Origin of the sequence: Citrobacter sp. Cpo147 (assembly GCF_030332405.1) — a bacterium.
GTDB lineage: Bacteria > Pseudomonadota > Gammaproteobacteria > Enterobacterales > Enterobacteriaceae > Citrobacter > Citrobacter portucalensis.
This window is the reverse complement of sequence record NZ_JAOWHX010000039.1, coordinates 1-111,542: the sequence shown is the minus strand read 5'-3', so window position 1 is coordinate 111,542 and position 111,542 is coordinate 1. Positions and strand designations below refer to the sequence as shown.

99 protein-coding genes, 1 tRNA gene and 3 pseudogenes are annotated in these 111,542 nt (G+C 50.7%); 45 read left to right on the top strand and 58 right to left on the bottom strand.

Translation table 11 applies throughout. The features are described from left to right. The 6 genes from OGY06_RS18775 (at nt 1) to OGY06_RS18750 (ending at nt 5,336) form a co-directional block, all read left to right on the top strand. Nucleotides 1-77, top strand: a tRNA-Arg gene (locus OGY06_RS18775). 252 nt (nt 78-329) lie between these two features. Further along, a complete protein-coding gene (gene yqaB, locus OGY06_RS18770; protein ID WP_003825960.1) occupies nt 330-896 on the top strand; it encodes a fructose-1-phosphate/6-phosphogluconate phosphatase in 567 nt (188 codons plus the stop codon). Next, nucleotides 893-1,321 carry a YqaA family protein gene (locus OGY06_RS18765; RefSeq protein ID WP_218667218.1) on the top strand — a complete coding sequence of 143 codons (429 nt, stop codon included), beginning with the start codon at nt 893-895 and terminating at the stop codon, nt 1,319-1,321. Before yqaB ends, OGY06_RS18765 begins: the two co-directional genes overlap by 4 nt. A gap of 77 nt (nt 1,322-1,398) precedes the next feature. Then, on the top strand, nt 1,399-2,955 hold the full coding sequence (gene gshA / locus OGY06_RS18760) for a glutamate--cysteine ligase (protein ID WP_008785615.1): 1,557 nt from the start codon (nt 1,399-1,401) through the stop codon (nt 2,953-2,955). Nucleotides 2,956-3,104: 149 nt separating this feature from the next. Then, entirely contained in the window at nt 3,105-3,620 is a 516-nt protein-coding gene (gene luxS, locus OGY06_RS18755; protein WP_003037312.1) for an S-ribosylhomocysteine lyase, read from the top strand. 345 nt (nt 3,621-3,965) lie between these two features. Continuing rightward, nucleotides 3,966-5,336: a carbohydrate porin gene (locus tag OGY06_RS18750; protein WP_267385945.1), complete on the top strand. Its 1,371-nt coding sequence runs from the start codon at nt 3,966-3,968 to the stop codon at nt 5,334-5,336. A gap of 48 nt (nt 5,337-5,384) precedes the next feature. Here the strand turns inward: OGY06_RS18750 and emrB are convergent, their stop codons facing one another. From emrB to OGY06_RS18680, 14 genes are all read right to left on the bottom strand, one after another. Further along, entirely contained in the window at nt 5,385-6,923 is a 1,539-nt protein-coding gene (emrB, locus tag OGY06_RS18745; RefSeq protein WP_003825966.1) for a multidrug efflux MFS transporter permease subunit EmrB, read from the bottom strand. A 16-nt stretch (nt 6,924-6,939) separates the two neighbouring features. Next, the gene (emrA, locus tag OGY06_RS18740) at nt 6,940-8,112 is read right to left on the bottom strand and encodes a multidrug efflux MFS transporter periplasmic adaptor subunit EmrA (RefSeq protein WP_003825968.1); all 1,173 of its coding nucleotides are present in this window, start codon (nt 8,110-8,112) and stop codon (nt 6,940-6,942) included. A 129-nt stretch (nt 8,113-8,241) separates the two neighbouring features. Next, complete coding sequence (gene emrR / locus OGY06_RS18735) at nt 8,242-8,772, bottom strand: multidrug efflux transporter EmrAB transcriptional repressor EmrR (RefSeq protein WP_003037300.1); 531 nt, start codon at nt 8,770-8,772, stop codon at nt 8,242-8,244. 90 nt (nt 8,773-8,862) lie between these two features. Next, nucleotides 8,863-9,198 carry an L-valine transporter subunit YgaH gene (gene ygaH / locus OGY06_RS18730; protein WP_003825969.1) on the bottom strand — a complete coding sequence of 112 codons (336 nt, stop codon included), beginning with the start codon at nt 9,196-9,198 and terminating at the stop codon, nt 8,863-8,865. Continuing rightward, a complete protein-coding gene (locus OGY06_RS18725) occupies nt 9,188-9,925 on the bottom strand; it encodes an AzlC family ABC transporter permease (RefSeq protein ID WP_200921251.1) in 738 nt (245 codons plus the stop codon). Before OGY06_RS18725 ends, ygaH begins: the two co-directional genes overlap by 11 nt. A gap of 122 nt (nt 9,926-10,047) precedes the next feature. Next, the gene (locus tag OGY06_RS18720) at nt 10,048-11,232 is read right to left on the bottom strand and encodes an MFS transporter (protein WP_284962353.1); all 1,185 of its coding nucleotides are present in this window, start codon (nt 11,230-11,232) and stop codon (nt 10,048-10,050) included. Between the two features lie 190 nt (nt 11,233-11,422). Next, nucleotides 11,423-12,418 (bottom strand): glycine betaine/L-proline ABC transporter substrate-binding protein ProX, encoded by a 996-nt coding sequence (gene proX / locus OGY06_RS18715; RefSeq protein ID WP_003825976.1) that lies wholly within the window; start codon nt 12,416-12,418, stop codon nt 11,423-11,425. A 92-nt stretch (nt 12,419-12,510) separates the two neighbouring features. Next, the gene (gene proW / locus OGY06_RS18710) at nt 12,511-13,575 is read right to left on the bottom strand and encodes a glycine betaine/L-proline ABC transporter permease ProW (protein ID WP_008785611.1); all 1,065 of its coding nucleotides are present in this window, start codon (nt 13,573-13,575) and stop codon (nt 12,511-12,513) included. Next, the gene (gene proV, locus OGY06_RS18705) at nt 13,568-14,770 is read right to left on the bottom strand and encodes a glycine betaine/L-proline ABC transporter ATP-binding protein ProV (protein ID WP_003825980.1); all 1,203 of its coding nucleotides are present in this window, start codon (nt 14,768-14,770) and stop codon (nt 13,568-13,570) included. Before proV ends, proW begins: the two co-directional genes overlap by 8 nt. Nucleotides 14,771-15,124: 354 nt before the next feature. Continuing rightward, complete coding sequence (nrdF, locus tag OGY06_RS18700; RefSeq protein WP_048215699.1) at nt 15,125-16,084, bottom strand: class 1b ribonucleoside-diphosphate reductase subunit beta; 960 nt, start codon at nt 16,082-16,084, stop codon at nt 15,125-15,127. Nucleotides 16,085-16,094: 10 nt separating this feature from the next. Beyond that, the gene (gene nrdE, locus OGY06_RS18695; RefSeq protein WP_286605870.1) at nt 16,095-18,239 is read right to left on the bottom strand and encodes a class 1b ribonucleoside-diphosphate reductase subunit alpha; all 2,145 of its coding nucleotides are present in this window, start codon (nt 18,237-18,239) and stop codon (nt 16,095-16,097) included. Further along, nucleotides 18,212-18,622 carry a class Ib ribonucleoside-diphosphate reductase assembly flavoprotein NrdI gene (nrdI, locus tag OGY06_RS18690; RefSeq protein WP_286605869.1) on the bottom strand — a complete coding sequence of 137 codons (411 nt, stop codon included), beginning with the start codon at nt 18,620-18,622 and terminating at the stop codon, nt 18,212-18,214. The genes nrdE and nrdI overlap by 28 nt, the downstream gene beginning before the upstream one ends. Next, entirely contained in the window at nt 18,619-18,864 is a 246-nt protein-coding gene (gene nrdH / locus OGY06_RS18685) for a glutaredoxin-like protein NrdH (protein ID WP_048236625.1), read from the bottom strand. The genes nrdI and nrdH overlap by 4 nt, the downstream gene beginning before the upstream one ends. Before the next feature lie 280 nt (nt 18,865-19,144). Beyond that, complete coding sequence (locus OGY06_RS18680) at nt 19,145-19,576, bottom strand: carboxymuconolactone decarboxylase family protein (RefSeq protein ID WP_003825991.1); 432 nt, start codon at nt 19,574-19,576, stop codon at nt 19,145-19,147. Between the two features lie 90 nt (nt 19,577-19,666). On the opposite strand from OGY06_RS18680, the gene pdxR reads away from it, so the two are divergent. Continuing rightward, nucleotides 19,667-21,001, top strand: coding sequence for a MocR-like pyridoxine biosynthesis transcription factor PdxR (pdxR, locus tag OGY06_RS18675; RefSeq protein ID WP_003825993.1), 1,335 nt, complete (start codon nt 19,667-19,669; stop codon nt 20,999-21,001). A gap of 123 nt (nt 21,002-21,124) precedes the next feature. Further along, nucleotides 21,125-21,475: a DUF2002 family protein gene (locus OGY06_RS18670; protein WP_003037262.1), complete on the top strand. Its 351-nt coding sequence runs from the start codon at nt 21,125-21,127 to the stop codon at nt 21,473-21,475. 36 nt (nt 21,476-21,511) lie between these two features. On the opposite strand, the gene alaE is transcribed toward OGY06_RS18670, so the two are convergent. Further along, nucleotides 21,512-21,961: an L-alanine exporter AlaE gene (gene alaE / locus OGY06_RS18665; protein ID WP_003037259.1), complete on the bottom strand. Its 450-nt coding sequence runs from the start codon at nt 21,959-21,961 to the stop codon at nt 21,512-21,514. Between the two features lie 557 nt (nt 21,962-22,518). Here alaE and stpA point away from each other — a divergent pair. After that, the gene (gene stpA / locus OGY06_RS18660) at nt 22,519-22,920 is read left to right on the top strand and encodes a DNA-binding protein StpA (RefSeq protein ID WP_008785604.1); all 402 of its coding nucleotides are present in this window, start codon (nt 22,519-22,521) and stop codon (nt 22,918-22,920) included. A gap of 36 nt (nt 22,921-22,956) precedes the next feature. Here stpA and OGY06_RS18655 read toward each other — a convergent pair whose 3' ends face one another. From OGY06_RS18655 to OGY06_RS18645, 3 genes are all read right to left on the bottom strand, one after another. Beyond that, nucleotides 22,957-23,136: a GDFGVC terminal motif YodC-like protein gene (locus tag OGY06_RS18655; RefSeq protein WP_003825999.1), complete on the bottom strand. Its 180-nt coding sequence runs from the start codon at nt 23,134-23,136 to the stop codon at nt 22,957-22,959. A gap of 90 nt (nt 23,137-23,226) precedes the next feature. Continuing rightward, on the bottom strand, nt 23,227-23,754 hold the full coding sequence (locus OGY06_RS18650) for a rhodanese family protein (protein ID WP_003826001.1): 528 nt from the start codon (nt 23,752-23,754) through the stop codon (nt 23,227-23,229). A 9-nt stretch (nt 23,755-23,763) separates the two neighbouring features. Further along, nucleotides 23,764-24,063 carry an ArsR/SmtB family transcription factor gene (locus OGY06_RS18645; RefSeq protein ID WP_003037247.1) on the bottom strand — a complete coding sequence of 100 codons (300 nt, stop codon included), beginning with the start codon at nt 24,061-24,063 and terminating at the stop codon, nt 23,764-23,766. A gap of 183 nt (nt 24,064-24,246) precedes the next feature. On the opposite strand from OGY06_RS18645, the gene OGY06_RS18640 reads away from it, so the two are divergent. Further along, entirely contained in the window at nt 24,247-24,405 is a 159-nt protein-coding gene (locus tag OGY06_RS18640; RefSeq protein WP_003037242.1) for a YqaE/Pmp3 family membrane protein, read from the top strand. 95 nt (nt 24,406-24,500) lie between these two features. Continuing rightward, the gene (lysM, locus tag OGY06_RS18635; protein WP_063940987.1) at nt 24,501-24,950 is read left to right on the top strand and encodes a peptidoglycan-binding protein LysM; all 450 of its coding nucleotides are present in this window, start codon (nt 24,501-24,503) and stop codon (nt 24,948-24,950) included. Nucleotides 24,951-24,962: 12 nt separating this feature from the next. On the opposite strand, the gene csiR is transcribed toward lysM, so the two are convergent. The 7 genes from csiR to OGY06_RS18600 all read right to left on the bottom strand — a co-directional run bounded on the left by csiR (nt 24,963) and on the right by OGY06_RS18600 (nt 33,138). Next, complete coding sequence (gene csiR / locus OGY06_RS18630; protein WP_020996289.1) at nt 24,963-25,649, bottom strand: DNA-binding transcriptional regulator CsiR; 687 nt, start codon at nt 25,647-25,649, stop codon at nt 24,963-24,965. 45 nt (nt 25,650-25,694) lie between these two features. After that, nucleotides 25,695-27,095, bottom strand: a complete 1,401-nt coding sequence (gene gabP, locus OGY06_RS18625) for a GABA permease (protein ID WP_032944690.1) — start codon at nt 27,093-27,095, stop codon at nt 25,695-25,697. A gap of 147 nt (nt 27,096-27,242) precedes the next feature. Continuing rightward, nucleotides 27,243-28,526, bottom strand: a complete 1,284-nt coding sequence (gene gabT, locus OGY06_RS18620; RefSeq protein ID WP_063940988.1) for a 4-aminobutyrate--2-oxoglutarate transaminase — start codon at nt 28,524-28,526, stop codon at nt 27,243-27,245. 25 nt (nt 28,527-28,551) lie between these two features. After that, nucleotides 28,552-30,000 (bottom strand): NADP-dependent succinate-semialdehyde dehydrogenase, encoded by a 1,449-nt coding sequence (gene gabD, locus OGY06_RS18615; protein WP_197385567.1) that lies wholly within the window; start codon nt 29,998-30,000, stop codon nt 28,552-28,554. Nucleotides 30,001-30,023: 23 nt separating this feature from the next. Next, a complete protein-coding gene (lhgD, locus tag OGY06_RS18610) occupies nt 30,024-31,292 on the bottom strand; it encodes an L-2-hydroxyglutarate dehydrogenase (RefSeq protein ID WP_003826017.1) in 1,269 nt (422 codons plus the stop codon). 17 nt (nt 31,293-31,309) lie between these two features. Continuing rightward, entirely contained in the window at nt 31,310-32,287 is a 978-nt protein-coding gene (gene glaH, locus OGY06_RS18605) for a glutarate dioxygenase GlaH (RefSeq protein WP_286605868.1), read from the bottom strand. A 248-nt stretch (nt 32,288-32,535) separates the two neighbouring features. After that, nucleotides 32,536-33,138 carry a short chain dehydrogenase gene (locus tag OGY06_RS18600; RefSeq protein WP_003826021.1) on the bottom strand — a complete coding sequence of 201 codons (603 nt, stop codon included), beginning with the start codon at nt 33,136-33,138 and terminating at the stop codon, nt 32,536-32,538. A 98-nt stretch (nt 33,139-33,236) separates the two neighbouring features. On the opposite strand from OGY06_RS18600, the gene OGY06_RS18595 reads away from it, so the two are divergent. Next, a complete protein-coding gene (locus tag OGY06_RS18595; protein WP_003826023.1) occupies nt 33,237-34,127 on the top strand; it encodes a LysR substrate-binding domain-containing protein in 891 nt (296 codons plus the stop codon). 97 nt (nt 34,128-34,224) lie between these two features. On the opposite strand, the gene OGY06_RS18590 is transcribed toward OGY06_RS18595, so the two are convergent. The 3 genes from OGY06_RS18590 to OGY06_RS18580 are packed head-to-tail and all read right to left on the bottom strand — an operon-like array spanning nt 34,225 to nt 37,176. Continuing rightward, nucleotides 34,225-35,739, bottom strand: coding sequence for a tripartite tricarboxylate transporter permease (locus OGY06_RS18590; RefSeq protein WP_003826025.1), 1,515 nt, complete (start codon nt 35,737-35,739; stop codon nt 34,225-34,227). Nucleotides 35,740-35,749: 10 nt separating this feature from the next. Further along, complete coding sequence (locus OGY06_RS18585; protein WP_100247225.1) at nt 35,750-36,184, bottom strand: tripartite tricarboxylate transporter TctB family protein; 435 nt, start codon at nt 36,182-36,184, stop codon at nt 35,750-35,752. A 14-nt stretch (nt 36,185-36,198) separates the two neighbouring features. After that, nucleotides 36,199-37,176 carry a Bug family tripartite tricarboxylate transporter substrate binding protein gene (locus OGY06_RS18580; protein ID WP_003826029.1) on the bottom strand — a complete coding sequence of 326 codons (978 nt, stop codon included), beginning with the start codon at nt 37,174-37,176 and terminating at the stop codon, nt 36,199-36,201. A 153-nt stretch (nt 37,177-37,329) separates the two neighbouring features. Between OGY06_RS18580 and tctD the strand changes: the two genes are divergently transcribed. The 13 genes from tctD (at nt 37,330) to OGY06_RS18515 (ending at nt 52,982) form a co-directional block, all read left to right on the top strand. Continuing rightward, nucleotides 37,330-38,004, top strand: coding sequence for a transcriptional regulator TctD (tctD, locus tag OGY06_RS18575; protein WP_003826032.1), 675 nt, complete (start codon nt 37,330-37,332; stop codon nt 38,002-38,004). Next, on the top strand, nt 37,991-39,403 hold the full coding sequence (locus OGY06_RS18570) for a sensor histidine kinase (protein ID WP_286586748.1): 1,413 nt from the start codon (nt 37,991-37,993) through the stop codon (nt 39,401-39,403). Before tctD ends, OGY06_RS18570 begins: the two co-directional genes overlap by 14 nt. A 454-nt stretch (nt 39,404-39,857) precedes the next feature. After that, complete coding sequence (locus OGY06_RS18565; RefSeq protein ID WP_286605867.1) at nt 39,858-41,273, top strand: undecaprenyl-phosphate glucose phosphotransferase; 1,416 nt, start codon at nt 39,858-39,860, stop codon at nt 41,271-41,273. Next, nucleotides 41,263-42,549 carry an outer membrane beta-barrel protein gene (locus OGY06_RS18560; RefSeq protein WP_125112809.1) on the top strand — a complete coding sequence of 429 codons (1,287 nt, stop codon included), beginning with the start codon at nt 41,263-41,265 and terminating at the stop codon, nt 42,547-42,549. The genes OGY06_RS18565 and OGY06_RS18560 overlap by 11 nt, the downstream gene beginning before the upstream one ends. Before the next feature lies 1 nt (nt 42,550). Continuing rightward, nucleotides 42,551-43,108 (top strand): polysaccharide biosynthesis/export family protein, encoded by a 558-nt coding sequence (locus OGY06_RS18555; RefSeq protein WP_003826038.1) that lies wholly within the window; start codon nt 42,551-42,553, stop codon nt 43,106-43,108. Nucleotides 43,109-43,110: 2 nt separating this feature from the next. Next, a complete protein-coding gene (locus tag OGY06_RS18550) occupies nt 43,111-45,240 on the top strand; it encodes a GumC family protein (RefSeq protein WP_286605866.1) in 2,130 nt (709 codons plus the stop codon). Further along, nucleotides 45,237-46,448, top strand: coding sequence for a lipopolysaccharide biosynthesis protein (locus tag OGY06_RS18545; protein WP_003826042.1), 1,212 nt, complete (start codon nt 45,237-45,239; stop codon nt 46,446-46,448). The genes OGY06_RS18550 and OGY06_RS18545 overlap by 4 nt, the downstream gene beginning before the upstream one ends. After that, nucleotides 46,445-47,815, top strand: coding sequence for a hypothetical protein (locus OGY06_RS18540; protein WP_003826045.1), 1,371 nt, complete (start codon nt 46,445-46,447; stop codon nt 47,813-47,815). The genes OGY06_RS18545 and OGY06_RS18540 overlap by 4 nt, the downstream gene beginning before the upstream one ends. Nucleotides 47,816-47,819: 4 nt before the next feature. Next, complete coding sequence (locus OGY06_RS18535; protein ID WP_103285669.1) at nt 47,820-48,809, top strand: glycosyltransferase family 2 protein; 990 nt, start codon at nt 47,820-47,822, stop codon at nt 48,807-48,809. Nucleotides 48,810-48,823: 14 nt separating this feature from the next. Further along, entirely contained in the window at nt 48,824-50,035 is a 1,212-nt protein-coding gene (locus tag OGY06_RS18530) for a glycosyltransferase family 4 protein (protein WP_200924028.1), read from the top strand. 1 nt (nt 50,036) lies between these two features. Next, nucleotides 50,037-51,149 carry a glycosyltransferase family 4 protein gene (locus OGY06_RS18525; protein WP_003826051.1) on the top strand — a complete coding sequence of 371 codons (1,113 nt, stop codon included), beginning with the start codon at nt 50,037-50,039 and terminating at the stop codon, nt 51,147-51,149. A 2-nt stretch (nt 51,150-51,151) separates the two neighbouring features. Next, the gene (locus OGY06_RS18520; protein WP_003826052.1) at nt 51,152-51,559 is read left to right on the top strand and encodes a hypothetical protein; all 408 of its coding nucleotides are present in this window, start codon (nt 51,152-51,154) and stop codon (nt 51,557-51,559) included. Nucleotides 51,560-51,590: 31 nt separating this feature from the next. Beyond that, nucleotides 51,591-52,982, top strand: a complete 1,392-nt coding sequence (locus OGY06_RS18515; protein WP_003826054.1) for a DUF4832 domain-containing protein — start codon at nt 51,591-51,593, stop codon at nt 52,980-52,982. Nucleotides 52,983-53,028: 46 nt separating this feature from the next. On the opposite strand, the gene galE is transcribed toward OGY06_RS18515, so the two are convergent. The 7 genes from galE to OGY06_RS18480 form a co-directional block, all read right to left on the bottom strand. Beyond that, nucleotides 53,029-54,045 (bottom strand): UDP-glucose 4-epimerase GalE, encoded by a 1,017-nt coding sequence (galE, locus tag OGY06_RS18510; protein WP_003826055.1) that lies wholly within the window; start codon nt 54,043-54,045, stop codon nt 53,029-53,031. Nucleotides 54,046-54,112: 67 nt separating this feature from the next. Continuing rightward, nucleotides 54,113-55,051, bottom strand: a complete 939-nt coding sequence (locus OGY06_RS18505) for a glucosamine inositolphosphorylceramide transferase family protein (RefSeq protein ID WP_003826057.1) — start codon at nt 55,049-55,051, stop codon at nt 54,113-54,115. A 207-nt stretch (nt 55,052-55,258) separates the two neighbouring features. Further along, entirely contained in the window at nt 55,259-55,894 is a 636-nt protein-coding gene (locus OGY06_RS18500; protein WP_003826059.1) for a carbonic anhydrase, read from the bottom strand. A 154-nt stretch (nt 55,895-56,048) separates the two neighbouring features. Further along, nucleotides 56,049-57,221: a MalY/PatB family protein gene (locus OGY06_RS18495; protein ID WP_286605865.1), complete on the bottom strand. Its 1,173-nt coding sequence runs from the start codon at nt 57,219-57,221 to the stop codon at nt 56,049-56,051. A gap of 123 nt (nt 57,222-57,344) precedes the next feature. Then, nucleotides 57,345-58,805: a Na+/H+ antiporter NhaC gene (gene nhaC / locus OGY06_RS18490; RefSeq protein ID WP_032944663.1), complete on the bottom strand. Its 1,461-nt coding sequence runs from the start codon at nt 58,803-58,805 to the stop codon at nt 57,345-57,347. Nucleotides 58,806-58,998: 193 nt separating this feature from the next. After that, nucleotides 58,999-59,937 (bottom strand): transcriptional regulator MelR, encoded by a 939-nt coding sequence (gene melR / locus OGY06_RS18485; protein ID WP_003826064.1) that lies wholly within the window; start codon nt 59,935-59,937, stop codon nt 58,999-59,001. Between the two features lie 345 nt (nt 59,938-60,282). Further along, nucleotides 60,283-62,031 carry a sigma-54 interaction domain-containing protein gene (locus OGY06_RS18480; RefSeq protein WP_063941002.1) on the bottom strand — a complete coding sequence of 583 codons (1,749 nt, stop codon included), beginning with the start codon at nt 62,029-62,031 and terminating at the stop codon, nt 60,283-60,285. A gap of 381 nt (nt 62,032-62,412) precedes the next feature. Here OGY06_RS18480 and dpaL point away from each other — a divergent pair, with 381 nt between their 5' ends. The 4 genes from dpaL to OGY06_RS18460 all read left to right on the top strand — a co-directional run bounded on the left by dpaL (nt 62,413) and on the right by OGY06_RS18460 (nt 67,869). Continuing rightward, nucleotides 62,413-63,627: a diaminopropionate ammonia-lyase gene (dpaL, locus tag OGY06_RS18475; RefSeq protein ID WP_286605905.1), complete on the top strand. Its 1,215-nt coding sequence runs from the start codon at nt 62,413-62,415 to the stop codon at nt 63,625-63,627. A gap of 32 nt (nt 63,628-63,659) precedes the next feature. Next, nucleotides 63,660-64,844, top strand: a complete 1,185-nt coding sequence (locus OGY06_RS18470) for a YgeY family selenium metabolism-linked hydrolase (protein ID WP_008785574.1) — start codon at nt 63,660-63,662, stop codon at nt 64,842-64,844. 67 nt (nt 64,845-64,911) lie between these two features. After that, nucleotides 64,912-66,504: an N-acyl-D-amino-acid deacylase family protein gene (locus tag OGY06_RS18465; protein ID WP_200921263.1), complete on the top strand. Its 1,593-nt coding sequence runs from the start codon at nt 64,912-64,914 to the stop codon at nt 66,502-66,504. Nucleotides 66,505-66,582: 78 nt separating this feature from the next. Further along, a complete protein-coding gene (locus tag OGY06_RS18460; RefSeq protein WP_149334855.1) occupies nt 66,583-67,869 on the top strand; it encodes an MFS transporter in 1,287 nt (428 codons plus the stop codon). Nucleotides 67,870-67,959: 90 nt separating this feature from the next. Here the strand turns inward: OGY06_RS18460 and OGY06_RS18455 are convergent, their stop codons facing one another. After that, nucleotides 67,960-69,132 (bottom strand): hypothetical protein, encoded by a 1,173-nt coding sequence (locus OGY06_RS18455; RefSeq protein WP_286605864.1) that lies wholly within the window; start codon nt 69,130-69,132, stop codon nt 67,960-67,962. A gap of 841 nt (nt 69,133-69,973) precedes the next feature. Here OGY06_RS18455 and evgA point away from each other — a divergent pair. After that, nucleotides 69,974-70,588, top strand: coding sequence for an acid-sensing system DNA-binding response regulator EvgA (gene evgA, locus OGY06_RS18450; RefSeq protein ID WP_003826078.1), 615 nt, complete (start codon nt 69,974-69,976; stop codon nt 70,586-70,588). Between the two features lie 4 nt (nt 70,589-70,592). Then, entirely contained in the window at nt 70,593-73,835 is a 3,243-nt protein-coding gene (locus OGY06_RS18445) for an ATP-binding protein (RefSeq protein ID WP_286605862.1), read from the top strand. Nucleotides 73,836-73,909: 74 nt separating this feature from the next. Here OGY06_RS18445 and OGY06_RS18440 read toward each other — a convergent pair whose 3' ends face one another. Then, the gene (locus OGY06_RS18440) at nt 73,910-74,542 is read right to left on the bottom strand and encodes a YfdX family protein (RefSeq protein ID WP_003826081.1); all 633 of its coding nucleotides are present in this window, start codon (nt 74,540-74,542) and stop codon (nt 73,910-73,912) included. 281 nt (nt 74,543-74,823) lie between these two features. Here OGY06_RS18440 and OGY06_RS18435 point away from each other — a divergent pair, with 281 nt between their 5' ends. Both OGY06_RS18435 and OGY06_RS18430 read left to right on the top strand, forming a co-directional pair. Beyond that, nucleotides 74,824-75,420 carry a DUF308 domain-containing protein gene (locus tag OGY06_RS18435; protein WP_003826082.1) on the top strand — a complete coding sequence of 199 codons (597 nt, stop codon included), beginning with the start codon at nt 74,824-74,826 and terminating at the stop codon, nt 75,418-75,420. Next, nucleotides 75,420-75,767 (top strand): HdeA/HdeB family chaperone, encoded by a 348-nt coding sequence (locus OGY06_RS18430; protein ID WP_353622742.1) that lies wholly within the window; start codon nt 75,420-75,422, stop codon nt 75,765-75,767. Before OGY06_RS18435 ends, OGY06_RS18430 begins: the two co-directional genes overlap by 1 nt. 206 nt (nt 75,768-75,973) lie before the next feature. On the opposite strand, the gene OGY06_RS18425 is transcribed toward OGY06_RS18430, so the two are convergent. The 4 genes from OGY06_RS18425 to OGY06_RS18410 form a co-directional block, all read right to left on the bottom strand. After that, on the bottom strand, nt 75,974-79,090 hold the full coding sequence (locus OGY06_RS18425) for an efflux RND transporter permease subunit (RefSeq protein WP_191236074.1): 3,117 nt from the start codon (nt 79,088-79,090) through the stop codon (nt 75,974-75,976). A gap of 28 nt (nt 79,091-79,118) precedes the next feature. Next, nucleotides 79,119-80,273 carry an efflux RND transporter periplasmic adaptor subunit gene (locus tag OGY06_RS18420; RefSeq protein ID WP_003826087.1) on the bottom strand — a complete coding sequence of 385 codons (1,155 nt, stop codon included), beginning with the start codon at nt 80,271-80,273 and terminating at the stop codon, nt 79,119-79,121. A 280-nt stretch (nt 80,274-80,553) separates the two neighbouring features. After that, nucleotides 80,554-81,120 (bottom strand): Slp family lipoprotein, encoded by a 567-nt coding sequence (locus OGY06_RS18415; RefSeq protein WP_003826090.1) that lies wholly within the window; start codon nt 81,118-81,120, stop codon nt 80,554-80,556. 244 nt (nt 81,121-81,364) lie between these two features. Next, entirely contained in the window at nt 81,365-82,219 is an 855-nt protein-coding gene (locus tag OGY06_RS18410) for a MurR/RpiR family transcriptional regulator (protein WP_003826091.1), read from the bottom strand. 293 nt (nt 82,220-82,512) lie between these two features. Between OGY06_RS18410 and OGY06_RS18405 the strand changes: the two genes are divergently transcribed. The 10 genes from OGY06_RS18405 (at nt 82,513) to iolB (ending at nt 95,810) form a co-directional block, all read left to right on the top strand. Next, a complete protein-coding gene (locus OGY06_RS18405; RefSeq protein WP_003839780.1) occupies nt 82,513-84,018 on the top strand; it encodes a CoA-acylating methylmalonate-semialdehyde dehydrogenase in 1,506 nt (501 codons plus the stop codon). Between the two features lie 11 nt (nt 84,019-84,029). After that, the gene (gene iolD, locus OGY06_RS18400) at nt 84,030-85,955 is read left to right on the top strand and encodes a 3D-(3,5/4)-trihydroxycyclohexane-1,2-dione acylhydrolase (decyclizing) (protein WP_003826094.1); all 1,926 of its coding nucleotides are present in this window, start codon (nt 84,030-84,032) and stop codon (nt 85,953-85,955) included. 344 nt (nt 85,956-86,299) lie between these two features. Next, a complete protein-coding gene (gene iolG, locus OGY06_RS18395) occupies nt 86,300-87,286 on the top strand; it encodes an inositol 2-dehydrogenase (protein WP_003826096.1) in 987 nt (328 codons plus the stop codon). A gap of 38 nt (nt 87,287-87,324) precedes the next feature. Continuing rightward, nucleotides 87,325-88,254 (top strand): sugar ABC transporter substrate-binding protein, encoded by a 930-nt coding sequence (locus OGY06_RS18390; protein ID WP_003826099.1) that lies wholly within the window; start codon nt 87,325-87,327, stop codon nt 88,252-88,254. A 176-nt stretch (nt 88,255-88,430) separates the two neighbouring features. After that, nucleotides 88,431-89,978 carry a sugar ABC transporter ATP-binding protein gene (locus tag OGY06_RS18385; RefSeq protein ID WP_003826101.1) on the top strand — a complete coding sequence of 516 codons (1,548 nt, stop codon included), beginning with the start codon at nt 88,431-88,433 and terminating at the stop codon, nt 89,976-89,978. Nucleotides 89,979-89,989: 11 nt separating this feature from the next. Next, on the top strand, nt 89,990-91,018 hold the full coding sequence (locus OGY06_RS18380; RefSeq protein WP_003826102.1) for an ABC transporter permease: 1,029 nt from the start codon (nt 89,990-89,992) through the stop codon (nt 91,016-91,018). An 8-nt stretch (nt 91,019-91,026) separates the two neighbouring features. Then, nucleotides 91,027-92,160 (top strand): Gfo/Idh/MocA family protein, encoded by a 1,134-nt coding sequence (locus OGY06_RS18375; RefSeq protein WP_286605904.1) that lies wholly within the window; start codon nt 91,027-91,029, stop codon nt 92,158-92,160. Between the two features lie 12 nt (nt 92,161-92,172). Further along, complete coding sequence (locus OGY06_RS18370) at nt 92,173-94,077, top strand: bifunctional 5-dehydro-2-deoxygluconokinase/5-dehydro-2-deoxyphosphogluconate aldolase (RefSeq protein ID WP_286605856.1); 1,905 nt, start codon at nt 92,173-92,175, stop codon at nt 94,075-94,077. Nucleotides 94,078-94,091: 14 nt separating this feature from the next. Next, nucleotides 94,092-94,982: a myo-inosose-2 dehydratase gene (gene iolE / locus OGY06_RS18365; protein ID WP_275370111.1), complete on the top strand. Its 891-nt coding sequence runs from the start codon at nt 94,092-94,094 to the stop codon at nt 94,980-94,982. A 9-nt stretch (nt 94,983-94,991) separates the two neighbouring features. Continuing rightward, on the top strand, nt 94,992-95,810 hold the full coding sequence (iolB, locus tag OGY06_RS18360; protein WP_218667233.1) for a 5-deoxy-glucuronate isomerase: 819 nt from the start codon (nt 94,992-94,994) through the stop codon (nt 95,808-95,810). Between the two features lie 194 nt (nt 95,811-96,004). On the opposite strand, the gene OGY06_RS18355 is transcribed toward iolB, so the two are convergent. The 9 genes and pseudogenes from OGY06_RS18355 to OGY06_RS18315 form a co-directional block, all read right to left on the bottom strand. Next, a complete protein-coding gene (locus OGY06_RS18355) occupies nt 96,005-96,361 on the bottom strand; it encodes a KPN_00521 family repetitive protein (RefSeq protein ID WP_003826111.1) in 357 nt (118 codons plus the stop codon). Between the two features lie 549 nt (nt 96,362-96,910). After that, the gene (locus OGY06_RS18350) at nt 96,911-97,792 is read right to left on the bottom strand and encodes an AbaSI family restriction endonuclease (RefSeq protein ID WP_193134533.1); all 882 of its coding nucleotides are present in this window, start codon (nt 97,790-97,792) and stop codon (nt 96,911-96,913) included. A gap of 252 nt (nt 97,793-98,044) precedes the next feature. Continuing rightward, nucleotides 98,045-98,203 (bottom strand): annotated as a pseudogene (locus OGY06_RS18345) (integrase); the annotation flags it as partial. A 356-nt stretch (nt 98,204-98,559) separates the two neighbouring features. Beyond that, nucleotides 98,560-98,880 carry a TA system toxin CbtA family protein gene (locus tag OGY06_RS18340; RefSeq protein WP_286605853.1) on the bottom strand — a complete coding sequence of 107 codons (321 nt, stop codon included), beginning with the start codon at nt 98,878-98,880 and terminating at the stop codon, nt 98,560-98,562. Nucleotides 98,881-98,936: 56 nt separating this feature from the next. Next, on the bottom strand, nt 98,937-99,302 hold the full coding sequence (locus OGY06_RS18335; RefSeq protein ID WP_286605851.1) for a type IV toxin-antitoxin system YeeU family antitoxin: 366 nt from the start codon (nt 99,300-99,302) through the stop codon (nt 98,937-98,939). Nucleotides 99,303-99,324: 22 nt separating this feature from the next. Beyond that, nucleotides 99,325-99,546, bottom strand: a complete 222-nt coding sequence (locus tag OGY06_RS18330; protein WP_286605849.1) for a DUF987 domain-containing protein — start codon at nt 99,544-99,546, stop codon at nt 99,325-99,327. Nucleotides 99,547-99,556: 10 nt separating this feature from the next. After that, entirely contained in the window at nt 99,557-100,036 is a 480-nt protein-coding gene (radC, locus tag OGY06_RS18325; protein WP_148361601.1) for a RadC family protein, read from the bottom strand. 10 nt (nt 100,037-100,046) lie between these two features. After that, on the bottom strand, nt 100,047-100,511 hold the full coding sequence (locus tag OGY06_RS18320) for an antirestriction protein (protein WP_286605847.1): 465 nt from the start codon (nt 100,509-100,511) through the stop codon (nt 100,047-100,049). Between the two features lie 138 nt (nt 100,512-100,649). Then, nucleotides 100,650-101,468, bottom strand: a complete 819-nt coding sequence (locus OGY06_RS18315) for a DUF932 domain-containing protein (RefSeq protein ID WP_286605845.1) — start codon at nt 101,466-101,468, stop codon at nt 100,650-100,652. 360 nt (nt 101,469-101,828) lie between these two features. On the opposite strand from OGY06_RS18315, the pseudogene OGY06_RS18310 reads away from it, so the two are divergent. Further along, nucleotides 101,829-101,968, top strand: a pseudogene (locus OGY06_RS18310) (helix-turn-helix transcriptional regulator). A gap of 589 nt (nt 101,969-102,557) precedes the next feature. Here the strand turns inward: OGY06_RS18310 and OGY06_RS18305 are convergent. The 8 genes and pseudogenes from OGY06_RS18305 to OGY06_RS18270 form a co-directional block, all read right to left on the bottom strand. Further along, nucleotides 102,558-103,340 (bottom strand): transcriptional regulator, encoded by a 783-nt coding sequence (locus tag OGY06_RS18305; protein ID WP_286605843.1) that lies wholly within the window; start codon nt 103,338-103,340, stop codon nt 102,558-102,560. After that, a complete protein-coding gene (locus OGY06_RS18300; RefSeq protein ID WP_286605841.1) occupies nt 103,324-103,830 on the bottom strand; it encodes a CaiF/GrlA family transcriptional regulator in 507 nt (168 codons plus the stop codon). Before OGY06_RS18300 ends, OGY06_RS18305 begins: the two co-directional genes overlap by 17 nt. Before the next feature lie 102 nt (nt 103,831-103,932). Beyond that, a complete protein-coding gene (locus tag OGY06_RS18295) occupies nt 103,933-104,994 on the bottom strand; it encodes an adhesion protein (RefSeq protein WP_286605839.1) in 1,062 nt (353 codons plus the stop codon). Then, nucleotides 104,991-105,734 carry a fimbria/pilus periplasmic chaperone gene (locus OGY06_RS18290; protein WP_286605838.1) on the bottom strand — a complete coding sequence of 248 codons (744 nt, stop codon included), beginning with the start codon at nt 105,732-105,734 and terminating at the stop codon, nt 104,991-104,993. The genes OGY06_RS18295 and OGY06_RS18290 overlap by 4 nt, the downstream gene beginning before the upstream one ends. A gap of 40 nt (nt 105,735-105,774) precedes the next feature. Continuing rightward, nucleotides 105,775-108,264, bottom strand: a complete 2,490-nt coding sequence (gene stdB, locus OGY06_RS18285) for a fimbrial outer membrane usher protein StdB (RefSeq protein ID WP_286605836.1) — start codon at nt 108,262-108,264, stop codon at nt 105,775-105,777. Between the two features lie 117 nt (nt 108,265-108,381). Then, nucleotides 108,382-108,972, bottom strand: a complete 591-nt coding sequence (locus OGY06_RS18280) for a fimbrial protein (RefSeq protein WP_286605834.1) — start codon at nt 108,970-108,972, stop codon at nt 108,382-108,384. 958 nt (nt 108,973-109,930) lie between these two features. Further along, a pseudogene (locus OGY06_RS18275) lies at nt 109,931-110,263 on the bottom strand (DUF932 domain-containing protein); the annotation flags it as partial. Nucleotides 110,264-110,375: 112 nt separating this feature from the next. Then, entirely contained in the window at nt 110,376-110,648 is a 273-nt protein-coding gene (locus tag OGY06_RS18270) for a hypothetical protein (protein WP_286605832.1), read from the bottom strand. 181 nt (nt 110,649-110,829) lie between these two features. Here OGY06_RS18270 and OGY06_RS18265 point away from each other — a divergent pair. Continuing rightward, a protein-coding gene (locus tag OGY06_RS18265; protein ID WP_103215986.1) for an IS1-like element IS1A family transposase occupies nt 110,830-111,527 on the top strand; the annotation gives its coding sequence in 2 pieces (ribosomal slippage) (nt 110,830-111,079 and nt 111,079-111,527; 699 coding nt in all). Nucleotides 111,528-111,542: the final 15 nt, after the last annotated feature.

Below are 111,542 nucleotides of genomic sequence, written 5' to 3'. Positions count from 1 at the left end.
GCATCCGTAGCTCAGCTGGATAGAGTACTCGGCTACGAACCGAGCGGTCGGAGGTTCGAATCCTCCCGGATGCACCATCTTCTCCTAAATAACAGCGAAACTGTTGTTTCATGGTCTGCGAGATAATCGCGAGCACCAGGGAGGATAACGTTGCTTCAGCAACGGCCCGCAGGGCGAACATGAGTGAGTAATCCTCCCGGATGCACTATATTCTCCCTCCCTCTAAATCATTTCTACATACTCTCTGAACACCCCTCAATTCGCTGTCAGCGACAAAATCAATCAATTACGATAAAATAACGTCTGGTCACTCGGCTTGTGAGAAGACGATGTACGAACGTTATGCGGGTTTGATTTTTGATATGGATGGTACCATCCTGGATACCGAGCCTACGCACCGTAAGGCGTGGCATGAGGTATTGGGGCATTATGGACTACGGTTTGATGAACATGCCATGGTCGCCCTCAATGGCTCCCCAACGTGGCGTATTGCGCAGTCGGTAATTGAATTGAACCATGCCGATCTTGATCCTCATGCACTGGCACGTGAAAAAACCGACAAGGTGAGAAGCATGCTGCTGGATAGCGTCCAGCCTTTGCCGTTGGTTGATGTCGTGAAAGCCTGGCATGGTCGTCGTCCTATGTCGGTAGGTACGGGTAGTGAAAGCGCAATTGCAGAAGCGCTGCTCGCTCACCTTGGTCTGCGTCGCTATTTTGATGCTGTAGTCGCAGCCGATCACGTACAGCACCATAAACCGGCTCCTGATACGTTTTTGCTTTGTGCCGAACGTATGGGGGTTGTTCCGGCTCGTTGCGTCGTGTTTGAAGATGCCGATTTTGGAATACAGGCGGCGCATGCCGCGGGAATGGATGCCGTGGATGTCCGGTTATTGTGAGTGATGGACTGTCGCTCCTGTCACTGTTTGCCAGCAGTTTTCTCAGTGCCACGCTATTACCCGGCAATTCTGAAGTTGTTCTGGTTGCTTTGTTGGTCTCCGGGGGCAGTCATCCCTGGGTCTTAGTCTTAACAGCAACAATGGGTAATAGCCTTGGAGGGTTAACTAACGTTATCCTTGGGCGTTTCTTTCCATTGCGTAAAACATCGCGCTGGCAAGAAAAAGCCACTGGCTGGCTGCGGCGCTATGGCGCTGTCACACTATTATTAAGCTGGATGCCGGTTGTGGGGGATTTGCTGTGCCTGTTAGCCGGGTGGATGCGCATCTCGTGGGGCCCAGTTCTCTTTTTCTTATGCCTTGGCAAGGCGCTGCGCTATGTTGTTGTCGCAGCGGTTACGACACAAGGCATTATGTGGTGGCACTAATTGTGTTGTGGGATAGCCTTCAGGGTAACCAATACCATTATGCTAATTAAAACGATTTTGACAGGCGGGAGGTCAATTTGATCCCGGACGTATCACAGGCGCTGGCCTGGCTGGAAAACCATCCTCAGGCATTAAAGGGGATTCAACGTGGTCTGGAGCGCGAAACGCTGCGTGTTAATGCAGATGGGTCATTAGCAACGACAGGCCATCCTGAGGTGTTAGGCTCAGCGCTAACGCATAAGTGGATAACCACTGACTTTGCCGAAGCATTGTTGGAGTTCATTACTCCACCCGGTGACGACATTGAGAAAATGCTCACGTTCATGCGCGACTTACATCGTTATACCGCCAGAAACCTTGGCGACGAGCGTATGTGGCCGTTGAGCATGCCTTGCTATATTGCCGAAGGTCAGGATATCGAACTGGCGCAGTATGGTTCGTCGAATACCGGTCGCCTGAAGACGCTGTACCGTGAAGGCCTCAAAAACCGCTATGGCGCGTTGATGCAGACAATCTCGGGCGTCCACTACAACTTCTCGCTGCCTATGGCTTTCTGGCAGGCGAAATGCGGTGTAACCGAAGGTGAGGATGCTAAAGAGAAGATCTCCGCGGGCTACTTCCGTCTGATCCGCAACTACTACCGTTTTGGTTGGGTGATCCCGTATTTGTTTGGTGCCTCTCCGGCCATTTGTTCCTCATTCCTGCAAGGAAAACCAACAACTCTGCCGTTTGAAAAAACCGACTGTGGGATGTATTACCTGCCGTACGCAACGTCGCTGCGCCTGAGTGACTTGGGCTATACCAATAAGTCGCAAAGCAATCTCGGAATTACGTTTAACGATTTGCATGAGTATGTGGCAGGATTAAAGCGCGCGATTAAGACGCCTTCCGAGGAGTACGCGGCGATCGGTCTGGAAAAAGACGGTAAGCGTCTGCAAATCAACAGCAACGTTCTGCAGATTGAAAATGAGCTGTATGCGCCTATTCGCCCGAAACGCGTCACTCGTCGTGGAGAAACGCCATCAGATGCGCTTCTGCGTGGCGGTATCGAGTACATCGAAGTACGCTCGCTGGATATCAACCCGTTCTCGCCTATCGGCGTGGACGAGCAGCAGGTGCGCTTCCTCGATCTGTTTATGGTCTGGTGTGCGCTGGCTGATGCCCCGGAAATGAGTAGCGATGAATTGCTGTGTACGCGTAAAAACTGGAATCGCGTGATTCTCGAAGGGCGTAAGCCTGGGCTGACGTTAGGTATTGGCTGTGAAACAGCCCAGTTCCCGCTGCCTAAGGTTGGGAAAGATTTGTTCCGCGATCTGAAACGCGTGGCACAAACGCTGGACAGCATCGATGGAGGAGAGGAGTATCAGAAGGTCTGTGATGAACTGGTTGCCTGTTTTGACAATCCTGAACTGACTTTCTCTGCCCGGATCCTACGGTCTATGATTGATGAAGGCATTGGCGGCACGGGCAAAGCGCTGGGTGAGGCTTACCGAAATCTGCTGCGTGAAGAGCCGTTAGAAATAGTGCAGGAAGCTGAATTTATTGCTGAAACCGAGGCTTCAAAGCGTCGTCAGCAGGAGATCGAAGCGGCTGATACTGAGCCGTTTAGCGTGTGGCTGGAAAAGCACGCTTGATACAAAAGAAAAAGGCCACTCGGGAGTGGCCAAAATTTCATCTCTGAAAACAGGGATGATGATAACAAATGCGCGTCTTTCATATACTCAGACTCGCCCCGGAACAAAGAGTTCAGATTATTTTTAAAAAATTTATCGGAGGTGGCTAAATGCCGTTGTTAGATAGTTTTACTGTCGATCACACCCGGATGGAAGCTCCCGCGGTCCGGGTTGCAAAAACGATGAACACCCCGCATGGCGACGCAATCACCGTGTTTGATCTGCGTTTCTGCATTCCGAACAAAGAAGTGATGCCTGAGAAAGGTATCCATACGCTGGAACACCTGTTTGCAGGTTTTATGCGTAACCACCTTAACGGTAACGGCGTTGAGATTATCGATATCTCTCCGATGGGATGCCGTACCGGCTTCTACATGAGCCTGATTGGTACGCCGGACGAACAGCGTGTAGCCGACGCGTGGAAAGCGGCAATGGCGGACGTGCTGAAAGTACAGGATCAGAACCAGATCCCGGAGCTGAACGTTTACCAGTGCGGTACGTATCAGATGCACTCTCTTAGCGAAGCACAGGATATCGCGCGTCATATTCTGGAGCGTGATGTACGCGTGAACAGCAATGAAGAGCTGGCACTACCGAAAGAGAAACTGCAGGAACTGCATATTTAGTCTTATTGATTAGCTGTTCCAGTATTTATATTAACCCCGGTTTATGTCCGGGGTTTTTTATTGCTTAATATAATGTGTGTTTATTATATTTGCGGTGGGAATATATTTTAATTTAAGTGATACCTGACCTGTTAAATAATAAAATGTGATCTGGCAAACAGAATGAGGCGGATAATTAACGATGCCAGAGTGTATTGATCACATAAACTAAAAAACATAAATAATTAATAGAAAAACATAATGGAATGCGCCAGATATCCGGGTAATAACAAGACTCTTTTAATAGCCGGTAGATAGGGCTTTTATCAAATCTTATCTGGTATACATTAAACTTTAGGGATGAAAATGAAGGCTAAATATTTGGCGCTGATGATCGGTGCTTGCTTTTCTCATAACCTTTGGGCAGCAAATAATATCACTATTGAGCAGCGTCTGGCTGAACTGGAGAAACGTGTTGTTAATGCCGAAAAACGGGCATCCGATGCTGAGGCGCAAATTCGCTCGCTGAAGCAGCAGCAGGTCGCTGCTGCGCCGACGGTGAATGTCCAGTCTGCCGAGCCGATTGCAGCAGGTGAAACTCCGCCTAAGCTGACATTATCTGGCTTCAGCGATATTAAGTTCTATGGCGATGTCGAATTTAATATGGATGCGGCAAGCCGTTCCGGTAGCCTGACATCGACGAGAACGTCAGCGAATAAGGATTGGGCACCAGGAACCAATGAACGCTGGGATATTAACGGACGCCTGTTGCTGGGCTTTGACGGCTACCAGCGGAGGGACAACGGTAATTTTGCAGGGTTCTCGGTACAGCCTCTGGCGGACTTGACCGGAAAAATGAACCTCGATGATGCCGTTTTCTTCTTTGGTCGTGAGAATGACTGGAAAATTAAGGTTGGTCGTTTTGAAGCCTACGATATGTTCCCGCTGAATCAGGATACGTTTGTTGAATATTCGGGGAATACAGCGAACGATCTCTACAGTGACGGTTACGGCTATATCTATATGATGAAAGAAGGACGGGGACGTAGCGACAGCGGGGGTAACTTCCTGCTGAGCAAAACCATCGACAACTGGTATTTCGAAGTTAACACATTGCTGGAAAATGGCAGTACGTTATATACCGAGAAGCAGTACCACGGAATGGATTTAACCAACGATAAAAACGTGGCTTACGTCCGTCCGGTTATCGCCTGGCAAAACGGGCGTTTTTCAACGGCGATAGCGATGGAAAGTAACGTCGTTAACAACGCCTACGGCTATTACCAAAATGGGACGTGGATCGATCAGTCAGATCGTACGGGTTATGGTTTTACCATGACCTGGAATGGTCAAAAAACGGACCCGGAAGATGGCGCAGTGATTAACCTGAATACCGCCTATATGGATGCGACCGATGAGACAGATTTTACCGCTGGGGTGAATGCGTTGTGGCATCGATTTGAACTGGGTTATATCTATGCGCATAACAAAATCGAAGCCTTCAATGCTACCAATATCGATGCCGTTTGTGAGGATGATTGCTGGATCACCGATCCCGGCAATTATGACATTCACACTATTCATGCCTCATATTTATTCCCCAATGTGATGGATATGAAAAACTTTAACATCTACCTCGGCGCCTATGCTTCATGGGTAGAGGCCAATCCGAATAATGGTGATAACAGCGAAGATGCGCGTTACGGCGGGCGTCTGAGATTCAAATATTACTTCTGATTGTAGGTCTAATAAAAAAGGGATCCGCAGATCCCTTTTATCAGATAGTTAGTGTGCGCCACCACCACCGCCGCCCGCACCGAAGGGCGGTTTGGCGAACCACACCAGGCCAAGCAGGACCAGGAATATCCCCGCCGACATCCAGAAGATTTCGTTAGCGGAAATAATCAGCCCCTGATTGGTGATCTGCTGAGCTATCCAACCTGAAGCCTGCTGGTGCGTCATCCCTAAATCCTGCAGCTTATCGTACATAGCCTGTGCATTTGGGTTGTAGGGGTTAACAGATTCCGTTAGCTGAGCATGGTGCAGCGACTCGCGGTTCGTCCACATTGTCGTCGTAATCGATGTACCGATGGAACCTGCCAGCGTTCGCGTAAAGTTCGACAAGCTGGATGCCGCCGCCAGACGTTCAGGCGGTAAACCGGACAGCGTAATGGTGGTTAGCGGCATAAAGAAGCAGGCTACCGCGAACCCCTGAATAAACTGCGGCCAGGCCGACGCGCCAAAGTCCATACCCGGCTCGAACGTCCACGCACGCCAGTAGAAACAGACGGCGTACATAATAAAACTGAACGTCACCAGCCGACGCATATCCAGCTTGTGCGCGAAGCGGCCGATAATCGGCGACAGGATCACCGGAATCACCCCAACCGGCGCTGACGCCAGACCAGCCCAGGTTGCCGTATAGCCGTATACCTCCTGCAGCAGCTGCGGCAGCAGGACGATTGCGCCGAAGTAGAGCATATAGGCCAGACTGATACACAGACAGCCGATGGTAAAGTTGCGCGACTTAAACAGCGAGAGATCGACAATGGGGTGCTCGTCGGTAAGCTCCCAGACGATCAGGAAGCTGATAGCGACAACAGCGACCACCGTCAGGATGATAATCTCCTGCGAGGCGAACCAGTCCAGCTCTTTGCCGCGGTCGAGCATAATCTGCAAACTGCCGATACCGATGACCAGCAGTGCCAGACCAATGGCGTCAATGCGCCGCTGCTCGGTTTTGGTTTCCCGACCGCGCAGGGTTTGCAGGGTCATCAATACCACCACAGCCCCGATTGGCACGTTGATAAAAAATATCCAGCCCCAGTGATAGTTGTCGCTGATATAGCCCCCAAGAATAGGACCACATATCGGGGCAACAATCACCGTCATCGACCATAGCGCGAGGGCGATGGAACGCTTGGCGGGTGGATAGTTATTCAGCAACAGGCTCTGTGACAGCGGAATTAATGGACCGGCAACAATACCCTGGATTACGCGGAAGAAAATCAGCATGTTCAGGCTGGTGGACATCCCGCATGCCCATGACGCAATGACGAAGGCGATAGTTGACCACATAAAGAGTCTTACTTCGCCAAAGCGTTTTGCCAGCCAGCCGGTGATCGGAATAGAGATAGCGTTCGCCACCCCGAATGAGGTGATCACCCAGGTTCCCTGGCTCAGTGAAGAGCCGAGGTTCCCGGCGATAGTGGGGATCGCCACGTTAGCAATGGTGGAGTCCAGCACCTGCATGAATGTCGCCAGGGACAGCGCGATCGTCATAATGACGAGCTGCGCGCCTTCCAGCGGTTTTTGCTGTTGCATCACACGCACCTTTGAATTAGCCCGCGTTGGCCCGCACGATCTCTTCGATCATCTTATTGACCGGAGCAAGGTTGATTTCACGTGCATTACTTTCTGATACCGGCGTGGTACGAACCTGGCTTGCCAGAATTTGTCCGTCACGATTTGAGGTATCTACCGTAACCAGCGTAGACAAACCAATACGTAATGGATGCTGTGCCAGTTGCTGCGCATCCAGTTCGATACGTACCGGCAGACGCTGGACGACTTTGATCCAGTTGCCGGTTGCGTTCTGCGCTGGCAGCAGGGAGAAGGCGCTGCCCGTACCCATATCGAGACCGACAACTTTACCGGTATATTTTACGTCATCGCCGTAAATATCGCTGATAACGGTCGCCGGTTGGCCGATACGCATGTGCGCGAGCTGTGTTTCTTTGAAGTTGGCATCTACCCACAGGTTAGTGGCCGGAACAACCGCCATCAGCGGCGTGGTTGGGCTAATTTGCGCACCAGGCTGTACGGCGCGACGGGATACATAACCGGTCATTGGGCTGACAATTCTGGTACGTTCCAGCGCCAGCCAGGCATTGCGCACTTCGGTAGCAGCCTGTTGCACAGCGGGTTGATCTTCCAGCTTGCTACCCAGAATCATCGCCTGGTTAGCATTATATTGTTGGATCGCGACATCAAGCTGGGCCTGAGCGCTGGCGACGGCATCACGAGCGTGTTGCAGCTCTTCGCGGCCAATCAGGTTGGCATTGCCCAGCGGAACTCGGCGATTAAAGTCGCTTTGTGCCTGCGCCAGTGCGGTTTTCTGCACTTCAATGCTTGCCTGTAACTGCTTGCTGTTGATCATCAACTGGTGCGTCTGACGCACGCTGGAAGCCAGCGCAGTTTTGGCTTTTTCAAATGCCTGCTTTGCGTCCGTCTGGTCGAGGGTGACCAGCACATCGCCTTGTTTTACAAAGTCAGTGTTATCAGCCCAGACTTTCGTCACGCTGCCTGATACCTGAGCCATGATTTGAACCTGGTTCCCTGCCACGTACGCATCGTCTGTCTCTTCGACATGACGAAGTACTAAAAACCAATAAATCCCATATGCCACGGCAATGATAATAAAGAGCAAGGTCAGAAGGAGCAGCATACTTTTACGTTTGCCATTCTTCTTGACCGGTTGCTGCGGGGTTTGAGTCTCCGCATTTGCGCTCATGTTGTTCTCCACGATCTTATTTTTTTCACATCGGCTGAGCCGACCTGTTTATCAGACAGGCCAGCAGTATGCGTGCTGGCCTGTCGGTTTTTTCATTTATAAATCTGGATTTCTGAGCGAGTCGGCGCGTTAGCGCAGCGCTTCTAACACCGCGCCATCCTGCTCCATCTGATCAAGACGGGTCAGAAGTTTACGGGTAATTTGCTCAAGCTGATCTTTTTCGGTGGTGCTAAGAGACGACCAGAGCTGATGCAGGCAGTTATGCTGAGGCGGTAACACCTCTTGCAAAAATGCATGGCCTTTCTCGGTCAATTGCAGATGCAGACAGCGGCGATCGTTATCGCTTTCGCGACGTTCGATCCAGCCACGTTTTTCTAACTCATCCGCGATGCGGGTAGCGTTAGTACGTGACGAGCCAAGCGCACAACTCAGTTCAGAAGGCTGAATACTGTGGTTTTCCTGAGACTCCAGCGTAATCAACGCCATAAACAACGTCTCGTTAATCCCTTGAGCTTTCAGCATCTTATTGCGGTTTTCCAGCAGCTTGCCCTGCATGTGCATGCATAGGCGAGTCAGAAGCACTTCCTGATAAGGGAACTCTTCGTAGCGGCTGGCGCGAAATTTTAGCATTTGTTCAATGGGCGTAAACGAACTATCCATTTGGGTATAACCTCATTAATTTCAGCCGATATAGTAACGACAGTGACAAATAAAGTAAATGTATTATTTCTTTAAAATGATTGTTTTTATCTATAAGCCAACAAGCATTTTCCAGGCTAATCCATAGCCCAGAGCACTCAGTAACGTTGGAATGATGATGCTGCGGGTCTTATAGAAGCTTGCGCCCAGTATGACAAACCCCACCAGCGTAGGCACGAACCGACGAGCGTCGTGCATCACTTCTGGCGCGGTAGACACCACCAGCAGGGCGCAAATAGATGCAATGCCAATAGTGTCGAGTAATATGCCCGTCGCGCCGCGCTTCGTCGGGCGAACATTGCCCACCCCAAGACGGAGTGGCAAATAGCGAAAACAGTAATTAACGCAGCCGACCAACAGGCCAAGTAGCAGAACCTCATAGCTCATCAGGACCTCCCTGCCAAAATGACTGGATGAGCGCCGTCAGGCATCCGCAGACAATACCTGCAAGGATAGCGGCAGGTATGGAAAACAGCATGACGCCAGCCAGCGCCCCGGCCAGGGAGGCAGTCACGCAGAGCGCTTGTTTACGTTGGAATGACGCGAGCAGGAAGCTCATAAACAGCGCCGGGAGCATGAATCCCAGTGCCGCTTCAACCGCCGGGTAATCCTTGAGTAAACCACTGCCGGAAAACGCGCCGATCACCGTACCAAACACCCAGGAGGCCCAGGAGCACAGTGCGATGCCGATCATCCAGTTTTCACTCCAGCGCCGATTATCCCGGACCAGTTTTGCCGTTGCGGCGGCAAAGACTTCATCGGTAAGGCCAAAAGCCCACAGTGCACTTTTGGGTTTACTCAGTCGCTGGGCTATTCGGCTGCGCAGGGAAGGGCCGTACAAAACATGACGGACATCCATGGCCATGACGGTCAGCGCGGCAACCCACAGCGAACTGCCTGCGGCGAGCATGGTGGTAATGACAAACTGGCTGGCTCCCGCATAGATAATGCAGGAGAAAAAGACGCTTTCAACCGGCGTAAAGCCAAGGCGAGTGGCATTGAGACCAAATGCAAAAGCGACCGGAATATAGCTGATGACTATTGGCAGGCTGTCTTTGAATCCTTCTGTTAACGTTGCCGAACTGGATTCAGACTGGGGTACAGGGCTTTCCATAGGGTTATAGGTTTCATTACCGAAATTAATATAACTTGGTTCAATGAGTTATAACCTTAGCAGACTGATGGGCTCCTTAACACCCTGTGGAGCCCAATCAGCGGTAAACATGCACTATACGCTTAATTTACGGCTTCCTGACGGTGAAAACCTCGCCACCAGACCACCAGGTTGAGTATGGCAACGGTCGTACCTGCCAGACAAACTCCAGCCCACCCGGCATGCTGCCAGGCGGAGGCTGAAATCAGCGAACCCGCCGCTCCGCCAATAAAATAGCTGGTCATGTATCCGGCGGTCAGGCGATTACGCGCGTCAGGATGAATGCGATAGATAACCGTCTGGTTGGTGATGTGTACTCCCTGAACGGTGAGATCCAGCACCAGAATGCCGATAATCAGCATGGGGACGGAAGTGTGCCCAAGCCAAATAGCAAGCCAGGAGAGCAGCAGTAATAGCAGCCCCATAGTTGTGGTCAGGTGGGATTTACCCTTATCGGCAAAACCGCCTGCCGGACGTGCGCCTAATGCACCTGCGGCACCCGCCAGACCGAACAGACCAATCATGCCTTCTGAATAGTTAAACGGCGGTGCGGCGAGCAAAAACGCCATTGATGTCCATAGGATACTGAAATTGGCAAAGGTCAGACAGCCCAGCATCGCGCGGGTACGCAGCAGTTTATCGTGGATAAACAGGCTGAATACCGAACCCAGAAGTTGCGGGTAGTTAAGATGCGTTTCTGATTTCATCTTCGGCAGACCGCGCCACAGCGCAATCGCCATCAGCGCCATTAATACCGATGCCACCCAAAACACGGTGCGCCAGCCGCCCAAATTGGCCAGTAATCCCGCTACGGTGCGTGCCAGCAGAATGCCCAACAGCAGGCCGCTCATAATCGTGCCGACAACTTTACCGCGCTTGTCTGGCGTGGCAAGTGTCGCCGCCAGCGGAACTAAAATCTGTGCGACTACCGAGAACAGTCCGGTCAGAGCGGTGCCGAGGATCAGCATACCCAGTGACTGACTGCTGGCGGTAATCAGCATGCCACCAGCCGCGAGCAACGTCATGGAGACGATCAGCATCCGACGTTCGAACATATCGCCAAGCGGGACTAAAAACAGCAGACCAGCGGCGTAGCCGAGTTGGGCCGCGGTGACGATAAACCCTGCGGTACTGGCAGATAGCGAAAAGTTGCGCGCAATGGTATCAAGCAGCGGTTGCGCATAATAGTTACTGGCGACGGCAAGGCCGGTGGCGATAGACATTAACAGGATCAGCGAAGGGCTAAGTCCCTGAGTGGTTTTCGTCATTGTTTTCAACTGAGTAATGGGTTGCAGAAAACAATCATAACGGAAGTGATTAAATGTTGCTGATTTGTTGAGTGATGGATTGTGCGATTGGGGGAAGGAGGATAGGCCGGATTAGGTGCATCGCGCCACCATCCGGCATTTATGCGGTTACAGGCCTGATGGCGCTACACTCATCAGGCCTGTGAATGGATTATTTCTGCGCGGCCAGCGCTTCGTTCACCCAGCCGTCAAACTGCTGCTGGTGGGCTTTGATCCAGCCGTCAACGTGACCCTGCACGTCGGCTTCAGACGCTTTCCCGTCGTGCATCATTGCGTTCTGTGCGTTGATATCCGCCAGCGGCAGCTTCATGATGGCAAACAGTTTCGCCGCAGCCGGGTTTTTCTCCGCCCAGGCTTTATTGGCGACAATATGCATAGTGTTCACCGGGAAGCCGTAGTTGGCACCGTTTGGCAGTTTGGTATCAATATCTTTCTGCTCGCCTGGCAGGGAAGAGAACGGTACCTGCAGCCAGACCACATCTTTACCCGGCTTCATTACGTCGCTGACCCAGTACGGTGTCCAGGTGTAGTAAAGAATGGGTTTACCTTCTTTGAAGCGGGTAATGGTGTCGGCCATCATCGCCGCATAGTTACCGTGGCTGACCTCGACGGTTTTTTCCAGATCGAAAGCTTTGTTCTGGTGGTTGATTACTGCTTCACAGCCCCAGCCCGGTGAACAGCCCATCATATCGGCTTTTCCGTCACCGTTGGTGTCAAAGATTTTAGCGATTTTCGGATCTTTTAACTGGGCGATATTGGTGATTTTATACTGCTCAGCGGTTTTCTTGTCGATCAGATAACCCTGTGCGGCACCTGTAACGAATACCCCCTCGCGATAAAACTTTTTGTCTCCGCCCGCAGCGGCGTACATATCATCATGTAGCGGCTGCCAGTTCACGGCGGTAAAAGTTGCATCGCCAGAGGCAATGGAGGTATAGCCGACGTTGTAGTCAACTTCGCTGGTTTTGTTAACGGTGTAACCCAGTTTCTCCAGCGCACGGGCGACTAATTGCGTCTGGAAGGATTCTTCAGAGATAGTGCTCTGGATTGGCTGTACGGTGATGCCTTTGCCCGGCAGGTCGGCAGCGAAAGTGCTGGTGGAGACAAGGGTGGCAAACGCTGTGGCAATAATTACTTTCTGTCGCATCGTTGTTCCTTATTACACTTCATCCTGAATGATTTTGTGCAAGTTAATGAATTGTAGGCCCGGTAAGCATGCGCCACCGGGCAACGGGTGAATTACTTCGTGAATGGGCGAGTGATAAGCCCAATGGGACCGGTGGTGTACCAGCGACGGTTGCCACGACTACGCGAGTCGCGACCAACGGCCTGCGTCAGGCGATCCAGGATGATGGCGAGGATCACAATCCCAACCCCGCCGACGGTGGCAAGCCCCATATCCAGACGACCGATTCCGCGCAGAACCATCTGGCCCAGTCCGCCGACGGCAATCATCGACGCGATGACGACCATTGAGAGCGCCAGCATCAGCGTCTGGTTAACCCCAGCCATAATGGTGGGCATTGCCAGCGGGAGCTGCACTTTAAACAGCATCTGACGCGGGCTGGCGCCAAACGAGCGCGAGGCTTCAATCAGATCGGCTGGCACCTGGTTAATCCCCAGAATAGTCAGACGCACGATTGGCGGCAGGGCGAAGATAATCGTCACCACTACGCCCGGGACGTTACCAATACCGAAAAGCATGACAATCGGCACCAGATAGACAAACGCGGGTGTGGTTTGCATGGCGTCCAGCAGCGGGCGAACAATTTTTGCTGCCCGTGGACTGCGCGCCAACCAGATTCCCATCGGCAGACCGATAACCACGCAGAACAGCAACGCGGTCAACACCAGCGCCAGGGTTATCATGGCCTGCGACCACGCGCCGATGGCACCGATGGCAATTAAGGAAATCAGCGTAGCAACGCCCATCCCCACGCCGGAAATCTGCCAGGCAATCAGCGCGAACAGGATAATCGCTACCGGGGCTGGCATACCTAACAGCAGCTGTTGAAAGCCGTTGAGAATGTAATCCACCGGGACACGAATGCCCTGGAAGACCGGACGGAAATGGGTAACGACCCAGTCGATCCCCTCTGTGACCCAACTGTCCAGCGGGATCAGCGTTTTATGGAACGGATCCATAATATTGAAATGCTCTGGTGCCGGCGCGGGTGCGCTGGTCAGCCAGTCCGCGCCACCACCGTCAGTGGGTGCGCCTGATGGCGTACTCCAGGCATCAGCATTTTGTGCTGCACTGTCGGCCGCTGGTGTGGTGTCCCACGGATTAGTTTGATCAGCCATTGTTTACCCCCTCACGATCTAAAGCCTGTAACAGCATGCGTTTTGAAATGACGCCCACATACTGCTGTTCCTCATCTACAACCGGCACCGCGCACGGGGCCTGACCGACATGAGAAAGCAACTCGCTGAGAGGGGTTTGTGCATCTACGGCTAACGGCTCATCGATCAATGCCGCTTCAATACCTTGCGCCTGACTTAACGCTGTTTTTAATGAGTCGATAGAGACAACGCCAACGAATTTATTGCCGCGTTCGATCACGTAACCATATTCGCGATCTTTGTCCTGCAATAATTGCAGCGCAGAACGTGGACCCACCCCGGGGTTTTTACGAATCAAACCTTCGGGACTACGGCGTGAAATATCTTTCGCGCTAAAGACCTGGCTAATATCAACGCCGCGGAAGAAGGTGCGTACATAATCATTGGCTGGATTATTCAGGATTTCATCCGGCGTGCCGACCTGGACCACTTCACCGTTTTGCATAATGGCAATTCTGTCGCCAATACGCATAGCTTCGTCGAGGTCATGCGATATAAATACCACGGTACGTTGATGCTTCGCCTGTAGCTTTACCAGCTCATCCTGCATCTCGGTACGAATTAACGGATCGAGGGCTGAGAAGGCCTCATCCATTAATAAGATGTCAGGGTTAATGGCTAATGCGCGGGCGAGGCCCACACGCTGGCGCATCCCTCCGGAAAGTTCATCCGGGTAGCCGTGAGCATAATTCTCCAGACCAACCTGACGCAGCGCATCTAACGCTTTTTCACGACGTTCATCCGCACCTACGCCGGCTAATTCCATACCGAATGCCGTATTGTCGAGAACCGTCATGTGCGGCATCAGGGCAAAGGACTGGAACACCATCGCAATCTTTTTTCTGCGCACCTCGCGAAGCTCAGCATCGGATATCCGGGCGATGTCTACGCCGTCAATCAATACCTGTCCGCGGGTGGGTTCAATCAGGCGATTGAGAAGGCGTACCATTGTGGATTTACCCGAACCGGATAATCCCATGATGACAAATATCTCGCCTTCTTCAATGGCCAGACTGGCGTTCTTAACGCCAAGCGATAGCCCCGTTTTATCCAGAATCTGCTCTTTTGAAAGTCCTTTTTCAATATATTTGAAGGCTCTCTGGGGATGCTCTCCAAATATCTTATAGAGATTTTTAACTTCTAATTTAATTGCCATGCAATAGAATGATTCCTGTTATTTGTTTATATCGATATATTACCTGATGGAAATAGTGACCTTTTTCTACCCTAACATACTGAGAATCTGAGACAACCCTGAATTTGGTTGTGGCATGAATATTGCCGAAGGCCAGGCGGCGGGACTTCCCGTGATATAAGGGCTGAGCGCGAATGCGGGCGGGTTAATATTTTTTGTAAATGCCAATGAAAAATCGCCTGAATTGCTGGAATGCAGGCGAATAATGCGGCTGATATTGAGTGTAGATCACACAATTATATTTGCACAACAAAAGTGTGATCCTGTTAAAATATTTCCGCGAAAAATGTACGGTATTTCCCACAGAATTGATTGCTAGAAATTCCAGTCGTCGTCTTCGGTTTCGACCGCTTTTCCCATCACATAGGATGAGCCAGAACCCGAGAAGAAATCGTGGTTTTCGTCAGCGTTGGGCGACAGCGCGGCAAGGATTGCCGGGTTAACCTCCGCCATTTCAGGTGGAAATAGCGCCTCATACCCCAAATTCATCAATGCCTTATTGGCGTTGTAGCAAAGGAAGGCTTTGACGTCATCCACCCAGCCTGTTTCTGCATACAATTCTTCCGTATAGCGCGCTTCGTTATCATACAATTCCATCAGCAGATCGAAGGCAAAGTTCTTTAACTCCTCGCGTGCGGACTCGGAAATATGCTCCAGACCTTTTTGATATTTATAACCAATGTAATACCCATGAACGGCCTCATCACGAATAATCAGGCGAATAAGATCGGCTGTATTGGTCAATTTTCCGCGGCTGGAAAAATACATCGGTAACCAGAAGCCGGAATAGAACAGGAAGGATTCCAGAAACACGCTGGCTATTTTTTTCTTCAACGGTTCGTCGCTGGCGTAATGTGTCAAAACGATCTGCGCTTTGCGCTGGAGTGGGGTATTTTCTTCACTCCAGGCGTAGGCTGCATCCACATCTTTGGTCTGGCAAAGGGTGGAGAAAATTGAGCTGTATGAACGGGCGTGCACCGCCTCCATAAAGCTGATATTCGACAGCACCGCCTCTTCATGCGGTGTTAACGAATCAGCCATTAACGCTGGTGCTCCGGCAACATTCTGAATGGTGTCGAGCAACGTCAGCCCGGTAAAAACGCGGATTGTTAACTGCTGTTCGGCGGCGTTCAACGTTTGCCAGGCCGGAATGTCATTGGAGAGCGGGACCTTTTCCGGGAGCCAGAAGTTACTGGTCAGACGGTTCCATACCTCAAGATCTTTATCATCCTCAATCTTGTTCCAGTTGATGGCGCTCACGCGGGATAATGTCATTTTCTCCTCCTTACAGCGCGCATGACACGCAGCCTTCTATTTCGGTGCCTTCCAGCGCCAACTGGCGTAGTCGGATGTAGTACAGGGATTTGATGCCCTTACGCCAGGCGTAAATCTGCGCTTTATTGATATCACGCGTGGTGGCGGTATCGGGGAAAAAGAGCGTCAGTGAAAGCCCCTGATCGACATGGCGTGTTGCTTCTGCGTAGGTATCAATGATTTTTTGTGGACCGATCTCATAGGCATCCTGATACAAGGCCAGATTCTCATTGGTCATAAACGGGGCAGGGTAGTAAACGCGCCCGGTTTTGCCCTCTTTGCGAATCTCCACTTTCGACACGATCGGGTGAATGCTTGACGTGGCATGATTGATGTAGGAGATAGAACCGGTGGGGGGAACCGCCTGTAAATTCTGGTTATAAATGCCGTAGCGCATCACATCTTCACGCAGCTGTGACCACATCTCGCGCGTCGGCAGCGTAATGCCGCTGGCGGCAAACAGCGTGCGAACCTTGTCGGTTTTTGGCTGCCAGTCGCCCTGCAGATACTGGTTAAAATATTCGCCGCTGGCGTAGCGCGACTGTTTGAATCCGGCAAAGGTTTGACCGCGCTCGTGGGCGATCTTCATTGACGTATTCAGCGCATGCCAGGTGATGGTGTAGAAATAGAGATTGGTGAAATCCAGCCCTTCCGGCGAACCGTAGGCGATCCCCTCCCGCGCCAGATACCCGTGCAGATTCATCTGCCCAAGACCAATTGCGTGCGACGCGCTGTTTCCGGTCTCAATCGAGGGCACGCTGCGGATATGGCTCATGTCCGAAACGGCGGTTAAGCCACGAACCGCCGTTTCCACGGTACGACCAAAGTCGGGTGAATCCATGGTATGGGCAATGTTTAACGAGCCGAGATTGCAGGAAATATCGTGCCCGGTCTGTGCGTAATTGAGATTTTCATCGTAGGTAGAGGCACTGTTAACCTGCAAAATCTCCGAGCACAGGTTGCTCATATTGATCCGACCGGCAATCGGATTGGCGCGATTCACCGTATCTTCAAACATGATGTAAGGATAGCCAGACTCAAACTGGATCTCGGCCAGCCGCTGGAAGAAATCGCGGGCGTTAATGAATTTTTTGCGCACACGTTCGTCGGCAACCAGTTCGTCATACCGCTCACTCACGGCGATATCACCGAACGGTTTGCCGTAAATCCGTTCCACGTCATACGGTGAGAACAGCGCCATTCGGGCATTTTCTTTCGCCAGTTGAAAGGTAACATCCGGGATCACCACGCCAAGCGAGAGCGTTTTGATGCGGATTTTCTCGTCGGCGTTTTCGCGCTTGGTATCGAGAAAACGTAAAATATCCGGATGGTGTGCGTGCAGATACACCGCCCCCGCACCCTGACGTGCCCCGAGTTGATTCGCATAAGAAAACGCATCTTCCAGCATTTTCATTACTGGGATCACCCCAGATGACTGGTTCTCAATGCGCTTTATGGGCGCTCCTGCCTCGCGCAGGTTGGAGAGTAAAAATGCCACGCCGCCGCCGCGTTTGGAGAGCTGAAGTGCGGAGTTGACCGCCCGACCAATAGACTCCATGTTGTCTTCAATACGCAACAGGAAGCAGGAGACCAGCTCACCGCGTTGCTGTTTTCCGCAGTTTAAAAAGGTTGGTGTGGCGGGCTGAAAGCGCCCGGAAAGCATTTCATCGGTCAGCTGCATCGCGAGCGTTTCATCGCCCTGCGCCAGCGTGAGCGCCACCATTGTGACCCGATCCTCAAAGTCTTCGAGATAGCGCTTACCGTCGAACGTTTTCAGCGTATAGCTGGTGTAGAACTTCCATGCGCCGAGGAACGTCTGGAAACGGAATCCGCTGGCGTGGGCATGGTTGAATAGCTTCAGCACGAACGCGCGATCGTAGCGGGCTAACACGCTGGCATCGTAATAGCCTTCATCCACCAACGTTTCCAGACGCTCCTGCTGGCTGGCAAACGCCATCGAGTTTGGGCGGACGTGGGAGGCAAAGAAAGCCTCCACCGCCTGATGGTCTTTGTCGAACTGAATGCGCCCGGCTTTATCGTACAGATTCAGCATGGCGTTCAGGGCGTGATAATCCAGCGTTGGCTGCATTACACGTTCTGCGGTTGCTGTTGCCAAAATTCGCTCACTCCTTTTCGAACGTTGTCGATATCGCTTTGGGTGCCCATCAGCTCAAAGCGATAGAGCCACGGCACGCCGCATTTTTGTGAGATGACATCACCCGCGCGACCGTAGGCGTCACCGAAATTACGATTGCCGGAGGCGATCACTCCACGGATTAACGCCCGGTTGTGCGTATCGTTTAAAAAGCGGATCACCTGTCTTGGGACCGCGCCAGCAGTGCCGCCGCCACCGTAGGACGGCACGATTAATATGTAAGGTTCGTCTACCCGGATCCGCTCGCGTTCGTTAAGCGGAATGCGGATGGCTGGCAGCCCCAGACGCTGCATAAAGCGGTGCGTATTTTCGGAGCTGCTGGAGAAGTAGATGAGCTGACTCATGCGCTGGCCACACGGTGTTCCGGATGCAGACGGTTGATCATGTCCGGGCGAAACCCTGACCAACTGGTTTCACCCGCGACCACGACCGGTAGCTGGCGAAACCCTTGATCGCGCAGGCTATCAGCCAAATCGGGTTGTAAATCGACGTTTACCATCTCAAAGTCAAAACCACGGCTTTCCATTGCCCGTTTGGTGGCGTGGCACTGAACACAGTTATTGCGAGTGTAAATAATAATACGCATGATTCGTATTTCCATTTAAAAATAAAAGATCGGCGCGATAGAGGGCGTCGGGTTGTGTGTGTCCTGATAGGAGAGATACTAGATGTAGTTTTAAAAAGATTCAACCATACAAGATATGGGAATTTTAGATTGATGATGAGCTGGGTGATGAGCGTGGCGGGGGAAGTGATATGTACCATCGCAGGTTGCCGGATGGAGACGCGTCGCGTCTAATCCGGCCTACAGGAAAGTACTTCCCGGGCCGGATAAGGCATTTATGTCGCCATCTGGCAGCGCAGAATCACATGCGCATCCCCACCGCCAGACGGTTAAAGCAGTTCATCAGGCTAATGGCAAATGTCAGGTCGCTAATTTCTTTCGCGCTGAAATGGTCTAGCAGCGGCAGATAAACGTCATCTTCGGCGTGAGTAGTGGCAATCTGGGTGACCGATTCGGCCCACGCCAGCGCCGCACGTTCCTGCTCGCTGAAGTGGTGACTCACCCGCCAGCCTGCCAGTGCGTCCAGTTTGGCCTGCGCAACACCGGATTTGCGCAGTGCTTTACTGTGCATTTCCAGACAAAAGGCGCAGCCGTTGATTTGCGAGACCCGCAGGTAAATCAGTTCCGTCAACGTAGGTTCCAGCGCGCAGTTTTCCAGCGCTTGGCTTGCCTGAACCAGAGCGTTATAGATTTCAGGACTGAGTTCGTAATAGGGCTGGCGTAACATTGTCATGGTATTTCTCCTCGTTTGGATGACCCGCAATGTAGCACTATAATGGACTGCAACAGAGAGCCATATTGTTGCCAAAAAAGCAGACCATAAATGCCACGTTATCAGCAAATCGCCCGTCAGTTAAAAAACGCAATTGAGAAAGGCGAACTCACGCCTGGCACCAGATTGCCCTCCAGCCGGACCTGGGCCCAGGAGCTGGGAGTATCACGCTCGACGGTGGAAAATGCCTATGCAGAGCTGGTGGCGCAGGGCTGGCTCGCGCGGCGTGGGCAGGCAGGAACGTTTGTCAGTGAGCAACTGCGACCAGAAAGGGCGCCTGCATCGCCTGCCATCTTCGCCGGAGAAAATCCCAGACCGCAACCTTTTCAGATGGGATTACCCGCACTCGATCTTTTTCCGCGTGAAGTCTGGGCACGGGTGATGGGACGGCGTTTACGCACCCAAACGCGTTTTGATCTGGCGGTGGGCGATGTATGTGGCGAAAGGGTGTTACGCCAGGCAATTGTTGATTACCTGCGCGTTTCACGCAGTATTGAATGCCAGCCAGAACAGATTTTTATCACTTCAGGCTATGCGGCATCAATGACGTTAATCCTGCGCGCTCTGGCGCATCCCGGTGAGGGAATGTGGGTCGAAGATCCCGGTTTTCCGCTGATCCGGCCCGTGGTGGCTCAGGAACGCATTGAGTTGATGCCGGTAGCGGTGGATGCCGATGGTCTGGATGTCAGCGCCGGGATCCGTGACTACCCGCAGGCGCGTTTTGTACTGCTCACTCCCGCACATCAAAGTCCTCTGGGGGTAGCACTGTCTTTGGACCGTCGCCACCAGTTGCTGGAGTGGGCGACTCGCGCGCAGGCGTGGGTAATCGAAGATGACTATGACAGTGAATTTCGTTACCACGGTAAGCCGTTACCGCCGCTAAAAAGTCTGGATGCGCCTCAGCGGGTGATTTATGCCGGAACGTTCAGTAAATCGATGTTTCCGGCTTTGCGCACGGCGTGGCTGGTGGTGCCTCCGACTCAGGTCGAATATTTTCGTCAGCAGGCGGCGCTAACGGCCTGTAGCGTTCCGGTTTTATGGCAGCAAACGCTGGCAGATTTTATGCAAGATGGCCACTTCTGGCGGCACTTAAAACGTATGCGACAGCATTATGCCGAACGACGACAATGGATGGAAAACGCCCTGACTAAACAAGGGTTTAGCGTCATTCCTCAGGAAGGTGGGATTCAACTGGTGATGAGTGTAGACGGAGATGATATTGCGCTGGTGCGCAAAGCGAATCAGGCCGGGTTAGCGGTTCAGGCGCTAAGCCGCTGGCGAATAACGTCAGAAGGAAAGGGTGGAATATTGCTGTCATTTACCAATATCAGCTCGGCGGAAATGGCGCAACAGGCGGCCTACCAACTGAGGTTGGCGCTGACATAAATCTGTACGGTTCTTAAGATATTCATCTCATCGTGTTCACTCGTTTATGGACTTTTCTGAAAGCGTTGTTAATGCTGAATCAGGTAAGGTAAGCCCGCAGTAAAAGATAACGAGGAAAATAATATGTATTTACGACCTGATGAGGTGGCGCGCGTACTTGAAAAAGTGGGCTTTACCGTTGATGTAGTGACGCAGAAAACGTACGGCTATCGGCGTGGCGAAAATTATGTGTATGTTAATCGTGAAGCTCGCATGGGGCGTACCGCATTAATTATCCATCCCACGTTGAAAGAACGTAGCTCTTCGCTGGCGGAACCGGCAACGGATATTAAAACTTGCGATCATTACCAGCAATTCCCGCTGTATTTAGCCGGAGAGACTCATGAGCATTATGGTATTCCGCACGGCTTTAGCTCGCGTATTGCGCTTGAACGTTATCTGAGCGGGCTGTTTGGCGACGTTAATTCTAACTAATAACGCGACTGGCAGTGCCAGTCGCGAAAAAGCGTGTCAGGCTTTAGCCTGATGATAGCTGCTGACCTTAAACAAGCGGCGGCAATAATCAAGAAAGTAGCCATAGACAGCGCCCATCAGCATTGACACCACGATGTTCGAACTTACTGCAGCTGTAATCTGATGCCAGTCTGCGCCAACCGTCAGCAGAATAATCACATACACCGGCGACTGGAAGGTGACATAAGCCAGCACATCCGCCAGATTTTTTGCCCATCCTGCCTGCGTGGCTTTACGGGCCGCGCGCATGAACAAATCACGATACATGCCGTATGGCCACGCGATCAGTATGTTGACAGGGATAGCGACTAATCTGGAATACAGCGACTGTTCGAAGCTCATTCCAGATAGGAATATTTCGATCAACATGTTCACGACAGAACAATAAACAACCATCGCGAACGTGTCTGCTACTGCATGACGCAAGCGTGACTGCGGAGAGAACATGTTAATGCTCCTTGTAAAAAGGGGAAAAAAGGTTTTGAATACCTTAACTGCTAGTGATTTGTCTTGCTGCTTTCGCGTTTTAATAGGATATCTGCCTGGATAATAACTAGCAACTAGCTGAAAATTTTTATTTATTGTCTTTTTGTCGATAAAATGCTCTGCAATGGTTTGTTTTTTGTTCGTTTTGGTATTTTCGTTGCTGTGTTAATTAAAGTCTTTTTAGATCAAAGAGTTATTGTTGCTTGTTTTTCTGGATTTTTTGCGCTCCTTTTCTGAATGTTGACTGATGTGCAATATGTATACTCGTTGGTTCCACGAGATGCTGTGGCTTGTTTCTTAAGTGACGCGCTGAGATACCTTGCAGGTATATTCAAAGCTGCAATCAGGGTAATAGAATATATTGTCTGGGCGATAGCAGAATGGATGCTATAAATATCAGAGTTGGCTATTTGTTTAATGATAAACGAATAAATTAGACTGGAAATATAATAATCAGTTGCATACAATATTTAGCGTAATACCGTTTTTATGTTTTACGTTAAAGAGGTTTTGTTAATATGAGTTCAATGTTAAAAAACTTAAATAATATCCGCTCGCTGCGTGCAATGGCTCGTGAATTTTCCGTTGATGTACTGGAAGATATGCTTGAAAAATTCAGGGTAGTGACCAAAGAACGGCGTGATGAAGAAGAACAGCTACAGCGCCAACGTGCAGAACAGCAGGCAAAAATTAATGCCTTGCTGGCGCAGATGCAGGCAGACGGGATCAGCCCGGAGGAGCTGCTGAGCATAACACCTGCGACGGCACGTTCAGTTAAAAAACGCCAACCGCGCCCGGCGAAATATCGTTTTATCGATCTCAATGGTGAAACGAAAACATGGACCGGACAAGGTCGCACACCGAAGCCAATTGCCCAGGCGCTGGCTGCCGGTAAATCTCTTGATGACTTTTTGATCTAATTGCGAAGGCGGTGAGGAGATCCTCACCGCTTATTTTCAGCAAACGCCGAAATCACCCTCTTCGGTATATCGCGTGACATCAGCTGCTTTCAGCGTAAATTTATCACCGCTTTCATTACTGGCTTGTACCGCCACAATTTGATCGTCATTGACTTCAACAACCTTCAGTTTTGGACCGCCCATACGCGGTTGAACCAGATCGCCAGGTTTAAACATATTGTTGCGCTCCTTTATTTATCATTTATCGCAGAACTCACCATAGATCACGTCAACCGGCGGGTACAGTGCTGTTTCAATGATTACCGCTTAATGAGTACGTCGGTTCCAGGGCATGATGTCCAGTAATCGCGCCATACCGCAAAAGCCGGTCATGCCAGCGAGAATCAGCCCGGCGCCTACAAAACCGCTCAGCAGGAAGAAGGCGCTGCTAACGCTATAGCCCAGAATAACGCCGAGTAGTGCAAGGCTGCCTGCGGCTATCTGCACCTGACGCATCAGCGGTAACGGTTGTGAACTGTCTTTCGCCACCGGCAACCCTGCGGCTTTCCAGCCGTCAATTCCACCTTCCAGCAACCAGACCTGCGCGGGTGCGGCGATGGCGCTCAGTTTTGTTGCCGCATTTTGTGTACGTTTGCCTGACTGGCAGTGAAAAATCACCTGCTCGGCGCGTAAATTCGCTGGCAGCGATCCCTGCTCAAGCGCGGGTAATGGCGCCAGATGTGCCTCAGGAATATGCTCGTGCAGATACTCGTCAGCATCGCGGATATCAATCAGTTTTGCACCCTGCGCGACCAGTGTCTGCGCCTCGCGTGGGGAAATCATCCCAATAGTCATGATGGCTCCTTATGGGCAATACAGTGTTTTTAATGTGGCGATCAACGAATTCACAGCCGCATTTTTAATGGAGTAGAGGATGCGCTGAGCATCGCGCTGGCTTTCTATCAGACCTTCTTCACGCATACGCGCCAGATGCTGGGATGTGGCGGAAGGGCTAAGGCCGGTAACACGGGCTAACTCACCCGCGCTGGTACCGGGTGAACCACAGAGCATGCACAAAATCAGCAACCGTTTCGGGTTACTCATCGCTTTTAGCAGGGCGGCAGCCTGTTCAGCGCTGGCCTGGAGTTGTTCAAGTTCAGTCATATGTATTTAAGCATGATCTAAATTAAGCGTATTCTAAAATAAGTAACCAACGTACGCCAGCGTAAAGAGCGTAAAGGAGGGTAAAACAGCCGCGGAATGCTGGCAGAGTTGGGTAGAATGGCTACTCTTAGAGATAAAATCTCTTTTTAAACAATGATTAACTTTTGCTTGTAGGGAGTGTGTATGGGTTTCTGGAGAATCGTTTTTACTATTATTCTGCCCCCGCTTGGCGTGCTGCTGGGGAAGGGATTCGGCTGGGCATTTATCCTCAATATCGTTCTGACGCTGCTGGGCTACATTCCTGGTTTGATCCATGCCTTCTGGATACAGACGCGTAACTAATTCCTTTCTACTACGGCGCTTTGGCGCCGTTTTCTTTGTGCCCCTTTCTCCTCTGCTACACTTTTGGGTGTTGATTGTTAATTACCGAGGTGGATATGGGACTCTTCAATTTTGTAAAAGATGCAGGTGAAAAACTGTGGGATGCGGTCACTGGAAACCATGACACAGCCGATCTGGCAAAAAAAGTGCAGGAACACCTGAACAAAACCGGCATCCCTGATGCGGATAAAGTGGACGTGCAAATTAACGAAGGCAAAGCCACTGTTTCTGGTGAGGGATTAAGTCAGGAAGCAAAAGAAAAAATTCTGATCGCGATTGGTAATATCTCCGGTATCGCCAGCGTAGACGATCAGGTTAAAACCTCTGCACCCGCGAGCGAAAGCCAGTTTTATACCGTGAAATCTGGGGATACCCTGAGCGCTATTGCCAAACAGGTTTACGGTAATGCCAACCTGTATAACCAGATATTTGAAGCGAATAAACCAATGCTGAAAAGCCCGGATAAAATCTATCCTGGGCAGGTTTTACGTATTCCGGAACAGTAATATTATTCAGGCTTATTGCGTCAGCAATTTACCGGACATAGCCTGTTGAATTATCGGAATCGGCGTCAGCAGGTGCTGGCGCATTAATTCGCTGGCGCGCGCGGCATCACGTGCCAGAATCGCTTCGGTCAGCGTTTTGTGCTGATCGTGTTTGTCTTCCAGCATTTCAACCGACAGTACCGTTTTACGCAGCCAGATAAACCGGTAGCGTGCCGCCAGAGAGAATAGCCGTTCGCGCATTTGCAGCAGATATTGTGAACCACAGCCGGCGACAATCGCCGAGTGAAACGCCTGATGTCGCTGATCCCACTCGTCGAGCATCTGTTCGCTGGCGTCAATGGCCTCAAGCTTACTGAGCATATGTGCGCGCGCCAGAATTTCAGCTTCCCAGGCGTCGTCGCCGCGTTCAATGGCCAGCGCGACCAGCATGGCTTCCATATTGGCGCGGGCATCGAAAATATCGAGCAACTCCTGCTCTGACATCGGGGCGACACGATACCCTTTCTGATTAACCACCGTCACTAACCGCTCGGCAACTAACTGCGAAAGCGCTTCGCGCAGCGGTCCCACACCTAGCTCATAGCGTGAGGTTAGCAGGCTCATACGCAGTTTTTCATCAGGCTGATACACACCGCGGATGATGTCGTTCTTCAGCCAGCGGTATCCATCAATGGCCGTCGGTTGGGGAATGGCGGTCATGGTCATACTCCTGAAAGGATTTCCCGGCCTGCGCCGGGAACAGGTTTAATGCGTATTTTGCAATGGTGCTTTTTGCCACGATAGCAGTTTTTTCCAGCGTGACATAATGGGCACGGTGCAAATAATTCCTATGGCTAACAACCCGGTAGAGATAACTTCCAGCTGTTGTGCCGGGCGAAACAGCATGACCACCAGCACAAAGATAATAAACGCGATGACCAGCCAGGTTAGCCACGGATAGAGCCACATTTTCAGTTTAATTTCACCGCCTCGCGCCAGCAGGATTTTGCGCATCCGCAGTTGAGAAACGGCAATGACCAGATACACCAGCAGCGCGATGGCACCGGAGCTGTCGATCAGGAATTTAAATACCTTGGCCGGGGCGTAATAATTGACGATGACGGTGAGGAACGCGGCACCTGTCGACAGTAACACCGCCACATAAGGCGTTTTGCTGCGGTTCGTTTTACCCATAAAGGCGGGGGCATCGCCACGGCGGCTCAGGGAGTAGAGCATACGCGATGACGTATACAGCGCGGAGTTAAGACAGCTGGTCACCGACAGTAAAATGACGCAGTCCATGATCAATTTCGCGTGCGGGATATGCAGTAGCTCCAGCACCGAGCGGTAAGAACCGACTTCTTTCAGGCCCGGCATATTCCACGGGATCAGCGCCACCACCACAAAAATAGAGCACAGATAGAAGATAGAGATACGCCAGATAACCGAGTTGGTGGCGCGAACGATATGTTTATCCGGGGTATCGGATTCGGCGGCGGCGATGGTAACTATCTCCGCGCCCATAAAGGAGAACATGGTGATTAACATCGCGCTGATCACGGCGCCAAAACCGTTGGGCATAAAGCCGCCCTGATCCCACAGGCGTGAAACTCCGCTAACTTCGGCATAAGGGTAGAAACCGCTAATCGCCGCCGCACCGAGGGTAATAAACGCCAGAATGGCAACCACTTTGCACAGCGCCAGCCAGAACTCGAATTCACCGTAATTTTTAACGCTCAGCAAGTTACTGCCGGTTAACGCCAGCGTGATAACCAGAGAAAACAGCCAGATAGGAATGCCCGGTACCCAGGAGTGCAGAATGATGGCGGCAATATTCGCTTCCAGAGGGATAACTAACACCCAGAACCACCAGTACAACCAGCCGATGGTATAACCTGCCCACGGCCCGATGGCCTTATCGGCGTAAGTGGAAAAAGAACCGGTATCCGGGGTGGCAACGGCCATTTCGGCCAGCATGCGCATAATCATCACCACCAGCAATCCGGCGAACAGATAGGCTAATAATACTGCGGGACCGGCTTCTGCAATCGCCACACTTGAACCGACGAACAGACTTGCGCCGATTACCCCGGCAATAGACAGCATGGTGACGTGGCGTGATTTCAGCCCGCCCCCTAAATCATGTGATTGTGACACTTGCCCCATCTTTAAACCTCGTTATTGTTATTGACGTCGCTTCCTGCACCTTACCCGTAGGCCCGGTAAGCGTAGCGCCACCGGGCATCACAACATTGCCGGATGGCAGCGCTTGCGCTTTATCCGGCCTACAATTTCCCGTTTTTATTCGGGGGTTTAACCCTGCTTTGCCTCGGCAAAACACTGGGCGATAATGTCCAGCCCCTGGCGGATTTGCGCATCTTCAATGGTCAGCGGGACAAGAATGCGCAGCACGTTGTAGTAAGGTCCGCAGGAGAGCAGGATCAGTCCTTTCTCGCGTGCACGCGCCACCACTTCCGCAGTCAGTTTGGCGTCTGGTTTCGTGCGATCGCCGTTTTCGAACAGTTCGATAGCAATCATCGCGCCCAGTCCGCGTACGTCGCCAATCTCGCGATGGGTTTCCGCGATAGCCAGCAGGCCTTCGCGCAGGGTTTGCCCCAGCTCGTTGGCTTTTTGCAGCAGATTTTCCTGTTCAAAAATGTTCAGTACCGCCAGCGCGGCGGCACAGGCAATTGGGTTACCGGCATAGGTGCCGCCCAGACCGCCCGGTGGGATTGCGTCCATGACTTCGGCGCGTCCGGTCACGCCCGCCAGCGGGAAGCCTCCGGCGATGGATTTGGCGAAGGTGGTGAGATCGGGTGCAACGCCCATCTGCTCCATGGCAAACAGCGTACCGGTGCGACCCGCACCGCTCTGTACTTCATCGGCAATCAGCATGATCCCGTGTTCGTCACAAATGGCGCGCAGCCGTTGCATAAAGGAAGGAGAGGCCGCGTAAAAACCGCCTTCGCCCTGAACGGGTTCAATCACGATGGCGGCGACGTCTTCTGGCGCGGCATCGTTTTTGAAAATGCGGTGAATGCTGGCGATAGCATCATCTTCACTGATGCCGTGCAGCGGGCAAGGATAAAGCGCACGATACACGTGGCCCGGCATCAGCCCCATTCCGGCGGAGTACGGATTGACTTTCCCGGTCAGTGACAGGGTGTAGTGGGTACGACCGTGGTAAGCGCCGCTAAAGGCGATAGTCCCCGTACGCTTGGTGGCGGCGCGGGCGATTTTCACCGCGTTTTCCACCGCTTCAGAGCCGGTGGTCACCAGCAGGGTTTTCTTGGCGAAATCACCCGGCACTTTCTTATTCATGATTTCACACAGCTCCAGGTACGGCTCATAGGCCAGCACCTGGAAACAGGTATGAGACAGCTTTTTCAACTGCGCTTCTACCGCAGAGACGATCTGCGGATGCAGGTGACCGGTGTTCAGCACCGCAATACCGCCAGCAAAGTCGAGGAATTCACGGCCTTCAACGTCCCAAACCCGACAGTTTTCTGCCCGCTCGGCAAAAATAGGGTGGATCTGGCCTACGCCACGGGGAACGGCGTTGCTGCGACGTTGCATTAGTTCTTTGTTGGTGCTCATCAGGTATTCTCCAGTATTTGTTTTATTAAAGGCCGATGCACATATATTTGATTTCTAAGTAGTCTTCGATGCCGTATTTCGATCCTTCACGGCCAAGACCGGAGGCTTTTATCCCCCCAAACGGGGCGACTTCGTTGGAGATAATGCCGGTGTTAATCCCGACGATGCCGTACTCCAGCGCTTCGCCAACGCGGAAGACGCGGCTTAAATCACGGGCGTAGAAATAGGCGGCCAGACCAAACTCAGTGTCGTTGGCCTGAGCGATGACGTCAGCTTCGTCTTTAAAACGAAACAGCGGAGCCAGCGGTCCGAACGTTTCTTCTTTGGCGACCTTCGCGTTATCTGGCACATCCACCAGGATGGTGGGCTGGAAGAAGTTACCGCCCAGCGCGTGAGGCTTGCCGCCCGCGATAATGCGTGCGCCTTTATCCAGAGCATCGGCGATGTGTTCCTGCACTTTGGCAACCGCTTTCTCGTCGATCAGCGGTCCGGTGGTGACGTCAGGTTGCAGACCATCGCCGAGATGCAGCTTGCTCACCGCCTGCTGGAGTTTTTCAGCAAAGCGCTCATACACGCCGTCCTGCACGTACAGGCGGTTGGCGCAGACGCAGGTTTGACCAGCGTTACGGAACTTCGATGCCAGCGCGCCCTCCACGGCTTTATCAAGATCGGCATCGTCAAAGACGATAAACGGCGCATTGCCGCCCAGCTCCAGCGATACTTTTTTGATGTCTTTGGCGCACTGCTGCATTAACTGACGGCCGATTTCGGTCGAGCCGGTAAATGACAGCTTGCGCACCAGCGGGTTGCCGGTCAGCTCGTTACCAACCTCGCTTGCAGAACCGGTCACTACGCTGAAAACGCCTGCCGGGATCCCGGCGCGATTAGCCAGTTCTGCCAGCGCCAGTGCGGAGTAAGGGGTCTGGCTGGCGGGTTTAAGCACCATCGTACAGCCAGCTGCCAGCGCCGGACCGGCTTTACGGGTGATCATCGCTGAGGGGAAGTTCCACGGCGTAATCGCGGCGGTAACGCCGATCGGCTGCTTGATGACGAGCAGACGCTTATCGGCCTGATGACCAGGGATCGTATCGCCATAGATGCGTTTGCCCTCTTCGGCAAACCACTCAATAAATGAGGCGGCATAGGTGATTTCGCCTTTGGCCTCCGCCAGCGGTTTACCCTGTTCCAGGGTCATCAGGTGGGCGAGATCGTCCTGATGCTCAATCATCAGGTTGAACCAGCGGCGCAGGATATTGGCTCGCTCTTTGGCGGTCAGCGCACGCCAGGCCGGCAGAGCGCGGTTAGCGGCGTTAATCGCTTCGCGGGTTTCATCTGCCCCCATTTTAGGTACGCTACCCAATTGCTGACCGTTGGCGGGATTGGTTACCGCGATGGTCTCGCCGCTGTTGGCGTCACGCCAGTTGCCGTCGATCAGTGCCTGCTGGCGAAATAAGGTTGGATCGTTAAGTTGCATGATTGCTTCCTGTCTTAATCGGTTTAACGGGTAAATGCGGCGTGTAATGTCTCCACGCTACGTGCCGCACGCAGCGTGCGTCCGGGATTACTCTGGTTCTCCAGCAGCGCATGAACTTTGCTGACAATATGTGCGCCGATAGGGATCGCCGACGTTGCCGCCGGAGAAGGGGCGTTACAGGTGTGAATTGAGCGCGGCGTGGTGACAAACAGAAAATCGTCGATAAGCTTGCCATCAGGTGATACCGCCTGTGCCCGTACGCCCGCAGGCCACGGTTGCAGATCCTTGAGCGTCAGGCTCGGGCAGTACTTTTGTACCAGCCGCAGATAACCGCTTTTGCACAGCGAATTCTTCATTTCACCAAGCCCTGAGCGCAGGTTGTTTTGCAGCACGCGGCGAATACCAGAAGAGCCGAGGATCTCCAGCGTATCGCTGAGCGAGAAGTCACGTTTACGGTAGCCTTCACGTTTAAATGCCAGTACCGCGTTGGGGCCGACGGTGACGCTGCCGTCAATCATCCGGGTCAGATGAACGCCGAGAAACGGCATCGCCGGGTCGGGGATGGGGTAGATCAAATGGTTAACTATCTGATTATGTTCTGGCGCCAGGCGGAAATATTCGCCCCGGAACGGACAGATGATAAAGCCAGGTTCAACGCCGAGCATTTTTACCAGTCGGTCCGCCATCAGGCCAGAACAGCTAATCAGCGTCGCGCCTTCATATTCCTGGCCCTGACGGGTACGGACAATCACGCCCGCAGCATGCTCTTTCAGCGCGCTGACCTCGGCGTTGTAAATAATCTCCCCGCCTTTGGCCTGGAAAATCTTCGCCATCGCGGCGGTGACTTCGCGGTAGCTGACAATCCCGCTCGACGGGACAAAAATGCCGCCCAGTCCGGTGATATTGGGTTCACGCTCGCGAAGTTCCTGCGCATTCAGCCATTCGCGCTCCAGACCGTTAGCAGCGGTGCGATCCCAAAGCGCGCGCATGCGCTCCATTTCCAGAGCGGAGGTGGCAACCAGCATTTTTCCGCAGACGTCGTAGCGGATACCGTTTTGGTCGCAAAAGGCTTTTGTGGCGCGATTTCCGGCCAGGCAAAACTGAGCCTTCAGGCTGCCGGGGGTGTAATAGACCCCGGCGTGAATGACGCCGCTGTTATGGCCCGTCTGGTGGCAGGCCGGGCCGGGCTCTTTTTCCAGTAGCGCGATTTTGGCGTCCGGATAGACATCAATCAATTGCATGGCGGTCGACATGCCGATAATGCCGCCGCCAATAATCACAAAATCATACATCCGCTTTTCCTTCGCGCTTACTGATGGGTCTGGTAGTGGTTTGTCGCGTACGCAAAATAACCACGCTGGCGCATCAGTTCGCGGCGCAAGTCCGGATGCGAAGTGAAACGATCGCGCCCGTGCAGCCAGAACAGGTTGTTGATCAGCAGGAATTTACCTACTGAAACCGGAACGGAAATAATGCTCTTGCTGGTTTCCAGCGCATCGGACAGGTCACTCAGCCAGACGCCTTCTTCATAGTCTTTTGGCTGGACGAACTGGTCGATGTAGCGCATTACCGGGCGGCCCTGCTGGTCAACGTCAAATACCGGATGGAACACTTCCTGACTGACGTTTTTGCTTGGCGGTGCGGCAAAGCGCATGGCGCGACGCGCCAGAGGATGGGTAAAGTACTGCTCCAGATGCTCCCAGTCGTCGAGGTGCAGTAGCAGCGAGTTACCGCCGGTCATGTTCTGCTCGTCGATCTTCATCATCAGCACGTAATCGGTGATTTCTTCGAGGTAGGTTCCGTCGTTGTGCAATTCCATCACTCGGTGAGGCTGGCGCAGATAGCTGTCTGAGTTATCGACGTTTTTCACCACAAAACGAGCGTAATATTGACCGCTCATCGCATCAAAATTAGAGCGTCCGATGAGGTGCGCTACCGCCGTTGCCAGCTTGACCATCTCTTCCGCCTGCGCCACGTCGTCTACGCTAACGGCATTGATTAGCAGTGCGCCTTCGGCACGATCGAGCAGGGTTTTCAGCAGCAGGGGCTGTAACTGATTGCCGCACAGGTCGTCGAGGATTTTGCCCACTTTGAAGCGCAAGAAGGATTTGTATTCCAGCGCCTGAACCGGCCACTGCGCGACGGCCTGCAGAAATTGCTCAGTGGTCTCAGCAGAAAAAGTCAGCTCCAGCAGGCGTGGGGATTGGGCTGACGGTTTCAGCGTGAAACCGCTGTAGTGCTGGGCTGGATCTTCAGCGTTCGGTTTTACGGCAGTCAGTGCGTTCATCAAATCGTTCCTCTCAGTAGATTGTCAGGGAGATATGGCGCAGCTCGTTTCATAGCCATAAATTAAAAATATCTACATTTTTGAAAAACGCGCACAGAATGAACTTGTTTGTTTATTATTTGTGATCAAAAGCAACAATTATTTAACATTATGAAGGGTGTGGGTTAATGCGAGGGAAAAGATAAAGTATTTTAAAACAGTGGGTTAATCACGCTGCCGTTGGTGATGAGTCAACGGCAGCGGCAAAGTCAGTAACCGACTTTATAAATACGCCCGGTTTGGATGCCTTCCACACTGCGGCGGTAGGCGTTGGCGACGGTGGTGGCGGGCACGCTTTCAAAGCCCGGGAAGAAACTGTCGTAAGCTTCGGCGGATTCACTCAGCACGGTCGGACTTATCAGGTTAATGCGTTGACCATGGCCTAGTTCACAGGCCGCGGCGCGAACAAATCCTTCCAGCCCGGCATTAATCGTTGCGGCGTTTGTCCCCTGTGCGATGGGCTCGTGGGCGATAATGCCGCTAATTAACGTTATCGATCCGCCAGCATTCAGAAAATGCTGCCCGGTTAATGCCAGGCGTATCTGGCCTAATAGCTTATCCTGAAGCCCCTGATTAAAGTCCTGGTCGGTCATTGTCGACAGCGGCCCAAAGAACAGATTACCGGTGGCGGAAACGATCGCATCTACCCGACCGACTTTTTCAAACAAGGCCTCGACACTCTCCTGCGAGGTGATATCGACCTGGTAATCCCCCTGAGTGCGACCCACGCGGACCACCTCATGTTTACGGCTCAATGCTTCTGTAACTGCGCGACCCACTGTACCACTGGCACCAATAATGACGATTTTCATAACCACCTCCGCAATAGTGTGAGCCGCTATTCTTTAATGAAAATGAAATCAGATAAACTGGCTAAAAGTTAGATGATTACTAACCAGGGGTTTGTAATATGGATAAACTGCGCGGCATGGAAACGTTTGTCGCCGTGGTGGAGAGTGGGAGCTTTACTTCTGCGGCGACGAGGCTCGAGATGTCTGCGGTGATGGTGGGAAAATATATCACCCAACTGGAAGCGCAGCTCGGCACGCGTTTGCTGGAGCGCAATACGCGCCGCCAGAGTCTGACCGATGCCGGACGTGTCTATTTTGAAGAAGCCCGTCGTGTGCTGGAGCAGGTATCGATAGCCGAACGTTCAGTAGAACGTCTGCGGCTGGCACCTGCGGGGACGCTGCGCATTAGCGCGCCCACTTCTTTTGGCGCTTGCGTGATCTCGCCGCTGGCCGCTGCGTTTTTACAGACCTGGCCAGAGGTGCGTATTGAACTGGATCTCACCAACCGGATGGTTGATCTGGTGAATGAAGGTGTCGATCTGGCGATCCGCATTGGCGATATCCATCAGACAGACGTGGTGGCGAAATACCTGTGTCCCTACCGTATGGCAATTTGTGCTTCGCCAGATTATCTTGCCCGCCATGGCACCCCCCGGACGCCCGCGGATCTGGTGGATCATCTGTGCCTGTCCCATACCGTGTGGACGGCTCGCAACGAGTGGATACTGCCTGGCGTGACGGGGGAGGTCAGATGGAAGCGCGATGCGATCCTGCGCTGTAACGATGGTCATGGCCTGCGTATGGCGGCAGTAGCGGGGGCTGGGCTGTTATTGCAACCTGAGGTGCTGCTGGCGCAAGAACTGGCTACGGGGAAATTGATTCGGATCCTGGAAGGGTTTACGCCGCAGCCGCGGCCAATTCATTTGCTGTGGCGACAGGATTTGCGTCCGTTGCCTAAGCTGACACGGTTTGTTGAGCACCTGCTGGAAGGAACGCGAAGTTTGCGCTGAAGATGAAAATGCCGGATGACGTTGCGCTTATCCGGCCTACAACCGAGCCAAATTGTAGGCCGGATAGGGCGCAATAGCGCCGCCATCCGGCAATTTGTTAGCCGATATCCACCTGCGGTTTGCTGTTGCGTTTACGGATCATGCGCAGCACCGGCGGGACCACGATAACCAGTACCGCCATCACCAGCAGCACTTTCGCCACGCCGCTGGCCCACAGAATATCCATACTGCCGTTACTGATAGACAACGCCCGGCGCAGGTTCTGCTCCAGCATTTCCCCGAGAACGAAGCCCAGAATCAATGGCGACATTGGGAAGTGCATTTTACGCAGGATGTAGCCCAGCACGCCGAGGGCGACCATCAATACCAAATCGAAGGTGGTGCTGTGAACGGCGTACACGCCAACCGCGGAAACTGCCGCGATAGCCGGTACCAAAAACCACAGCGGGATGGTCAGCATGCGGGTAAACAGACCGATCAGTGGAATGTTCATCACCAGCAGCATTACGTTAGCAATCAGCAGCGCTGCAATCAGCCCCCAAACGATATCCGGCTGCTCGGTAAACATGGCTGGACCCGGGGTGATGTTGTACAGCGTTAGCGCGCCCATCATCACCGCCGTGGTACCGGAGCCCGGCACGCCGAGCGTCAGCATCGGAATAAAAGAGCCGCAGGCCGAGGCGTTGTTGGCGGCTTCTGGCGCCGCAACGCCGCGAATATCCCCCTTGCCAAAGCTGTCGCTGTTGCCGCTGAGCTTTTTCTCGGTCATGTAGGTGATGGCACTGGCAATGGTGGCGCCAGCGCCAGGCAGAACGCCGACGAAAAAGCCAATCACTGATGAACGCAGGGTGGCCCCTACGCACTGTGCGCCTTCTTTGGCGTTGAACAACATGCGGCCCGTTTTACGCACCAGCGTCTGGCCACTGCTGGTATGTTCCAGCATTAACAATATTTCAGAGACAGAGAACAGCCCAATCACCACCACGATAAACTGCACACCGTCAGAGAGATGGACACTGTCAAAAGTAAAGCGATAAACCCCGGTGTTGGCGTCTACGCCGACGGTCGCAAGTCCGAGACCGATAAGCGCTGCCAGAAATGATTTCAGCGGATTTTGCGCCATCATGCTGCCGAGACAGGCAATGGCGAAAACCATTAAGGCAAAGTATTCCGCTGGACCGAAGGCCAGCGACCATTGGGCTAACGCCGGGGCAAACAGAATGATGCCGCCGATGGCGATAAGCGAACCAAAGAAAGAGCTGACCGCCGAGATAGAGAGCGCCACGCCACCGCGTCCTTGCTGCGCCATAGGGTAACCATCCAGCGCGGTCATAATCGCCGCCGCATCGCCGGGAACATTCAACAGGATGGAGGAGATGCGCCCGCCATATTCACAGCCTATGTAGACTGTAGCCAGCAGGATCAGCGCGGATTCTGCGGGCAGATGCAAAGCAAAGGCCAGCGGCAGCAGGATCGCCACGCCGTTGATCGGTCCAAGGCCGGGCAGCAAACCCACAATGGTGCCGACAAAACAGCCTATCAAGGCGATGACCAGGTTTTCCGGTGTCATTGCCACCGCGAAACCCTGAGAAAGATAAATCCAGGTATCCATCGTTTCTCCGTTAACCCAGCCAGGCGCCGAGTGGTAAGGTGACGTCAAGCAGTCGGTCAAAGGCATACCACAGCAGAATGCCGAGCACCGCGCCGGAAATACCCGCAGCCGGGATGGTTGCACCGAACAGCATGCCAATCACCACGGTGAGAATGGCGGTGGCGATGGGAAAACCGAGCCACTCAAAACCCCAGGCGTACATCAACAGAACAATGACCATCGTCAGCAGCTTTTGCAGCACGTGGCGACGGGGCCAACTGATGGTGTCCGGATGGCGCAACAGCAGCGCCACGGCACAGACCAACATCAGACCGATAATGCCAAGCGGGAAGGGACGCGGCCCTACGGGTTCATAGCTGTATTCGCTGCTGATTTGCCAGGCCACGAACAGCCCGGCTATGCAGAGCAACAGCCAGATACCTGCGAAAATACGATCGCTCATCATCTTTGCCTCTGCGTTTACTTCGCCAGACCGAAGGCTTTCGCCTGCTCACGATAATCCGTGACCTGCTTTTTCACGTAGTCGTCGAGCTGTTTGCCACTCATGTTGAATTCAAACAGGCCGCGCAGATCGCGCTGCTTTTTAAACTCATCGGTCTGCTGGAGTTTGTTAAAGGCATCAACCCACCACTGATACTCGGCGTCGCTGACTTTTGGCCCAACGTAGAAGCCACGAATGATAGGCCACACGAGGTCATAACCCTGCTCTTTGGCGGTTGGCACGTTGGCTAACTGTCCCGGCAGGCGTTCATCAGAGAACACCGCGAGCACGCGGATTTTGTCGCCGCTGAGGTAAGGCACCATCTCACTGAGATCGCCGGAAACCACCTGCACGTGATTGCCCATCAGTGCGGTAACCGGCTCGCCACCGCCTTCAAAGGCCACATAGCGCATCTTGTGTGGATCGACATTGGCTTTTTGCGCCAGCAGCGCCGACTTCATCCAGTCCTGGCTACCGATAGAGGCACCTGCACCAATGACCACGCTGTTAGGGTCTTTTTCCATTGCCGTCAGCAGATCTTTCAGCGTTTTCCACGGTGAGTCCTGGCGCACGGCAATCATGCCGTAGTCGGTACCCACACTTGCCAGCCAGCGGACATCATCCACGCCGTAGCGACCAAACTTGCCCTGTGACAGGTTCAGCAGTGAGCCGCCGGAGAAGGCCACTACGGTTCCCGCTTCAGCCGGGCGTTGAGCGACGATCGCGTTATAGGCCACGGCACCAACGCCACCGGGCATGTAGGTGACGCGCATCGGTTTTTCGATAGCGCCGGTTTCCATCATGCTCACCTGAATCAACTTACAGGTGAGATCGAAACCGCCGCCGGGTTTAGCAGGGGCGATACATTCAGTGCGCGATGGCGCTTGTTCCGCCAGTACAGAGGTACTCATCAATAAAATGCTTGCAGTAAGGGTACGAAGTAACTGTTTTTTCATTGTTTATCCTCACGCCGGAAAACCGGATTTTCGGGTACGGAAGAAGATTTTTGTGATTATGTGAGCCGATGTGTAGCAGTTCGGTTGCGTGATTGTTAAAACATTAACCTTTCAATTCCCTTTCAATGCGGCAGAAACTTTACAGGATGTGATATGCGTCTCTTATTAGCGGAAGATAACCGTGAGTTAGCTCACTGGCTGGAGAAAGCGCTGGTGCAAAACGGTTTTGCCGTTGACTGCGTGTTTGATGGCCTGGCAGCCGACCATCTTTTACATAGCGAAACGTATGCGCTGGCGGTGCTGGACATCAATATGCCGGGGCTGGATGGTCTGGAAGTCGTTCAGCGGCTGCGCAAACGCGGGCAGACGCTTCCTGTCCTGCTGCTGACGGCGCGTAGCGCGGTGGCCGATAGGGTGAAAGGGTTGAACGTCGGAGCCGATGATTATCTGGCAAAGCCGTTTGAAATCGAAGAACTGGATGCCCGGCTGCGGGCCTTGCTGCGTCGCAGTGCGGGACAGGTGCAAGGCATACAGCAACTGGGGGAGCTGGCGTTTCACGATGAAGGCTATTTTCTGTTGCAGGGGCAGCCGTTGGCGCTCACGCCACGTGAACAGGCGCTGTTGACGGTGCTGATGTACCGTCGGTTGCGGCCGGTTTCACGTCAGCAGTTGTTTGAGCAGGTCTTCAGCCTGAGTGATGAGGTTAGTCCCGAAAGCATTGAGCTGTATATCCATCGTTTGCGCAAAAAGCTACAGGGAAGCGATGTGCGTATTGCTACGCTGCGCGGTCTGGGCTATGTGCTGGAGCGTAGCGATGAAGTGGGTTAAACCCCAATCGTTGTACCTGCAACTGCTGATGTTTCTGGGCTTGCCGCTAATGTTGCTGTGGGGTCTGTCGGCATTTAACAGCTATGTCAGTGCGCTACAGGCGGCGACCCAGGCGTATGACCGCACGCTCCTTTCATCCGCCAGGACCGTTTCCGAGCGGCTGGTGGTGCGCAATAAACAGCTGGAAGTGAACGTGCCATGGGTGGTGCTGGACAGCTTTGAATTGAATATGAATGACCGACTGTACTACAAAGTGGTTGATCCGGCGGGGAAGGTTATCTCTGGTTATGACGATTTACCGGCTATGCCGCCAGCTACCTCGCGCACGCGGCTTTATCCGGCGCTGGCATGGTTTTATCACACTGAATATCGCGGTGAGGCAATCCGTGTGGCGCGTCTGCTGCAGCCCGTCAACGAAGGCGGCATTGTCGGCATGGCGGAGATTTATGTTGCCGAAACGCTGCAATCGCGGCGCTATCTGGCGCGACAGCTGCTGTTTTCCTCGTGGGTTTCGCAAGGGCTACTGGTGCTGCTGACGCTGGTGCTGGTTGGCTGGCTGCTGCGCCGGGTGCTGCGCCCGATGCGCCAGCTGTCATCGCTGATGGTGCGTCGTGAGCCAGGCTTGCTGACACCGCTGCCGGAACTGCTGCCATGGTCGGAAACCCGTCTGCTGATTGTGGCTTTCAACCGTTATCTGGACCGACTTCGCGGTCTGATCTCTCGTCAGGAGCGCTTCAGCGCGGATGCTTCCCATCAGCTCAAAACGCCGTTGGCGGTACTGAAAACTCAGGCATCGGTGGCTCTCGCCAGCGCCGAACCGCGGCAATGGTATGAGAGTTTACAAGCCATGAGTAGCACGCTCGATAATACCATTCAACTGACGGAGAGGCTGTTGCAGTTGTCTGCGGTGAAGCGCAAGGAGCAGGGGGAAAGGCATTTCTCGCCGGTTAATCTGTATGAGGTGGTGCAAAGCAGCTGTTTTACCCGACTGGCGCAGTCGCGTAGTAAAGGGATCGATCTGGGCTATGAAGGGGAACAGGACGCGGTGTGGGTCGAGGGAGATGAAGTGCTGCTCGGTGAACTGTGTGGGAATCTGCTGGATAACGCACTGAAATACACGCCGTCACAGGGGATGGTGACCGCCCGACTGCAACGAGAAGGAGAGGCCGTGGTGCTGGTGGTCGAAGATAGCGGACCGGGCATAGATGAGCAGATGGTTCATCAGGCTCTGCTACCGTTTCATCGTCTTGATAACGTAGGCAATGTCCCAGGCGCCGGGATCGGCCTGGCGCTGGTCAATGATATTGCTCGCCTGCATCGCACGCATCCTCAGCTAACGCGTAGTGAGACATTAGGTGGGCTGAGGGTTCAGGTACGCTTTTTAAGCGTTACCGTATGAGGTATTCATGGTGATGATATTTGTTGTTTAATTATAATAAAAAGTAATTAATTGTATTATTAATATCATTTGAAATGTTGTCTTAAGGCAGCTGTTTTTATTTTAATTACTGTATTAAACAGTAACGCTAAAGTGATTCAACGTCACTGAAACAATACTTTTGTGCAATTTATCATACATAAAACACTCTTTCATAGACCATGAGATGTTATCTGTCAATAGCGATAATGTTGTTAAAGGTTATCTTTTTTGCTGAGGTAGATAAAACTTCTATTGATATAAACTGCATTAAAATCATATAGATACGATTTCACTGGAGAGGGTTGTCACAGTAATGAGTATTATTTTTTACATTTACTGACAATGTGCCATTGCGTTTTTTAGACTTGTGATATAATTAGCAACATGAAATGAGAAAAAAACAATTAAAGATCAATAAATAATGGGCTGAGATATGCTTAAAAAATCGCTAAAGATTAGCAGCCAGGGATATCCAGTCTTTTTAAAACTGGTCGATTTCATTGTTATCAATGTGACGTTAATTTTTAGCGCCCATTTGCTGGGTTTGGTGCCCTTTAACACCATTGCCATTTTGAGTCTTCTCTTCTCCATCTTTTTCTTGCTGTTTGCTGAATACATTAAAATGTACCAGCAAAAGATTAAGACGATCGGTTTACGTAATCAAAAGCGCTTGGTTTTTTGTACGCTGCTGGCGATTTTTTTTAACGAACTGGTCAGTATGACGGTGGCTGAACCTGAGTCACTGGGCTACTTAGACAGACTGCCTTCCCCTTTTTATTCAGCCATTATTTACTGGTACTTCATTCCATTACCTTTTCTTTACTACATTCGTTTTTTTATTTTTAAGTATTCAACGAAAAAGAGTATACGGGTGGGGATTATTGGTCTGACCGACAATGGTCTGGCCGCAGAAACCGCGCTAATGAATGAATACGCCAATATCACATTAGATCTGGCCTTTTATGATGAGCGCGCCTTATCTCGTTGTGGCGATGTCGTTGATAAGGTTAAAAGTCCCTTTCGTGGTCCGGTTATCAATCTGGTCGAGGAAGCCAAGAAGGGAAACATAGACGAAATCTATATTGCTTTACCGATGGTTGCTTTACATCGCATTCGTCACTTTTTGGCCATGATGTCAGACACCACCGTAGATACCTATATTGTCCCTGACTTTTATACCTACAGTAACAACATGTCCAAGTTACGATCCATCCACAATCTGCAAACTATCGGTATCTTTAGTTCACCTTTTGAGGGGGCTGGCTCGTTTATTAAGCGGGCGGAAGATTTGGTTCTTGGCAGCGTCATTATGGTGATGATTTCCTCCCTGATGCTGGCGATTGCCATTGGTATCAAACTCACGTCCCGTGGGCCTGTTTTTTTCAAACAGGACCGCTATGGCTTGAGCGGGCAAAAAATTAAGGTCTGGAAGTTTCGTTCTATGCGCGTCATGGAGAATTCCGATACGGTTATTCAGGCCACTAAAAACGATCCACGGGTAACCAAATTCGGGAGCTTTTTGCGCCGCACTTCGCTGGATGAACTTCCGCAATTTATTAATGTTTTGCAGGGAAGTATGTCGATTGTCGGTCCCAGACCTCATGCGGTTACGCATAATGAGCAGTACCGCAAACAGGTCGAAAATTACATGATTCGCCATAAAGTTAAGCCAGGGATCACTGGGCTTGCGCAGATCAACGGGTTCCGTGGGGAAATCGATGCGCTTTATAAGATGGAAAAAAGGGTTCAGTACGATATTGAGTACATTCAAAACTGGTCGTTATGGCTGGATATAAAAATTATTATTAAAACTATTTTCAAAGGATTTGTCGGTAAGAATGCATACTAAATTACTCGTTATTACCGGAATCGTGATATCGCAGTCCGCATGGGCTGATTTAACACCGAAATCACACATTGGCTTTGCGGGGATAGACTTCCAGGGCAAGGTCGCTGTGGACTATGGTTATAATGATAACGTGTCTTATCAGCCACATAGCAGCGATGCTATCGGTTCCTCGTTTCAGAGTGCTGCGCCCGTTCTGAGTATGATTGGAGAGCGTGGTCAGGATAAGTATTTGCTGATGTACTCTGGGGATTATCGTAACTACTCAAGCGATTCTGCTGATAACTACAACGATCATTTTTTCCGTTTTAACGGTGCCTGGCGTTATGGGCTCATGCATGGCTTAACCCTCAATCTGGAGGATTCGCTTGGGCATGAATCCCGCGGCCGTGATATCACCGAGGGTTTTCTACCGAGTCAGTTTGAGCAGTATGGGATTAAATCTCCGCTGACGACGAATTTTATCAATAGTGAATTGCGTTACAGCTACGGTGCGCCTGATGGTCGCGGCAAAGCGGAACTGGCATTGTTATACAAAAAACTGACTTTCGGTAACACCTCTGATGTTCGGGACAGCAGTGAGGACTTCTACAATTATATTCAGGAACAGGAATGGCATGAAAATAGCCTGATAGCGGAAGTTTTTGACCAATACTCATCCAGAACGCGCTTTCGCTATAGCTTTATTACTAACCAGCGTCGCTATGATAACAACTCAGATAAAGACACTAATGAGTATTATTTGCTGTATGGCCTGAAGTCGCAGTTGACGGGGAAAACCAATGTCGACATGAATATTTCATGGCTGTATAAAACATTTGAAAACAACGCAAACTCGCATGATTTTAATGGTCTAAACTGGGACATAAAAGCGGAGTGGAAGCCGTTACAGCAGTCTGTTTTCACGGCCCATTCTGCGCAAAGCATTAAAGACCCATCGGAAGTTGGGGGATATATTTTAGTGACCCAGTATGGCCTTTCTTACCAGCATTTCTGGTTAGGTACTCGTTTTTCTACTTTATTGGACTACTCATTCACTTCGGAAGACTATAAAAAACAGAACAAGGATCGGCATGATAAAGATGGCGTGTTTAGCGTCACCATGAGCTATGACTACACGCCGTCGGTTAATTTTGAGATTAAATATCAGATAGATACATTAAATTCGAATAAGGATACTGACTCGTTTTATATCGGTCCCAACGACAATCAGGAAGTCATTAGAACGTTGGGTTATGATAATTCTATGATTATGCTTAAAGCTAAGGTTCAGATCTAAAATGAAAATAATAGAACTGTGCGCGGTTTTGCTATTCAGTATCCTGTTGGTCGGATGCACAGCGTCCAGCCCGCGATTAATGGACGATCCTGCTACTGTTCAGCAGGATTATCGGCTTGGGGCGGGGGATACGGTCAATATCGCTGTTCATGGTCAACCCGATATGACGATGCGGTTTATTTTGGATAAGAGCGGGGAAATTAATTTCCCGTTTGTTGGTGCTCTTAAATTACAAGATAAAACCGTTGATCAAGTGACTAAAGAATTAACTCAACGCCTGACCGGAGATTATTTTACATCTCCGATGGTGACGGTGAGTATTGCCGAGTTCCGCAAATACTATGTTTCAGGTGAGGTAAAAAGTCCAAATGGCTTCGCCTATGAGCCAGGGCTTACCGTCGAGAAATCTATTGCGCAGGCGGGTGGATTTACAGATCGTGCTGACCGAAAAGATATCAACATTCGCCTGTCAGGGAGCAATCAGCTGCTTGAGAATGTCGATTTAACGCACTCTGTTCATCCTGGGGATGTCGTGATTATTGGCATGGGGTTCTTCTGACGATGAAACTATCAATAGTGGAAAACGGCAAAAAACGAGAAAGCAGTGTCGAATTCTCCCGCTTTGCCAAAGAGCTGAAAAAGAACGCCTGGAAAATCGCGCTGGCCGGTATCGTTGCCGGGGTCGTCGCGTATCCGTTAATCAGCATGATGTCTTCAAAGTATGTTTCAACGGCGACGGTGCTGATTAAGGCGCAGGCTGATAACGTTTCTCCGTTTCCACAGGTTGATGGTTTCGATTCAACGCGCAGTGGTTACTACGAAACACAATATGCGTTGATGCATTCACGTATTGTGCTGGAGCAAGCCGTACGTGATATGAAGCTGGATGAAAACCCGGAGTTTACCGGGGAAAAAGCCGGTGCTCAGGGGGCTGATAGCAATGAAAGTCGACAACTGAGAATGGAGCAAGCGCTGAAAACGCTGGCGAAAAATCTGAATGTCATTGGTATTCGTACGACGAACCTGGCGTCTATTACCTATGAATCAACGTCCCCTCAGGTTGCGGCTGACATTGCGAATGGCGTCGCGCAGGCTTTCATCAACTACACGGTGGAGCAGAAACGCCTGAAGGTGGAGAAAGCTCGCGAACTGAATTTTGAAAAAATGGAAGAGATTCAGAAGTCGATAGCTAAGCAAAAAGACGAGATGGACAGCTATCTGAAAAATGCCGGGCTGCTGACCTTCCGCGGTATCGATGGTTTTGAAACCGAGCAGTTAAGTATCGTAACCAATCGCCTGGCCGATGCGACCCAGCGTCGGGTTGCCGCTGAATCCGTCTATAACGAGGTGAACGGGGGAGGTAAGTCCATTGAGAGCGTTATCTCGCTGCCTTCGGTCTCTAACCACGCTCAGATCCAGGATTTGCGCATTGCGTTGATTCAGGCGCAACGAACGTTGTCCGAACAGCGTAAAGTCTATGGGCCAAAAAATCCTGCCATTTTAAAAGCAGAAGCCGATGTTCAGTCGATCCAAAGCCAGACCGGACGAGTGTTGGGTGAGCTGAAGGTCGGTTTACGTCAGCAATATCTGGCAGCGCTGGCGGACGAAAAAAACTATCAACAGCAGGTGGCTGAGCAGAAAGAGATCTTCCAGAAAATGGCGTCAAAACGGGATGTCTGGAACAGTCAAAAGCTGTCGTTAGATAAAATGGAAGACCTGTATAAATCGCTTTATCAACGTACTCAGGAGCTGTCGCTGTCCGGCGTGAATGCCGATGCGGTGTTATACGACCCTGCGGTACCCGCGTTAAAACCGGCGAAACCGAATAAATCTTTATTGTTGCTGATGGTGGTCATGCTGGTGGTGGTGTTCAGCATCATGTATTTCATTGTCAAAGCGGCAATGGATAACTCAATCGGTACCCTCAGTCGCATGAAAAAACGGCTCAATGTTGTTCCGTTGGGTGAAATTCGTCGTTTTAGCGGAATCTCAGGGCGCGCGCAGGTGCGGGACATGATCATGAAGAACCCGCTGAATGCCGATATTGTGCACGGTATCCGTACCCGGATTATGCTGGATAATCGACCTTTACAGACGCTCGCCGTGGCGTCAACGGAGCACGGCGATGGGCGTTCTTTGTTGGCGAATCTGTTAGCTAACTCTTTTAGTTTCGACCAGAAAACACTGCTTATTGATGCGGATTTCTTTAACACTGGTGGGCTCACATCCGAGCTGGCGTCAGCTACATCTGCAGGCTTAGCGGAACTGTTACGCGGGGAGACAGAGCTTGAACAGGCGCGGATCAAACTCAGTGATAATCTCGACTTTATTCCTCACGGTAAGAGCACCATCTCATCTTTACTGATGCTGTCTTCGGAGCATGTTGAACTCTTAATGCGCGAGTTGAAATCGCATTATCAGCGCATCATTATTGATGTTGCTGCTGTGAATCAGAGTCAGGATGTTCAACTGATCAAACGTGCCGTCGATGGCGTTGTTTTCATTGTGAAAGCCGGGGTGGGGTCGGCGGGACAAATCGCCAACGCGCTGGATAAGATCGAGGAAAATAACGGCGTGGTGATTGGTGCGGTGCTCAATGCAGTTGAAGAAAAGGATCTTGAGACGCAAGAAGGTCTGCGTTCACTGAACTTCAGTACCGATCAACTGATGGCAACGCCAGGCCGCGTATGAGTCTACTGAAGAGCGCTTCCACAATAGCCGGTTCATCAGTCATCTCGCAGTTGATTGGTGCACTGTCTATTTGGTTGATTTCACACAAGTACGATATGGCTGAAGTGGGGCTTTATGCGCTCAACTACAGCATCGCCGTGGTGGGCGCTCAGGTGTGTACCTTTGCATCACAACTGTTAATTCCTAAGCAGCAGGATGACGAACTGGTACAGAATGTTGTGTTTTGCCTGATCCAAAGCACGATCATTGCCTTACCTTACGCCGTGCTTACCGCGTGGCTGTTTCACCAGAACATCCTGTTTCTCTATTTGCTAACGCTGGCAACGGCGTGGGTTTTAATCTCGGAAAACCTGTCGCTACGCACGGCCAACTTTCGTTTTCTGATTTTCCAGCGTATTTCTGTTTCTGTGGTCGTTGTACTTTCCGTCCTTCTTACGCACCATGTACAACTATTTTATTGGTCGTGGGCCTGCGCGACGATGGTGCTGACCATAAGCTGTATTTTGCATTCGTTTGATATTCGTTCGGTGGCGGCCAGACATCTGCGACCCGCCAGTAATTGGCATTTTTTCAAACAGAATATTCATCACATTACCAAAGTGGGCAGCGCGGAAGTGTTGGCGATGGCCAGCAGCAATTTGCCTATTATGCTGATTAACTTTTGGTTCTCGGCGCTGACGGCGGGTTATTTTTCCGTGGTTAGCCGCTTTTGCCTGGCTCCGGTGGTGATCATCGGGAATGCGGTGCGCAATACTATTTTTTCCAAATGGTCTATCGACTTCAGAAATAATACCTTTAACTATCAGGAGTATACCAAGGTACGTATGCTATTGCTGGTATTAGGGGTTATCTGTACCCTTGGGGTTTTTATTTTCTATCCGATTGTGATGCGCCTCGGTTTTAGCGAAGACTGGATTAACTCCATTGAGACGTCACGCTACATGTTGCCCTATTTATTCCCTGCGCTCGCGATAAGCCCTCTGACGGTGATAGAGCTTATTTTTGGTTCCCATCGCTATTTTCTGCGCATCCAACTGGAACAGCTGGCAATTGTACTCTTCGCTTTTGTTGTGACGCCCTATTTTTATAAAGATTATGCAACGTCGGTCATCTTGTTTTCTTCACTGACATTTATTCGCTACGCCTTCATTTATCTAAAAATGAATAAGCGAGCCAATCTCCTGAAAGACAAGCCGGTGATACTATGACGCTTAATACCGGATACTATTTACAGGTTTATACCTTTGTCACGCTGATCCTGTGTGGCCTGGTGCAATACTTTACCGGCATGCAGTCAGTGCTGTGGATACCTTTTTTCCTCACCTTATTGATGGTGGGATTATTGGTGATGCAGACGCGTGATGGCTCCTTACATCTGGATGCCCAGGAGACGATTGTCCTGGCATTGTACTTTTCGTTTCTGGTGCTGGCTGGAGCATCGACGCTGATTCAGGGCGGGATCACCGTAGCGATTGTGGCATTTAAAAACGAAATTGCGCTGTCGCTGGTGATGATCTGTTTGCTGCTGGGCTTTTGCCGGGAATCACAGATTTACCGCGCAACGCGCTATCTGTATTGGGTGTTTTACGCGCAGATTCCGGTAATGATTTATCAGGTGTTACTGGTCGTTCCCCAGCGCGTCGCGGTGCGTGGTGAAGATGAGAAATGGGACTCCGTGGTTGGCACGTTTGGCGGTGACCCCATGGGGGGCGGGAATACTGCCGCAATGGGCCTGTTTTGCCTGTTAATTATGTTGTTAAAAGTCTCAGAATATAAGCATGGACTCACCACGTTCAAATCCATGGCGCTGCATATTGTTCTCGGTATCGGGTTATGCATCATTGGTGAAGTAAAGTTTGTCATTCTGCTATCACCTATATTCCTGGCGTGGGTGTGGCTTTCACCGAGCTACGTCAAAGACGTTAGTAAGGTCAATCTGAAGACGTTATTGGTTATTGTGGCGGGAATGCTGTTGCTTATTAGCCTGTCGATTGTGATCCTCGCGTACTATTATTCTACGGCGTTCGGTGGCGATCCATCGAAAAGCTCGTTAAGTATTTTTATCGACTCCTTAAGCTATATCTTTGATCCGAACTACATTATGTCTACCGGTGAGTTAGGGCGCTTTACGACGTTCCTGTTCTGGTTGAAAAATAACGATCTGTGGGGGCTTTCAGGAACGTTATTTGGCTACGGACTCAATGCAACTAACAGTGGTAGTACGGTGTCGCCGGGCTTTTTGAATATTATCTACAACTTAATTCTTGACTCGACTTCCCTGAGTATGCTGCTGTGGGAAGTGGGGGTGATCGGCACGTTGCTCTTTATTAGCTTATTCATTTATATCCTGAAGGTTTGTCAGCCAAAGCCATTACTGATGCTTGAGCAACTGGACCAGCAGGATCTTCAGTTGTTGAGCTTTGCACCGGCGTTTAACGCTTTTGCGATTAGTTGCTTAATTAGCTTACCTTATAGCCAGATACTGATGATTACACCGATGTTACAATTCCTGTTCTATTTATCACTAGGATCAAGTTTAGTGATTCGTCGAACCGTCCTTCGCTGCGTAGGGTAATTGTATGGACCAAAAACCGTTTATTTCAGTGAGTATTAAAACACTCAATGAATCTAAATGTATTGAGAAGACGATTGACAGTATCCGTAAGCAGCTTATTGATTATCCACACAAAATTATTGTGGCAGATAGTCTGTCAACGGATAACACCCAACAGCTTGCGATCGATAAAGGGGTGACCGTAGTGTCCTTAACTGACCCTGGCGATCGCTGCTGTGGCGTCGGGCACCAGTTAGGTTATCTGTATAGTGAAGGGGAATATCTGCTGCTGATGGACGGCGACATGGAACTGGAAGAGGGCTTTGTGGATCAGGCGGTCGCGTTTTTGCAGGCCGAACCAGAATATGCAGGCGTTGCGGGAACCGTTGAAATGGACGATGCCGTTAACTATGAATTTAAATCGCGTAAGCAACGCATTAATAAAATCTATCCACTCGGGGATAGCGATCATCTGGGTGGCGGTGGGCTGTATCGTCGGTCGGCAATTGAAAAAATTGGTTATCTTACTAACCGTAATTTGCACGCGTATGAAGAGGCTGAACTGGGCCTGCGTTTAATCGAAGCAGGCTATAAACTGCGGCGTCTGGATATTCCTTACTTCAGCCATACGTCACATACGCTGCCGACGTTTAAGATGCTGGCGCGGCGCTGGACCAGCGGTTATTACCAGGCACCGGGTGAGCTTTTGCGTTGTAGTTGGGGGAAGCCTTGGTTTTCCCAGTCATTCAACATCGTGAAGAATGAGGCGGTATTTGCGCTTTACCTTATTCTCTTATTTGTGGCGCTGCTCAGTTTAAATATCAATGTGTTTGCCGTTGCGCTTCTACCATTACTGGCGTTTGCTTTGTTGAAGATTGTGCAAAACCGCTCGTTAACAGATGGGCTGCAAAGCGTTATTAATTTAATCGTACGCTCAGCGGGGCTGATCAAAGGTATTTTTTATCCGGTACGCGATCCGCTGACTCCGCCTAACAGTAAAATCATTCATGAATAACCGGGGCAGGCGCCATGAAAGTATTATTGGTTAACAAGTTTTTTTTCATCAAAGGCGGCGCGGAAACGGTTTATTTTCAAGAGCGCGATATGCTGAAACAGGCCGGAGTGCAGGTTATTGATTTCTCTATGCAGCATGAGAATAATTTCCCCTCGGACTATACGGATTATTTCGTCAGTAATGTGGACTACCACAAAGCGAACAATCTGCTGGGTGGTATCAAAACGGCGGTTAACTTTATTCATAATTCGCAGGCCTGCAAAAAAATGCTGGCGCTTTTAGAAAAAGAGCGCCCGGATATCGTCCACTTTCACAACATCTACCATCAGTTAACACCGGCGTTGATTAAAGTTGCGCGCAATTTTGGCTGCAAAACGGTGCTGACTGCGCATGACTATAAGATTGTGTGCCCCGCGTATTCTATGCTGCGCGACGGCAAGGTGTGTGATTCCTGTATTACCGGAACGGTTTTCAACGCCTTCAGGTATCGTTGTCAGGAAGGTTCAGCCTCAAAAAGTTTACTGCTCTCCCTGGAGGCAACCTGGCAGTACATTGCACAAAACTATCAGGCCCTGGATGTGATTGTTTCACCGAGCGTTTTTTTACGCGGTGTTTTGCTGCGCACGCTGCCAAATTCGCGCATTGATGTCATCGTCAATGGCGTTGATGATAGCCGTCCCCTGGCCGAAGTAAGCGATGAAGGCTATATGCTGTACTTTGGCCGTCTGAGCCGTGAAAAGGGCGTGGCAACGTTGTTGGCAGCGCATAAAAAAATGCGGAACAGCGCGCCGCTGAAAGTTGTGGGGCACGGTCCGTTGCATGATGAATTAGCCGCCAAATACCCTGATGTTGATTTTTTAGGTTATGTGCAACAAGGGGAGGCGCTCGATAAGCTTATTAAGCATGCGCGAGCGGTGATCCTGCCTTCAGAATGCTATGAAAACTGTTCTATGGCGATATTAGAAGCGATGTCCTTAGGCAAACCGGTTATCGGGTCGCGCATCGGCGGTATACCGGAACAAATTCGTGACGGTGTCGAAGGGATTTTATTCGAACCGGGTAATGTGCATGAGTTAGCCAATGCGATGGACGCTCTGGCCGACTCGCCTGAGAAGGCGAGGAATATGGGCTTACAAGGTCGTGCACGGTTGAGTGAAAAATATGCGCTGAGTAAACATATGGATACCCTACAGGCGCTGTATAAAGAACTGCTGAGCAGGCCATAGTATGAGTAAAAAAATAACGGTTTTTGGAACGCGTGGTATTCCCGATGTATTAGGTGGTGTGGAGACACACTGTCAGAATCTTTATCCTGCCATTAAACAGCAGTTCGACGTGGATGTTTGCGTGATCGCTCGCTCGCCATATGTAAATTACAAACGATCGGTATATAAAAAAGTCGAAACTTACGCGCTGTGGGCACCTAAAAAGCGTTCGCTGGAAGCTATTGTCCATTCCGTTATAGCGGCGTTTAGGACACGTATCGACCATTCGGATATTGTGCATGTCCATGCTATCGGCCCTGGCCTTGTGATCCCACTCTTACGCGTGATGGGTAAAAAGGTAGTTTTTACCCACCACGGGCCCGATTACGATCGCCAGAAATGGGGATATGTAGCCAAAAAAATATTGTTGCTGGGTGAGCGTTGGGCGGTGAGATATGCCAACGAGGTGATTGTGATTTCTGAAGTTATTAATCAACTGATCCAGAAAAAACACGGTCGCTATGATGCGCATTTAATTCACAATGGCGTGAACGAGCCGCGGTTATTATCACAGCTCACCATCGACAATACGCTCTCCCGCTTTGGGCTGCAGCCGAAAAACTACCTCGTGGTGGTTGGGCGGTTTGTGGAAGAAAAAGGGATGCATGATGCCATCGCCGCTTATCAATACAGTGGTTTGACCATACCGTTAGTACTAATTGGCGATGCGGATCATCCGACCGAATACAGCGTGCGCCTCAAAAAGCTTGCCGCCGACACGCCAGGTGTTGTGATGACTGGTTTTTTACGTGGTGACGAACTTCAGGCGGTGTTTTCGCAGGCTAAATTGTTTGTGATGCCCTCATACCATGAAGGATTGCCCATTGCGCTGCTGGAGGCAATGTCATTTTCTCTTCCGGCCGTCGTCAGTGATATTCCGGCTAACCTTGAAGTTCAACTGCCCGCCGAGGCCTATTTTAAAGTAGGAGATGTAACCGGTCTGGCTGAAAAATTAGGCCAAGGGGCAACAGCCAATAGCGTGGACTATGGTGTATATTTGCAAAACTACAATTGGCATGAAATCGCCAAAAAGACGGTTAACGTCTACCACTCCATTGATAAAGATATAGGTTAATTTTGACCAGTCCTCAAAATCGTCCTCCTGCCATCGAACGGTTTTACGCTCACCTTGATGAGCGGATAGCGGAGGAATTGACCCCTGAACAAAAAGAAGGGGTGGAAAAAGCGCTCCTTGCTACAACCCTGACTTCGCGGCATCAGATCGATATTCGCAGAAGCTTTCCTTTTTTCAGCAAGCGTTATTATCTGGTTTTTTTGTTTGGCAGAGATTTACGCCGCCAGCATCGCCAGGAATCAACCCTGTCGAGAATGTTGCTCACTTTTTTGCTGCTGATTGCCGTGCTATTCGTCACCTGCTGCATATTGCTGACGCTGTATATGATCAAATCCGCGTTAGGTATTGATGTGTTCCAAAATTTTCACGTAGGTATCTGGGACTGGTGGTTAAGTCTGAAAGACCGCTAGCGTTAACAAATTGGTGGAGGACGTCTTTGCGATGAAGCGTAAATGGGTTTGTGCGTTGTTGTGCATGTTTTTCCCGCTGACGGTTATGGCCGCATTGACGACCGTTACCCCCAAAGCATTGACGGGCCCGTTAACCAATCCGGGGATTGGCGTGGCAAGTTTTCATCAGGGATACGGTGAAACGCTGGGGCTGGCGGACTATCCCAATACCGGATTTGAATACGAGCGTTTTTACTGGCGGGATCTGGAGCCAGTCGAAGGCCAGTACAATTTTGCGTTGGTGGATGATGCCTTTAAATACGCGGCGGCACATCGCCCTGCGATGAATGTCGGGCTACGCTTTATGGCTCTGGCAGAGCCGGAAAGCGGTTCGCAAATTCCTGACTGGCTGATTAAAAAAGGCGTGAAAGGAACCTGGACGCCGGATAAAAAGACATTTGCCCCGGATTTAGACGATCCTCTGTTTATTCAATACAGTCAGCGTCTGTTGAACGCATTTGGTAAGCGCTACGATGGTAATGAGAATCTCGCGTTTGTTGATATTGGCATGGTGGGATCGTGGGGAGAATGGCATAACAGCAACTTCCCGAACCTGAAGCCATTACTGGAGCGATACACCACGGCGCAACTGGATCGCTACGTCGCGATGCACTTTTCTGCTTTTCCGGTGACGCCAAAAACCATGCTGATAAGCGGCGGTCAAAGTCTGGCGAATGCCGTGGCGCGTGGGGCTGGGTGGCGTGCGGACTGTTGGGGGGACCTGCGCGTATTTTCGGACACCTGGAACCATATGGCTGATGATTACCCCCAGCGATTGCTGGCTGCGCAGCAGAGTTATTCAGGGTTCAACGACGCCTGGAAACGTGCGCCGGTGAGTCTGGAGATCTGCTCGTATATGCAGGACTGGAAGAACACCTTTCACTATACACGTGCTGAAGTGCAGGGGATTTTTGACTGGGCGGTCAAGCAGCACGCCAGTACCATTAACCTGAAATCGAGAACGATACCCAGCGACTATCGACCGATGGTCGACGATGCGCTGACCAAATTGGGCTATCGATTTCGCCTTGCGTCCCTGAGTCATGAGTCCGTGTGGGACAGCGGACAAACGCTGACATTAAACAGTACCTGGTACAATGAGGGTATCGCACCGATTTATCTGCCTTACATGCTGGCATTCCGGGTCGTAGACAGCGCCAATAAGGCGGTGGCACAGGGGAATTCCGCGGAGGATATTCGCCGCTGGCTCCCCGGTAAGTATCAGGTCAGTTATGCGTTATCTATGCCAGGCCGACTGGCGAAAGGGCAATACGCGATTGAGGTTGCGATGCTGGATAAGTCAGGGGCGGCGAGAATTAACTTTGCCAATGAAGGGAAGCAGAGCAGCGGCTGGTACCGGGTGTCAACAATAACGGTACGCTAGTCAGACACAGCAGCGAGCCTGACGGTCAGGCTCGCTGCTGAGAACATTAAATTTGATACCCATTCGGGTTATTTTTTTGCCAGTTCCAGGTGTCACGCATCATTTCATCAAGGTTGTAGATGGCCTTCCAACCTAGCTCTTTGTATGCCAGCGATGGGTCAGACCAACATTCGGCAATATCTCCGGGTCTTCTGGCGACAAACTGATAGTTTATTTTTGTCTGCGCCGCTTTTTCAAACGCCTCAATCAGATTAATTACGGAATAACCGACACCGGTACCGAGATTAATCACTTTGTAAGCCGCGCCTTTGTTCTGGCAATCCAGCGCGGCTAAATGACCGGTCGCCAGATCCATGACGTGAATATAATCACGCACACCGGTACCATCAGGGGTTGGATAATCATTACCGTACACCGACACGGTTTCCAGCTTACCAATCGCGACCTGGGAGATATACGGAACCAGGTTATTAGGGATACCGTTAGGATCTTCACCAATCCGACCTGATGGATGGGCGCCAACCGGGTTGAAATAGCGCAGACAGGTAATGCGAAAATCGGGTTGTGCACGTGAGAAATCGGCCAGAATTTGTTCGACCATCAACTTAGACGTGCCGTACGGATTAGTGGTACCACCCGTGCGTGATTGCTCGCTCAGCGGTACGCTTTCTGGATTACCATATACCGTGGCAGATGAGCTAAAAATGAAACGATTAACGCCAGCGGCCAGCATCTCATCCAGTAAAACCAGCGTTCCGGTAACGTTGTTTTCATAGTAGGCGAGGGGCTCTTTTATCGACTCTGAAACTGATTTGAGTCCCGCAAAATGAATGACATCGGTGATGTTATGGTCGGCGAAAATGTTTTTTAATGCCTGCCTGTCGAGAACATCGGCGATATAGACAATGGGCTCTCTTCCGGTGAGTTCCGCGACCCTGTCCAGCGAGATTCTGCTGGCGTTCGCCAGATTATCGATGACTACGACATCATCGCCTCTTTCCAGTAGCGTTAACACAGTATGTGAACCAATATAACCTGCACCACCAGTGACAAGAATTGCCATACAGACTCCAGAAAAATGCTATAAACCCGAGCGATTTTCTACCAATGCCACCCGAGAATCCAGTGAATCAGTTATTTTGCCGGGTAAGGTAAGTGTTTCTGTATTTTATCATACATTTATATGCTATTTTTTTAAAGATTGCCAACAGACTGAACTTATTAACTTTTGTATCATAAACAATATAGTTATTTGAGAAGTTCAGCGTGTGGACGCCGTCACTGTGGTTGATCGACGAATTGATTTGTTCGATCAGAGTTTCAGCAAAATTAGTGTCGTTTAGTGTCACTAATTCTTTGATATATATTGATTTTCCATAAGTTTCAGGCGTGCACTCCTGTGTAAGGAAGTACATTTTATTTTCGACCTGATAGGAGGCACCTGCACCTCGATGATGGGGATTGCTCACCTTCAATGAGGGGGTAATCCGCTGCCATTGTCCATAAATATGATCTGCTGAATGAATAATTATTTCGTTATCCATCGTGGTGGACAACAGATAACAGGTTTCATTAATTGAGATAAATACGTTGTCGGTTAATTGGGTATCAGAGATTAAAACTTTAACTTGCTTCCAGCGTGCAGGGAACTCAATTGACTGAAACAGTATTACCTCTTTTCTTTCTGAAGACTCGGGGATCATGAACAGTTGATCGTTGATATGTATCAGATAAGGGAATGACAAATGACACTGTAAGTCGTCAAAGCCTTCAAGCCTAATATCTTCAAGTTCAACCAGTTCACGGTCAAGAACGCGACATCGTAGCGTGCCTTTTGAGTTGCGAAAGCTAAGAGCTTCATAGAAAACATACAGTTTATCGCCTTTTTCAATCAGAAAAGGATCGGCCTGAAATGTATATTTCTTTTTTAACTGCTGCGCAGTGGATTTGCTTAATATCTCCAGAGTGTTGTCGGGGAATGAGTGTGTACCATTATCCTTAATAAGCATGATGTCCCACGACTCATGATAAAATAACTTATCCATTATTCTTTTTATTTTTGTTTGCATTTGCACCTGATCCTTTTTATCGCCAGCACCATGTATGAACAGCTGTTTGCGACTCAGTGAATGAGCCTGTCGCAATGTTGTATAAATGTGCGAAAACCGATGTGGAACACCAGTGGCTACTTTAAAACTAGTCGCAAGCCCGTTTTTTGTCCACTAACAGAAATAGGGAGAGGAGATGTCCAGAGCATCCTTGCTCCAGTGGGGGAATTACTCGAAATGCACCTGCGGGTTATCTGCAAGGGAAACGTAGGTTTTGCTGTTTTTATCCAGGGTACGGATTTCACCGCTTTCGATGTCATACACCCAACCGTGCAGACGAAGCGCATTATTGCGCAGCCCAACCGCGACACAAGGATGCGTTTTAATGTTGTTAAGCTGTGCGATAACGTTCTCTTCCACCATGGCATTAACTTTATCGATTGGGTTATCCCAGGTTTTTTTATCGACCACGGCTTTCGCGGCATCGGCATAGTGCAGCCAGTGAGCGACAGCGGGCATCGGATCCAGGGGCTGGCTATCGGCAATGGCTTTCATCGCGCCACAATTGGAGTGACCGCAGATGACGATATCCGTTACGCCAAGTGCGACAACCGCGTATTCGATGGTTGCAGATACACCACCCGGCTCCGGACCAAATGACGGTACGATATTACCGGCGTTGCGGATAACGAAAAGCTGTCCTGGATCTTGCTGAGTAACGAGTTCTGGTACCAGGCGGCTATCGGAACAGGAGATGAAAAGTGCCTTAGGATTCTGGCTGGATGCCAGGCTGCGGAAGAGTTCCTTGCGTTGAGGGAAAATCTCTTTTTGGAAGTTGAGGAAGCCCTCGATGATATGTTGCATAGCAGTGTCTCTTGTCTCTGTTTAAGCAGGTTATGATGAAGATCACACTTTCCAGTTTAACACCAGCCGACAGAAGGGAAAGACTTTATAGCAGTTCAGCAACATCTTTGGATAATTTTGCCCCACCGTGGCAGGGCAAATCGTGTGATGTACGCTATGCGTTTTGCCATTTCTGGTATGCCGCTTTTAGCCGGTTCATCGCTTCTACCAGTACCGGGCGTGGGCAGCCAACGTTGAGTCTCATGTGCCCCTCTCCACCGGGACCATATTGCGCCCCTGGTGACAGGCCAAGCCTGGCGTCATGCACCAAAAAAGCGCTTAGCTGCTCATCGCTGAGATCCATTTTTTCCGCATTCAGAAACAGAAGATACGACGCGCCGCCATACACAATGGAAATCAAGGGACAGTACTTTTCGATTTCACTTTTTACAAACGCTACATTGTCGGCCAGATAGGCCAATAATTTCTGGTGCCAGTCGGCGCAATGGGTAAAGGCGCTGTAAATGGCCGCCTGCTGCAATGAATGGGTCTCTGCAAGGTAGCAGTTATCCAGAAAGTGGTAGAACTGATGGCGTAATTCATCATTCTTAATAATGGCGATTCCGCCCTGGATCGCCGCCGTATTGAAGGTCTTGCTGATGGAAGTAAGTACGATTGACTTACTATCTGGCGCTTCATCAACAGTAAAAAACGGCAAATGGCGCTTTCCTGGCAGGGTTAAATCACTATGCACTTCATCAGACAGAATGATGACGCCAGCCTGCTGGCAATAGTGGCTTATTTTTTCCAACGTTTCCCGCGACCACACCATTCCACCTGGATTATGCGGTGAAGGGAACAAAAACATTTTGCACTGCTTGAGTTTCTCGCTGAAATCATGCCAGTCAAATTCATAGTGCCCGTTTTTCTCAATGAGGCGCGTCTGAATCAAATTCCTGCCGCTGGTGTTTACCAGATTAGGATAGGGATCATAGATTGGCGTACAGGTTAAAATATTATCGCCTGGACGGGTAAGCGCCATTAAAGAGAGTACGATAGTTTTTATAACACCGGGAATAAAATGTAACCAGTGTGCCTTGATATCGGCATCATACTGTTGTGCATACCAATGAATAACAGATTCTTTCCATTGTGGATAATCCAGGTTATAGCCTTGCACAGGCTGCGATACCACCGAACGCAGCGTGCTCATGATTGGCTCTGGTGTCGCAAAATCCATATCTGCAATCCACAGCGGTAATACATCGGTGGTACCGTACATCTGTTGTAATTGCCCGTATTTGCGACAATTAACATCCCTTGCGACAATATCATCAAATAAAGACATTGTTGACTCCTGGAAAGTCTCTGAAAATAGTGTAAGCAACGCAAAAGCGAAGAATGTTTATGTATATCTAATGGATATATTTAATTTACCCTGGTGATAGCTAAGATTTAGCTATTTAGTAGTTTATGATTTTTGCTCAACCATATTCTCAGTGGCTTCATTGGGCTCATATTTAGCAATGCCAATACCGGTTGCCGCCCACAGTAGGGCAAAGATGACGCCGCTGTAACAGAGGATTGCCCAGGGCAAGTAATCAAGCGTGGCAACGCCAAGCATAGTGGCGCAATAAACGCCTGAGGCAGACCAGGGGATAATCGGTTCGACAACGGTTCCGGCATCTTCAGTGGTTCGTGAGAGGTTTTTTGCCGCAAGACCTCGTTTTTTGTACTCCTCTTTAAAGGCATCACCGCACAGCAGCAACGGTAAGGTCCCATTTGCCGTGCAGGCACAGATGGTAAATGTCGTCACAATCGTGGTAGCCACCAGGCGGAATGTGGATTTAACGCCTTTTGTCAGCGCGTTTATCACGGTGTGCAGAGAGCCTGTCGCACTCATTGCCCCGGCAAAGCTAAATGCGCTGAAAACGGTAACGAAGCTGCTAAACATTGAAATAGCGCCGCCTCGCTCCAGTAAGCGGGAAACATCGGAAGACAGTGTCGGCAGATTATCTCCGGTAAGCATTGCGAGCTTAAAGCCACTGACAACGGATTCGCCGACAGAGGATGCCGTGAATTGCTGAAAGACTAACGCCAAAATCATTGAGACTATCGTAGATAAAAAGAGCATCGGAATGGGCGGTCTTTTTGACAGTGAGCCATATAAAACGATGATCGGCGGGAGTAGCAGCAGAATATTAAAGTGATAAATCTGACCAATAGAATTCATCAAGTTGGTAATGTTTTCTGGCGCGCTGGACGAGGCATCAATGCCCATGCCCATATAGCTGTAAACGACGCAGCAAATAATAAAACCCGGGCCGGTAGTCCACAGCAGGTGGCCGATATGCGAGTACAGGTTTACCCCGGCAGCCAGTGCAGCCATGTTGGTTGAATCAGAAACCGGTGAGAGCTTATCACCAAACCAGCAGCCTGAAACAATAGCACCAGCGGCAATGGGCAGCGAGACATTCAGACCAATCGCTACGCCAATCATGGCAATACCAACGGTCCCGATAGAACCCCAGGAGGTACCGGTGCATACTGAGATCAGTGCTCCCAGCATAAATGCCGAAATATAGAAATACTGCGGATTAATCCACTTCAGACCATAATAAATCATCATTGGAATAGTGCCTGACACCATCCATGCGCCAATTAAGAAACCGATACTGGCGACGATTAATATGACCGGCAGCGCTTCAGATATTTTATTGCAAATAGATTGTAGAATGTCATCCCATGTATAGCCGTGAGCGATGGCGATAAATGAGGCTGTTGCCGTTCCCATCAGGATCATGGGCTCAGCTCGAATATTGAAGATAAAATATCCGATACTAATCCCGCCCAGCATGACTACCATGGGTAAAACTGACCAAAAGAAAGACAATGGCTTTCTGTTGTTGGCGGTGCAGTTATTTAATTCCATAATTCCATCCCAATCGTTAATGGTTGAACACGTCAAATAAATACCTGCTACAGGTCACTCATGTCTGAGCAACATAGTTGCCAGAGTTCATGGCTGAACCCTATTTTATTAACTGCCGCAGATTATCTTTTTTGACCTGCTATTCTGGTGCTTATATTTTAGTAGTAAGGTAAGAGAACGTTTGGTGAATAAATTACCCCTCGGCATAAGGTGAATGATGTCGGCGTTGTTGACTCAATTTTCGATACTGCTGTGGCGGCATGCCGACGTATTTATGGAACGAGCTGTAAAATCGACTGCTGGAGCGAAAACCTGCAATTGTAGCGATATCCAGAATTGTTTTATCCGTATCGCTGAGTAAAGCTCGCACATGGTTAATGCGCATCGCGGTAATATACTGTTTCATCGTCAGTTGCATCACCCGATGAAAAATACCCATCGCATAATTGGGATTGAGCTTAACGTGTTCGGCAATAGCATCAACCGTAAGCTGTTTGTCGCAGTTGGCGGCAATAAACTCCAGCATCTGGCTGACGTAAAACTGTGAATGCCGTGAAATACTGTTTTTCTGGGTGCGCGACGTTTTGTTACCCAGTACCGGCCGCCAGCCAGCGAGGCTAAAGCGCTTGAGCATTAGCGCGATTTCATCAATGGCTAACTGGCGAATTTGTTCGTTATCGCTATTGAGTTCATTCTGCCAACGCTGTACTTCAAACGCGCTCAGCTGCTGCGAAGCCAACGAAGTAATCACCATCCCGTGGGTTACGTGATTAATCAGCTCCCTGTCCAGCGGCCAGGATAAAAACAGATGCATCGGTAAGTTGAAGATGGCCATCTGTTTACAGTGCCCGGCATCCGTGAGTTGATGGGGAGTACAGGCCCAGAACAAGGTGATAAAACCCTGTTTGCTCTTCACCACTTCGTCATTAAAGAGATACTCCACATCACCATCAAATGGCACGTTCACCTCAACCTGGCCATGCCAGTGGCTGTAGGTCATAGCCAGCGGCGCCCGCAGTTCGACATCCATACGCTGATACTCTGAATAGAGCGCCAGCGGACTTCGCGACTTTTTCTCATAGCTGCGACACATATGTGGGTCGAGCGGCAGCTGCGGGGTACTTTTTGCCATTATGGTTGGGTTCCTGGATAGTGATACCGGCCATGGGGTAACGCCAAAGCATGAACATAGCTTAACCGAAAAAAAACGTCGTTTTCTCTCCATTTTCGCGAAGTTATTCCCAAAAACTCAGATCCTGTGCCTGTCGCTTGCCGATCTGAGATATCGGGAATGGTGAGCTTTAATCTTAAAAGCGCTCAATCATAAGGGACTTTGCAGTACCTGACGGATGCGGCGCGGGTACCTTATCTGGGCCAACTAAAGCCTGTAAGCCGTAGGCCTGATAAGCGAAGCGCCATCAGGCATTGATGACCAGTAGCTTGCATCATGCGGACTTTATCGTTAAGAGGGGAAGGCTCACAAACCGTGCAGTTTTATTTTTCTATAGAGCGTGGCAATGCTGATCCCCAGTTCTGTCGCGGCTTGTTTTTTTCCCTCAACGCTTGAGCCGAATCGCTGGATGACGTTTTCGATAGCTTCCCTTTCCGCCTGTTTTCCTTTGCTGGCAAGCTGACGGGGTTGCGCGGCCATCGTCGTTTTTCTACCGTCAGCGGCGGTGAGCAGGTAGGGGGGAAGATGGCTGGCGTTGATCCCGGCGGCTTCTCCGCGCATCACAAAAATGTATTCGATCACGTTGCGTAATTCACGAATGTTGCCCGGCCAGTGCCAGGCATAAAGGCGGTTAATAACGTCATCAGGCAGTTTTTGCGGTGGTCGCTGGTAACTGACCGAGAACTCATCGGCAAAATACTGTGCGAGGACCGCGATATCAGCCCGGCGTTCACGCAGGGAAGGAAGTACCAGAGGGACCACGTTCAGGCGATAGAAAAGATCTTCGCGAAACTGATTATTCTCCACCATCGCATTAATGTTTTTGTTGGTCGCGGCAATAATGCGCACATCAATATTGATGGTGTTATTTGAGCCAACGCGGGTGATCGCCTTTTCCTGCAAGACCCTGAGCAGCTTGGCCTGCAGGTGCAACGGCATATCGCCAATTTCATCCAGAAACAGGCTGCCGCCGTTGGCCAGTTCAAATTTTCCCATTCGTCCTTTGGGATCGGCCCCGCTGAATGCGCCGCGAACATAACCAAACAGTTCGCTTTCCAGCAGTTGTTCGGGGATAGCCGCGCAGTTGATTGTCACGAAAGGCGCGGTTTTACGTGGACTGCTTTGGTGAATGGCAAAAGCCACGACCTCTTTCCCCGAGCCACTTTCCCCGGTGATGAGCACGCTGGCGTAACTGTTGGCGATTTTACCGATGGTGCTTCTGAGTTGCTCCATTGAGGGAGAGTGACCAATCAGTCTCACCTGCATGTCGGACTCATAAGGGGATGGAGTAAGGTTACTCAGGTAGTCGTGGGCATCACGAAAGATAACCATGGTTAAGCGATCGTTATCCTGCGAGGAGAGCGAAATTTGTTTGCACAGTACATGATGTTTCTGACCTTCAAGCGTCAGCCACGCTTCTTCATCGCCATACAGGCTATCCCCGGTTGTTTCAATGGTCAGTGGTAATCCCTGAACCTCACGGTTGAGGATGCGATCGGCTGAATGATTGGCATGCCAGATAAGCCCCTTGCCATCAATCGCCACCACGCCGCGGTCCATAGCATCGATCAGACGCCGAAATGCGCCAAGCGTTTCCTGCGCGCGTAAACGCTCCAGGCATTCAAAGACCTTACTGGAGATCATTACGGCGATTTGCTCAATAAAGGTGACAAATTTATCAATCTGGCTCAGTAACGTGTCACGCTGTGCCTGGGTTGAGCAAATAATCCCGATCACGCCAATCACGCGATTATTGAGAAAAATTGGTGCGTTCAAATCCAGCATTTCAGAACAGTAGTGGTGTTTTTCACATAACTGACACAGCGGATGCTCGCCGGGATTTTTGATCAGTACCGTTTCTCGCACCTGCAATACGTGACGATAGATGTAGCCATTTTTGGCCACGTTCTCATTGAGCATATGCCGGTATTTCCCGGTACCCGCGATGCGCATTAAAGATTCATCAATGATTTCAACGTCCGTGCCCGTTATGCCAGAAATAGCGTCGGCATAATTGCATATATCATCCTGAATATTGCTGAGTACTGAAATCATGGTACTTCTCCGGCAGTGTGTCGCATTTCTCAAGGAAAATGATAAATAGGCGAAGCAATGCAAAAATGATTTGCGAAAAATCAATCTATCACGCTGTTTTTGGATGTTTTTCTTATTTTATCTTCAGCGATCACACTATTTATCAATAATGAGAATTTATCAAAATGAGGCGATAAACTGACGCAGTGATATTTTTTGGTGTCAATTTTTAATTCTATTTAATTCATTGAAATCAAAGCCTTTATTAAAATTATTTTAAGAATTTACTCAATTTATAAAAAGCTGGTAAGCATTTTGCTCTATTGCCAATACCGATAACGGAAATATCTCTGTATTGCACCGATTACAGGGAATGAAATACCAGGACAATGAGGTTTTATGATGCAGGAAAACTTATCATTTTTTATTAACCAGACACCGTTTACCGAACATCCGAATGCGCCGTTGGCACCGTTTAGCCGCCAGGAACTGGTAAAAGCGTTGAATTTTCATCGGTCTATTCCGGGCTACGCGCCGACGCCGCTGTATACGCTACCGGCGCTTTCACAAAAACTGGGCGTAAAAAATATCTACCTCAAAGATGAATCTCAGCGTTTTGGCCTGAAAGCCTTTAAAGCGCTGGGTGGCTCCTATGCGATGGCGTGCCATATCGCTGAATTAGTTGGTAAGGATATCAGCGAACTGCCGTTTGACGTGATGACCAGTGAAGAGGTACGCCACGATCTGCAAACCGTCACGTTTGCCACCACTACTGATGGCAACCACGGTCGCGGCGTGGCATGGATGGCGCGCCAACTGAAGCAAAACGCCGTGGTGTATATGCCGAAGGGCTCTTCGCAGCAACGTCTGATCTCTATCCGTAACGAAGGCGCTACCGCTGAGATCGTCGATATGAACTATGACGATGCGGTTCGTATGACCGCAGAGCAGGCCGAAAAGTACGGCTGGATTGTGGTGCAGGATACCGCTTGGGAAGGATACGAAAAGATCCCGCAGTGGATTATGCAGGGCTACGGCACGCTGATGCTGGAGGCGATAGATCAGCTGCATCAGGTTGCGCCGACGCACATTTTTGTGCAGGCAGGCGTCGGTTCGTTTGCCGGAATGGTTCAGGGAATGGTGACGGCAGCCTGGGGGGAGAATCGCCCGAAAGTGATCGTCGCCGAAGCGTTAATTGCCGATTGCCTCTACCGCTCAGCCCGTTCGAAAGAGGGAGATGCCATTGCGGTGGGAGGTGATTTACAAACCGTGATGGCCGGTCTCGCCTGCGGTGAGGCGAACAGTATCGGCTGGAAACTGCTGCGCGATTATGCCAACGCATTTGCCTCCTGTCCTGATGAGGTTGCAGCGTTGGGCATGCGCATGTTGGGCAACCCGTTGGCAGGCGATCCACAGATTATTTCGGGGGAGTCAGGTGCGGTTACTACCGGTCTGCTGGCGCTGCTGATGACCTCGCCTGAACTGGCGCAAACGCGTGAGCAACTGGGGCTGGATGCGCACTCTCGTGTGCTGTTAGTCAGCACCGAAGGGGATACCGACCCGCAACAATATCTGGATATTGTCTGGGGCGGTCAGTACCCGGGCATCAACAAATAATTCCCTGATTGAGAGATATAACGGAGAAACCCATGTTATCTGCAAACCGCATTGAAGAAGTCATTAAAAACTGTCAGGCACTGATCCAACAAAAAAGTTATTCCGGTCAGGAAGGGGAAGTGGTTAATGCCATAAAAACAATGATGCAGCATTACCAATTCGATGACATCCATGTTGATAAGTACGGCAACATTGTTGGCGGCATTGTCGGCAACCAGCCGGGGAAAACGCTGGTTCTCGATGGACATATCGATACCGTGCCGGTGAATGAAGAGAAGTGGTCCCGCAACCCATACGGCGGCGATATTGAAGATGGCAAAATTTATGGTCGCGGCACAACTGACATGAAAGGCGCCGTGGCGGCGATGATCTCCGCCGTGGGCTTTTTCGGTCAAGACAATCAGCGAAATTTTGCCGGGAAAATCTACGTTGCGTGCATTGTGCACGAAGAGTGTTTTGAAGGTATTGCTGCCCGCCTGGTCAGCGAGCGCTATAAGCCAGACTACGTGATCATTGGTGAAGCTTCCGAGTTAAACCTGAAAATTGGTCAGCGTGGCCGTGCTGAGATTGTGGTCGAAACCTTTGGTAAGCCCGCACACTCCGCTAACCCACAGGCGGGGATTAACGCAGTGTACAAAATGGCGCAATTGATCGACAAAATTCGCACGATCACGCCGCCGACGCATCCGGTTCTGGGGCCTGGTATTCTGGAACTGACCGACATTAAATCTTCGCCGTACCCGGGAGCCTCGGTGGTACCGGATTACTGTCGCGCAACCTACGATCGCCGTTTGCTGGTGGGTGAAACCAAAGAAAGCGTGATTGCTCCGCTGGAAAATGCGCTTGCTGAACTTATTGCTCAGGATCCGCAGTTTAAGGCCCGAGTGTCCTACGCGGTGGGTCAAGAGTCTTGCTATACCGGCGCCACGATTGAGGGAGAGCGTTTCTTCCCTGGCTGGGTGTACGACGAGTCCGACGAATTTGTGCAGGCAGCGTTAGTGGGCATTCGTGAGGCTGGCTTTAATCCAACCATTACGCAGTACTCATTTTGTACCAACGGCAGCCACTATGCGGGCGAAGCGGGAATCAAAACCATCGGCTTCGGTCCTTCACGAGAAAACCTGGCACACACCATTGATGAGTATATCGAGATCGATCAGTTAACCGGCTCGGCCAGCGGCTATTACAGCATCATCCAGACACTCTATCGCCAATAAAAATAAAGATAACCACCTCTTACCTTACAGGCGGTGTCGCTCAGCAGCACCGCCATGGAGAATAACGATGAAAACCATTTTCAAAAACGGAAATGTAATCGATGGGACGGGCAGTGAAGGCAGAATTGCCGATGTGATGGTTGATGAAGGACGTATTGTCGAAATCGGTCAAATTGAGGTTGGCATCAATGAACAGGTAATTGATGCAACAGGAAAAATTATTTGCCCTGGCTTTATTGATACCCATACGCACTCTGACCTGTCGGCCATTATTAACCCCGCGCTGTCGGCAAAAATTCGTCAGGGTATCACCACCGAACTGTTGGGCCAGGATGGCGTCGCCTTAGCTCCGCTACCTGAAGAATATATTCCAGCCTGGCGTAAAAATATCGCCGGACTGGACGGTGACACCGACAAAATTGACTGGAAGTATAAAAATACAGACGGTTATCTCAATCTGCTGGCATCGCGTCATCCGGCGACAAACCTCGCGTATTTAGTTCCTCATGGCAACGTGCGCATGGAAGCGATGGGCCTGGATGGACGTCCTTCGACCCGTGAAGACGTGGCGAAGATGTGTGAAGTCCTTGAGCGGGAGCTAAAGGCTGGGGCATTTGGACTTTCCACTGGACTTATCTATATGCCTTGCGCCTTTGGTGATACTGCCGAAATGATTGAACTGTGTAAGGTCACGGCGAAATATGACGGGATCTTTGTGGTGCATCAGCGCAGTGAAGCTGACGATATTATCAACTCAACCCAGGAACTGATTGATATCGCCAAAGCCACCGGCGTCTGGCTACATATTTCGCATATGAAGGTTTGCGGCAAGAAAAACTGGGGGCTGATCGACCAGATGCTGGGCATGCTGGAACAGGCGCAGGAAGAGGGAATTCGTATCTCTTTCGACCAGTATCCGTATGTGGCGGGCAGTACGATGCTTGGCGTGATTCTGCCGCCCTGGGTTCACTCCGGTGGTACGGACAAATTACTTGAGCGTCTCGCCTCGCCCGAACTGCGCGCCAAAATGATTGGTGATATTCAGCAGGGTATTCCTGGCTGGGATAACTTTATCGATTTTGCCGGCTTGGACCAGATTTTTGTCACCAGCGTGAAAACGGCAAAAAATCAGGATGCTGTCGGTTTGAACCTCGTCCAGTTGGGCGAGCTGCGCGGAAAAGATCCGTATAACGCCACCTTCGATCTGCTCTTTGAAGAGGAAAACGCCGTGGGGATGGTCGACTTCTACGGTACCGAAGAGCACGTGATTAAGTTTCTCTGTCGACCTGAGCAAAACGTCTGTACCGACGGCTTAATGGGGGCAGGCAAACCGCACCCGCGCGTGTTTGGCGCATTCCCTCGCGTACTCGGTAAATATGTCCGTGAAGAGGGATGTCTGAGTTGGGAAGCGGCAATCCGCAAGATGACGGGAAAACCTGCTGAAGTATTGGGTTTACAGGATCGCGGACTGCTGAAGGTAGGTTATGCAGCGGATATTGTGATGTTCGATCCGAACACAATTACGGATAAAGGCACTTTTGTGGAACCCAATCAGTACCCGGAAGGGATTGAAATTGTCATGGTTAATGGGCGCATTGCCTTAATCAATGGCATGGAAAGTTATGCCTGTAGCGGTACGGTTATTAGAAAACAATATTAATAAATAACGCTAAACACGCATGGATCTATCGCGACTATTTATGGCCGCGGTAGATCACTACACCCTAAGGACATCACAATGAACCTACAAACGTCTTTACCTTCAGGTAAACCCAAGACCTGGAAAGCAAGATATACCGTCCTGACTCTGATCTGGCTGGCGTGGCTGCTCTCTTTTCTCGACAGAATGGTGATGAGCGTTTCGCTCCCTTATATTGGTAAAGATTTAAATCTTGATACGACTCAACAAGGTTTAATTATTAGCGCCTTTTTTATTGGTTATGCTGCGTTTCAAATTCCCGGTGGATTACTGGCAGATAAGTTTGGCTCGCGCAAAATCATGGCCATTGGTATTGCATGGTGGTCTGTGTTCACCAGCTTAACCGGCGCTGTGCTGACGCTGCCGCTGATGTTAGCAGTACGATTCTTCTTTGGTATCGGTGAGGGGTGTTTTCCGTCGGCCTCATGGAAGATGATATCAACCTATTTCCCGTCGAAAGAGCGTGGTCGCGCCACGGCGATTCAGTCAACGGTTAACACCTTAGGCCCAGCGCTGGCGGTAGTTGTGGCGGCAAGCATCATCGGGGCATTTGGCTGGCACATGGTTTTTATCGTGCTGGGTATTCCCGGTCTGTTTATCGCGGCAGGTATCTACTTATTTACGCGTGACAACCCGAAAGAGCACCCTGCCATTACGCAGCAAGACCTGGCTGAGCTGGCTGCTGACGATCAGGGGAGCCTGCAAAACACCAGTGCTATCGCGTTTAAAGACGTACTCAAAATGCCGGTGCTCTGGCAAATGGCCAGCATCTGGTTTTTGTTTGATATCACCTTCTGGGGTTTTTCAACCTGGCTACCAAGCTATCTGATTACCGTACGAGAGTTTTCTCTGGCAAAGACCGGGGTCATGGCAGCCATTCCCTTCCTGTTCGGGGCAGGCGGAACATTATTAGGCGGTTATTGCTCAGACAAATTCAAACCCCAGCGTAAAACGCTGTATGTTGTAACTTCTGTTATTGCCGCGGGATTCCTGTATCTGACTTTCAGCGTGAGCAGTGCAGATATGGCGGTGGTTTATCAGTGTGTCTCAGCCCTGTTCATGTTCTTTGCCATGGCGACGTTCTGGGGCATTCTGATGGATACGATCCCGAGCAACATCATGGGGCGGGCATCCGGTATTGTTAACTTTGGCGGCCAGATGGCGGGGGTTGTATCAGCGCCTATCATCGGCTGGCTTATCCAAAGTAGTGGCGGAAGCTATAACAGCGCCTTTATCTTTATGATTGCTGCACTGTTGTGCTCAGCTGTCGTTACGCTGACAGTCAAAAGCTCGCACGCAGTGGGGGCGTTGCCCAGTAAAGCCTGAAAAATGTTTCTCTCTCTTGTGGCTCTGCTGTTCCAGAGCCACATTAAGGATGACGGAAATAAGTGATTAAGAGCCTATCCCATTAGGCTCTTAGTGGAAACTCAGGAATCGGTTGGAAAGAAATGCAGAGGATCTTTTAATCGTTTTCTCTAAGGAAAACAGTATAGGATTTTGTAAACTACAAAAATGAGATGTTTTGTTATCTCTTTTATCTATAACAGGATAGGGGTAAAAAACCTTATTTTTAGGGAAGCATTCTGTATAAATGCTCATATGGTTTAATACTTCGCTGTTCAATGGTTTGGCCTTGTTACATATCTCGTTGGCGAATGCACTGCATTTGCTGCAATTACAACGACATGCAGAATAGTCAGTCGAGATGAGGGAATCATTATTGCCAATATTAAATCCTAACTTTCCTCGCCGGATATAAGCATCCATTATTCCACTGGCTTCATATTTTAGCAGTAATCCCTCCCGTTCACTCCGCGTTAAAGATGGCGATAATATATAACTCAGCAACAAGGTGGTTCTTTCATTTATGGATGGATATAGATTTAAGTTGTTGATCTGTTTCGTCTTAATGATGAAATAGGACGCGACGACAAAGCCAAGGCATCGAGCGGTGCTCATGTGCAGATCCCAGTTGTCTTTTTGTACGGTATATTCGTATGTTACAGGCATGAGTGAATGTTCGTACGCTAAAAAGTCGGCAATAAACTCCATGGTCCTGATATACGGAAGTTGGTTGCCATTCATCTTGATGTATTGATGTTGGTAACACATCAAATGAACCAATTCATGAAAGAAAACAAAGTTCATAAAAGATCGGGCGGTGTTAAGAGAAACCTCTACTGAATGTATGTCAACGCGATTGGCTATAATACATAGTGCTGTATCGGCTAAGGCTGTGTGTTTAAATATGGAGGCAAGGTCGAGACTGATGTTTAAGTTGTATGCTCCCGCAACAATAATTACCCATGAATAGAATCTGTGATTAATTGCAATATATGCAATATCTTCGTGGATAACTATCTGGATTAATGGTTCATTTTCGTTCACAAAACCCCATACGGTTTTGTTCACCGGGATGAGTGAGTCTTTACCCAGCCATGCTTCGATCATCAAATCCAGCTCAGTAAATGAGTACCATGTAATATCGGTATCAATATCTTCAGGTGAACACCAGGATTGATAAGGCCATGCGTCAGGCATTGTGTCAGGGAATACAACATTGTTTAATGATTCTCGTATTTGATTCATTTTGCTATACGCCATCAATCAATTGCTTTGCTTACTACCAGAAGCGAAACGTAAGTTGCTGTTCTGGTAACCTATTTTTCTCCTTAGAATGTGAAAGTGGTGCTTTTAACGTTGGCCGGTTTTTCTTCCCGCCAGGTTGTGCCAGTGTACGATCCCTCTGTGTTTACAGTTTCTCCAAAATTCAGGTTAGTAAAATTGTTATCACCCGAAAGTATGAAAAAATGCGCTATCTTATTTTTTTAGCAGCGCATCGATGTAACCTGGAAATTTGAAAATGCGCTGTTTCTGCTTTATTTAAGCATAAAGACAAGTGTAGGATAATTTCATATAGAAATAAAATTAACAAAAAACGGTCGTAGGCAACGTATTGAAAAATAATATTTGTTTGTAATGTAAAGTTGCTGGTATAGAAATATGCATGGGAATGTTCAACGTAAGCGGCTATTTGATGGCGGCTTTCCACCATGCCACCCTAACGGAATGTTCGTCAGATGAGGGCATTTTCCGTATTTTTACGGTTCTAATGCTTACTACGCTATTGATATTAATAACTTTGTTAAGAATGAACCCTAATAAATGAAAGACCTGTCCTACATGTGTAGGAATTTTCTTTTACGTTGTGTTAATGATTTGATATTCGCAAAGGTTCAAAGTTTAATTTTTGTAAATCAAAATGTTATTTTTATGATTTATTCATTCGAATTATGAAAAAATAATAAAATATACGCGTGGCTATGCTAGAATTTTCCTCTTAAAGTCTTGCGTTTATAAAACATAATATTGAAGACTCATCTGCTCTATAGCCATCGCCTCTCTTTATTTATCGGGATTCTTATACGCAATGAACGCGATAATCGTTGACGATCACCCATTGGCTCGCATTGCCATCCGCAACTTACTCGATACCAATGGTATCGCTGTGACCACCGAACTCGACAGTGGGGATCAAGTGGTTCAAACCGTTGAAAAAACCAAACCGGAGCTGTTGATTATCGATGTGGATATTCCGGGTATCAGTGGCATCGAAGTGCTGGAGCAGCTGAGAAAGCGGCACTATGCTGGTGTAATCATTATCATTTCAGCCAAAAATGAAATTTTTTACGGCAAACGTAGCGCCGAATACGGTGCCAACGGATTTGTGAGTAAAAAAGAAGGTATGAATAATATTCTTGCCGCAATCGAAGCAGCAAAAAATGGCTATAGCTATTTTCCCTTTTCCCTTGAGCATTTTACTGGTTCATCCGTCAGCGAGCAGGATAAGCTTGATACGTTGTCGAACCAGGAAATGAGAGTATTGCGTTATATCCTTAATGGCATGGATTACAGCACAATTGCCAGCAAAATGAATATCAGTAATAAAACGGTAAGTACCTATAAAAGCCGGTTGATGGAAAAATTAGATTGTTCATCATTAATTGAAATTTATGATTATGCGCAGAGAAATAAAATAGGATAGAGTAATGCTGGAACGCTTTTTTATTTTTTTGATGGTCATCTTTACCATCGGGTTGTCTACGGGTGTAAGCTCAGCTCGGCAAGTTGAGCTAAAAAGTAACTATAATACCTCAGTGCAAAATATCGGCTTGAACAGGGAAGAAACAAACTGGTTAGCGCATAAAAAAACCTTGGTTGTTGGCACCTGGTTACCGGAAGTCTCCCCCATTGTTTATCAAAATAGCGGTGAATATTATCGGGGCGTCAACGCGGATTACCTTGCGTTAATGCAAAAGAACCTCAATCTAAAAATCATTATAAAGCAGTATGATAATGAACAAGAGGCGCAGGCCGCGCTCGCCAATAACGATGTTGATACGCTGATAACCCAACTGTCACGACGCCAGGATGTTGGCGGAAATCTGTTGCGCACTTCGGCATTGCTGACCACATGGCCGACGCTTGTAACATCGCTAAAAAACACTCTGCTGCCGCTGACCACGAACCATCAGGTTAGCGTCGCGTGTGTGCGGGATTGCCCTTTTATCGATGTTATCCAGGGGGCTTTTCCTGAGGCTAAAGTCTCATTTTATGACGACGAGTATCAGGCTATGGCGTCGGTAGTGAATGGCGATAACCAATATTATATTGGTAACAATATCACCAGCAGTCATTGTATCTCTCGATACTTCTCACAATCACTGGTTATTACGCACTACTTTGATAAGCAAGAACAATATAATTATTTTGTCGTTAACGAAGATCAGCCTGTATTAAGAAATATTCTTGATGGTTTCATTACGTCAATCAGTAATGAAATTCATATGCAAGTCATGCAGAACTGGCTGAACCGCGGCAACCTTGCCTATCTGAATGCGCCTATTCCTTTCACCGATCAGGAAAAAGCGTGGTTGAAGAAAAAGCATGTTATCCGCATTTTAATCAACCCAGATTACTCGCCCTATACGCTGGTCGATCGCAGTGGTGAGTTACGCGGTATTGTTGGTGATTTGCTGAATATTATTCATCTGCAAACGGGGCTCGATTTTGAACCCATTTTAGCTAGCTCCAAAAGTGAGCAGACAAAGCAAATAAGCGGCGAACAGTGGGATATGTATCCCACTATCACGCTAACTCATCAAAACCCGAGCAATTCGGCCTTTAGCGATCCGCTGATGAATGTGGCATTTGTGATGATCACTTCCCGTGAGGAAACCGCCAATTCGCTACTGGAGAAGCCGATACGCATTGCTTTGCCTGCCGGGCATGTGCTGGAAAGCGAGCTGAAGCAACGCTATCCGCAGGCCACCTGGGTGAATGCGGATACTGGCAGTGTTGCGATGGCCATGGTTAAGGAGGGCAGCGTTGATGCGGCAATCGCTACCGAATTGTCGGCAAGATTTATGGTCGATCATTACTACCAGAAAAATATGCACTTTTTTAGGCTTCCAGATATGCCTGGTGCGTCGGTAAGTTTTGCAATCTCTCCCCGCGAGCCGATGGTGAAGTCTGTTATGGATAAAGCGCTACAGGCCATACCGCCACGTGAGATTTTGCAGATGACGGAGAGGTGGTCGAAAATTTCCAATACGCAGGTCGATTTCTGGAGTCGATATAGCAAACAGTTCTATCAACTGGGGATATTCGCGCTGCTGCTGATAGCAATTAGCCTGATCTGGGGGATCTCACTCTCCCGTGAGGTAAATAAAAGGAAACAATCGCAGCGGCTACTGGAAGAGCAGCTTCATCTCAAAGAAGCATTATCTCAAGAACTGGAAAACGAAAAGAATAAAGCGATTGAAGCAACCAAGGCCAAAAGTCGCTTTCTGGCGAGTATGAGCCATGAATTACGTACTCCGGTAAGTTCGATTGTTGGCTTTGTGGAATTACTGTCGAGTTCAGAACTCAGCCCGGCACAGCGAAAAGAGGCGATTGCCCTTACCGGGGCGACGGCCCAGTCATTGCTTGCGCTGATCGGTAAGATTCTGGATGTGGATAAGATTGAGTCTGGTAAATACCAGGTTGTTCCTCAATGGACAGATCTCTCGCAGCTCATTGAATTGCAGTGCCACTCTTTCGATGCTTTAGCCAGACAGAAAGGCATTACACTTGCCTGCGTTAGCCAGTTGCCAGCAAACGAGCGGGTATTTGTCGATCAGCAGGCTTTGCGGCAAATTCTCACCAACCTGGTGGGTAATGCGTTGAAGTTTACCGAGCAGGGCAGCATTCATGTAACGGCCCGTTTGACGCCTGACGGGGAGAATCACGGTACCCTGACCATCGCCATTAGCGACACCGGTTGCGGGATTAGTGAAGAGGAGCAGGCGGGGTTGTTTCAGCGTTACGCTCAGGGGCGCTGTGGGCGTCAACAAACCGGTTCTGGTCTGGGGTTATTTATCTGTAAAGAACTGGTGACGCTGATGGGCGGGACGCTGGAGTTGATGAGCGTCCCGTTGCAAGGAACCACGTTTACCATAACGCTGCCGGTTGAAACGGCTCGACAGTCAATTGTATCGGATGGCGATGCGCCAGGTACTCTGTTACCGCTGCCGTGTCTGTCTATTTTGATAGCTGACGATAATCCAACCAATCGCCTGCTGCTCAAGCGACAGTTGAATGCCATTGGCTACAGCGTGGATGAAGCGTGTGATGGGGAGGAAGCAGAAGCCAAACTGGCGAAAAAATCGTACGATCTGCTGATAACCGATGTAAATATGCCGAAAAAAGACGGGTTTGATCTCGCGGCTTCGCTACGTCGTCAACAGCCGAATTTACAAATATGGGGACTGACGGCCAGCGCACTTCCACAGTCACGCGATCGATGCCTACAAAATGGTATGAATTTGTGCCTGTTCAAACCTGTGTCGATTCAGACACTGACCCATGAATTGAGTAAAATCGAAACCGGTTATTCGTCTCCTTGTACAATCCGGCATTTGAAATTCAATGTGTTGACGGAAAATACCGGCGGCGATCGCGCACTCATGAACGAGATTCTCGAGACATTTCGCGAGGCAACGCTGAATGATATACAAGCGGCTGAGAAAGCCGTTTTGCAAGATGAGCCTCAGCTGTTTTTGCGAGCCCTTCACCGGTTGCATGGCTCGGCGCAAATTCTGGGTATCACTGCGCTACAGAACCTGTGCGAACCTTTCGAATCCAGACGACATGACGATCTTCCTCTGGCAGTACGCGAGGAGGCATTGCAGAAGATTATTGCTGTTATGCGGGAAATTGAGATTGAGATAGACAGTCTGATTAGCCATTAATCCCCCTGATCGGGTGGCCGTAGCTGCCCGATCAGGAGAGAAAGTCCTGGTTCAACACTCCGTAGTGCTGAGTACTACTGGCCTGCGCCGATCATCTCGCTATCGACTACAATGCCATCTTCAGCACCTTTTAACACAAGGTTTGCTTCATAGTATTTACCGGAAGTCAGCAGTTTTTGCGCGCTGGCAACGGCTTTACGAGTCTGATTCAGAGGCATCAGGTATTGGGTCTGAAGCACGCTGATACCAGCCAGTTGCAGAGTATCAACTGCACCTTTCCAGTCGCCTTTGGCCATTTTGCCATTCGCTGTTTTGATAGCGGATTCTTTGGCCGGAGTCGCAATATAGTCTTCTGACAGCGCGACCGTAGCGTTAATAACCACGTACTGATCGTCAATCATCTTGGCTTTAGGCGCAGCTTTTACAAATTTCGCCCAATCTTTGCTGTCGCCTGCCAGCAGGGAAGCCGCGTCATCGGTTAATTTTTTAGCGCTGTCAGGCTGTCCATGAAACAGGGCCAGACGAGCAAGCTGAATATCACGCATCGCATTTGCACCTTGCACTGCGACCTGCATAACATCGGCAGCTTCTTTTTGTACATTTGCTGTAGCAGCTTGCGCCGGAGTGGTTGTGGTAGCAGTAGCAGCCATCACTGGTGCTGAACCCATCATGGTTGCAAGCACACCCGCAAGAATAATCTTTTTCATTACTTTCTCCTGAATAAATTTGGTATATGTCACCAAACGCAATAAGCATATTAAATAATGTTAAAGAGAGGAATCAGAGCCAAGATAGAATAATGACCGTTTAATCCTACAAGTGTCAGATGTCTGACATGTGTAGGAATATACGCATAGCGACATTCTCTTGTTCTTATATACGCTTCCTTAGTGGAAGTCTTATCATTCCACTGTAAGTAACATATGTTGAGTGAGTAATAATTCTTGTGTCAACAGGTTACATTGCGTTTATGTATAACGGAGGATGTATGTTTGTTTTTAATCAGCGTAGCCTGAGAGCGTTTAATGAAAAAACACTCGTTCATTATAAAAAGCACGCGACGATTATGGCGGTGTTGATGTTGATTTGTGGCATCTGCTGCTTGATTTATCCGATTGCTGCAGGTGTTTATTTAAGCTATGCAACCGGTTTTATGTTCCTGGTATGTGGTTTCTATTCTATTTATAGCCTGTTTAGCTCAGGTAAAAAGCAATTGAAAGCCAAATTTACTTATGCCTTTTTTGCTATCGCGTGGTTACTGCTGGGTTACTGTTTCCTCGTGAATCCTGTGATAGGCATGAATTCACTGGCAATGGTATTTTGCTGCCTGTTTATTCTGGGGGGGATTTTTCGTATCGCCTCTGGGGTCAAACTGTTCCGTAGTCCGGGTTATGGATGGAACATTTTCATTGGTATTTTTGACCTGCTTATTGCCGGCGTATGGCTGAATATGGATCCCGACAGATCGTATGTATTTACCTCAATCTTTATTGGTGTCGAGATGATCTTTAGTTCTTTAGCTTTTATCAGTCTGCGTAGAAATGCGACGCTGGTTAAAACTGATAAGCTCGCCGATAAAAATTAATACTACTTCTGGAGCGCATAGTGAATATTAAGATGATGGTTTCTGCAGCTATTCTTGTGACCTCTGTTATGGCACCAATGACCCATGCTTTGGCTACTCAGGCAACGGAAGCTGCGCCACAAGATATGACCTGTAAAGAATTTGTTGATATGAGTCAGCAATACAAGACGGCAATTGCCTTTGTGATTGTTAATAAAAATTCGGACTTTAAAGGCGATGATTATGTTCCCCTGCATGAGGTGGAAACGGAAGCTGTACCGAAAATGGTTAAAATGTGCCATCAGCATCCGAATACAAAACTGGGTGAACTGGCTGTAAATCTGAAAGGTTCCGGTCTGCACTATTGATTAACCGTTTTGATAGCCTGGCATTCGTTAGAACTGACAACCTCCGTACCTACCCCAGTCGTTCCCTACAAAAAATCCGCGTAATGCTTACCCTGCTATCCACGAGAAACTCGCTGGATAGCCGTGCCCACTAATAACCGTAGACCTGACAAACGAAGCCCCATCCCTGGGATTTAATAATCTAAACCCAGGGATAGGGCAGGGGATCAGCGTCGAGCTTTAAATCGCGCTAACGTATTTTCAACGAGGACAAAGAACACTGGAACAAAATAGATTGCCAGTACCGTCGCGGCCAGCATTCCTCCGATAACCCCCGTACCGACGGCATTTTGCGCACCAGAGCCCGCGCCGTTGCTTATTGCCAGCGGAATAACCCCCAGGATGAAGGCCAGTGAGGTCATCAGAATTGGACGTAAGCGCATTTGCGCGGCTTCCACTGCAGCTTCAAGCGGCGTTTTCCCTTCTTTCTGCATAATCTCGACGGCAAACTCGACGATCAGAATGGCGTTTTTAGCCGACAGCCCCATGGTGGTGAGCAGGCCTACCTGGAAATAAACATCATTGCTCAGGCCGCGCAGATCGGTAGCCAGTAAAGCGCCGACCACCCCGATTGGCACAACCAGCATCACCGAGAACGGGATCGACCAGCTTTCATACAGTGCCGCCAGCGCCAGAAACACGACGATCAGCGAAATGCCGTACAGCATTGGTGCCTGGTTTGTGGATAGCGCCTCCTGATAAGACAGACCGGTCCAGGCATAGCCGACGCCTGCGGGCAGTTTATTAATCAGCGATGCCATAAATTTCATCGCATCACCACTGCTTTTCCCTTCAACCGGCTGGCCCAGAATTTCCATTGCGGGTTGACCGTTGTAGCGTTCAAGGCGAGGAGAACCGTAGGTCCACTCGGTGGATGAGTAGGCGGAAAGCGGCGTCATTGCGCCGGAGGCGTTACGTACGTACCAGTGGTTGATATTGTCCGGCAACATACGGAACGGCGTATCGGCCTGGACATACACTTTTTTTACGCGCCCCTGGTTCAGGAAATCATTAACATAGCGACTACCAAACGCGGTGGAGATGGTCTGATTAATATCTGATAACGCAACGCCCATAGCTTCAGCCTTTTTGGCGTTGACGTGAATGCGGAACATCGGTGTATCTTCCAGGCCGTTCGGACGTACCCCGTCAACCTCACCGGATGACTGGTTGGCCAAAGCCAGAAGCTGGTTCCGCGCCTGCATCATTTTCTCATGCCCAAGATTACCGTTATCCAGTAGCTCCATATCAAAACCTGAAGCCGTCCCCAGTTCCGCGACTGCGGGTAAATTGAACGGATAAACGACGGCATTATTGATGGTGCTTAAGGCCATCATTGCCCGTCGAATAATGGCGGTAACCGAGTTTTCTTCGCCAATGCGTTCTGACCAGGGCTTCAGGCTGATAAACGCCAGACCGTTGTTTTGTCCCTGGCCGCTGAAACCAAATCCGCCAACGGTGAAAACAGAAGCGACGTTTTTCTGTTCTTTTGTCAGGTAGTAGTCGGTTATTTCTCCGAGCACTTTGCTGGTGTTCACCATCGTTGAACCCGAAGGCAATTGTGCCGTGGTCATGAATACCCCCTGATCTTCTTCAGGCAGAAAGGAGGTCGGAGTGCGTAAAAACAGCACAATCATGCCCGCGCCAATGACTAAATAGACGACCATATAGCGGCCTGTGCGACGTAGCAGTCTACGGGTGCTGTCCGTGTAGTGCTGAGTGCATTTCTCCATGAAGTGGTTGAAACGGGTAAACAGAAAATGTGTGTTTGCTTTTTCTCCCTCGTGAGATTTTAACAGCATGGCGCAAAGTGCTGGCGTCAGGCTCATTGCCACAAATACCGACAGCAGCATGGAGGAGATTAAGGTGATGGAAAACTGACGGAAAATTTCACCCGTTGCTCCGCTCATAAACGCCATCGGCATAAATACGGCGGATAACACGACGGCAATACCAACCAGCGCCCTCTGGAGTTGGCCCATTGCTTTATGCGTTGCCGCTTTTGGGGACAAGTGCTCTTCAGCAATAATACGTTCTACGTTCTCAACCACCACGATGGCATCATCGACCAACAGCCCTATCGCCAGCACCATGCCAAACATCGTGAGCGTGTTAATCGAAAAACCGGCGACGTCGAGTATTGCAAAGGTTCCGAGGATAACCACCGGAACGGCGATAGTGGGGATAAGCGTCGCACGGAAACTCTGCAAAAACAGATACATGACGAGGAATACCAGAATGATTGCCTCGATCAAAGTATGAAAAACACCCTGAATCGAAATCTCGATAAACGGCGTGGTGTCATAGGGATAAACGGTTTTCATACTGGCCGGAAACCAGGCCGATAATCTGTTCAGCTCTTGTTTGACCGCCTGGGACGTTGCCAGGGCATTGGCGCCAGCGGCAAGTTTAATCGCAATCCCGGCGGCGGGTTTGCCGTTGTAACGTGCAACCGTTGCATAATTTTCCGCACCCAGCTCAATGCGCGCGACATCGCGCAGCAGAACCTGAGAACCATCTTGCTGAACTTTAAGGAAGATCTTGCCAAATTCATCGGTCGTTTGCAGACGCGTCTGGACGATTATCGACGCATTTAACTGCTGATCGGCTGACTGAGGCATGCCCCCCAACTGCCCGCCAGATATCTGATTATTTTGCACTTTGAGCTGGGTAATGACGTCCTCGGGAGTGAGGTTATACTTGTCGAGCTTTTGCGGATCCAACCAGATGCGCATGGCGTATTGAGAACCGAATAACTGCACGCTCCCCACCCCGGCAGTGCGGCTTAGCGGATCTTTAATGTTCGAGGCCACATAGTCGGCAATATCATATTGGCTCAGGCTGTTATTATCAGAGATAAAACCGGCGACCATTAATATATTGCTGCTGGATTTATCAACGCTGATCCCTTGCTGTTGTACTTCCTGTGGCAAGGAAGGCATCGCCAGCTGTAGTTTATTCTGTACCTGAACCTGCGCAATATCGGGTGACGTACCCGTTTTGAAGGTCAGGATAATCGAGGCATTACCTGCCGCATCGCTGGTGGATGACATATACATCAGGCCATCAAGACCATTCATATTCTGTTCAATCACCTGGGTGACGGAGTCTTCAACGGTCTTTGCGTCAGCCCCTGGGTAGGCAGCGCTGATGGTAATGGTTGGGGGCGCAATTTGTGGATATTGGGCGACAGGCAGGTTCATTATCGCGATACCGCCCGTAAACATCATGATAATAGCGAGCACCCAGGCGAAAACCGGGCGCTCAATAAAAAAGTTGGCCATGAAGAAAGTGTCCTTAATGCCTGAAATATTACTGTTCAGCTACCGTGTCAGATGTGTTCAGTTTTGAAGGGAGGACCCGGGCTTTGATTCCCGGACGAATTCTTTGTAATCCGGACACAATGACCCGATCGCCAGGACGTAATCCCGCGGTCACTAACCATTGATTACCAACGGCCTTCACTGCGTTTATTTCACGCAGTTGCACTACGTTTTCCTGGTCAAGGATCAGCGCGGTGGCTTTTCCTTGCTCGTTATGCGTAATTCCTTGCTGGGGGACCATCAACACGTTTTGTTGACTGCCTTCGTCCAGCAACGCCGTGACATACATACCGGGTAAAATTTCACCTTCAGGATTGGGAAATACGGCGCGCAGGGTCACCGAACCGGTGGTCTCATCAACAGCGGGATCGGAAAACTCAAGCGTACCGGTATGGCGATAGGGCTTGCCGTTTTCCAGCATCAGCTCAACCGGAATTTTGCCTTGTTGCTGGGCGATTTGGCCGTTGGCTTTCTCTTCTTTCAGGCGTAAGAAGTCCTGTACTGACTGGGTTAAATCAACATAAATCGGATCTAATCTCTGAACGGTGACCAGCGCGTTTTCCTGATTGGCAGTAACCAGGGCACCCACGGTCACGGAGGATTTACCGCTGATGCCATCAATGGGCGAGGTAACATTGGCGTATCGAAGATTGATGGTGGCTTGTTCAAGATCCGCTTTAGCGACGGCAACATTGGCTTGCGCTTCATTAAGCTGTGTACGCGTCGTGTCATAGTCCTGGCGGCTGACGTAATTAGATTTTATTAATGCTGACTGCCGATTGAGTGTCAGACGAACATTATTGGCGGTAGCCTGTGCCTTTGCCAACGCGCCTTTGGCTGAGTCCAGCCGTGCCTGCAGCGGGGCAGGATCAATTTGATACAGTGATTCTCCTTTGCTGACTTTATCGCCTTCAACAAAGTTGCGTTTTATGATGATCCCACCAACCTGAGGGCGGATTTCGGCGATCTCGAACGCAAGCGCGCGACCCGGAAGTTCACTTTTAATATTTACTGAGGAGGGCGCTAAGGTAACAACGCCGACCTCGGGCTCCATGGCGGTTTTTACTGCAGGTTTATTATCACAGGCGGTGATGATGACGCTACTAAAGAATAATGGTATCAACAGTAAGCATTTTCTGTTCATAGTAATCCCTGAATAATGTGTAAACACAAATGTTCTTTTATTGCATGCAGGGTGGGGGAGTTGTCGGTAAATAAAAAAAGATGGTCAGGCATGAGAAGGGTAAAGCCCATTTCTTCGCTAAAGAATTAGCGGTTAAAAATTATATGTAACAGGAAGAATGCATGTTAAGCGAAGGATCTCATGAAGCAGGATGGCGCAATAAGATAAACACGGGGTGATGAGAGGGGGGGGTTGCCAACACCTGACTCCGGAATATAGTCGCGCCATCTTACCTCTGGGATTATTTCACTAGCTCCGGAGTTACCTGAGTGACTGTATTGGCGTAGTAAGGCGCTCCCCACATCGGCTCAGGCCAGAATGCGCCGTAACCATAATCCCACATGTTATAGGTGGTGTTGACAGACTCAGTTAAATGCCAAACCTGGATTCCTTGTAAATCAACTTTAACAAAGTTGTACGGGACTTTGTTGATGAATCCTGACTCATCTCCTTGAATTGTTCCCAAAATAGTCACGAAATGGTTTCTGTAGTTTACCGGATCGAGGAAACCTTTCTGCTGGGCAAGAATACGTCCCTGATAGCTCGCGTCTATTTGTGGCTTAGCAGAGTCGTTCAGTGGCAAAACGGCGATTTCCAGCAACGTATCATTTTTGGTGTTAATCACATTGATGACTTTACCGCCAAAGCGAGCCTGTTGACCGGTATATAAACCGGGCTGGTTATGCACGGAGATAAAGTTTTTTTGGATATCGGGTTGATTATTACCTTTGATATTCTCAGGAATGGAAGCACATGATGCCAGGGTGAAAGCAAGGGCAATAATCATCAACCCTTTTGTATTTTTCATTTTACTTTCCTGCTTAAAAAAGACAGGTCTATAGTAAACCTTTGCGTATTATTGTCAGCATGCGCATTGTTGATTATCTAATATTAATATAATTGTAGCTTATGGTAATAACGGATTGTATTTTATCTGGTCGCTGAATGAGGACGATATTTTCAACGACCAGAAAAGTAACGGCTGACATCAAGGTTTCACGTCACGCTGGCGGGAATGTAATAAAGCGGATCGTCAATTTTCGCGGCGCTCATCACCCGACAGAATGACCGAGTTCATTACTCCCGTCACCCAGACGGTAGGCCAGCGCTACCACTAACGACTGCACCAGGCATAGCGTCGCTGACTGGGAGCGAAACGCGTCGACCTGCGCCTCTTTCACCACAAAGCAGAGATCGCTGAATGTGGCCAGCGGGCTTATCTGGCTGTCGGTAATCACGATCTGGCGCGCGCCGGCATTGGCCGCAGTTTCGCTGACCATCACCGTTTCTTCCGCATAAGGTGAGAAGCTTATCGACACCACGATATCGTGCGCTTTGATGCGGTTAATCTGCTCGCGCAGCATTCCGCCCATTCCGTCGAGCAAAATAGGGCGACACTCAAGATGGCTCAGGGCGTAGGTGAGATAGGCCGCTACGCTAAACGAACGACGCAGACCTGCAATGTAAATGGTATCGGCTTCTGCCAGCAATTGTACGGCGCGTTCCAGCATTTCAGGTTCGGCACGGGCTGCCAGCTGCTGGAGCGCCTGGGTATTCGAACGGGCGAACTCCTGCAGGATATCGAGCGGGGTTTCCGGTACGGCTTCGCTTTCCATCTCACGGAACATGCGCGCGCGGTCGCTGTAGCTGGCGGTTTCCTCTACCAGGTTCATACGAAACAGCTGTTTCATTTCGTTGAAGCCGGTGAAGTCAAAAGCATTGGCGAAGCGGATCAGCGTAGAGGGTGGTACTCCGGCTCGTTCAGCAATGACGGCAACCGTATCAAAAGCCACGCTATTGGTATTATCCAGCACATAGCGGGACACCTGCTGCAACCTCTTACTCAGGCTATCGTAGCGATCGCGGATTTGCTGCTGCAGCTCGTTCAGGCTGGTTGCTGTTGTCATTTTACCTCCTGGTACATAGTTTTATGATTCTAAACGCAAAACCGCGTCTTTGAAATGTCACTCATTCATCTGGCTGTAAAAACGAAACAAAAGCTTCAGGCTTACCGTTCGCTGAAACGTTCTGCCAGTGCACGCTAATCATGCGATTCCGCTTGTTAACATAAAAACCCATCCTTGATCACATTAATTATTATTTATTTTATTTCAACTTAAAATGGAATGTTTGTTTCATATATAGTACACAGATAACAGTGTTCAGGTAACAGTCACGTATCAACAGCGAGAGGTTAAGGATGGAGACAGTAGCGAATTTTATCCACGGCGAATGTGTCACCGGTTCAGGCCAGCGCGTTCAGGCAATCTTCAACCCGGCCACCGGCGAGCAGATCCGCCAGGTGGTGATGAGTACGACACAGGAAACCGAGCAGGCTATTGCGGCAGCGCACGACGCATTCCCCGGTTGGGCGCGTCATTCTCCGTTAAAACGTGCGCGAGTGATGTTCCGCTTTAAGGCGCTGTTGGAAGAAAACATGGAGAGGCTGGCTCGCATCATCAGCGAGGAGCATGGCAAGGTGTTCTCTGACGCAGTTGGTGAGCTGACCCGCGGCCTGGAAGTGGTGGAGTTTGCCTGCGGCATCCCACATCTGCAAAAGGGCGAACACTCAGCCAACGTAGGTACCGGCGTCGATAGCCATTCGCTGATGCAACCTCTCGGGGTTTGCGTCGGGATCACGCCGTTTAACTTTCCGGCAATGGTACCGATGTGGATGTTCCCCATCGCGCTGGCAACCGGGAATACCTTCGTGCTGAAACCCTCAGAAAAAGACCCTTCTCTCGCCCTGGCTCTGGCCAAACTGCTGCAAGAAGCCGGATTGCCAGACGGCGTGTTCAACGTTGTGCAGGGGGACAAAGAGTCCGTTGACGTGCTGTTAACTGACCCGCGTGTGCAGGCCGTGAGCTTTGTCGGCTCTACGCCGATTGCGGAATACATTTATCAGACGGCATCGGCCCACGGTAAGCGTTGCCAGGCGTTAGGTGGCGCTAAAAATCACTGCATTTTAATGCCGGATGCCGACATGGATATGGCGACCAACGCCATTATGGGGGCTGCTTACGGCGCGGCGGGTGAACGCTGCATGGCACTTTCGGTCGTGCTGGCGGTAGGGGACAAAACGGCAGATGAGCTGTGCTCGCGACTGGAAAAACAGATTGCGGCGCTGCGTGTCGGGCCGGGGCTTGATCAGACACCGGAAAACGAAATGGGACCGCTTATCTCCTCGGTACACCGTAATAAAGTGCTCGGTTATATCGACAGTGGGGAATCGCAGGGGGCCAGCCTGCGCGTGGATGGTAGGCGTTTTAGCGTTAAAGGCCATGAGCAGGGGTATTTTGTCGGGCCGACCCTGTTTGATAACGTCACGCCGGAGATGACCATTTATAAAGAAGAGATTTTTGGGCCGGTGCTTTCTGTGGTGCGCGTAGCAGATTACAGCAGCGCGGTGGAACTGATTAACCGTCATGAATATGGTAATGGCACGGCAATTTTCACGCGTGACGGCGGCTGTGCGCGTCGCTTCTGCGAAGAAGTGCAGGCGGGCATGGTGGGCGTAAACGTGCCTATTCCGGTGCCGATGGCGTTCCACAGTTTTGGCGGCTGGAAGCGGTCCATTTTTGGTGCGCTTAACGTTCATGGCAACGATGGCGTGCGCTTCTACACCCGGATGAAAACCGTCACCGCACGCTGGCCGGAGATGCTGCAGGACACAGGGGCCGCGTTCTCCATGCCAACGCTGGGCTGACAGGAGGGTTTATGCAAACCGAACGTATGACCATGGCTCAGGCGCTGGTCAAATTCCTTAATCAACAATATATCTGTGTCGATGGCGTGGAAACGCCCTTTGTCGAGGGTGTCGCCACCATCTTTGGTCACGGTAACGTGCTTGGCATTGGCCAGGCGCTGGAGCAGGCACCCGGTCATTTGCAGGTGATGCAGGGATGTAATGAGCAGGGAATTGCGCACATGGCGACCGGATTCGCCAAACAGCATCGGCGCCAGCGTATTTTTGCCGTGACGTCATCGGTTGGGCCGGGAGCGGCAAACATGGTGACCGCCGCAGCAACCGCGACGGCGAACCGTATTCCGCTGTTGCTGTTGCCTGGCGATGTCTATGCCAGTCGTCAGCCGGACCCGGTATTGCAGCAAATTGAGCAATACCATGACCTTGGCATCAGTACCAACGACTGCTTCCGCCCGGTCTCGCGATACTGGGACCGGATTAACCGCCCGGAGCAGTTAATGAGCGCGATGCTAAACGCGATGCGAACGCTTACTGACCCCGCAGATACTGGTGCCGTAACTATTTGCCTGCCACAGGATGTGCAGGGAGAAGCCTGGGACTATCCGCAGAGCTTCTTTGCGCGCCGCGTTCATTTGATCGAACGTCGACCGCCCGACCCGCAGCGTCTGGCGATGGCGCGGGCGCTGATTGCCCGCAAACGCCGTCCGCTGGTGGTATGCGGCGGCGGGGTACGATATTCCGGCGCGCATGAGGCGTTTCGTACGTTTGTTGAAACGCTGCAACTGCCGTTTGCCGAAACTCAGGCCGGAAAGGGAGCGCTGGTTAGTGACCACCCACTTAACCTCGGAGGCATTGGGGTAACTGGAGGGATGGCAGCGAATCAGCTCGCACCGCAAGCCGATCTGGTGATCGGCATCGGTACGCGCCTCACCGACTTTACCACCGGTTCGAAAGCGCTGTTTTCTCATCCGGAGGTTGAGTTCCTGCTGCTGAACGTGGCGGAGTTTGACGCACTGAAGCTTGATGCCACTGCGCTTATCGCCGACGCCCGTACCGGGCTTACGGCATTAACTGAAACACTGAAAGACTACCGCAGCGATTGGGGGAAGGAGGTCGCGCAGGCGCAAGAGGCCTGGCGCGATGAGTGCCAACGTTTATGGGAGCGCGACTGGCGTCCCAATGACGAACCCGAAGTGGCTGGGCATCTTGACGCTCAGTTGGCGGAATATGGCGACACGCTAAACACCAGGTTGACCCAGACGAAGGTGCTGGGGCTTATCAATCAGCACATTGAAGATAACGCTATCGTCGTAGGGGCCGCCGGATCGCTACCTGGCGATTTACAGCGTATCTGGCAGGTCAAAACCCCGGACAGCTATCACCTGGAATACGGTTACTCCTGTATGGGCTATGAGATTGCGGCTGCTATTGGAGCCAGGCTGGCGAAGCCGCAGCAGCCGGTATATGCCATGGTGGGGGATGGCTCGTACATGATGCTGCATTCCGAGCTACAAACCGCCGTCCAGGAGGGGATAAAAGTCACTATCCTGCTGTTTGATAACGCCAGCTTCGGGTGTATTAACAACCTGCAGATGGGGCATGGGATGGGGAGTTTCGGTACGGAAAACCGTCACCGTAACCCGCAAACCGGACGGTTGGATGGGCCGCTGGTGAAGGTCGATTTTGCCAAAAACGCGGAAAGCTACGGCTGTCGGGCATGGCGTGTACATGACGAGCAAAGCCTGCTGACGGCGCTGGAAGCCTCCCGTGCGCATTCGGGGCCTGTGCTGCTGGATATCAAAGTCCTGCCGAAAACCATGACCCACGACTATGCCGCCTGGTGGCGCACTGGCGATGCGCAGGTGGCGGAATCTCCGTCGGTGCGAAAAGCGGCTGAGCAGACGTTTGAGCAGGTGAAAAACGCACGTCAGTACTAAAAGCGATTAATGCCGGATGGCGCCACGCTTATCCGGCCTACAGCGGATTCTATCCCCCAGGCCGGATAAGGCGTTAGCGCCGTCATCCGGCAACCTGCGACAACGAAATTTTCATTTCATTTTTCCTTTTTCTTCATCCATCGCCTCCTTCCTGAACGGAAGGGGGCCAATTCCTGCATCTTCCCTGTTGTTATGTTGTGATATTGATAACAGATTTTATCTCGATCATCTCAAAAGTGTTAACTTGCACTCAAAAATATAATTTTCACTATTTATAAAAATGAAATAAATGTTTTATTTAAAGGGTCGTTAGTTCATCGCATTCACCAACACCGGGAGCCGTTATGTTTAACATTGCTTTACTGGGCGCTGGCCGAATTGGCCAGGTACATGCAGCTAACATTGCCAGTCACAGTGCTACTACCCTCTGGTCCGTCGTCGACCCGAATCAGGAATTTGCCACCCGTCTTGCCACACAGTACCAGGCTCGTTTGCAAAGCCTGGATGAGGCGATGACGGACCCTAACGTTCACGCCGTGCTGATTGCCTCCGCGACTGATACCCACGCGGATCTGATTGAAATGGCCGCACGCCACGGCAAAGCCATCTTCTGCGAAAAGCCGGTCCACCTGGATCTGGCCCGTGTACGCGACTGCCTGAAAGTGGTCAAAGAGTACGATGTACCGTTGTTTATCGGTTTCAACCGCCGCTTCGATCCACAGTTTCGCCGTGTGAAAACTGACGCACTGGCCGGGCGTATCGGAAAGCCGGAATCGCTGCTGATCATCTCCCGCGATCCGTCGCCGCCGCCTGCGGAATACGTGCGTGTGTCCGGCGGTATGTTCCGCGATATGACTATCCACGATTTTGATATGGCGCGCTTTATCATGGGCGAAGAGCCGGTTTCGGTGTATGCCCAGGGCAGCAATCTGGTGGATCCGGCGATTGGCGAAGCGGGCGATATCGATACCGCGTTCATCGTACTGAAATATGCCTCCGGCGCGATGGCGACCATCGTCAACAGCCGCCGTTCTTCTTACGGATACGATCAGCGCCTTGAGCTGCACGGCTCTGAAGGATTGCTGTGCGCGGGCAACATTCTCGAAAATCAGGTGCAGCACTACGCGAAGACCGGCTGCACCAGCGCGTTACCTGAACATTTCTTCTTGCAGCGTTATAAATCGGCCTATGCCGCGGAATGGGAACACTTTGTTGCGGTACTGCGCGGCGAAGCGGTCCCTGATTGCAGCGGGGACGATGGCGAGCGTGCGCTGTATCTGGCGGATAAAGCGCTGGAGTCACTGCATAGCCAACGTGAAGTTCTCCTCTGATTGTCACCACAACCTACCCTACACAGAGAGACATAATAATGAAAAAACTGATCTTAGCTGTCCTCATCGCCATGACATCCGGGGCAGCCATTGCTGAAAATGAGCAAATTGTTTTCAGTACGCCAAACCTGGCGATGCCATTTGAAGTTCACATGCAGCGCACGGCGGTGAAAGCCGCAAAAGAAATGGGCGTGAATTTACAGGTCCTGGACGGGCAGGGTAGCTCGCCAAAACAGGTCGCTGACCTGGAAAATGCCATAACTCGTGGCGCACAGGGCTTTATTGTTTCACCAAACGATGTCAACGCGGTGTCCAGCGCGGTAGATGAAATTCAGGATGCCAAACTGCCCGTTGTTACCCTTGACCGCTCCGTTGACAGCCAGAAAAAAGTGCCGCACTTCGGCGCGAACAACTACAAAGGCGGCCAGGCGATTGGCGACTTTGTCAAAACCAAATTCCCTGACGGGGCAGACATTATTCTGCTGACCGGCCAGCCAGGCTCCTCCTCCAACATTGAACGTACTAAAGGCATTCGCGACAGCCTGAAGGCGGGTGGTGAAAAGTACAAGATCGTTGCCGATCAGACCGGTAACTGGATGCGTTCTGAAGGGATGCGCATTGTCGAAAGCGTTCTGCCTTCGTTGCCGAAGCGTCCGCAGGTGATCCTCTCCGCTAACGACGATATGGCGCTGGGCGCGATTGAAGCGTTACAGGGACAAGGACTGAAACCCGGTGAAGTTCTGGTCACGGGCTTCGATGCTGTGCCGGAAGCACTGGCGCGTGTGCGCGACGGCTGGCTGGCAGTGACGGCGGATCAGCGTCCTGGCTTTGCGGTGAAAACGGCCATGAGCCAGTTGGTGAATAACGTCCGTGAGAAGACTGCGATCACCGGGGCTGACTACCCGCCAACGCTTATCACCAAAGAGAATTTGCAGCAGGCCGAGCGTATTAACGAAGCCGGTAACTGATTTATACACGTCATCCTTCAAGCTGCCTCTGTGTTGGCTGCATCTGCTCACCCCAGTCACTTACTTGAGTAAGCTCCTGGGGATTCTCAGACTTGCCGCCTTGATGCAACTTGAATGATTTTGTGTATATCTGGAGCCGCCGTTACGGCGGCTCACTCTAAAGGAGGAGCAGACCGATGTCGCAACCCTTACTGAAAGTGACCGACCTGGCGAAAAGCTTTTCCGGCGTTTGGGCGCTGAGCAGCGCACAGCTGACCGTTGGTGCAGGCGAAATTCATGCGCTGTTAGGTGAGAACGGTGCCGGAAAATCGACCCTGCTGAAAGCGCTGGCGGGCGCACAGCCGCAAACACGCGGGGATATTTGGTTCAACGGAGAAACATTGCCGGTAGAAGACTCTCCGGTTGAGCGGCAGAACAAGGGCATTATCACGATTTATCAGGAATTTAATCTGCTGCCCAATATGACCGTTGCCGAGAATATGTTCCTCGGTCGTGAACCGCGCAAACGCAATCTGATTGTTGACGAAAAGGCGGTAAATCAGGAAGCGCAGGTGATTCTGGATTACCTGCAACTGAACGTTGCGCCAACCACGGCCGTGGCCCGGCTGAGCGTGGCGCAGCAGCAAATGGTGGAAATTGCGCGGGCGCTGACGCTGAACGCAAAGCTGATCATTATGGATGAACCTTCCGCCGCGCTGAGCGACAGCGAAGTAGAAAGCCTACATCGTGTGGTGCGGGAACTTAAAGGGCGTGGCGTGAGCATTATCTACGTCACCCATCGCCTGCATGAAGTTTTTCAACTCTGCGACCAGTTCACCGTTTTCCAGGATGGACGATTCACCGGGAATGGCGCGGTTGCACAGACCACCGTAGAACAGCTGATCCGCCTGATGGTGGGGCGCGATGTGGCCTTTAATCGCCGTCCGGCCAGCGAAACTCACCATGAAGATAAACCTGTGCGTCTGGCGGTGAAGGGGCTTAGTCGCGAAAAACCGCCGCTGGATCCGCATGGTATCGCGCTGCACGACATTAGCTTCCACGTGCATGCTGGCGAAGTGTTAGGCATTGCCGGACTGGTGGGGGCCGGGCGCACCGAAGTGGCCCGCTGCCTGTTTGGCGCCGACGGTTTTACTTCCGGCAACTTTGAACTTGATGGCGTGCCATATCAGCCGCGCGACCCGCTGTTTGCGCTGGATCAGGGGCTGGCGCTGGTACCGGAAGATCGTAAAAAAGAGGGCGCGGTGCTTGGGCTGTCGATCCGCGACAACCTGTCGCTCTCCAGCCTCTCGTCACTGCTGCACTGGCGCTGGTTCGTGAATACCCGCAAAGAGGATGCCCTGATCGAGTCATACCGCCAGGCGCTGCAGATCAAAATGGTCAACAGCGCGCAGGAGGTGCGCAAGCTCTCCGGCGGGAACCAGCAAAAAGTGATCCTCGCGCGCTGCATGGCGCTTAATCCTCGGGTGTTGATCGTGGATGAACCAACGCGCGGCATCGATGTTGGCACCAAATCAGAAGTCCATCAGGTGCTGTTTGATATGGCGAAAAAGGGCGTGGCGGTGATCGTGATCTCCTCCGATCTACCGGAAGTTATGGCGGTTTCCGATCGGATCATCACGTTGAGTGAAGGCCGGGTGACTGGCGAGATCCACGGCGATGACGCCAACGAAGAGCGGCTAATGACGATGATGGCCATCAACCACAACGCCCTGAATGCGGCATAACGGAGTGATTCATGACGCAGATTATTTCTAAAACGCAGGTTCCTGCCAAACGCGGCGGACGTCTTGATCCCATTGCCTTTTTTGAGCGCTTTGGGGTACTGATTTTCATGATCCTGCTGCTGATTTTCTTTCAGTTGCAGAACAGCAATTTTCTTTCTGAACGCAATATTTTCAACATCCTGACCGAAGTCTCCATCTACGGGATCATGGCGGTGGGGATGACGTTTGTCATTCTGACTGCCGGGATCGATCTGTCGGTGGGGTCCATCCTGGCGGTCTGCGCCATGACCGCTGCGTATGTGATTAAGGGCGACAACTTCACCACCGTCGACCCGAACGCCTGGGGCGGCATGAGCTGGCTGATTGGCCTTGGGATCTGTATGGCGATGGGGACCGCGATTGGTTTCCTGCATGGCCTCGGTGTGACCCGCCTGCGTCTGCCGCCGTTTATTGTCACCCTCGGCGGGATGACCATCTGGCGGGGCCTGACGCTGGTGATTAACGACGGTGCACCGATTGCCGGTTTCGACGCGGGATACCGCTGGTGGGGACGCGGTGAACTGCTCGGTATCTCCATTCCAATCTGGATATTCGCGCTGGTGGCGGTAGGCGGTTATCTGGCGCTGCATAAAACCCGCTGGGGGCGCTTTGTGTACGCCATCGGCGGCAACCCGGAGGCGGCGCGTCTGGCAGGGGTCAACGTGAAGCGCGTGCTGGTGAGCGTCTACGTACTGATTGGCTGTCTGGCGGGGCTGGCGGGCTTCATCCTCAGTGCACGTCTGGGAAGCGCAGAAGCGGTCGCCGGGATCTCGTTTGAGCTGCGCGTCATCGCTTCGGTGGTCATTGGCGGTACCTCACTGATGGGCGGCTACGGGCGTATTGGCGGCACCATTATCGGCTCGATCATCATGGGCATCCTGATTAACGGTCTGGTGCTGATGAACGTCTCGGCTTACTACCAACAAATTATTACCGGCTTAATTATCGTTCTGGCGGTGGCGTTCGATACCTACGCCAAGAGCCGTCGCGGCGCATTGTGAGGATCATGATGAAAGAAGTTCGTATTGGATTGATTGGCACCGGGTATATCGGCAAGGCGCATGCCATCGCCTATGCCCAGGCCCCGACGGTGTTTAACCTGCGCGGCAAGCTGGTGCGCGAAATGGTGGCGGAAGTCTCTCCAGAGCTGGCCGCCGAGCGGGCGCAGGCGTTTGGCTTCAACCGCTCAACCGGAGACTGGCGTGCGCTGGTGGCTGACCCGGCCATTGATGTCGTGGATATCTGTTCTCCTAATCATCTGCACAAAGAGATGGCGCTGGAAGCGATTCGCCATGGCAAGCATGTGTACTCAGAAAAGCCGTTGGCGCTGAACGCCCACGACGCGCGTGAAATGGTTGAAGCAGCACAGCGGGCAGGAGTGAAAACGCTGGTGGGGTTCAACTATATGAAGAACCCAACGGCGCAGCTGGCGAAAGAGGTCATTGCGTGCGGAGAAATTGGTGAGGTGATCCATTTCTACGGCACCCACAACGAAGACTACATGGCCGATCCGCTTGCGCCGATCCACTGGCACTGTTTTAAAGAAACGGCAGGTTTGGGAGCGCTTGGCGATCTGGCGGCGCATATCGTCAATATGGCGCAGTACCTGGTTGGGGATATTCAGCAGGTCTGCGGCGACCTGAAGATCGTGGTGCCACAGCGTCCGGCGAAAGTCGGTTCCTCGCAAATGGTGACGGTAGAGAACGAAGATCAGGCCCACGCGATGGTGCGCTTTGCAGGCGGTGCGCAAGGGGTGATTGAAACCTCGCGCGTTGCCTGTGGCCGCAAGATGGGGTTGTCGTATGTGATTACCGGGACCAAAGGAACCATCAGTTTTACTCAGGAGCGTATGGCTGAGCTGAAGCTCTATCTGCATGACGATCCGGTCAACCGCCAGGGGTTTCGCACTTTACTGGTTGGCCCGGCGCACCCGGACTACGGCGCGTTTTGCATGGGAGCCGGGCATGGTATCGGCTTTAACGACCAGAAAACAGTAGAAGTACGTGACCTGGTGGACGGCATTGCCGCCGATGCACCGATGTGGCCGGACTTTGAAGAGGGCTGGAAGGTGTCGCGCGTGCTTGACGCTATCGCACTCTCGCACCAGGAAGGCCGCTGGCTGAACGTGAACGACATTGTCTGAAGAGGTATCAACGTGGAAAAGCAGTTTGATGTGATATGCATGGGCCGCGTGGCGGTTGACCTCTACAGTCAGCAAATTGGCGCGCGCCTGGAAGATGTGTCGAGCTTTGCCAAATACCTTGGTGGTTCGTCCGGCAACGTGGCTTACGGCACGGCACGCCAGGGACTGCGTTCTTCAATGCTGGCGCGGGTTGGCGACGAACATATGGGGCGTTTCCTGCGTGAAGAATTAAACCAGGTAGGCTGCGATACCAGCCATCTGATCACTGATAAAGACCGCCTGACAGCGCTGGTGCTACTCGGCATTAAAGACCGGGACACCTTCCCACTGATTTTTTACCGTGATAACTGCGCGGATATGGCGATTACCGCCAGCGATGTTGATGAACAGTACATCGCTTCTGCTCGTTGTCTTGCCATCACCGGGACGCACCTTTCTCATCCGCAAACCCGCGAGGCGGTGTTGACGGCGCTCGCTTACGCCCGGCGTCACGGCGTGCGTACGGCGCTGGATATCGACTATCGCCCGGTGCTGTGGGGACTTACTTCCTTAGGCGACGGCGAAACACGCTTTATCGCCGCCGATCAGGTCACCCGCCAGTTGCAGGAGGTGCTGCATCTTTTTGATGTAATTGTCGGCACCGAGGAGGAATTTCATATCGCGGGCGGCAGTACCGATACGCTGCAGGCGTTGGCGCAGGTTCGCAGCGTGAGTCACGCGACGCTGGTTTGCAAGCGTGGTGCGCTCGGCTGCTCGGTGTATACCGACGCCATCCCGGCCCGGCTGGACGATGGCCTGACAGTCACCGGCGTACGCGTAGAGGTGCTGAACGTGCTGGGGGCGGGGGATGCGTTTATGTCCGGTCTGCTGCGCGGCTACCTCAACGATGAGGGATGGGAGCAGGCGTGCCGCTACGCCAACGCCTGCGGTGCGCTGGTGGTGTCGCGTCACGGCTGTGCGCCGGCGATGCCGAGCAAAGTGGAGCTTGATGATTATCTTTCTCGCGCCGCAGAGGTTCCACGTCCGGATCTCGATCCGCATCTCAACCATTTGCATCGCGTGACGACTCGCCGCCGCACATGGCCGGAACTGTGCGTGATGGCCTTCGATCACCGTAGCCAACTGGAAGATATGGCGTTGCAGTGCGGCGCGTCTTTGAAGCGTATTCCGGCTTTGAAACAGCTTATTTTGCAGGCCAGCCGTGAAGCGGCGAACAGCGCCGGGCTGGAAGGTAAAGCCGGACTGCTGTGCGATGGCACGTTTGGTCAGGATGCGCTGAATGCGATAACCGGAGAGGGCTGGTGGATTGGTCGCCCTATCGAACTGCCGGGGTCGCGCCCGCTGGAGATGGAACACGGCAATATAGGCTCGCAGCTCATTAGTTGGCCGCAGGAACATGTGGTGAAGTGTCTGGTCTTTTTCCATCCGGAAGATGCCCACGCGTTGCGCCTGGAACAAGAACAGAAAATCGCTGAGGTGTACCGCGCCTGTTGCCAGTCCGGTCATGAGCTGCTGCTGGAGGTGATTTTACCGGCCAGTATGCCGCGCAGTGATGAACTGTATTTGCGCGCCATTTCCCGTTTCTACAACTTAGGGATCTACCCCGACTGGTGGAAACTCCCACCGCTGACATCTGCTGGCTGGACGGCGTTGAGTGACATTATCGAACGGCGCGATCCGCACTGCCGTGGCGTGGTGATCCTGGGCCTGGACGCACCGGCAGAGCAACTGCGTGCTGATTTTAAAGCGGCTGCGGGTCATGGGGTGGTGAAAGGATTTGCCGTGGGACGCACGCTGTTCGGCGACGCTTCCCGCGCGTGGTTGAAACACGATATTGACGATACGCAACTGGTGGCGCGCATTAAAGATAACTACCTGCAGCTTATCGCCTGGTGGCGCGAGCGCGGACAAGCATAATTCAGGAGAAGATGATGACTGTACAATTAGGTATTAATCCACTGACATGGACGAATGACGATCTTCCTTCACTGGGCGCTGAGACGTCGCTTGATACGTGTCTGAGCGAGGGCAAAGAGGCTGGATTTGCTGGTTTCGAACTGGGTAATAAATTCCCGCGCGAGGCGCGACTGCTCGGCCCCATTTTGCAGCGCCACGACCTGCAACTGGTTTCCGGCTGGTACTCCGGACGTCTGCTGGAACGCAGCGTGGAGGAGGAGATTGCCGCCGTGCAGTCACATCTGACGTTACTGCGCGAACTGGGAGCGAAGGTGCTGGTCTTTGCCGAAGTCAGTGGCTGCATTCACGGCGAGCAGCAGACGCCGGTACATCTGCGTCCGCGCTTCCCGCAAGAGCGCTGGCAAGAGTACGGTGAAAAGCTCACCGAGTTTGCGCGTTACACCCAGCAGCAGGGGGTACAGATTGCCTATCACCACCACATGGGAACGGTGATTGAATCTGCTGAAGATGTGGATAATCTGATGACGTATACCGGTGATGAGGTTGGCTTGTTGCTCGATACCGGGCATTTGACCTTTGCGGGTGCCGATCCGTTGGCTGTGGCGCAGCGCTGGGCATCACGTATCAACCATGTTCACTGCAAAGACGTGCGTGCCGACGTGCTGGCGGATGTCAAAAACCGCAAAACCAGCTTCCTCGATGCGGTGCTGAGCGGCGTCTTTACCGTGCCGGGAGATGGCTGCGTTGATTATCCGCCAATCATGGCATTGCTGAAGGCGAACCAGTATCAGGGGTGGCTGGTGGTGGAGGCGGAGCAGGATCCAGCCATCGCGCATCCGCTGACGTATGCGCGTCTGGGCTATAACAACCTTAGCCGTCTGGCGCGGGATGCCGGGTTTATCTGAGGAGGTGATATGTCACGTTTATTATCACGCTGGCAGCAGCCGGACGCGCAAGGGTGTACGCAGTCAGTGACGCCGGAAAGCGCCGGTTGGGGATATGTTGGCTTTAGAGCGTATGAACTGCAGGAAGGGCAGCAGCTTACGCTGCCCGCCGTCAGCGAAGAACGTTGTCTGGTATTGGTTGCCGGACGCGCGACCGTCACCACGCCGGGCGCAACTTTTACGGATATCGGTGAGCGGATGAGCCCGTTCGAACGGATCAAACCGTGGGCGGTTTATGTCACTGCTGGTGAAACCATACAGGTTCAGGCGGTGACCAGACTGGAGCTGGCAGTCTGCGCTGCGCCGGGGAAAGGCACGCACCCAACGCGGCTGATCGCACCTAAGGATATCGACGGGGAAGCGCGTGGCAAAGGTCACAACCAGCGTTATGTGCATAACATCTTACCGGAAGATAAACCCGCAGATAGCCTGCTGGTGGTGGAGGTGTGGACCAACGAAGGTTGTACCAGTTCTTACCCAAGCCATAAACATGACACCGATAATCCCCCGCAGGAAACCTATCTGGAGGAGACTTACTACCATCGCCTCAACCCGCCGCAGGGATTCTGTATGCAACGGGTCTACACCGACGATCGGTCGCTTGACGAGTGTATGGCAGTCTATAACCGCGACGTGGTGATGGTGCCGAAAGGGTATCACCCGGTGGCAACCCTGGCGGGATATGACAGTTACTACCTTAACGTGATGGCCGGCCCGGTTCGCAAATGGATGTTTACCTGGGAAGATGAACATGCGTGGATTAACAGGGAATATCCGGTTGATAAGTAAGGATGAAAGCGTTTGGCGAGAGTGAAACAGGATTTGCTGTCGCCACACGTGGAGTTAGGGGCAGTGCGTTACAATGGCCCTGATCTGGTTTAACTTTAGAAACAGATTGCGATGAGGCCCGATGCTTGATTGCGGCTTATTCCTAATAATAAAAAACCGCTTTCGCGGTTTTTTATTATTCAATGTTTGGAAGATTATTCGCTGACTTTTTTCTCAACGGAGGCAGCACCTTCTTTAGTCTTATTCCAGCCTTTCTCGGTACCTTCTTTTGTTGCATTCCAACCTTTTTCAGTACCTTCTTTGGTTGTATTCCAGGCTTTTTGTGAACCTTCACTCACCTTGCTGCTCAGGTCATCTTGTTTACCTTCAGCAGCATGTTTGGCTTTTAATTTTTGCTCTTCGCCCTGATTCTGCGCCTGATGCAGTTTTTCTTTTGCAGTATTGGCGTTTTCGTGTGCGGCGGCTACATCATTATCGGTTGCGTGTGTTGTTGCGGCAATAACCGGAGAAGCCAGCAGAATTGCAGATAATGCGATAATTGTCTTTTTCATAATATCCTCGCTTAGCGTTATAAGTTATTAGCGTGGTTAAGCATGGCATACAAACGAAGCGCTGGCTTTAGGAAAAAACTGTAAATGCTGATAACGGTATTTATCTATTTTGTGCAATTGCGAGTAATTAATACGGTTTTTTTGTTGGGGGAACCCACATTTAATGCTGGGTTAAATAAAGAGTAATAATCATTATTCAGCATGGGAGCGACATCATAATGCTGCCTGATATTTATTTGGGGATGTTTTTTTTATTAGAAATGAGGTTGAATTTTAATCACGTTTTACGTGTGAAACTATACGTGTACCCATTTCTTAGTGTTTGACCGGTACTACAGGTAATACAGAGACCAAAAAGCCCTCAACTTGCGCTGAGGGCTTTTCTCCGGTGTTTGGTGGCTGGCGGAGTCTGAGTAAAGTACACAATATTTTAAATTTTAAGGATTTTTTTTCGTATTCAACTTTCAGTCGAGTACCTAAATGTGTACCAATTTCCTCACTGTGGCTGCGTTGTATCTCGTATAAACAGGGAACTAAATATGCGGTTAATCATGGGGCAGCATCATTAGGAGGATATACATTGACCGATGTACTTACACGATGAAACTCTAGTATATTGCCAGTATGGTGACCAGGGATAGCTTCAAACACCCCAAGAAACCGGTACAGTGTCCTGTTCAACTCATCACGAGAATGTGCCATAACAATTCGTTTATCCCAACGTTCTGTGTATCCCTCATCATCTTTTATATTCCGCTCTATGATTTTGTTACCATCGTCAGTCAATTCATTTCCCCAATCTGAATTTCCATATAGTTTTGGAAACCAAACCATGCACTTTCCTGATAGACCCATTGCTTCACTTATGTGAGAAGGAATGCTCCAACCGCCAGACTGATGATGCCCTTTGTTGTAACCGAAACAGTTCAAAGCATCCCGGTGGTATCTGAAGACGGCATCCGGACCTACAGATATCCTTCCTGCCTTAAGATGAGGACGAGCTGTATATTTATTATCAAAATCCCATTCTTTGAATTTTTTATCTTTAATCATTCTATTTTTACGATTGCGTATCAATTCAATAAATTCATTGATGTAACGATCGAAAATTTCAAGGCTTATTTTGCTTGCGGGAATTCTTTTCTCTAAAAATCCTGTGGCTTCAGTAATATCCATACGACGTTTTGCATCATCTATTTGTGATTGCTCACTGTTGTGATGCCCTTCATCAATTTCTAGATAAAGTTCCAGTTGTGGGAAAAATAAATCTGCCAAATAGATTTTTCCATTTTCTTTTCTGATACATTGCTGGCAGATAAATTCAATATCGGGATCATTTAAAAGATGATAAATGCGAGTTACTGCATAATGTTCCCATCGTTTTTTTGAGGTTTTCGTAAGTGAACGCAGGATGTAATCAGTTTTATCCATTTATATGTCTTCCTTCTTCCTTCTTCATATAATGTGACTTTTCTTATGAAGATAGTATTACCTATCGCCATAAGATGCGTAAATATTTTTTTAATCTAACTGTTCACCTTGTGGCAATGGTCAGAAAGGAAAAGGCCGGCTGTTGCCGGTCGAGGTTGGTTATGTTGCTGCGGATTCGTTGCAATTCGGTAGCCAGTCGACGTAGCTTTCCTCTTTCAGCGGCAGATTAGTTTGTATCCCCTACTATCGTTCTTTTTTGGCGGTCGGTCGTTGATAATGAAAGCGCCAGAGCATTTTTCCTGTCGTCTTACGATGAGGAATAAACCCTCGCTGTTATGAAGAGTAAGCTCTCTTGCCCGCTTTAGCTTGTAGAACTTCGGTGTTGGTCAGGGGGCACATTGTCCATGCCATTGTGGCCGCTGCTCCAGGAATTGGTATGCGCTTTTAGGTATACATCCTTCCGTATACCTAAAAGCGCATACCAATAATCACCGGATTTAGCCGGATATCTTGGGACAACGACAGACACAAAAAAGCCCGCAGGGCTTGCGCCGTACGGGCTCTTAGGACTTCAACGGATGACTCTGGTAATCACCGATGGAGAATTTTGGTGGGCTGGCGGAGTCTGAATTGGTTGTGTAACTATCTGAATTTATTTATATAACTTCTGGTTCAACTTTTCGTAAGTGCCTATTGTGGTGCCTAAAAATAATTTTAATGCTTTTTACTCAGAAAAGAGGTGGGGCCGGTAAGATGGACGATACTGCTTAGGTACTCATTTCCACCAAAGCTCGCTTGGCTATTAGGATATCTGTAGCGGTGATAAATGGCGACTGTGCCTGCCAGCTTATCCCCTTATGATCAGTACGAACCAATTCATATTGTTCCACCAGAAAATTAACGCCATCAGCCAAAGATATGCCAGCTTCAATATCTTGTTTAATAGTTTGTTCATCGGAAAATGGTGTGTCGTTAAGTGAAAGACCATAATGCTGTTCCAGCAGGTACGCGAGTAACTGTTGCCAGGTTTCAACGGGCGTCGGGCGTGGCGGTGCCTTCCGCACCGGAATGGCGGATAAGGTTTGCATAATGAAATGCTCCTGAATAAAGTTGGGTTGAAAAAGGAATGGATTAGAAAGTGGAGTTAGTGGGGGATTCTGTTGCCTGATGTCGGATAAATCGTGATATAGAGGTAACCACAACTACCCAGTGTATCGGCATCGCAGGTTAGTCCTTTTGCATATAACGTAACGCCGCGCTGTTGGCGAGGATTGAGTTCACCAGAAACCAGCATTAGTTCCAGCTGTTTGAGCAGTACCGGAAACGCCTGGTCAAGGTGACGTAAATCCGCATCGCTGAATGTCCCCGCGATACTGGCGCGGTCAGCCAGGTAAAGCAGTTGGTTCCCTTCCTGTACCAGCCTTGCGCCAAAGCTCGGCGTAACAGCGAGTTTAAGTCCCCACCAGGGTTTGGCAATATCATGGTTTGCTACAGGTGTTGTGTTCTGCATTTAAGTAATCCTTAACTGTGCGTTAATTCAGGGTAACGCTGCGTAATACGACATAAGGGCCGTTACGGTCCTGACGGCGTTCAGCGAAGACGGCCAGCACACCGTTGATATCCTGTACATCCTTGCCAGCATAGTGGCAGATACTGCCGGACCACTTATATTTGCCGGTACAGAAGCGAAATAACCGTGACTGAGGATACTGACGGTATAGCGTCATCGCCTGACGTTTGCTGATAATCTTCATATCTCTCTCCCTACAGCCAGCCACGTTCGGCAAAGGACACGATATCCATCCCGCCGATAACCATGTGGTCCAGCAGACGGATATCAACCAGCGCCAGGGCTTCATGAATACGTCCGGTGATGTTCCGGTCGTCCTGACTGGGTTCTGCATACCCCGAGGGATGGTTATGCGCTACCACCACCGCAGCCGCATTATGCTGCAGGGCAGCTTTCACAATTTCCCGGGGATGAACCTGTGTGCTGTTGATGGTGCCCCGGAAGAGTACTTCATGAGCAATGAGGCGGTTCTGGTTATCCAGAAACAGGGCGGTAAAGACTTCCCGCTGTTCCGATGACAGCTGTAGCCTCAGCCAATTGCGAAGGGCATGACTGGAGGTAAATGACTCACCGGGTTCACGCAGTTGTCCCTCCAGCAGGGTCAGAGCTTCCCGGATGGTATGCTGCGCAGATACCGACAGCGCCGGGGCAAATAAAGATAGCTGTTGTTTCATGGCGATTACCTCAGTCGATAATGTGCATAATGGCGTTGCAATCGGAATGATTCAGGGCGAAGTCCCTCAGCCGATAAAAGTGCGATGTCATGGCATCACACTCCGTGCGGCAGGCATGGTGGCTGTATTCCAGCAGACAGGCCGCGATACCCGCCGCCTCAGCGCTCATTTCAGCACTGTTGCCATTCATGGCATTGAATAGTGTCCATTCATCATCAGTGTCTCCATCCGGCTCCGGTGCCATAAACACGCCGCCGTTGCTGAGTGTGTAAAAATTCCAGAGGCCGCCGTGGTAATCCTCACAAAGCCGGTCCATCCCTGCGAAGATGCGGGGCTCCAGCAGTATCCACTGCGGGATACCGGCAAAGTGCTGCGGCCAGAAATGAAGCCGCTGTGCATCGGGCAGCGAAGTGGCGGTGATAAGAGCCGGGTTGTCAGTATCGACAAGCGTGTGCAGACCGGTGGTGTTACTCATGGGATGTTCCTTATGAAAGATAATCATTGAGGTCCCGCTGAACGGGACCTTACGGTTGAGAGATAGATTCCGGGGGGACAGAAAGATGGGGTATTGGCTTATTAGGTCATCCAGGCAGTAGACCAGATGACATCTACTTCAGCTCAGCGCCTGCTGCAGTTCTTCAGCCATAACCCATAACGCGCGATTCAGCTTAATGTCGCCGTCGATACCATTGACGGCTCTCGTCCGACTGCGTTTCCCCTGCACTGAACGGCCGGACAGACCACCTTTACTCAGGTTTTCCTGAAGCCGGTTGAAGACCGTCCACAGGTCGTTCTGCTCATCCTGCCAGCGGCGTGGTGCCAGAATTTGCGTTTCCGTGACGGGTTGATGCTCTTCTCCAAAACGGTACATCAGCGCTGCTTTTGCCAGTGCCTGCTGCGCTGGTGGAGGTAACACCAGCGACTGCATGGCGTCGCGTTTCTCTTCCACCCTGTCAAATATCCCCAACACTTCGTAAGCCCCTTCTATGACTTTCTCCACCACATTGCCTTTATGCGGCACGCGCACCTCTCCGAAAAACTCACCGCAAATCAGCCCATTCTGGCAAACCGATCTGAATAGCCCCGGCAACATCTGGTATGAGCTTGAACCGTCATGGCTGTTAAGCAGGATGATTTCTGGCACCTGCTTGCCGGTAATCTGTCCGGCACGGCGCAGTCTCAACATATGCTTGGTGTGCTCCCGGCGGCTCTGGTCGCGGACGCGTGTCTGGCAGGCAAAGAACGGCTGAAAGCCTTCGCGTTGCAGGTTTTCCAGCAGGGTGATGGTGGGGATATAGCTGTAACGGTCAGAGCGTGATGCATGCTTGTCTTCCCCGAAAACACTGGGAACGACCTGCATCAGCTCTTCACGGGTTAAAGGACGGTCTCGGCGTATCTGGTTAATTCGTCCGAAGCGACTGGCTAAGCGCATGTGTGACTCCTTAAATGGCAGAAACAGAAAAGGGCTGTTCCTCCCGAAGGAGGAACAGCCCTGTCAGTGCGGTGATAGATAAATGACGGCGTATTCGCCAGTGAACATGTTGGGACTGTTGAATTCCGGCTGCAATACAGCTGTTATCCGTTAACGTCAATACTGCTGTCAGAGGCTGTCTGCCTGTATAACCCCCTCTTCAGCCAGCGAATGACTGATATTGTTGACTACTGTATCCGGGTCAAGTCTTATCTCTGCAAGGAGCTTGCCGGTCTCCAGGGTGCCCTTATATACATAAAGGTAAACGAATGGTTCTCCGGCATCATTCGAGCCTGCTGAGACCTGATAGCGGGTACCGAAATGACGGATAAATGGTTCTACAAACTCATCAGCGAGGGTATGTTCCCGAGGCCATCAAGCTTGGCCGCAGTTCCCGCTGGCTGAAGAGTGAAGTTGAAGCCTGGTTGCAGCAACGCATTGCGGAATCTCGGGGTAACTGAGTATGTTTGTTAATAGGAATCTCAGAAGAAAGTTTGTGCGCGCAAAACGATCCGCGTTGCGCCTGTATATCCCGCTCTCTCACCAAGGATGATTGTTTAATCGCGATACCTGACAAAAGTTAAAAATAATGATCATTCAGCACCACATGAATGTCTGCCAGTAAAAGCATCATCACAGTCATTAATTCTTGCAGGACTTTGTTCGCCTGAAACAAACCAACAGGACCAGAGTTTATGAGCTACGAAAATTAGGCGCTTTGAATCCTGATTACATGAAGCATATTACCAACATCATCAACTTTGCGACAAAACCCATCCCAGAACATCTTTTTCATCTTCATTCTCAGACTGTCTGAGTACCGCGGTAATTGTGGCAGTAACACCTAAGTACCTGATGAAAAATCTTGCTCTGGTCAACCCCAGAGGCATTAACTGTAATGGTTGTGGCTTTCCAACACACAGAATATCATCCTGGCCTCCGGCAAACCCGTGCTCGACTCCAGTGGAAATATACAGCCGCTGGATGTGAGCAAGGTTTGCATTATAATCAAAGCTCAGAGAACTGGATGTTAGCGAACGCGATGCGGTATCAAGGTGGCAGTTGTATTTTATCTGCCGCGATAAATTCTGTACGTTGTATTTCCGGACAAAAACGCGTGCCGTGGAGCAACGCATACATCCGATTATTCATGCCCAGTTTTGCTAATATACGCTCCTTTTCCTGAGAAATTTTCTTCCCGTTCATATTCATTACTCCCGCCATACCAGACAGTGAGGATTTCCCTTTGTATATTTCATTAAGCAGTTTTTGTTGCGCCGGGGTTATGCCGCAATATGTTATTGCTCTGTGTAACAGCAGTGACATGTAGTTCATAAGTCGTTCAGGGTTATTAAATATCACCGGAACAGCAAAAAAACCGGTGGCTACAGTGGGGACCGACAAAAAACGTGACAGTTCTCCTTCCTGAGGATGTGGAGGCTGGCCGTCTTTCTGAATGGCTGTTACGAGGGGAGTAATATTACTGTGTGACGTGAACGAAAGCCCTCCCCAGCTCTGCAAAACCAGTCTGTCACTGAAAAAAAATTCATCACTGATAACCAGTGCCGGATGGTTCAGCAGTGCCTGCTTCAGGGCATAAAAGAGGTAAATATGCTCCCTTGGACGCAGACAAAGAATCAACAAAGCGCCCGGTGTCTGTATCAGGAACTGAAGCAGGTCCGTATGGGAGCCTGCCAACTCACACGAATACTCCGGATGAATCGCCTTTACCACATGTTGTACCGCGATCATCTCCGGCCAGCAGTCACCATGGACGATGACCGTCCGGCCATGTCTTGCTTCCCTTATATCAGCCTTATTCACCTTCGACATCCTTCTTCCTGTTAAGCAGATGTCTCACCCTTCGCTGCTTGCAAAGCAGGTTCCACAGTTCACCAGCCTGAATGATGTCACTATTGCCCACCTTCATGCGGGTTATGGTGGGACCCCGGGCACGGCGCTTTTTCTCCTTCAACGGGTATTCCCTGATGGTTGAAATACGGATTTCATAATGCGAGACTTTATTGACAAGCACTGACTTCCGGTATTCGCAGTCAATCCGGCCTGCTTTGTTACGCAAATAAGAAATTAGATAACTGGCTCGTCTCGCAGTGATATGAAAGGCCTCTGCTATCTGGTTACGCTGAACCCAGTCTTTCTGAAGCCGGCACCAGTGCGCCACCAGAATATACAGGGGTTCCCCGCGGTATTGACGGACACATTCTGGAATAAAACAGATCTCATGGTTTGTCTGGCTGGGGTAATGAATATCATCAACCGGGAAGATATGTTGCTTCTTTGCGTGTGTATTGTCAGGACACATAAATACCTCTCCATTTATTGTGTAAAAGGAATACCAGAGGAATGAATATTTGTATTTTATAAGACACAACTCGTTACTGACAGCAACCTGTGACGTCAACTTTTAAATATAGGTAACCACAATGGTCATTGCTGCCGAGAAACTCCCGGTTTTAATTTCAGATCCCGGTATAGGTTCAATTTTTGCTTTGTACTTTTTTATAATTTTCCCGCCGGAAGCGTTATCCAAATTAATCCTTCCCATATCTGCTTTCATATTGAATTTAACAGAAACTCCTGATTCATCCACAACCGACAGCCTGAAACCGTTAGCCTCTCCTTTTGCATTTTTAAGTGTCACGGAACTGTCATTGTCGGCAAGCGTCAGACCGTTAGTCTGAAATTCTATAGCCAGTGGTGCGATAAATGGGGTGTTCGTTCCGATATTCTGTTGTGCTGTAACGGTAAATGGCATTTCCCGTACTACCATGGTTTCTTTATATTCCGTGTAAAAACGCCCCATTCTGAGCACAGACGGCGAGGCAATCACTTTGCCTGAGTTGTCAGGAATAAACCGGAGATTAAAGGCATTCATGGTCAGGGGCTTGAATGGCACACTTGGTGGACCAAAACCAGAGGGGTTATATGGCAAAATATTGAACGTATTGACCGGGATGTTAATGTTTATGAAATTCCACTTAAACGCCTGATACACAAAAATACGAAACGTAAGCGTTCCGCTCAGATTATATGTTTTATTCATATCCATCCATTGTCCAAACACCTTTGAACTGGACCAGCCAGAAAAGCCTGCCTGAATATCCTTCCATGTAAATGTGACTGGTGCCAGACTCCCTTCCTGAGCAATGATATCCATGCCCAGCCCATTATTTTTAAACGTATTTACCAGGTTTCCAAGGCTGTACAGATTAAGCGTTGCACGATATTCAGGTCCATAGGATTTATATGAAGTATGACAGGTATAACTGACTGGTACGGTAATGCGCTGTAGTTCATCTCCAGCATTAAAAGCCCCTCCCTGGATGTTAATATTCTGAATAGCAACATTACCGCTGGCGTCACAGTATGACCAGTCGAGGGCTGCCCAAGCAGAACCGCTGGCAGAGAGGAATATAAATATCCCTGACAGAATCAGCATTTTTATATTTAATAGCCGTTTTATCATGACGCAACTTCCCCGTCCTTAAGCACGCAGTTAAGGGTATCGCAGGAGTAACGGTTCATCTGCAGTCCACCGTAATCATCTATATACCCCACCCACAGCGTCCGGGTTTCTGCCGACAGATCGGCCTTTAAAGGCAGGCTCCCCAGGGGCGGCACCATGACACCTTCACTGAAGCCGCTGAGCCGGTGGCTGCGGTCTGCTCCCAGCCACGCCACAGTGATGTAGTACGGCGTCGGGTTTCTGAGGGGCAGGTGTCCCGCATTCCGCTCAGCAGTCAGCTTTCTTTCCGGCTGGTCACTGCTGCTTCTGATAATGGCCTTTGGCCGGTAAAGCAGTTTCAACTGGCTCTGCATGGCCAGCTGCAGGGCATTGTTGTCTTCTGACTTCGGGGGAACACCCCGCACGTTAAACCAGAACAGCGTTTCCCTGTCCAGGGGGAGTTTATCTGTCAGCCCGCGGACACTGGTGATACGGACCTGGGACTTCTGCCCGGCGTCAATACGCTGCAGTGGTGGCAACGCCACCAGCGCATCCGTTCTCACCCCGTCAGCATCAGTCACCCAGGACTGCGCCAGGAACGGCGTGGTTTTGTCATCATTATTCAGCGTGATGGCCACAGTTTTATCTGTGGCGTTCATTATGATGCGGGTCCGGTCAACATTGACTGCCGCCGGGCTGCACTGGCTCCATGCTGTCGCCAGTGCGAACACAATCACACCGCTTATTCTGCTGTTTTTCACGTGTTTTCTCCGTTAGTCCTGCTCTGTGACAGGGGTATTTTTATCTGCAGGGCAGTAACAGCGGTCCCCGGCTGAGGTCTGTGTTCTCCGGCAGCGTCAGCCTGCATTGCACCCGGCCATCCCAGGAAACGTTCAGGGTCCGGCGGTCTTCCCCTCTGAGTCCGGTCAGGTAAGCCAGACCGTCATCCCCGACCATCCCTGCGGTTCTGCCGGTTTTCCCGGACACCACCAGGGAGCCAAACGGCGGACTGGCGCCGTCAGCCAGCCGGATATGACCGAGCACCTGTTCCCCCTGGCTGGCGTCAATCTTCCGGTAGCCCACCGCGCCTTCCGTCAGCACCTGGCTGATGACGGAGCTGCTGACGTCCACGTCCTCCGGCAGGGCGGCCACATCAACCAAAATATCGCCGCGGCGGTAGCTGCTGCCGGCGCTCACCACGACAACCCCGAAACGGTTAGTCACCCCGCTGTTGCCGTTCACCGGCACACCGGCTACGTCTCCGGTATCTATCATCATGCGGGGCTCATTCCCGGCCATCGACTGGCTGAAAGCGGCGCCGTGGGCGGTGGCAGTCACCGAGCCGTACCAGCTCAGGCCCAGGCTGCGGTACTGTCCGGGCTGCAGGGTGGCATCCGCTGCCGCCTGGCCCCACGGCAGACGGCTCTGAACGCTGCCGCTGAAGCTACTGTTGCTGCCGGTGTCATAACGGTTATGGCCGGCGCTGATGTTCCATGTCGTGTCCGGGTTATGGAAATCGCTGTAATTCACGTTCTGCTGCAGGCCGCCCCGGTTATCCTTCTGTACGCTGTAGCTCACCTGGCGGCTGTCGCCCCACGGGATACTGATGGTGGCGTAGACCTGGTTTTGGCTGCCCCCGCCGGTGTACTGGTTACGGGCAAATGACACCGAGGCCGAAAGCCCCTGAAGGTCGCCGAGACTGAACACTTTGTTGAGGCTGAGCATGTAGTTATTGTTGGACTGTGCATTCCAGTAATTGAGCCGGCTAACCGAGAGGGCCGCGCTCATATTGAGTACCGGAACAGACTGGCTGTAAGTCACGGTGTAACTCTGTTTTTCATGCCAAGCATCGCCGCCGTCGGTGGCCCTGCGCTGCAGGTATTCCGGCATGGAAAGAAAATGGCGGTCCGAGAAGCGGTATCCGACGAACGCCAGGGTGCTGCCGGTTTTATCGAACGTTTTGGCATAGTTGATGCGGTAGCTGTACCCGGACTGCTTCTGACCGTGCGGCAGATGCGCGTCTGAGCGGGTGACGTCCGCAGACAGGGCACCAAGCGCCCCCATGTTCTGGCCAATCCCGAGCGCGGCGGACTTATAATCGCCAGTGGAGGCAATGAGGCCGCCGTAAAGAGATGTGTTATTAAAGGCTCCCCAGGTGGCCTCTCCGAGCAGGAAATCAGGGCTGACCGTACTGTTGTTATGCGTTCCGCCGTACAACGGACGTCCGCCAGCTACCTTATAGCGAACCTGCCCCTGGCGGGCCATAAAGGGGACGCTGGCCGTGTTGACCTGCCAGGTCCGGACGCTGCCGTCGCTTTCCCGGACGCTGACATCCAGGTTGCCGCTGATATTCTGGCTCAGGTCGGGAAGTTCAAAAGGCCCGGGCGACACCCGGGTCTGGTACAGAATACGACCATTCTGGCTGACGGTGACCTGTGCATTGCTGTTAGCAATACCGCTGATTTTCGGGGCATACCCTTGCAGGGAGGGCGGTAACATCCGCTCGTCGCTGGCCAGGGTGAGTCCGGCAAAGCGGAAAGAGTCAAAAATGGCAGAGCTGAGGTATGTCTGTCCTATCGTCAGTTTTGAACGCAGTGCTGGCAGGGCACGGAACAGATACGTCTGCGGCAGATAAAAATCAGACTGCACGCTCCCGTTTCCGCTGTCATAGTGGCTGTACTGGTAATCGCTGCGCAGTCGCCAGGGGCCGAGATTAAACCCGGCAGTGCCGTAGAGGCTGTAGCTGTCAGAGGTCTCCCCCTGCTGCGGCATGTAACGGTTGGCCATCAGGCTGTAATCGAGCAGGCCGGCGGTGACGCCGTCGCTCCAGCGTGAAGGGGGGGCCCAGTCCGGGTCCTGATAGCGCATCCATGCCTGGGGTATAATAAAGGTAAGGCGTTGCTTTTCAGCGCTGTAATGCACCTGACTGTCGGCAGAGCGCAGCTCGAGGCACTGCCCGTCCGGGATACCAGTAACGGATGTCAGGCTCTGAATAATCTTATCCTTAAGGCCCAGCATGACCACCATATCTGTTGTCACACATATGACAGCCGCGTCACGTCCTTCAGCCGGTACAACCCGGACCGGATACTGTTCCCGTACCGGCTGGTCATTGAGCCAGATATCGAGAATATAGTTACCGGGCGCCACATACCCCTCGCGGCTGAAAGCCGTGAGGTCCACGTTGGACAGGTTCCCGCTGTCCAGCAGGCTGGCATTGAACTCCGTGGCCTGGGTCTTCAGGACGGAAAATGTCAGTGTGACAAGAATGGCAAGCCGGGTAATTTTCATGGCAAGTCGCTTTTTGTTGTCGTCCGTGTTACAGACCGTCCGCAGGCGTGGTCAGATATAAAAGCCGTCCGTACCCTCCATGGACGGCTTCTCCCTGGTATTATTTACAGCGTAAAATCACAGGTATTTCAGGGTGTAGGTGACGGAGGCGTCGACATCACCGGGTGTAGTGGTAGCAGTCAGTGCAATCAGGCGGGCAAAGAATTTGAGCTCATTATTGCCGGCCTGCAGTTGCTGGGCATCACCATCCGCCATCGTGGTGTTAGGTGTGATAGGTGTGGTGTTGTCACTCTTCAGTAGCTGAACCCCAACATGCTGGGCGCTGCCGGTACTGATGTAAGCCTTGTTTTCGGTATCAGCTGTGCCACTGAAAGAGACTGTCACTTTAGACATCTTCCCTGCAGAGCCGGCTATCGTGGTGTCATTCGGATCGAAAGCGCAGTTCTGCAGATGAATGGTGAACGGTTTCGAGTCTGTAGTTGCGTCGGCGGCATTCAGTTTGCGATAAGAAATCTGTCCAAACGGAACAGTAATCGCATCGTCACCCGGCGCGACATCACAGGGTGAGTTGGTGATAGTGCCGGTGAAGGTAATTTTACCAGAGCCAAACGGGCCTGCCGTGGGCGTTGTACCGGCGGCAAATACAGAAGCTCCATACATCATACCGGCCGCGGCCAGAGCAATAGCTAATATTGATTTAGTACGCATAAAAATATCCTTTCAGAGAATGAAAATTCACTACACAGACAGGTAATAGTAGAGGCTGGAAATATTAGCCTAAGCATGTTTTTTCTGAGACGGCACCAAGAGTTAACGGCACAGAAATACCGGAAAACAAATTTCTTACCTGATATCTGTTCGAAAGGATTTATAAGAATATTCTCAGCTTGGTTAAATCAAAAATAATAGATCGATAAGATCGATGATATTGATCGACAAATAGGAATAATCCTCATAATTAGTATTTATTTGATGATTATATCTATAAAAACGATCACTTACATGATTAGCTGAAACATAATTGAAATATTTTTGTATACCTGGTATACGTACATCTAAACAGAAGACAAACAAAACAGAAGCTTAGATAATAGTTCCAGAATAATTTAATTATTTGGTTTTTTTTATTGTTTTGCTTGATTTTATGGTTTTTTGTGCCAATGAAAAAATGAATGGCGAAAACATACGAGCTTTAAAAGAAAGAGCAAACAGAAATGTAGAAATCTTAGGGTTTATAGACCAAATTTCATTTTTTGTGATTGAAATCACTTTTTACAAAAAGTGTGATTCATTCATTAATGAAAAAATATCGATGGTTTATATCCCAGTTCTGCATCATTACAATGGAGTTGAGGAAGATATTCAGTTTCTCCTACATGATAAGAAGCAATGAAATCTGCCGAAGAGCTTTATCATTCATGCAATCGTGCATTTTCTTATGTTTGTTACCTCAGTGAAATTAGTCCTCCTGACCTAAAGAGATTCAGCCATCAACACAGTTATTATAATTAACCAGTGTCAAAGGCTGCTTATGATTCATAGTTCCCCGCAGGCATAACCACAACCCTATTTCTTTCATGCTGGATTTGAGTGCCGACCACCACATCTATGTCCACAAGACCTTTACGATTGACCGCTATGCTTTCCGGGATATGCATCGAGATTAGCTGCTAGAGCCATCATGCGAGTTGAGCAGAATAATTTCCGGGACCTGCTGGCCAATGATTTGCCCGGCACGGCGCAGGCGCAACATATGTTTCGTGTGCTCCCGGCGGCTCTGGTCGCGGACGCGTGTCTGGCAGGCAAAGAACGGCTGGAAGCCTTCCCGCTGGAGGCTCTCCAGCAGTGTGATGGTGGGGATATAGGCATATCGTTCACTGCGGGAAGCATGCTTCTCTTCACCGAACACGCTGGGGGTATGTTGCATCAGTTCGTCATGAGTTAAGGGGCGGTCGCGGCGGATCAGATTAACGCGACCAAAACGGCTGGCTAATTTCATGGGGTTTACCTTTATGGATGACATAAACGAAAACGCCCTGCTCGGATGAGCAGGGCGTCAGAAGAGGTGTATGTATTGATGATGCGGGGAAATAATAACTATTTCTGAACGGTTATGATTTGCCTTTATAAGTTTTACCGGCCACTGTCATCGTCCAGCCATCTTTAGTAATTTCATAATCAACTTCATCAGGTTCTGACTGGCAAATCTCTGGGTTAGTTTCTATATCAGGGCCGATCGCTTTGCTGTCACCACTTTTGAGGTTAATGGCAATCCAGCTACCGTAGTAGCAACTGGCCCCCATGGACTCCCAGTAAATTGCTGTATTCCAGCCAGCTCCGACAATTTTGGAGGTTACATCATCGAGCGGTTCGAAGCCTTTCATGATATTCCAGCCGTGTTGACCTCCACAGTTCTTGCAGTACAACTTACCGTCAGAACCGTTAGAGATCTCGTAGTCGCTATGAGGGACGGAACGCGGGTCGATCATATCTACCGCATGTGCAGTGCCGGTGATGCTGCCAACTTACTGATTTAGTGTATGATGGTGTTTTTGAGGTGCTCCAGTGGCTTCTGTTTCTATCAGCTGTCCCTCCTGTTCAGCTACTGACGGGGTGGTGCGTAACGGCAAAAGCACTGCCGGACATCAGCGCTATCTCTGCTCTCACTGCCGTAAAACATGGCAACTGCAGTTCACTTACACCGCTTCTCAACCCGGTACGCACCAGAAAATCATTGATATGGCCATGAATGGTGTTGGATGCCGGGCAACCGCCCGCATTATGGGCGTTGGCCTCAACACGATTTTACGTCACTTAAAAAACTCAGGCCGCAGTCGGTAACCTCGCGCATACAGCCGGGCAGTGACGTCATCGTCTGCGCGGAAATGGACGAACAGTGGGGCTATGTCGGGGCTAAATCGCGCCAGCGCTGGCTGTTTTACGCGTATGACAGGCTCCGGAAGACGGTTGTTGCGCACGTATTCGGTGAACGCACTATGGCGACGCTGGGGCGTCTTATGAGCCTGCTGTCACCCTTTGACGTGGTGATATGGATGACGGATGGCTGGCCGCTGTATGAATCCCGCCTGAAGGGAAAGCTGCACGTAATCAGCAAGCGATATACGCAGCGAATTGAGCGGCATAACCTGAATCTGAGGCAGCACCTGGCACGGCTGGGACGGAAGTCGCTGTCGTTCTCAAAATCGGTGGAGCTGCATGACAAAGTCATCGGGCATTATCTGAACATAAAACACTATCAATAAGTTGGAGTCATTACC

Coding starts and splice junctions, on each gene's coding strand:
- yqaB (WP_003825960.1), top strand. CDS start 330: ATGTACGAACGTTATGCGGGTTTGATTTTTGATATGGATGGTACCATC.
- luxS (WP_003037312.1), top strand. CDS start 3,105: ATGCCGTTGTTAGATAGTTTTACTGTCGATCACACCCGGATGGAAGCT.
- OGY06_RS18750 (WP_267385945.1), top strand. CDS start 3,966: ATGAAGGCTAAATATTTGGCGCTGATGATCGGTGCTTGCTTTTCTCAT.
- emrB (WP_003825966.1), bottom strand. CDS start 6,923: ATGCAACAGCAAAAACCGCTGGAAGGCGCGCAGCTCGTCATTATGACG.
- emrA (WP_003825968.1), bottom strand. CDS start 8,112: ATGAGCGCAAATGCGGAGACTCAAACCCCGCAGCAACCGGTCAAGAAG.
- emrR (WP_003037300.1), bottom strand. CDS start 8,772: ATGGATAGTTCGTTTACGCCCATTGAACAAATGCTAAAATTTCGCGCC.
- ygaH (WP_003825969.1), bottom strand. CDS start 9,198: ATGAGCTATGAGGTTCTGCTACTTGGCCTGTTGGTCGGCTGCGTTAAT.
- OGY06_RS18725 (WP_200921251.1), bottom strand. CDS start 9,925: ATGGAAAGCCCTGTACCCCAGTCTGAATCCAGTTCGGCAACGTTAACA.
- OGY06_RS18720 (WP_284962353.1), bottom strand. CDS start 11,232: ATGACGAAAACCACTCAGGGACTTAGCCCTTCGCTGATCCTGTTAATG.
- proX (WP_003825976.1), bottom strand. CDS start 12,418: ATGCGACAGAAAGTAATTATTGCCACAGCGTTTGCCACCCTTGTCTCC.
- proW (WP_008785611.1), bottom strand. CDS start 13,575: ATGGCTGATCAAACTAATCCGTGGGACACCACACCAGCGGCCGACAGT.
- proV (WP_003825980.1), bottom strand. CDS start 14,770: ATGGCAATTAAATTAGAAGTTAAAAATCTCTATAAGATATTTGGAGAG.
- nrdF (WP_048215699.1), bottom strand. CDS start 16,084: ATGACATTATCCCGCGTGAGCGCCATCAACTGGAACAAGATTGAGGAT.
- nrdI (WP_286605869.1), bottom strand. CDS start 18,622: ATGAGTCAGCTCATCTACTTCTCCAGCAGCTCCGAAAATACGCACCGC.
- nrdH (WP_048236625.1), bottom strand. CDS start 18,864: ATGCGTATTATTATTTACACTCGCAATAACTGTGTTCAGTGCCACGCC.
- OGY06_RS18680 (WP_003825991.1), bottom strand. CDS start 19,576: ATGACAATGTTACGCCAGCCCTATTACGAACTCAGTCCTGAAATCTAT.
- pdxR (WP_003825993.1), top strand. CDS start 19,667: ATGCCACGTTATCAGCAAATCGCCCGTCAGTTAAAAAACGCAATTGAG.
- OGY06_RS18670 (WP_003037262.1), top strand. CDS start 21,125: ATGTATTTACGACCTGATGAGGTGGCGCGCGTACTTGAAAAAGTGGGC.
- alaE (WP_003037259.1), bottom strand. CDS start 21,961: ATGTTCTCTCCGCAGTCACGCTTGCGTCATGCAGTAGCAGACACGTTC.
- stpA (WP_008785604.1), top strand. CDS start 22,519: ATGAGTTCAATGTTAAAAAACTTAAATAATATCCGCTCGCTGCGTGCA.
- OGY06_RS18655 (WP_003825999.1), bottom strand. CDS start 23,136: ATGTTTAAACCTGGCGATCTGGTTCAACCGCGTATGGGCGGTCCAAAA.
- OGY06_RS18650 (WP_003826001.1), bottom strand. CDS start 23,754: ATGACTATTGGGATGATTTCCCCACGCGAGGCGCAGACACTGGTCGCG.
- OGY06_RS18645 (WP_003037247.1), bottom strand. CDS start 24,063: ATGACTGAACTTGAACAACTCCAGGCCAGCGCTGAACAGGCTGCCGCC.
- OGY06_RS18640 (WP_003037242.1), top strand. CDS start 24,247: ATGGGTTTCTGGAGAATCGTTTTTACTATTATTCTGCCCCCGCTTGGC.
- lysM (WP_063940987.1), top strand. CDS start 24,501: ATGGGACTCTTCAATTTTGTAAAAGATGCAGGTGAAAAACTGTGGGAT.
- csiR (WP_020996289.1), bottom strand. CDS start 25,649: ATGACCGCCATTCCCCAACCGACGGCCATTGATGGATACCGCTGGCTG.
- gabP (WP_032944690.1), bottom strand. CDS start 27,095: ATGGGGCAAGTGTCACAATCACATGATTTAGGGGGCGGGCTGAAATCA.
- gabT (WP_063940988.1), bottom strand. CDS start 28,526: ATGAGCACCAACAAAGAACTAATGCAACGTCGCAGCAACGCCGTTCCC.
- gabD (WP_197385567.1), bottom strand. CDS start 30,000: ATGCAACTTAACGATCCAACCTTATTTCGCCAGCAGGCACTGATCGAC.
- lhgD (WP_003826017.1), bottom strand. CDS start 31,292: ATGTATGATTTTGTGATTATTGGCGGCGGCATTATCGGCATGTCGACC.
- glaH (WP_286605868.1), bottom strand. CDS start 32,287: ATGAACGCACTGACTGCCGTAAAACCGAACGCTGAAGATCCAGCCCAG.
- OGY06_RS18600 (WP_003826021.1), bottom strand. CDS start 33,138: ATGAAAATCGTCATTATTGGTGCCAGTGGTACAGTGGGTCGCGCAGTT.
- OGY06_RS18595 (WP_003826023.1), top strand. CDS start 33,237: ATGGATAAACTGCGCGGCATGGAAACGTTTGTCGCCGTGGTGGAGAGT.
- OGY06_RS18590 (WP_003826025.1), bottom strand. CDS start 35,739: ATGGATACCTGGATTTATCTTTCTCAGGGTTTCGCGGTGGCAATGACA.
- OGY06_RS18585 (WP_100247225.1), bottom strand. CDS start 36,184: ATGATGAGCGATCGTATTTTCGCAGGTATCTGGCTGTTGCTCTGCATA.
- OGY06_RS18580 (WP_003826029.1), bottom strand. CDS start 37,176: ATGAAAAAACAGTTACTTCGTACCCTTACTGCAAGCATTTTATTGATG.
- tctD (WP_003826032.1), top strand. CDS start 37,330: ATGCGTCTCTTATTAGCGGAAGATAACCGTGAGTTAGCTCACTGGCTG.
- OGY06_RS18570 (WP_286586748.1), top strand. CDS start 37,991: ATGAAGTGGGTTAAACCCCAATCGTTGTACCTGCAACTGCTGATGTTT.
- OGY06_RS18565 (WP_286605867.1), top strand. CDS start 39,858: ATGCTTAAAAAATCGCTAAAGATTAGCAGCCAGGGATATCCAGTCTTT.
- OGY06_RS18560 (WP_125112809.1), top strand. CDS start 41,263: ATGCATACTAAATTACTCGTTATTACCGGAATCGTGATATCGCAGTCC.
- OGY06_RS18555 (WP_003826038.1), top strand. CDS start 42,551: ATGAAAATAATAGAACTGTGCGCGGTTTTGCTATTCAGTATCCTGTTG.
- OGY06_RS18550 (WP_286605866.1), top strand. CDS start 43,111: ATGAAACTATCAATAGTGGAAAACGGCAAAAAACGAGAAAGCAGTGTC.
- OGY06_RS18545 (WP_003826042.1), top strand. CDS start 45,237: ATGAGTCTACTGAAGAGCGCTTCCACAATAGCCGGTTCATCAGTCATC.
- OGY06_RS18540 (WP_003826045.1), top strand. CDS start 46,445: ATGACGCTTAATACCGGATACTATTTACAGGTTTATACCTTTGTCACG.
- OGY06_RS18535 (WP_103285669.1), top strand. CDS start 47,820: ATGGACCAAAAACCGTTTATTTCAGTGAGTATTAAAACACTCAATGAA.
- OGY06_RS18530 (WP_200924028.1), top strand. CDS start 48,824: ATGAAAGTATTATTGGTTAACAAGTTTTTTTTCATCAAAGGCGGCGCG.
- OGY06_RS18525 (WP_003826051.1), top strand. CDS start 50,037: ATGAGTAAAAAAATAACGGTTTTTGGAACGCGTGGTATTCCCGATGTA.
- OGY06_RS18515 (WP_003826054.1), top strand. CDS start 51,591: ATGAAGCGTAAATGGGTTTGTGCGTTGTTGTGCATGTTTTTCCCGCTG.
- galE (WP_003826055.1), bottom strand. CDS start 54,045: ATGGCAATTCTTGTCACTGGTGGTGCAGGTTATATTGGTTCACATACT.
- OGY06_RS18505 (WP_003826057.1), bottom strand. CDS start 55,051: ATGCAAACAAAAATAAAAAGAATAATGGATAAGTTATTTTATCATGAG.
- OGY06_RS18500 (WP_003826059.1), bottom strand. CDS start 55,894: ATGCAACATATCATCGAGGGCTTCCTCAACTTCCAAAAAGAGATTTTC.
- OGY06_RS18495 (WP_286605865.1), bottom strand. CDS start 57,221: ATGTCTTTATTTGATGATATTGTCGCAAGGGATGTTAATTGTCGCAAA.
- nhaC (WP_032944663.1), bottom strand. CDS start 58,805: ATGGAATTAAATAACTGCACCGCCAACAACAGAAAGCCATTGTCTTTC.
- melR (WP_003826064.1), bottom strand. CDS start 59,937: ATGGCAAAAAGTACCCCGCAGCTGCCGCTCGACCCACATATGTGTCGC.
- OGY06_RS18480 (WP_063941002.1), bottom strand. CDS start 62,031: ATGATTTCAGTACTCAGCAATATTCAGGATGATATATGCAATTATGCC.
- dpaL (WP_286605905.1), top strand. CDS start 62,413: ATGCAGGAAAACTTATCATTTTTTATTAACCAGACACCGTTTACCGAA.
- OGY06_RS18470 (WP_008785574.1), top strand. CDS start 63,660: ATGTTATCTGCAAACCGCATTGAAGAAGTCATTAAAAACTGTCAGGCA.
- OGY06_RS18465 (WP_200921263.1), top strand. CDS start 64,912: ATGAAAACCATTTTCAAAAACGGAAATGTAATCGATGGGACGGGCAGT.
- OGY06_RS18460 (WP_149334855.1), top strand. CDS start 66,583: ATGAACCTACAAACGTCTTTACCTTCAGGTAAACCCAAGACCTGGAAA.
- OGY06_RS18455 (WP_286605864.1), bottom strand. CDS start 69,132: ATGAATCAAATACGAGAATCATTAAACAATGTTGTATTCCCTGACACA.
- evgA (WP_003826078.1), top strand. CDS start 69,974: ATGAACGCGATAATCGTTGACGATCACCCATTGGCTCGCATTGCCATC.
- OGY06_RS18445 (WP_286605862.1), top strand. CDS start 70,593: ATGCTGGAACGCTTTTTTATTTTTTTGATGGTCATCTTTACCATCGGG.
- OGY06_RS18440 (WP_003826081.1), bottom strand. CDS start 74,542: ATGAAAAAGATTATTCTTGCGGGTGTGCTTGCAACCATGATGGGTTCA.
- OGY06_RS18435 (WP_003826082.1), top strand. CDS start 74,824: ATGTTTGTTTTTAATCAGCGTAGCCTGAGAGCGTTTAATGAAAAAACA.
- OGY06_RS18425 (WP_191236074.1), bottom strand. CDS start 79,090: ATGGCCAACTTTTTTATTGAGCGCCCGGTTTTCGCCTGGGTGCTCGCT.
- OGY06_RS18420 (WP_003826087.1), bottom strand. CDS start 80,273: ATGAACAGAAAATGCTTACTGTTGATACCATTATTCTTTAGTAGCGTC.
- OGY06_RS18415 (WP_003826090.1), bottom strand. CDS start 81,120: ATGAAAAATACAAAAGGGTTGATGATTATTGCCCTTGCTTTCACCCTG.
- OGY06_RS18410 (WP_003826091.1), bottom strand. CDS start 82,219: ATGACAACAGCAACCAGCCTGAACGAGCTGCAGCAGCAAATCCGCGAT.
- OGY06_RS18405 (WP_003839780.1), top strand. CDS start 82,513: ATGGAGACAGTAGCGAATTTTATCCACGGCGAATGTGTCACCGGTTCA.
- iolD (WP_003826094.1), top strand. CDS start 84,030: ATGCAAACCGAACGTATGACCATGGCTCAGGCGCTGGTCAAATTCCTT.
- iolG (WP_003826096.1), top strand. CDS start 86,300: ATGTTTAACATTGCTTTACTGGGCGCTGGCCGAATTGGCCAGGTACAT.
- OGY06_RS18390 (WP_003826099.1), top strand. CDS start 87,325: ATGAAAAAACTGATCTTAGCTGTCCTCATCGCCATGACATCCGGGGCA.
- OGY06_RS18385 (WP_003826101.1), top strand. CDS start 88,431: ATGTCGCAACCCTTACTGAAAGTGACCGACCTGGCGAAAAGCTTTTCC.
- OGY06_RS18380 (WP_003826102.1), top strand. CDS start 89,990: ATGACGCAGATTATTTCTAAAACGCAGGTTCCTGCCAAACGCGGCGGA.
- OGY06_RS18375 (WP_286605904.1), top strand. CDS start 91,027: ATGAAAGAAGTTCGTATTGGATTGATTGGCACCGGGTATATCGGCAAG.
- iolE (WP_275370111.1), top strand. CDS start 94,092: ATGACTGTACAATTAGGTATTAATCCACTGACATGGACGAATGACGAT.
- iolB (WP_218667233.1), top strand. CDS start 94,992: ATGTCACGTTTATTATCACGCTGGCAGCAGCCGGACGCGCAAGGGTGT.
- OGY06_RS18355 (WP_003826111.1), bottom strand. CDS start 96,361: ATGAAAAAGACAATTATCGCATTATCTGCAATTCTGCTGGCTTCTCCG.
- OGY06_RS18350 (WP_193134533.1), bottom strand. CDS start 97,792: ATGGATAAAACTGATTACATCCTGCGTTCACTTACGAAAACCTCAAAA.
- OGY06_RS18340 (WP_286605853.1), bottom strand. CDS start 98,880: ATGCAAACCTTATCCGCCATTCCGGTGCGGAAGGCACCGCCACGCCCG.
- OGY06_RS18335 (WP_286605851.1), bottom strand. CDS start 99,302: ATGCAGAACACAACACCTGTAGCAAACCATGATATTGCCAAACCCTGG.
- OGY06_RS18330 (WP_286605849.1), bottom strand. CDS start 99,546: ATGAAGATTATCAGCAAACGTCAGGCGATGACGCTATACCGTCAGTAT.
- radC (WP_148361601.1), bottom strand. CDS start 100,036: ATGAAACAACAGCTATCTTTATTTGCCCCGGCGCTGTCGGTATCTGCG.
- OGY06_RS18320 (WP_286605847.1), bottom strand. CDS start 100,511: ATGAGTAACACCACCGGTCTGCACACGCTTGTCGATACTGACAACCCG.
- OGY06_RS18315 (WP_286605845.1), bottom strand. CDS start 101,468: ATGCGCTTAGCCAGTCGCTTCGGACGAATTAACCAGATACGCCGAGAC.
- OGY06_RS18305 (WP_286605843.1), bottom strand. CDS start 103,340: ATGTCGAAGGTGAATAAGGCTGATATAAGGGAAGCAAGACATGGCCGG.
- OGY06_RS18300 (WP_286605841.1), bottom strand. CDS start 103,830: ATGTGTCCTGACAATACACACGCAAAGAAGCAACATATCTTCCCGGTT.
- OGY06_RS18295 (WP_286605839.1), bottom strand. CDS start 104,994: ATGATAAAACGGCTATTAAATATAAAAATGCTGATTCTGTCAGGGATA.
- stdB (WP_286605836.1), bottom strand. CDS start 108,264: ATGAAAATTACCCGGCTTGCCATTCTTGTCACACTGACATTTTCCGTC.
- OGY06_RS18280 (WP_286605834.1), bottom strand. CDS start 108,972: ATGCGTACTAAATCAATATTAGCTATTGCTCTGGCCGCGGCCGGTATG.
- OGY06_RS18270 (WP_286605832.1), bottom strand. CDS start 110,648: ATGAAAGGCTTCGAACCGCTCGATGATGTAACCTCCAAAATTGTCGGA.